91 protein-coding genes and 1 pseudogene (1 of these 92 cut by a window edge) are annotated in these 115,343 nt (G+C 45.4%); 59 read left to right on the top strand and 33 right to left on the bottom strand.

Annotated features, from left to right (window positions below; translation table 11 throughout):
* Positions 1-115: 115 nt before the first annotated feature.
* The gene (locus GVN20_RS18035) at positions 116-1,486 is read right to left on the bottom strand and encodes a TrpB-like pyridoxal phosphate-dependent enzyme (protein WP_166559679.1); all 1,371 of its coding nucleotides are present in this window, start codon (positions 1,484-1,486) and stop codon (positions 116-118) included.
* 131 nt (positions 1,487-1,617) lie between these two features.
* On the bottom strand, positions 1,618-2,310 hold the full coding sequence (locus GVN20_RS18040) for an NrtR DNA-binding winged helix domain-containing protein (protein WP_166559680.1): 693 nt from the start codon (positions 2,308-2,310) through the stop codon (positions 1,618-1,620).
* Positions 2,311-2,438: 128 nt separating this feature from the next.
* Between GVN20_RS18040 and GVN20_RS18045 the strand changes: the two genes are divergently transcribed.
* The 10 genes from GVN20_RS18045 to GVN20_RS18090 all read left to right on the top strand — a co-directional run bounded on the left by GVN20_RS18045 (position 2,439) and on the right by GVN20_RS18090 (position 14,704).
* Complete coding sequence (locus tag GVN20_RS18045; protein WP_166559681.1) at positions 2,439-4,073, top strand: carboxylesterase/lipase family protein; 1,635 nt, start codon at positions 2,439-2,441, stop codon at positions 4,071-4,073.
* Between the two features lie 40 nt (positions 4,074-4,113).
* Complete coding sequence (locus GVN20_RS18050; RefSeq protein ID WP_166559682.1) at positions 4,114-5,724, top strand: carboxylesterase/lipase family protein; 1,611 nt, start codon at positions 4,114-4,116, stop codon at positions 5,722-5,724.
* A 145-nt stretch (positions 5,725-5,869) separates the two neighbouring features.
* The gene (locus tag GVN20_RS18055; protein WP_166559683.1) at positions 5,870-7,060 is read left to right on the top strand and encodes an esterase; all 1,191 of its coding nucleotides are present in this window, start codon (positions 5,870-5,872) and stop codon (positions 7,058-7,060) included.
* 76 nt (positions 7,061-7,136) lie between these two features.
* Positions 7,137-8,135: a sugar phosphate isomerase/epimerase gene (locus GVN20_RS18060; protein WP_166559684.1), complete on the top strand. Its 999-nt coding sequence runs from the start codon at positions 7,137-7,139 to the stop codon at positions 8,133-8,135.
* A 116-nt stretch (positions 8,136-8,251) separates the two neighbouring features.
* On the top strand, positions 8,252-9,280 hold the full coding sequence (locus GVN20_RS18065) for an alpha/beta hydrolase family protein (RefSeq protein ID WP_166559685.1): 1,029 nt from the start codon (positions 8,252-8,254) through the stop codon (positions 9,278-9,280).
* Between the two features lie 64 nt (positions 9,281-9,344).
* On the top strand, positions 9,345-10,925 hold the full coding sequence (locus GVN20_RS18070) for a sulfatase (protein ID WP_229599120.1): 1,581 nt from the start codon (positions 9,345-9,347) through the stop codon (positions 10,923-10,925).
* 144 nt (positions 10,926-11,069) lie between these two features.
* Entirely contained in the window at positions 11,070-12,365 is a 1,296-nt protein-coding gene (locus GVN20_RS18075; protein ID WP_166559687.1) for a CitMHS family transporter, read from the top strand.
* Position 12,366: 1 nt separating this feature from the next.
* The gene (locus tag GVN20_RS18080; protein WP_229599109.1) at positions 12,367-13,035 is read left to right on the top strand and encodes a transposase; all 669 of its coding nucleotides are present in this window, start codon (positions 12,367-12,369) and stop codon (positions 13,033-13,035) included.
* Positions 13,036-13,037: 2 nt separating this feature from the next.
* A complete protein-coding gene (locus GVN20_RS18085; RefSeq protein WP_166559688.1) occupies positions 13,038-14,396 on the top strand; it encodes an acyclic terpene utilization AtuA family protein in 1,359 nt (452 codons plus the stop codon).
* Between the two features lie 2 nt (positions 14,397-14,398).
* Entirely contained in the window at positions 14,399-14,704 is a 306-nt protein-coding gene (locus tag GVN20_RS18090; protein ID WP_166559689.1) for a hypothetical protein, read from the top strand.
* Between the two features lies 1 nt (position 14,705).
* On the opposite strand, the gene GVN20_RS18095 is transcribed toward GVN20_RS18090, so the two are convergent.
* Positions 14,706-15,902 carry an MFS transporter gene (locus tag GVN20_RS18095; RefSeq protein ID WP_166559690.1) on the bottom strand — a complete coding sequence of 399 codons (1,197 nt, stop codon included), beginning with the start codon at positions 15,900-15,902 and terminating at the stop codon, positions 14,706-14,708.
* A gap of 86 nt (positions 15,903-15,988) precedes the next feature.
* A complete protein-coding gene (locus tag GVN20_RS18100; protein ID WP_166559691.1) occupies positions 15,989-16,555 on the bottom strand; it encodes a Crp/Fnr family transcriptional regulator in 567 nt (188 codons plus the stop codon).
* A gap of 187 nt (positions 16,556-16,742) precedes the next feature.
* Here GVN20_RS18100 and GVN20_RS18105 point away from each other — a divergent pair, with 187 nt between their 5' ends.
* Positions 16,743-17,420 carry a potassium channel family protein gene (locus GVN20_RS18105; RefSeq protein ID WP_166559692.1) on the top strand — a complete coding sequence of 226 codons (678 nt, stop codon included), beginning with the start codon at positions 16,743-16,745 and terminating at the stop codon, positions 17,418-17,420.
* A 103-nt stretch (positions 17,421-17,523) separates the two neighbouring features.
* Here GVN20_RS18105 and GVN20_RS18110 read toward each other — a convergent pair whose 3' ends face one another.
* Entirely contained in the window at positions 17,524-19,563 is a 2,040-nt protein-coding gene (locus GVN20_RS18110) for a glycoside hydrolase family 3 N-terminal domain-containing protein (RefSeq protein ID WP_166559693.1), read from the bottom strand.
* A 288-nt stretch (positions 19,564-19,851) separates the two neighbouring features.
* Between GVN20_RS18110 and GVN20_RS18115 the strand changes: the two genes are divergently transcribed.
* From GVN20_RS18115 to GVN20_RS18125, 3 genes are all read left to right on the top strand, one after another.
* Positions 19,852-20,871, top strand: a complete 1,020-nt coding sequence (locus GVN20_RS18115) for a LacI family DNA-binding transcriptional regulator (protein WP_166559694.1) — start codon at positions 19,852-19,854, stop codon at positions 20,869-20,871.
* 128 nt (positions 20,872-20,999) lie between these two features.
* Complete coding sequence (locus GVN20_RS18120; protein ID WP_229599110.1) at positions 21,000-22,565, top strand: GDSL-type esterase/lipase family protein; 1,566 nt, start codon at positions 21,000-21,002, stop codon at positions 22,563-22,565.
* A gap of 28 nt (positions 22,566-22,593) precedes the next feature.
* Positions 22,594-23,502: an AraC family transcriptional regulator gene (locus GVN20_RS18125; RefSeq protein WP_166559695.1), complete on the top strand. Its 909-nt coding sequence runs from the start codon at positions 22,594-22,596 to the stop codon at positions 23,500-23,502.
* A gap of 72 nt (positions 23,503-23,574) precedes the next feature.
* Here the strand turns inward: GVN20_RS18125 and GVN20_RS18130 are convergent, their stop codons facing one another.
* From GVN20_RS18130 to GVN20_RS18150, 5 genes are all read right to left on the bottom strand, one after another.
* Positions 23,575-24,522: an RraA family protein gene (locus GVN20_RS18130; protein ID WP_166559696.1), complete on the bottom strand. Its 948-nt coding sequence runs from the start codon at positions 24,520-24,522 to the stop codon at positions 23,575-23,577.
* Between the two features lie 178 nt (positions 24,523-24,700).
* Complete coding sequence (locus GVN20_RS18135) at positions 24,701-25,447, bottom strand: carbohydrate-binding domain-containing protein (protein ID WP_166559697.1); 747 nt, start codon at positions 25,445-25,447, stop codon at positions 24,701-24,703.
* A gap of 33 nt (positions 25,448-25,480) precedes the next feature.
* On the bottom strand, positions 25,481-26,437 hold the full coding sequence (locus GVN20_RS18140; RefSeq protein WP_166559698.1) for a sugar phosphate isomerase/epimerase: 957 nt from the start codon (positions 26,435-26,437) through the stop codon (positions 25,481-25,483).
* Positions 26,438-26,503: 66 nt separating this feature from the next.
* Positions 26,504-27,499, bottom strand: coding sequence for an L-glyceraldehyde 3-phosphate reductase (mgrA, locus tag GVN20_RS18145; RefSeq protein WP_166559699.1), 996 nt, complete (start codon positions 27,497-27,499; stop codon positions 26,504-26,506).
* An 87-nt stretch (positions 27,500-27,586) separates the two neighbouring features.
* Positions 27,587-28,033 carry a heme-binding protein gene (locus tag GVN20_RS18150; RefSeq protein WP_166559700.1) on the bottom strand — a complete coding sequence of 149 codons (447 nt, stop codon included), beginning with the start codon at positions 28,031-28,033 and terminating at the stop codon, positions 27,587-27,589.
* Positions 28,034-28,207: 174 nt separating this feature from the next.
* On the opposite strand from GVN20_RS18150, the gene GVN20_RS18155 reads away from it, so the two are divergent.
* The 20 genes from GVN20_RS18155 (at position 28,208) to GVN20_RS18250 (ending at position 56,520) form a co-directional block, all read left to right on the top strand.
* Positions 28,208-29,224, top strand: a complete 1,017-nt coding sequence (locus GVN20_RS18155; protein WP_166559701.1) for a LacI family DNA-binding transcriptional regulator — start codon at positions 28,208-28,210, stop codon at positions 29,222-29,224.
* 258 nt (positions 29,225-29,482) lie between these two features.
* On the top strand, positions 29,483-30,475 hold the full coding sequence (locus GVN20_RS18160; RefSeq protein ID WP_166559702.1) for a VOC family protein: 993 nt from the start codon (positions 29,483-29,485) through the stop codon (positions 30,473-30,475).
* Positions 30,476-30,559: 84 nt separating this feature from the next.
* Complete coding sequence (locus GVN20_RS18165) at positions 30,560-31,687, top strand: S9 family peptidase (RefSeq protein ID WP_166559703.1); 1,128 nt, start codon at positions 30,560-30,562, stop codon at positions 31,685-31,687.
* A gap of 27 nt (positions 31,688-31,714) precedes the next feature.
* A complete protein-coding gene (locus GVN20_RS18170) occupies positions 31,715-32,851 on the top strand; it encodes an FAD-dependent monooxygenase (protein ID WP_166559704.1) in 1,137 nt (378 codons plus the stop codon).
* A gap of 2 nt (positions 32,852-32,853) precedes the next feature.
* On the top strand, positions 32,854-33,891 hold the full coding sequence (locus GVN20_RS18175; protein WP_166559705.1) for an SMP-30/gluconolactonase/LRE family protein: 1,038 nt from the start codon (positions 32,854-32,856) through the stop codon (positions 33,889-33,891).
* Between the two features lie 8 nt (positions 33,892-33,899).
* On the top strand, positions 33,900-34,667 hold the full coding sequence (locus GVN20_RS18180; protein ID WP_206023307.1) for an SDR family NAD(P)-dependent oxidoreductase: 768 nt from the start codon (positions 33,900-33,902) through the stop codon (positions 34,665-34,667).
* A gap of 30 nt (positions 34,668-34,697) precedes the next feature.
* Entirely contained in the window at positions 34,698-35,987 is a 1,290-nt protein-coding gene (hisD, locus tag GVN20_RS18185) for a histidinol dehydrogenase (RefSeq protein WP_166559707.1), read from the top strand.
* A 35-nt stretch (positions 35,988-36,022) separates the two neighbouring features.
* On the top strand, positions 36,023-36,793 hold the full coding sequence (locus GVN20_RS18190; RefSeq protein ID WP_206023308.1) for an SDR family NAD(P)-dependent oxidoreductase: 771 nt from the start codon (positions 36,023-36,025) through the stop codon (positions 36,791-36,793).
* Positions 36,794-36,799: 6 nt separating this feature from the next.
* On the top strand, positions 36,800-37,753 hold the full coding sequence (locus GVN20_RS18195; RefSeq protein WP_166559709.1) for a fumarylacetoacetate hydrolase family protein: 954 nt from the start codon (positions 36,800-36,802) through the stop codon (positions 37,751-37,753).
* Complete coding sequence (locus GVN20_RS18200; protein WP_166559710.1) at positions 37,750-38,055, top strand: antibiotic biosynthesis monooxygenase; 306 nt, start codon at positions 37,750-37,752, stop codon at positions 38,053-38,055. The genes GVN20_RS18195 and GVN20_RS18200 overlap by 4 nt, the downstream gene beginning before the upstream one ends.
* Before the next feature lie 104 nt (positions 38,056-38,159).
* The gene (locus GVN20_RS18205; RefSeq protein WP_166559711.1) at positions 38,160-38,918 is read left to right on the top strand and encodes a cyclase family protein; all 759 of its coding nucleotides are present in this window, start codon (positions 38,160-38,162) and stop codon (positions 38,916-38,918) included.
* 39 nt (positions 38,919-38,957) lie between these two features.
* Positions 38,958-41,255, top strand: a complete 2,298-nt coding sequence (locus GVN20_RS18210; RefSeq protein ID WP_166559712.1) for a glycoside hydrolase family 3 N-terminal domain-containing protein — start codon at positions 38,958-38,960, stop codon at positions 41,253-41,255.
* Between the two features lie 21 nt (positions 41,256-41,276).
* Entirely contained in the window at positions 41,277-42,179 is a 903-nt protein-coding gene (locus GVN20_RS18215) for an AraC family transcriptional regulator (protein ID WP_166559713.1), read from the top strand.
* Positions 42,180-42,386: 207 nt separating this feature from the next.
* Positions 42,387-45,233 (top strand): TonB-dependent receptor, encoded by a 2,847-nt coding sequence (locus tag GVN20_RS18220; RefSeq protein ID WP_166559714.1) that lies wholly within the window; start codon positions 42,387-42,389, stop codon positions 45,231-45,233.
* Positions 45,234-45,405: 172 nt separating this feature from the next.
* Positions 45,406-47,136: a DUF5597 domain-containing protein gene (locus tag GVN20_RS18225; protein WP_166559715.1), complete on the top strand. Its 1,731-nt coding sequence runs from the start codon at positions 45,406-45,408 to the stop codon at positions 47,134-47,136.
* Between the two features lie 62 nt (positions 47,137-47,198).
* Positions 47,199-48,389 (top strand): MFS transporter, encoded by a 1,191-nt coding sequence (locus GVN20_RS18230; protein ID WP_166559716.1) that lies wholly within the window; start codon positions 47,199-47,201, stop codon positions 48,387-48,389.
* A gap of 342 nt (positions 48,390-48,731) precedes the next feature.
* The gene (locus GVN20_RS18235; protein WP_166559717.1) at positions 48,732-49,634 is read left to right on the top strand and encodes an alpha/beta hydrolase; all 903 of its coding nucleotides are present in this window, start codon (positions 48,732-48,734) and stop codon (positions 49,632-49,634) included.
* Between the two features lie 51 nt (positions 49,635-49,685).
* Positions 49,686-52,079: an alpha-L-rhamnosidase N-terminal domain-containing protein gene (locus GVN20_RS18240; RefSeq protein ID WP_166559718.1), complete on the top strand. Its 2,394-nt coding sequence runs from the start codon at positions 49,686-49,688 to the stop codon at positions 52,077-52,079.
* A 119-nt stretch (positions 52,080-52,198) separates the two neighbouring features.
* A complete protein-coding gene (locus GVN20_RS18245; RefSeq protein WP_166559719.1) occupies positions 52,199-53,107 on the top strand; it encodes a sugar phosphate isomerase/epimerase in 909 nt (302 codons plus the stop codon).
* A gap of 128 nt (positions 53,108-53,235) precedes the next feature.
* Entirely contained in the window at positions 53,236-56,520 is a 3,285-nt protein-coding gene (locus tag GVN20_RS18250; RefSeq protein WP_166559720.1) for a glycosyl hydrolase, read from the top strand.
* A 58-nt stretch (positions 56,521-56,578) separates the two neighbouring features.
* On the opposite strand, the gene GVN20_RS18255 is transcribed toward GVN20_RS18250, so the two are convergent.
* Complete coding sequence (locus tag GVN20_RS18255; protein WP_166559721.1) at positions 56,579-57,478, bottom strand: AraC family transcriptional regulator; 900 nt, start codon at positions 57,476-57,478, stop codon at positions 56,579-56,581.
* 203 nt (positions 57,479-57,681) lie between these two features.
* Here GVN20_RS18255 and GVN20_RS18260 point away from each other — a divergent pair, with 203 nt between their 5' ends.
* The 5 genes from GVN20_RS18260 to GVN20_RS18280 all read left to right on the top strand — a co-directional run bounded on the left by GVN20_RS18260 (position 57,682) and on the right by GVN20_RS18280 (position 62,892).
* The gene (locus GVN20_RS18260) at positions 57,682-58,440 is read left to right on the top strand and encodes a hypothetical protein (RefSeq protein WP_166559722.1); all 759 of its coding nucleotides are present in this window, start codon (positions 57,682-57,684) and stop codon (positions 58,438-58,440) included.
* Between the two features lie 317 nt (positions 58,441-58,757).
* Complete coding sequence (locus tag GVN20_RS18265; RefSeq protein ID WP_166559723.1) at positions 58,758-59,990, top strand: multidrug effflux MFS transporter; 1,233 nt, start codon at positions 58,758-58,760, stop codon at positions 59,988-59,990.
* 167 nt (positions 59,991-60,157) lie between these two features.
* Complete coding sequence (locus GVN20_RS18270; protein WP_206023309.1) at positions 60,158-60,952, top strand: hypothetical protein; 795 nt, start codon at positions 60,158-60,160, stop codon at positions 60,950-60,952.
* Between the two features lie 3 nt (positions 60,953-60,955).
* Complete coding sequence (locus GVN20_RS18275) at positions 60,956-61,846, top strand: AraC family transcriptional regulator (RefSeq protein WP_166559777.1); 891 nt, start codon at positions 60,956-60,958, stop codon at positions 61,844-61,846.
* Between the two features lie 62 nt (positions 61,847-61,908).
* Positions 61,909-62,892, top strand: coding sequence for an aldo/keto reductase (locus GVN20_RS18280; protein ID WP_166559725.1), 984 nt, complete (start codon positions 61,909-61,911; stop codon positions 62,890-62,892).
* Positions 62,893-63,071: 179 nt separating this feature from the next.
* Here the strand turns inward: GVN20_RS18280 and GVN20_RS18285 are convergent, their stop codons facing one another.
* Positions 63,072-63,797 (bottom strand): NrtR DNA-binding winged helix domain-containing protein, encoded by a 726-nt coding sequence (locus GVN20_RS18285; RefSeq protein ID WP_166559726.1) that lies wholly within the window; start codon positions 63,795-63,797, stop codon positions 63,072-63,074.
* Positions 63,798-64,056: 259 nt separating this feature from the next.
* Between GVN20_RS18285 and GVN20_RS18290 the strand changes: the two genes are divergently transcribed.
* The 4 genes from GVN20_RS18290 to GVN20_RS18305 all read left to right on the top strand — a co-directional run bounded on the left by GVN20_RS18290 (position 64,057) and on the right by GVN20_RS18305 (position 68,982).
* Positions 64,057-65,574: a hypothetical protein gene (locus GVN20_RS18290; protein ID WP_166559727.1), complete on the top strand. Its 1,518-nt coding sequence runs from the start codon at positions 64,057-64,059 to the stop codon at positions 65,572-65,574.
* Between the two features lie 94 nt (positions 65,575-65,668).
* Positions 65,669-66,049, top strand: coding sequence for a hypothetical protein (locus tag GVN20_RS18295; RefSeq protein ID WP_166559728.1), 381 nt, complete (start codon positions 65,669-65,671; stop codon positions 66,047-66,049).
* A 4-nt stretch (positions 66,050-66,053) separates the two neighbouring features.
* Complete coding sequence (locus GVN20_RS18300; RefSeq protein ID WP_166559729.1) at positions 66,054-66,872, top strand: SDR family oxidoreductase; 819 nt, start codon at positions 66,054-66,056, stop codon at positions 66,870-66,872.
* A 34-nt stretch (positions 66,873-66,906) separates the two neighbouring features.
* Positions 66,907-68,982 (top strand): PKD domain-containing protein, encoded by a 2,076-nt coding sequence (locus GVN20_RS18305; protein ID WP_166559730.1) that lies wholly within the window; start codon positions 66,907-66,909, stop codon positions 68,980-68,982.
* An 84-nt stretch (positions 68,983-69,066) separates the two neighbouring features.
* Here the strand turns inward: GVN20_RS18305 and GVN20_RS18310 are convergent, their stop codons facing one another.
* The gene (locus GVN20_RS18310) at positions 69,067-69,795 is read right to left on the bottom strand and encodes an NrtR DNA-binding winged helix domain-containing protein (protein ID WP_166559731.1); all 729 of its coding nucleotides are present in this window, start codon (positions 69,793-69,795) and stop codon (positions 69,067-69,069) included.
* A gap of 186 nt (positions 69,796-69,981) precedes the next feature.
* Between GVN20_RS18310 and GVN20_RS18315 the strand changes: the two genes are divergently transcribed.
* The 7 genes and pseudogenes from GVN20_RS18315 to GVN20_RS18345 all read left to right on the top strand — a co-directional run bounded on the left by GVN20_RS18315 (position 69,982) and on the right by GVN20_RS18345 (position 74,269).
* A complete protein-coding gene (locus GVN20_RS18315; protein ID WP_166559732.1) occupies positions 69,982-70,371 on the top strand; it encodes a hypothetical protein in 390 nt (129 codons plus the stop codon).
* A gap of 243 nt (positions 70,372-70,614) precedes the next feature.
* The gene (locus GVN20_RS30140; protein ID WP_409033842.1) at positions 70,615-70,833 is read left to right on the top strand and encodes a sugar-binding domain-containing protein; all 219 of its coding nucleotides are present in this window, start codon (positions 70,615-70,617) and stop codon (positions 70,831-70,833) included.
* Positions 70,817-71,056, top strand: coding sequence for a hypothetical protein (locus tag GVN20_RS18325; protein ID WP_166559733.1), 240 nt, complete (start codon positions 70,817-70,819; stop codon positions 71,054-71,056). Before GVN20_RS30140 ends, GVN20_RS18325 begins: the two co-directional genes overlap by 17 nt.
* A gap of 35 nt (positions 71,057-71,091) precedes the next feature.
* Positions 71,092-71,262: a DUF4982 domain-containing protein gene (locus GVN20_RS18330; protein ID WP_229599111.1), complete on the top strand. Its 171-nt coding sequence runs from the start codon at positions 71,092-71,094 to the stop codon at positions 71,260-71,262.
* Positions 71,263-71,274: 12 nt separating this feature from the next.
* Positions 71,275-71,628, top strand: a pseudogene (locus GVN20_RS18335) (hypothetical protein); the annotation flags it as partial.
* Between the two features lie 31 nt (positions 71,629-71,659).
* A complete protein-coding gene (locus GVN20_RS18340) occupies positions 71,660-72,121 on the top strand; it encodes a (2Fe-2S)-binding protein (RefSeq protein WP_166559736.1) in 462 nt (153 codons plus the stop codon).
* Between the two features lie 9 nt (positions 72,122-72,130).
* Complete coding sequence (locus tag GVN20_RS18345) at positions 72,131-74,269, top strand: molybdopterin cofactor-binding domain-containing protein (protein WP_166559737.1); 2,139 nt, start codon at positions 72,131-72,133, stop codon at positions 74,267-74,269.
* A 262-nt stretch (positions 74,270-74,531) separates the two neighbouring features.
* Here the strand turns inward: GVN20_RS18345 and GVN20_RS18350 are convergent, their stop codons facing one another.
* Complete coding sequence (locus GVN20_RS18350) at positions 74,532-75,227, bottom strand: DUF421 domain-containing protein (RefSeq protein ID WP_166559738.1); 696 nt, start codon at positions 75,225-75,227, stop codon at positions 74,532-74,534.
* Between the two features lie 373 nt (positions 75,228-75,600).
* Between GVN20_RS18350 and GVN20_RS18355 the strand changes: the two genes are divergently transcribed.
* A complete protein-coding gene (locus GVN20_RS18355) occupies positions 75,601-76,473 on the top strand; it encodes a metallophosphoesterase (RefSeq protein WP_166559739.1) in 873 nt (290 codons plus the stop codon).
* 59 nt (positions 76,474-76,532) lie between these two features.
* On the opposite strand, the gene GVN20_RS18360 is transcribed toward GVN20_RS18355, so the two are convergent.
* Positions 76,533-76,769 (bottom strand): hypothetical protein, encoded by a 237-nt coding sequence (locus GVN20_RS18360; protein ID WP_166559740.1) that lies wholly within the window; start codon positions 76,767-76,769, stop codon positions 76,533-76,535.
* Positions 76,770-76,917: 148 nt separating this feature from the next.
* Here GVN20_RS18360 and GVN20_RS18365 point away from each other — a divergent pair, with 148 nt between their 5' ends.
* The gene (locus GVN20_RS18365; RefSeq protein WP_166559741.1) at positions 76,918-80,538 is read left to right on the top strand and encodes an alpha-L-rhamnosidase; all 3,621 of its coding nucleotides are present in this window, start codon (positions 76,918-76,920) and stop codon (positions 80,536-80,538) included.
* A 75-nt stretch (positions 80,539-80,613) separates the two neighbouring features.
* Here the strand turns inward: GVN20_RS18365 and GVN20_RS18370 are convergent, their stop codons facing one another.
* From GVN20_RS18370 to GVN20_RS18385, 4 genes are all read right to left on the bottom strand, one after another.
* Complete coding sequence (locus GVN20_RS18370) at positions 80,614-81,228, bottom strand: NADPH-dependent F420 reductase (protein WP_166559742.1); 615 nt, start codon at positions 81,226-81,228, stop codon at positions 80,614-80,616.
* 80 nt (positions 81,229-81,308) lie between these two features.
* Positions 81,309-82,247: a bestrophin family protein gene (locus GVN20_RS18375; RefSeq protein WP_166559743.1), complete on the bottom strand. Its 939-nt coding sequence runs from the start codon at positions 82,245-82,247 to the stop codon at positions 81,309-81,311.
* Positions 82,248-82,253: 6 nt separating this feature from the next.
* Complete coding sequence (locus GVN20_RS18380) at positions 82,254-82,907, bottom strand: hypothetical protein (RefSeq protein WP_166559744.1); 654 nt, start codon at positions 82,905-82,907, stop codon at positions 82,254-82,256.
* A gap of 19 nt (positions 82,908-82,926) precedes the next feature.
* Entirely contained in the window at positions 82,927-83,691 is a 765-nt protein-coding gene (locus GVN20_RS18385; RefSeq protein ID WP_166559745.1) for a type 1 glutamine amidotransferase domain-containing protein, read from the bottom strand.
* 130 nt (positions 83,692-83,821) lie between these two features.
* Here GVN20_RS18385 and GVN20_RS18390 point away from each other — a divergent pair, with 130 nt between their 5' ends.
* The 3 genes from GVN20_RS18390 (at position 83,822) to GVN20_RS18400 (ending at position 89,414) form a co-directional block, all read left to right on the top strand.
* Entirely contained in the window at positions 83,822-84,166 is a 345-nt protein-coding gene (locus tag GVN20_RS18390; RefSeq protein ID WP_166559746.1) for a helix-turn-helix domain-containing protein, read from the top strand.
* 135 nt (positions 84,167-84,301) lie between these two features.
* Positions 84,302-85,915 carry a DUF5060 domain-containing protein gene (locus tag GVN20_RS18395; protein ID WP_166559747.1) on the top strand — a complete coding sequence of 538 codons (1,614 nt, stop codon included), beginning with the start codon at positions 84,302-84,304 and terminating at the stop codon, positions 85,913-85,915.
* 106 nt (positions 85,916-86,021) lie between these two features.
* A complete protein-coding gene (locus GVN20_RS18400; RefSeq protein WP_166559748.1) occupies positions 86,022-89,414 on the top strand; it encodes a glycosyl hydrolase in 3,393 nt (1,130 codons plus the stop codon).
* A 21-nt stretch (positions 89,415-89,435) separates the two neighbouring features.
* On the opposite strand, the gene GVN20_RS18405 is transcribed toward GVN20_RS18400, so the two are convergent.
* The gene (locus GVN20_RS18405; protein ID WP_166559749.1) at positions 89,436-89,642 is read right to left on the bottom strand and encodes a hypothetical protein; all 207 of its coding nucleotides are present in this window, start codon (positions 89,640-89,642) and stop codon (positions 89,436-89,438) included.
* Between the two features lie 51 nt (positions 89,643-89,693).
* On the opposite strand from GVN20_RS18405, the gene GVN20_RS18410 reads away from it, so the two are divergent.
* From GVN20_RS18410 to GVN20_RS18420, 3 genes are all read left to right on the top strand, one after another.
* Positions 89,694-89,867: a carboxypeptidase-like regulatory domain-containing protein gene (locus tag GVN20_RS18410; protein ID WP_206023310.1), complete on the top strand. Its 174-nt coding sequence runs from the start codon at positions 89,694-89,696 to the stop codon at positions 89,865-89,867.
* A 41-nt stretch (positions 89,868-89,908) separates the two neighbouring features.
* Complete coding sequence (locus tag GVN20_RS18415) at positions 89,909-90,097, top strand: AraC family transcriptional regulator (protein ID WP_229599112.1); 189 nt, start codon at positions 89,909-89,911, stop codon at positions 90,095-90,097.
* Positions 90,098-90,246: 149 nt separating this feature from the next.
* Positions 90,247-91,593: a porin gene (locus tag GVN20_RS18420; RefSeq protein WP_310586830.1), complete on the top strand. Its 1,347-nt coding sequence runs from the start codon at positions 90,247-90,249 to the stop codon at positions 91,591-91,593.
* A gap of 66 nt (positions 91,594-91,659) precedes the next feature.
* Here GVN20_RS18420 and GVN20_RS18425 read toward each other — a convergent pair whose 3' ends face one another.
* Positions 91,660-93,270 carry a hypothetical protein gene (locus tag GVN20_RS18425; protein ID WP_229599113.1) on the bottom strand — a complete coding sequence of 537 codons (1,611 nt, stop codon included), beginning with the start codon at positions 93,268-93,270 and terminating at the stop codon, positions 91,660-91,662.
* 294 nt (positions 93,271-93,564) lie between these two features.
* Between GVN20_RS18425 and GVN20_RS18430 the strand changes: the two genes are divergently transcribed.
* Complete coding sequence (locus GVN20_RS18430) at positions 93,565-94,314, top strand: hypothetical protein (protein ID WP_166559751.1); 750 nt, start codon at positions 93,565-93,567, stop codon at positions 94,312-94,314.
* A gap of 114 nt (positions 94,315-94,428) precedes the next feature.
* On the opposite strand, the gene GVN20_RS18435 is transcribed toward GVN20_RS18430, so the two are convergent.
* The 12 genes from GVN20_RS18435 to GVN20_RS18490 all read right to left on the bottom strand — a co-directional run.
* Positions 94,429-95,913, bottom strand: coding sequence for a BNR-4 repeat-containing protein (locus GVN20_RS18435; RefSeq protein ID WP_166559752.1), 1,485 nt, complete (start codon positions 95,911-95,913; stop codon positions 94,429-94,431).
* A 66-nt stretch (positions 95,914-95,979) separates the two neighbouring features.
* Complete coding sequence (locus GVN20_RS18440) at positions 95,980-97,866, bottom strand: heparinase II/III family protein (protein WP_166559753.1); 1,887 nt, start codon at positions 97,864-97,866, stop codon at positions 95,980-95,982.
* A 209-nt stretch (positions 97,867-98,075) separates the two neighbouring features.
* The gene (locus GVN20_RS18445) at positions 98,076-99,290 is read right to left on the bottom strand and encodes a mandelate racemase/muconate lactonizing enzyme family protein (protein WP_166559754.1); all 1,215 of its coding nucleotides are present in this window, start codon (positions 99,288-99,290) and stop codon (positions 98,076-98,078) included.
* Positions 99,291-99,433: 143 nt separating this feature from the next.
* Positions 99,434-101,212, bottom strand: coding sequence for a RagB/SusD family nutrient uptake outer membrane protein (locus GVN20_RS18450; RefSeq protein ID WP_166559755.1), 1,779 nt, complete (start codon positions 101,210-101,212; stop codon positions 99,434-99,436).
* 27 nt (positions 101,213-101,239) lie between these two features.
* Complete coding sequence (locus GVN20_RS18455; RefSeq protein ID WP_166559756.1) at positions 101,240-104,425, bottom strand: TonB-dependent receptor; 3,186 nt, start codon at positions 104,423-104,425, stop codon at positions 101,240-101,242.
* Between the two features lie 625 nt (positions 104,426-105,050).
* Entirely contained in the window at positions 105,051-105,860 is an 810-nt protein-coding gene (locus tag GVN20_RS18460) for a 2-oxo acid dehydrogenase subunit E2 (RefSeq protein ID WP_166559757.1), read from the bottom strand.
* A 6-nt stretch (positions 105,861-105,866) separates the two neighbouring features.
* Entirely contained in the window at positions 105,867-107,732 is a 1,866-nt protein-coding gene (locus GVN20_RS18465; RefSeq protein ID WP_166559758.1) for a DUF4962 domain-containing protein, read from the bottom strand.
* Positions 107,701-108,576, bottom strand: a complete 876-nt coding sequence (locus GVN20_RS18470; protein ID WP_166559759.1) for a DUF1080 domain-containing protein — start codon at positions 108,574-108,576, stop codon at positions 107,701-107,703. The genes GVN20_RS18465 and GVN20_RS18470 overlap by 32 nt, the downstream gene beginning before the upstream one ends.
* Positions 108,577-108,825: 249 nt before the next feature.
* Complete coding sequence (locus tag GVN20_RS18475; protein ID WP_166559760.1) at positions 108,826-110,439, bottom strand: RagB/SusD family nutrient uptake outer membrane protein; 1,614 nt, start codon at positions 110,437-110,439, stop codon at positions 108,826-108,828.
* Positions 110,440-110,471: 32 nt separating this feature from the next.
* Positions 110,472-113,921, bottom strand: coding sequence for a TonB-dependent receptor (locus GVN20_RS18480; RefSeq protein ID WP_229599114.1), 3,450 nt, complete (start codon positions 113,919-113,921; stop codon positions 110,472-110,474).
* A 79-nt stretch (positions 113,922-114,000) separates the two neighbouring features.
* Positions 114,001-115,092 (bottom strand): FecR family protein, encoded by a 1,092-nt coding sequence (locus GVN20_RS18485; RefSeq protein ID WP_166559762.1) that lies wholly within the window; start codon positions 115,090-115,092, stop codon positions 114,001-114,003.
* Positions 115,093-115,184: 92 nt separating this feature from the next.
* Positions 115,185-115,343, bottom strand: the 3' end of a protein-coding gene (locus GVN20_RS18490) for an RNA polymerase sigma factor (RefSeq protein WP_166559763.1). The gene runs 456 nt beyond the window's last position; 159 of the gene's 615 nt are visible here — the last part of the coding sequence; its start codon lies beyond the right edge, outside the window — the gene reads right to left on this strand; the stop codon is at positions 115,185-115,187.

The following is a 115,343-nucleotide window of genomic DNA, read 5'->3' on the forward strand; positions in this document are numbered from 1 at the left end:
AAAATCCGGTATTGAATAGTGTTGCCTACTGTTCGCAGATATAATTTAAAAACCATATTTACCATAAATAGAGAAGGCACTGCTGCCTTCTCTATTTATGGTAAAAAGCTGAAAATTAAATACTTGGATAGCCTTCCAGTTCTTTCAGTCCCGATTTCAATTCTTCGTCGGTCAGGAAGTGGTCGGAGAGTTTGCCGTCAAAATAATCCATGTAGGCTTGCATATCTAAGAAACCGTGTCCGCAGAGGTTGAACAATATGGTTTCTGATTTTCCTTCTTCCTTGCAGCGCTGCGCTTCCCGAAACACCTGCGCAATGCCGTGCGTAGCTTCGGGAGCAGGGATGATGCCTTCGGCTTTGGCAAAAGCAATGCCCGCTTCAAAGCACTCCAACTGCTGGATGGCGTTGGCTTCGATCAGCCCGTCTTTCAACAGTTGCGAACAAAGCACCGACGCGCCGTGGTAGCGCAAACCGCCCGCGTGGATGGCCGCAGGGCGAAAATTATGGCCCAATGTATACATTGGCAACAATGGTGTAAAGCCCGCCGAGTCGCCGAAGTCGTAGCGGAATTCGCCTTTGGTCAATTTAGGGCACGATGCCGGCTCTACCGCGATGGCGCGTACTTTTTTGCCCTGCGTGATGTTTTGGTGCAGGAACGGAAACGAAATCCCCGCAAAGTTGGAGCCGCCACCCAAAGGCGCAATGACAATGTCGGGAAAATCGCCCGCTTTCTCCATTTGTACCAAACATTCTTGTCCGATGATGGTTTGGTGCATGAGCACATGGTTTAGTACACTACCGAGGGCGTATTTGCAGTTTTCGTCCTGCACGGCACATTCGATGGCTTCAGAAATGGCAATACCCAAACTGCCGGGCGTGTCGGGGTATTGGGCCAGAATTTTACGACCCGATTCGGTCAGCTCGGAAGGAGAAGGATAAATTTTGGCCCCAAACGACTCGATTAGTGCTTTGCGATAGGGCTTTTGGTTGTAGCTGATGCGTACCTGAAACACCTCACACTCAATGCCAAACATCTGACACGCAATGGCCAAGGCAGTGCCCCATTGCCCAGCACCCGTTTCGGTCGTGATACGCTTGACGCCTTCCATTTTGTTGTAGTACGCCTGCGCCACGGCCGTGTTGGTCTTATGACTGCCCGACGGGCTTACGCCTTCGTATTTGTAGTAAATTTTGGCGGGGGTATCCAGCATTTTTTCGAGTCGATGCGCCCGAAACATCGGTGTAGGCCGCCACAATTTATAAATCTCACGTACTTCTTCGGGAATTTCAATGTAACGGTCCTGTGAGACTTCCTGCTTGATGAGTTCCATCGGAAACAACGGAGCCAAGTCGGCAGGGCCTACGGGCTGCTTTGTGCCCGGATGAAGCGGAGGCAGCGGTTTGTTGGGCATATCTGCCTGAATGTTATACCAATGTCTCGGAATTTCATCTTCCGACAGCAGGATTTTGTACTGTTTTTCGGCCATGATTATTGGAATTAAGGGTGTTTGAAAATTTGCCGCTAAACATAAAAAGTATTTTTATGCGGCACAATGAAAATGCTCAGTATTTATTTGATAATCCTGACAGGATTCATGACCACCGCCAATATAGGTTGTTAATCCTCAAAACTGTACAGGTACGGTGCCTTATGGGCTTTGCCCAAATATTGCTTTTCGTGGCGTTTTAAAATCTCCAGACTGAGCATTTTTCGTTGAAATGTAGTCCGACGAATTTTCTCTCCCAAAATCGCTTCGTACACTTTTTGCAGGTCGTTCATAGTAAATCGGGCGGGCAATAAATTCATACCTACCAATTTACGGTCTAGGTTGTCGCGCAGGGTTTGCAGGGCTTTGGCTACGATGTCGGCGTGGTCGAATATAAGCGGTGGTAGCGCGTCAATGTCGTACCACTCGCACGAATCCGATAAGGCATCGGGTTGGGGAACTACCTCTTTATAATTGATTAGGGCATAATAGGCCACTGAAATGAACCTGTCGAGCAGCCATTCATATTTCTCCAAAGAATAGTTTCCAGATTCCAAAATCGTTTGCATGATTTCGGGTTTATAGCGGGCGGTATCGCCGAACGTATAAAACTGCTCCAAATAAATATTGTCCAGCCCCGTGCGCTCTTTCAATCCTCTTCGGACGGCGTCGTTCAGGTTTTCGTTTCGTTGGACAAAACCGCCCGGCAACGCAAAGAATCCTGTATTGTGGTACTCCATGATTAAGATTTTCAGCGCGCCTCCCGAAAAACCAAACACCACCGAGTCGAAGGCAATATTCGTTAAAAAGTCTTTTTGGTCCACCAATTCCAATGGTTAAGTTCAATTTTTTGTGGCAATCTACCAATTTTTTCAAAAATAAATAGGGAATTTTCAAAAAGTGAATTATTATTGTCACAAAATGAGACAATGAATAAAATTAACCCAAAAAAATGAAAAGAAAAGGCTATTTGTTAGGGGTCCTTTGCTTGTTGAGCGGCGCTGTGTTGGCACAAGGAAATAACGCTTTTGCGGTACAGACAACCATCGAAAACGGAATCATTGAAGGAAATTACGATACTAAAACGGGCATTCAGACCTACTTTGGCGTACCATTTGCTAAACCACCCGTCGGAAATCTGCGCTGGAAAGCGCCCCAACCCGCCGACAATTGGCAGGGTGTGAAAGAAACCAAAAAATTTGGCCCGCGCCCTATGCAGAAAATTGTGTTTGGCGATATGAATTCCCGCTCCAACGGACTGAGTGAAGATTGTCTTTATCTCAATGTTTGGACGCCTGCCAAACGCAACACCAAAGGATTGCCTGTGTTATTGTACTACTACGGAGGTGGTAATGCTGCGGGCGACGGCTCTGAGCCCCGCTACGATGGTGAGTCAATGGCCAAAAAAGGAATCGTGGTCGTTACGTGCAATTACCGTCTCAATATTTTTGGGTTTTTGGCGCACCCCGAACTCTCAGCCGAGGCACCTTATAAAGCATCGGGCAACTATGGAATGTTGGACCAGTCGGCTGCGCTGAAATGGGTGGAGAAAAATATTGCCGCTTTTGGAGGTGACCCCAAAAAAATAACCATCGCGGGTGAGTCGGCGGGCTCAATTGCCGTCAGTATGCAGATGTCTTCGCCCTTGTCGCGCGGGCTCATCGCGGGCGCCATCGGCGAAAGCGGTGCGGGTATTAATCCTACCATGGCTCCTGTCCCTTTGGCCGATGCCGAAAAAATGGGCGTGGATTTCTTGAAAAAATCAGGTGTGGTAAGCATCAAACAACTGCGGGCGTTGTCGTCAAGAGAGGTTTATGAACTGTTTGATGAATCAAAAATGTTTGGCTTCCCTATCGTGGTTGATGGGTATTTCCTTCCCAAAACGATTCCTCAAATCTTTGCGGCCAAAGAGCAGGCACAGGTGCCGTTGTTGTTGGGCTGGAACTCCGCCGAAATCCCGGGCATGGCTTTCATGCAAGGCCAACCGTATAAAGAGGAAAACTACGTAGCGCGGGTGAAAAAGGAATACCCTAACGATTTTGAAGAAGTGCTGAAACTCTATCCGCATGGTTCAGAAAAAGAAATTGAACTCTCTGCCACGGCATTGGCCGCCGACCGTTTTATTTCTTATAGTACTTGGAAATGGTTTGATTTACACCGTAACAACAGCGCCCAGCCCGTATATCGCTATTTATACAGCAAGCTGCGTCCTGAGTTGGTGGATAAATCATTGACTTCAGGTCTAGCGGGAGGAACCGTAAGAGCCGATGGCCCCGCGCCCAAAGCACCCAAGGCCGTAGGCGCTCCGCACGCATGTGAAATTGAGTATTGCATGGGTAATCTACACCTTGTGAAAGATTATGCTTGGACTGCCGATGACTATAAAGTCTCGGACACAATGCTCAATTTCTTCGCTAATTTCATTAAAACTGGCAATCCCAACGGCGATAAACTCCCCGAATGGCCCTTTGCCAAAGCGGGGGATGCTACGCCGCCTGTGATGATTTTGGATACGGAATCCAAAGCCGAAAAAGCGACAAACGATGCGCGTTATTTATTTTTAGACAAAGCCTACGGGAATAAATAACGAATCAATTTAACCTATCAGTTTTACAACTTATTAAACAATGAAAAGACTCATTTTTCCACTTTTGCTGGCCGCAACTTGTGTGTCACAACCTATGCAGGCCCAACTTCAAACGGGCGAAAATGTAGCCGTGACCAACACCGACGCGGGCAAAGTGAGAGGCTATATTCACAACGGAATCTTTACGTATAAAGGTATACCGTATGCTGAAGCCAAACGTTTTGAAGCACCCCAAAAGCCAAAGCCTTGGAGCAATGTACGCAGCTCAATGACCTACGGCCCCGTGGCTCCGCTCATGGATCCAACGACGACTGTGATGGACGAATCTGAGTTTGTTTTTAACCACAATTGGGGCTATACAAGCGAAGACTGTATGCGCATCAATGTATGGACTCCTGGCATAAACGACGGCAAAAAACGGCCTGTATTATTTTGGATTCACGGGGGAGGTTTTACGGCAGGTTCTTCGCAAGAATTGCCTTCGTACGATGGGGAGAATCTGGCTAAAAAAGGGGATGTTGTCGTGGTTTCTATCAACCACCGCTTAAATATCTTGGGTTATTTGGATTTATCGGCCTACGGTGATAAGTACAAACAATCGGCCAATTTGAGCGTATTGGACATGAAAGCCGCTTTGGAATGGGTAAAAACAAACATTTCAAACTTTGGCGGTGACCCCAACAACGTAACCATCTTCGGGCAGTCGGGTGGAGGAGCGAAAGTAAACACCCTGATGGCGATGCCATCTGCCAAAGGTTTATTCCACAAAGCCATCAACCAAAGTGGGTCGTTTCGCGCGGCCATGCTCGACAAAAAAACAACCCAAGCCATTGGTGCAGAAGTGCTTAAAGAACTTAACATTGCTGCTGACAAAGTGGACGATGTTCAGAATGTGCCTTTCCAAACCCTGAGCGACGCAGGCAAAAAAGCCCTCAAAACCATCGCCGACAAAATGAAAGCAGAAGGCAAACCTGTGATTGGGTTTGGTTTGAGCTGGGGGCCAAGTGTGGACGGTGAGGTTCTCCCTTATCAATTGTTTTCAAATGAAGCTTTTGAGTTATCAAAAAACACTCCTTTGCTCATTGGCACAACAAAGAATGAATTCGCGGTTTTTAGAGGAAGTGTACCTACAAATAGTACTGAAGTACAGGTATTGGAAGCAGTCAAAAAAACATATGGTGACAACGCCGATGCGTATATCGCTGCGGCAAAGAAAGCTTTCCCCGAAGATACAAAGCCATCGGCCGTTTTGGACATTGACGTGATGTTTCGTCCTGGGGCAGTGGTGCAGGCCAAGCAAAAGTCGTCATTGGCAGGGGGGGCACCCGTTTATATGTTCATGTTTACTTGGCAGTCGCCTGTGATGGACGGAAAATACAAAGCTGTTCACTGTATGGAAATTCCGTTTGTCTTCAACAACATTGCGCGCTGTGAAGAAATGACGGGCGGCGGGAAAGAGGCGTACGTGTTGGCTGATAAAATAAGCCAATCGTGGATTAATTTCGCCAAAACAGGCAATCCAAACCATGCAGGGCTTCCAAAATGGGAACCTTATACGGCGGAGAAAGGAACAACGATGTTTTTCGACAATAAGTGTAACATTCGTTATCACCACGACGAAGAATTATTGAAGGTCGTTGCTCCCCAATAATTTTTTCTTACCTATCAAAGTTCAATTCGTTTCGTCACCGTCAGAGGGTTGCAAAATTCACTGGCGGTGTCATTTAATGTTAAAAACGACATTGTTTATTCAAGAAAAAGGCAGATTCCACTCAATTAAACTTCCCTTTCAAAACATGAAAAAATCGTTTGTTTTACTTTTTAGCTTAGTATTGAGCCACTTAGCTTTTACGCAAGAAGCTCTTTTCAATGCCGCCGACCTAAAGTCGCCCGAAATCAATGCGGATAAAACGGTTACGTTCCGCTTTTTTGCCCCAAAAGCAGACTCTGTTTTTATAACAGGTGATTTTCTGCCTACCATGAAAGTCAAATCACGTTTTGGTTTGGTGGATGTGCCCAAACCTGCTTTGATGCAAAAAGATGCCAAAGGTGTCTGGACTTTTACTTCCGACGCCCTCGCCCCTGAATTGTATTCGTATTCGTTCACGGTGGACGGGCTTCGTAGCATCGACCCCAACAACCCGTTTTTAAACCGTGACGTAGCAACTGTTACTAATATTTTTATAGTCGGAGGGCCGCAGGCTGACTATTACAAGGTTAATGATATTCCTCACGGCAGTGTCACCCGACGTTGGTACGACTCACCAGGTCTGGGCATCGACCGCCGAATTACTATCTACACTCCCCCAGGTTATGAAAGTAGCAACGCTACCTATCCTGTGCTTTATTTATTACACGGCGCAGGTGGAGATGAAGAGGCTTGGATAGCCCTCGGACGCACTGCCCAAATCATGGATAATCTGATAGCCCAAGGCAAAGCAAAACCAATGATTGTGGTAATGCCCAACGGGAATGCCTCGCAAGATGCCGCCCCTGGCGAAGGGAACACAGGCTTCTACAAACCGCAATTTATGGCACCTCGTACCATGGAAGGCTCTTATGAAGCGGCTTTTATGGACATTGTAAAATTTGTAGAAAAAAACTACCGAGTGAATGCTAAAAAAGAAAGTAGAGCCATTTCGGGTTTATCCATGGGAGGCTTTCATTCAATGCACATTTCAAGATTTTATCCAAACACCTTCGACTACGTGGGCTTGTTTTCCGCTGCCATTATGCCTCGTGAAGATGCCACCGCAAAGGTGTATAGCAACATTGATGAAACCTTGAAAGTGCAAAAAGAAAACGGTACCAAGCTCTATTGGATAGCAATTGGTAAAACAGATTTTCTTTATCAAGCCAATGTAGATTTTCGTAAAAAATTAGATGGCATGGGTATGAAATACGAATATGTAGAATCGGAAGGTGGGCATATTTGGAGAAACTGGCGGGTATATTTAACCCAATTTGTTCCGAAATTATTTAATTAATCAGGAAAAGATAGGCACGTTTTTCTTTTATTAAAAACTTACAAAACCTTCATTCATTATCAAATCCCAATCATCAATGAATACACAAATATCCCGCCGCGATTTTATGGCAATGGCTTCGCTCACCGCAATGGGTGGATTAATGAATTTCAACAAAGCATGGGCATTAGGCGAGAAACCTAACTCTAAATTCAAAGGAGTTCAGATTGGGGCCATTACTTATTCGTTTCGCAGTATGCCCCACGACGTCGATAAATTAATCCAATTTTGCATTGATTCTAACCTGAGTGCCATCGAATTGATGGGAGATTCGGTGGAAGAATACGCTGGAAAACCAAAATCGCCGGTTCGGATGGGTCCCCCGCCCGCAGGAGGTGGACGCCCGCAACTGACCGACGAACAACGCGCTCAGTTGGCGGAGTACAACAAGCAGGTAGCCGAATGGCGCAGTACGGTTTCGATGGATAAATTTAAAGAGGTGCGTAAAAAATTCGACAAGGCAGGTATCTCTATCTATGCTTTCAAACCTAACGCTTTTGGGGTAAACAACACCGACGCCGAAGTAGAATACGGTATGAAAGTAGCCAAAGTCTTGGGAGCAACTTCGGTGACACTAGAACTACCCACCGATCCAAAACAGACGCAACGTTTGGGTGATTTGGGGGCTAAAAACAAGGTGTATGTAGGTTATCACAACCACACCCAAGCTACTGATACCCTGTGGGATAACGCACTAAGCCAATCTCCTTACAACTCTATCAATTTTGACTGTGGGCACTACCTTGCAGCGGGGGGCAAAAACACCAAAGAAGCGCTCATGAAATTTATCGAAAACAAACACGACCGTATTTCGACGATGCACCTCAAAGACCGCACTACGCCCGAACACGGCGCAGGCAACTTGGTTTGGGGAACGGGCGATACGCCTATTCGTGAAATATTGTTGATGATTCGTGACCGCAAATATAAATTCCCCGTTTCGGTGGAGCTTGAGTATCAAATTCCCGAAGGCTCGGATGCTGTCAAAGAAGTAGCAAAATGCGTTGCTTTTGCCAAAAATATTTTGATGAGCTAAGGCATTTTTTGTCAAACCGACGATGGGACGTGGACGCCCGTATGGGTATCTGCCGCTCCTACTCACCCTCCCGAAAGTTTTAAACTTTCGGGAGGTTTTTTTAATAAACTAACCCGATGAAAAAAATACTCTTTTTACTCCTAATCTTTAACTCCTCCGTCGGGGTGCAGGGAGCTTTTGCCCAATCTGGCAAAGTTGTCAGCTTTGTCCTCAACTCCCAAGCCCTACAAAACACAGGAGGCGAAGACCCTAATCGTAAGGTTTCAGTCTATCTTCCACCCAATTACGACGCATCTACGCAACGTTATCCCGTTATTTATTACTTGCACGGCTTCATGGGAAAAGACAATATTTTCCCCCAAATGCAAGCCATCCTCGACGAAGGCATCAAACGCAACAAAATTCGTCCCTTCATTTTTGTACAAGCCGATCATTACACACTTTACGAGGGTAGTTTTTACTCAAATTCATCATTGACTGGCAACTGGGATGAGTTTGAATCCAAAGAACTGGTCGAATACGTGGACAAAAATTTCCGAACCCTTGCCACTCGCGAAAGCCGTGGAATAGCAGGCCACTCGATGGGTGGTTACGGGGCGTTCAAGATTGGGATGTTGCATCCCGAAGTGTTTAGTAGCATCTATGCCCTAAGCCCAGGTTTATTGGCCATGGTCAAAGAATTTGGTCCCAACAGCCCCTCATTCAAAGAAGTTCAAAACGTAAAAACGCAAGAAGATTTAAAGAAAACCTATTATCCAAAAGTATTGGTGGCCGTAGGTCGTGCGTGGTCGCCAAACCCAAACAAACCACCGTTTTACTGTGATTTCCCATTTAGCTACGAAGGTGATAAAATGATAGTTAATCAGGCGGTTTTGGAGAAATGGGAAGCTAATATGCCTGTCTATATGGTCAACAAATACGCGGATAATCTACGAAAAATGACCGCTATTAAACTTGACTGGGGGCGAAATGACTCACCCCGTTTTCCCGTTCAAATTGGAATGCTGAGTCAGCGGTTAGAGAACTTGGGTATCAATCACTTTGCCGAAGAATACATTGGCGACCACGGCAATAAAATCTGGTCTCCAGACGGTCGTGTTTTGAATGATTTGTTACCGTTTTTTAATGATTATTTGAAATTTTGATAAGCTAGTATTCATGAAAAAAATCACCATTTCTATCGCTGCCGTGGCTGTTATTGCTATTGGTATGCTTTCATTCAGGCAAGCCTTCGAGAAAAATCGCCAACAGGCAACACGCCGTCCCAATATCGTCTTCATTATGTCAGACGACCATGCATATCAGGCGATTTCGGCGTATAGCAACCGACTTACCCAAACCCCCAACATCGACCGAATTGCCAAGGAAGGGATGCTTTTTAGCAATGCCTGTGTTACCAACTCCATTTGCGCGCCATCGAGAGCCGTGATTTTGACAGGAAAACACAGTCACTTAAACGGAAAAATCGACAATAATTTTCCGTTTGACACAACCAATATGACTTTCCCCCAGCTTCTTCAAGCCAATGGCTACGAGACGGCGATGTTCGGGAAATTACACTTTGGAAATAGTCCCAAAGGGTTTGACGAGTTTAAGATTTTGCCCGACCAAGGTGATTATTACAACCCTGACTTTATCACCAAAAAAGAGGGTAAAAAGAAAATTATGGGCTATGTCACAGACATCATCACCGACCTGACGCTCAACTGGCTCAAAAAAGAGCGTAACCCAGAAAAACCGTTCTTTTTGGCTTATTTGCATAAAGCGCCTCACCGCGAATGGCTTCCTGCCGAACGCCACTTCAAGGAATTTATCAACAAAAAATTTCCTGAACCTGCCACGCTTTTTGACAATTATGAAGGTCGCGGAAGTGCCTCTAAGCAAGCCGAAATGAACCTTCTAACGCACATGAACTGGGCGGGTGATTCTAAAATCAAGCCCGAAAACATGGATAAATTGGGCATCAAAGAGTCGCATCCCTACGATAAACGTAATTATAACTACACCGTTGGTCGAATGAATGCCGAACAGCGCAAAGTGTGGGATGCAACCTACGACAAAATGAACGAAGAGTTCATCAAAAATTATCCCAAAATGAGTGAAACCGACAAAATGAAATGGCGGTACCAGCGCTACATGCAAGATTATTTGGGCTGTATCGCCTCGGTAGATGAAGGCGTCGGCAAGGTTTTAGACTTTTTGAAAGAGAATGGCTTGGAAGAAAATACCATTGTCGTTTACACCTCCGACCAAGGTTTTTATTTGGGTGAGCACGGCTGGTTTGACAAGCGCTTTATTTTTGATGAATCGTTCAAAACTCCTTTGTTAATAAAGTGGCCTGGTGTGATAAAAGCAGGGTCAAAAAATAGCCAAATGGTTCAAAATCTGGACTATGCCCAAACGTTTTTGGAGGCTGCGGGTGTAAAACCTCCTGCTGATATGCAGGGCGAAAGCCTGATTCCTATTTTTAAGGGCCAAGGCAAAAATTTCAGGGATGCGGCTTATTACCATTATTACGAATATCCAGGTATTCACATGGTAAAACGCCACTACGGAATCGTAACCGAAAAATATAAATTGGTTCATTTTTATCATGATGTGGATGAGTGGGAGCTATATGACCGTGCCAATGATAAAAATGAGCTTAAAAACGTTTATAACGACCCCAAATATGCCAAGATAAAAACAGAAATGCACAAAAAATTGGCTGATCTCCGTGTCAAATACAAAGACTCCGAAGCATTGGATAAAATGTATATTGAGAAATACAAAGCGTTGAAGAGAGGTTAGGGTCAAATCTTACGATTAAAATTGTTTGAGGAGCAATCTCATTTCCCCTATCAGGCATCTGCTTTGTTAAAAGATTGTGATGAGATTTCAAAAATAGCAGGAGCAATTCTTTAAACACTAAAAAACAAAAACTCTTAATTATCAATGCTTTCCATCCTCGGTTTTGCTACGATTCTTGTCTTTTTGGTGCTAATTATGACAAAAAAAATGTCGGTGATGACAGCCTTGGTCATTACACCCATTGTTTTTGGATTGTTGGCGGGTTTCCAGCCCAAAGAGCTCGGCGATTTTGCCTTGGCGGGTATCAAGCAAGTAGCACCCACAGGGGTACTGTTGATGTTTGCAGTGTTGTACTTTGCCACCATGCTCGATGCGGGATTGTTTGACCCCGTCATTACGGCCATCATTAAATCGGTAAAAGGCGACCCTTTAAAGGTAATCGTTGGGACGGCTATTTTGACCATGATTGTCCACCTCGACGGCGACGGTACGGCGACATTTATGATTGTGTTATCGGCATTTTTGCCTATTTACAAACAATTGAAAATCAACCGAAAAATCTTGGCGAGCATCGTAGCATTGAGCGTTGGGCCGTTGCATTTGGTTCCGTGGTCGGGTACATCTGCTCGTGCCATTTCGACGCTCAAAAGCGATGCCGTTCACATTTTTAACCCCAACATTCCTGCCATTGTAGCAGGCATTAGTTGGGTGCTTTTTGTTGCGTATTTATTTGGGAAAAGAGAAAGAAAACGCCTCGGAATTATTGAATTTGAATACAGTCACAAGGGTAATCTAAGTACAGAACAACATTATTTACGTCGCCCAAAACTACTTGTCCTCAACGCTATTTTGACCATTGCGCTTATTGTAGCCTTGACCAAAGGATGGCTTCCCGCTCCCGTTTTATTTGTGATTGCTAGTATGATTGCATTACTTATCAATTACCCCAAACTTGCCGACCAACAAAAGGTTGTCAAAAGCCACGGCACCAATATATTTTTGGTATCAAGCATGATTTTTGCTGCAGGCGTCTTCTCTGGAATCTTGACGGGTGCTAAAATGATTGATGCCATGGCCAATTCTTTGGTAGCGCTCATTCCTCAACAACACGCTAGTTGGCTACCTACCTTGACTGCGCTCACGAGCTTGCCTGCAAGCATTCTTTTTACTCCTGATGCCTACTACTTTGGCGTGGTTCCCATTTTGAGCCAAACCGCTACCCAATTTGGGCTAGACCCTCTCGAAATTGGGCGAGCAGCCTTGCTGGGGCAAATGACCGTTGGCTTTCCCATCAGTCCGCTCACGGCTTCTACGTTTCTGCTAGTTGGCCTTGCCGAGGTAGATTTAGGCGAACACCAACGCCACACGTTTTTCTGGGCGTGGGGTACTACGATTGTGATGACGTTGATGGCGCTGTTAACGGGGTCGATTCATTTGTAAAATGATTGCCGTAATGATGGAAAAATTTCAAAATAGATACCGTATTGCGTCGGCACGTGCATCGTGGTGGGATTACGGGTGGAATGGCGCTTATTTTATTACCATTTGTACCAAAAATCGCGAGCACTTTTTTGGTAAAATTGTCGATGGTAAAATGCAATTATCGTCCATCGGTGTCCTCGCCGACGTATTTTGGCATGAAATTAAAAACCATGCAAAAAATATTGAATTAGGCGCATTTGTGGTTATGCCAAATCATATTCATGGGGTTTTGATTCTGGATAAAACTGAAAATGAACCGTTTATCAACAATGTCATTGGCGATAACGTCGGTAATAACGATAACGTCCGTAATAACGTAGAGACAAGGCATGCCTTGTCTCTACAACCGCCAATACAATCACCAATACAACCGCAATCGCCCGTCCAACAACGGTTTCAAAATCAGGGACAAAATACCGTTTCGTCTATTGTTGGTTCCTATAAATCTGCTGTTACAAAACACTGTAATCGGCTGCAACTAACCGATAATGAGGGGGTTGTGTTTGGTTGGCAATCCAGGTTTCATGACCATATTATCCGAAATGATGCCGAATACCAGCGAATCAATGATTATATCGAAAACAATCCCAAAAATTGGGATAACGATAAATTTCATACCGGCAAATAACAATGAAAAATCAAATCAGAATAGGTTGCGGGGCAGGTTTTTCAGGTGATAGACTCGAACCTGCCATGATTTTGGCCGAACAGGGAAATTTAGATTATTTGGTGTTAGAATGTTTGGCCGAACGCACGATTGCCCTTGCCCAAAAACGAAAACTTGCTGATCCCGCCAAAGGCTACGACCCGTTACTGGAACGTCGCATTGAAGGGTTGTTGCCCCTTTTGGTTAAAAACAACGTTCGCCTCATTACCAACATGGGAGCCGCCAACCCTATGGAAGGCGCAAAGAAAATTATCGAAATTGCTAACAAACAAGGAATTCTTATAAAAGTAGCGGCCGTCATCGGCGACGAGTTGAGTGATGAGTTAAAAGAGATGAGTGATGAGATTTCTAAATTTAATAATGAAGATTTTGCCATAAACCTTATTAAAAACCACTCATCTCTTAACCCTCTATTCTCCCCACTCATTTCGGCCAATGCGTACATGGGTGTAGAAGGAATTTTGGAAGCGTTACAATCAGAAGCAAATATCATTATTACGGGAAGAGTTGCTGATCCATCGTTGTTTTTAGCACCGATGATACACGAGTTTGGTTGGGCTACCGACGATTACAATCTGCTAGGACAAGGAACGGTTGTAGGGCATTTGTTGGAATGTGCGGGGCAAGTGACTGGGGGGTATTTTGCCGACCCAATCACAAAACCTGTGACTAACATGGACACCTTGGGGCACCCCTTTGCCGATATTTTTTCCGACGGTTCGGCCATCATCAGCAAGGTAGAAGGTACAGGCGGAGTAGTAAATTTGGCTACCGTCAAAGAACAATTACTGTACGAGGTCGTCAACCCTTTTGCCTACCTTACGCCTGATGTCTCGGCAAATTTCACCACGGTTCATTTAGAACAAATCGCTGAAAATCAAGTCAAAGTATGGGGTGGAACAGGCCACGAAAAACCTTCGACACTCAAAGTAAGCGTAGGTTTTCAGGCTGGTTTTCTGGGTGAAGGCGAAATTTCGTACGCGGGTCAAAATGCACTCGCTCGGGCAAGATTGGCTGGCGATACCCTTGAAAAAAGGCTCAAAGCCGATTTTCCCGATTTGCGAACAGATTACGTCGGGGTCTCAGCCATCCACCGTACCGATTTTGCACACCAAATTGAACCTTATGAAGTGAGATTACGAGTAGCGGCCAATGCTGATACCGCCCAAAAAGCTGCCCTGATTGGCGAAGAAGTAGAAGCCCTTTACACCAACGGTCCAGCGGGCGGAGGCGGCGCTAGGAAATACGTCACCGAGCTCGTCGGTATTGTATCGGTTTTGGTGGATAGAAATAAAGTGATTCCAGAAGTGATAATATTTTGAATATGAAGCTCTACCACATTGCCCACAGCCGTGCAGGAGATAAAGGCAATATCTCTACCCTCTCGCTGATTCCGTATGATGCAAAAGATTATGAATTTTTGTGCCAAAAAGTAACGGTAGAAAGAGTGAAAGAACATTTAAAAGAAATCGTTTTTGGCGAAATAATTCGGTACGAAATGCCCCATATTTCGTCGTTGTTGTTTGTTTGTCAAGATGCCTTATTGACAGGAGTAACGACCTCTTTGGCCATAGATACCCACGGAAAAGCGTTGAGTTATGCGTTGTTAGAAATGGAGATTGAGCCATAGTTTACCTCATCCTGAATAAAATCACAAAAGCTGAAAGGGCGGTCAAACCACCGACGCCAACGATGGATGCATCAATCCCCAGCGAATCGGCGATGATACCCGTGAGCAAAGCCCCGATGGCATAGCCTAAATCTCGCCAAAATCGAAAAGTGCCCAGACTTTCGGCGCGTTGGAGGGGATTGGTATAATCAGAAATGGCGTTCAGAAAAGTGGGATAAACCAGTGCCGTTCCCATGCCTAAAAATATTCCAATCAGTGTGAATTGGAGAAAGTTACTGGCCCAAATCAACGCCACGATACCAGCGGCTTGGAGGAGCATTCCCCAAAATAGGAGCATTTTCTTGGCGTAAATGTCAGAAAGTTTGCCCGTAATCAACTGACTCAATCCCCAAACCGAGGGGTAAATGGCGGTCAAAATGCCAATTTGGGCGGGGGTAAAGTGCTTGGTTAGCAGAAGCAACGGCAATATTCCCCAAATCATGCCGTCGTTGAGGTTGTTGATTAAACCCGCTTGGGTAATGGCACTCAATGATTTATGACGAAAGGTAGTGTCCCAAAACGGACTTTTTAGCGTTGGAATACTGCTTTTTTTGTTTTCCTTAGAAACATGCTGACGCGTATCTTTGACAAACAACAAAGTCAGGACTAAACCCACGGTGGCAAACCCAATACCCAAATAAAAAGGATACGGCCTAACTCCATAACGTTCAGCAATATAGCCCGTCAGGAAGGCTACCAGCCCTACCGAAAGATAACCCGAAAACTCGTTGATGCCGACCGCCAGTCCCCGATTTTTGTCGCCGACGAGGTCAATTTTCATCATCACCGCCGCGCTCCAACTCAAACCTTGATTTATACCTAACAGGATATTGCCAAGCACAATCCATGACCAACTAGGTGCGGAAATCAGGATAAACGGCACGGGTAAGGCAAACAGCCACCCAATCACCAGTAACCTTTTTCGTCCCAACGAGTTGGCGAGTTTACCCGTAAAATAGTTAACAATGGCTTTCGTAATGCCAAACGTAACGATGAATGATAAAAGCGCGGTTTTGGAAGCGATGCCAAATTCTTGCTCGGCGAGTTGCGGCAGAATCGAGCGTTCAAGCCCAATCATACCGCCCACAAAGGCATTTATGATGACCAAAAGTGCAAACTGCCGTCCATTTTCTTTGAGTCCTAATTGAATGGTTTCCATGCGAGGATGTTAATTTCCCCACAAAGGTCAGCCCCTAAAAAACGTATTCCTTTTACATTTGTTAAATAATCGAGACGTCAACGAGGTTATTTGAGGGTGGCGCGAATTCGGCTGAGACTCACTTGCGTAATGCCCAGATAAGACGCAATGTATTTGAGCGGCACGCGTCGTAGGAGGTCGGGGGCTTCGTGCAGGAGGGCTGAATAGCGCTCTTCGGCGGTATGAAATTGCAGACTTTCCATACGATTTACGGTTTCGACGTAGCCTTTTTCGAAGATTTTTCGAAAGAGCCGCTCAATAGACGGGTGAATATCGTACAGCCGGAAAAGTTGGGTTGCATTGATGGCGATAAGCTCGGCATCTTCAATGATTTGGATGGCCTTACGCGACGGTTTTGTGGTAAAAAGACTCTCTACGCGGGCAATAATGCTGTTTTCAAAAGAGAACGACTCCGTGATGTCGATGCCGTCTTTGTAATAATAAATGCGCGCAATACCCTTTTTTACAAAGTAAATGGTGCGGCAGGTATGCCCGATGGGTTGTAATTCTTCGTTTTTTTTGAGATGAATCACCGAACATATCTCTCGAATCGCTTCTTGTGCATCGGTCGAGATGGGTTGAAATTGGGCAAAAAAACGAAAAAGTGTCTCCATCTTGTAAAGATAATGGAAGGAGCCAAATGTGTGAACAAAGAAGAAATGGAAGAACCATTGAAGATGCGCTCGTTGGACCGTAAAATAGAAAAATAAACACTTTTTCGGAGGGAGAAAGTAGATAAAGGAGTGGGTAGGTATTTTATTTTTTAATGAAAGAGATTCTAACATTTATCATTATTTTACGATGAAAGAAGCCGATACCCCCCGACCTACAAACAGATTAGGGCTTTTGAATTTGCTGGTGCTGGTGCTTTCTATTTATGTCTTAGGCGCACTGACCATTGATACGGTTTATGTATTGCCCAAAGAAACATCATTGTTGCTAAACTACATCGACAATACCATTTGCGTTTTTTTCTTTGTGGAATTCTGCATCCGATTTTATCAAGCCGAAAACAAACGAAAGTTTATGCGTTGGGGTTGGATTGACCTCATTTCCAGCATTCCGATGGTTGATTTTTTGCGGGCTGGAAGGCTATTACGGCTCATCAGATTGTTGCGCCTCATTCGCGCTTTTCGGTCTATTCATCAGTTGCTTCACCACCTTTTTCATAACAAAGCGCAGGGCGCGTTCACTTCCGTTTCAATTCTTGCGGTTTTGCTGATTATTTTTTCGGCCATCGGTATTTTGCAGGTTGAAAAAGACCCCAATAGCAACATCAAAACCGCCGAAGATGCACTTTGGTGGGCATATGTTACTATCACAACCGTAGGCTATGGCGATAAATACCCCGTCACGACCGAGGGTAGGCTGATTGCGGTGGTTTTAATGACGGGTGGGGTAGGCCTTTTTGGGACTTTCACGGCCTATGTTGCATCGTGGTTTGTCATTCATCCCACCAACAAAGAAGAAGAGAAATGATTGGGCAAAAAAGACTTTCCAAGTTTAATTAATTGCTTGAGCGTAAATCTGGGGAGTGTGTCGGCGGACCGACTGACGCATTCCCCAGATTTATGCGAAACCCCTAATAGCTCAACCCATCCCCAAATTTAAAGAGTGCATAGCCCTTGTTTTCGAGATGGCCCGGTACGTCTGACTTGTTTTCGACCACGGCCTGTTCAGAAATGGGCGTCGAAAATGGCATCTTGCCCGTGGGCTTAAATGCTCCACTTATGATGTCAATCAAGGCATCGGGTGTGGTGCCGAAGGTAGCCAAAACGGTCTTGGTATTATCCATGTCTAATTCATTAATCACCCATGGACTGGTATAGTTGATGGCCACAATGGTGGGTTTGCTTTTGATAAGTTCGTTGACGTGAGCCACATCGATTTTGTTTTTGGAAAGGCTCAATTCAATTGGTTTGCCAGCAGAACTGAACAGACTTCCGCCGCTCGGAATCAGCCACAGCAGCACTGCATCGGCTTCATCTTTGGTAGCCACAAACTCAATCGTGGGGTGGGTAGAGGTTGGTTTATAGACCGTTACTGGGTTGGGCGTGCGTCCGTTGTTGTAGTAGGTTTCAAAATAAACTTTCGTGTGGCGCGCAGTGGTTTGGGCTTTGAGAGGCAGCAGTTTGGCGTCGTTGCGGAGCAACACGATGGACTTGCGCAAGGCCAGATCGCCTTTTTTCTGAAATTCGGCATTGCCTACTATTTTAGAGGCGGCCTCGGTATCCACATACGGATTTTCAAAAAGGCCCAGTTCAAATTTTTCTTTTAATAGTCGGCTGATGGATTCGTTGATTCGCTCTTCTTTTACCAAGCCTTTTTTGACCGTTTCCAACAAAATAGCGGGGTCGGCACCGCCCGAAAAAATATCAACGCCGGCGTCGATGGCTTTTTGGTAGCGCTCAATAATCGTGAGGTTTTCTACGCCCCAAGGCATCATGTCAATTGGGCCAGTATCGGAGTTGATAATGCCTTTGAAGCCGAGTTTTTTACGTAATAAATCGTTGATAATGGCTTTGTTGTACGAAAATCCCACGGCTTCCATATTCTTGTCTTTGGGTGCCGAATAGTACGGCATGATGGAAGAAGTGCCCGCTTCGATGGCTGCTTTGAAAGGCTTCAAGTGGTACTCAAACATCCCGCCTGGATAATGCGCAAACTTGCCCCACTCAAAGTGTGAATCCTGGCCGTCGACCTGCGGACCGCCGCCGGGGAAGTGTTTTGTGGTCATCGCGACCGAGTTTTTGCCCAGTTTGGTGCCTTGAAAACCCAGCACAATTTCGCGAATCATGTTGGCCGACAAATCGGCATCTTCACCAAAAGTGCCTTCCACGCGTTGCCAGCGGGGTTCGGTGGCCAAATCGGCCATGTACATATAGCCTTTGCGCAAGCCCACCGCCGACCATTCTTGGGCGGCAATTTCGGCAAATTCACGGGTAAGTTTCAGGTCCCGCATGGCCGCCATACCCAATTCGCCAGGCCATTTAGAAAATACCGTCGTGCCCACGCTCAAGCCGACAGAGGCGTCAATCGTCACGTGGTTGCGTGGGTTTGACGCGACAATGGCAGGAATGCCCAAACGGGAGGTTTCGCACAACGCCTGTAAATTATTGGCCCAATCAGCCATGATTTTGGCGGAAGTGTTGGCCCGTAAAATAAAATGACGCAGGTGGAAATTCATAACCCCTTTGGTGGTACCCGCCGCCGACATCATTGGCGTAGGCAAAGGCTTGCGGGTAAACATATTATTTGGTTGTACTAAATCTTCTTCATTGAAATCACTCGTAATTTCTCCCCTAGTTGCATTAGCCTGAAACGCCTGATCACCTTTTAAACGCGTTGTACTGATAATCATGAAGCCGATTTTTTCCTCCATCGTCATCTGAGAAATCAAGTCGTTGATTCTGACCTCGTTGGACAATCGCCAGTCTTCGTATTTATCGAGTTTGCCGTTTTTATTTAAATCTTTAAATTGTAATCCGTTAACGGTCAGTAACTTTGCTGAACGGTATCCGAGAGACGGCTGCGTTTTTATCTGCGCCCAAACAGCGTTGGAAGCAAACAACAGCACTCCCAAAAGAAGCGAGGGCGTAGAGAGCAATTTAGTAGATTTCATAGGTTATGCGTTTTTGAAGTTGAGGTTTAACGTAAGTATAATTAAACCAAGGTACAGTTTGAACGATTCGGGAATTTATCCCAATTTTTTTGTTGATTTTATGTCTATTAGGGTGTATTTACAAGAAAATATATGTTTATTTTTAAAAATCTTAACGCAAACGTTCCCGAAAACGATTGCGTCAATCAGAACATTTCAATAAAAAATGTAAAAATACCTAACTGCCTTGTTGTATTTATTTTTTTCTGATTTGGAGAAAAATATGACTTTTTTAAGATAGTACCTAAGATGAAAAAAACAACCATCAAAGATATTGCCCGGGAACTCAACGTTTCGACCTCTACGGTTTCGAGGGCGTTGCGCGACAGCTATGAAATCGGAGCCGAGACCAAACAGCGGGTATTGGAACTGGCACAGCGGCTCGACTATACGCCAGACCCCGTGGCGTTGAGCCTGTTGAGTAGCCACAGCAACGACATTGGGGTGATTGTGCCCGATATTTCCAATCCTTTTTTTGCCCTGGTGATTGCGGGTATTGAAGATGTGGCTTTTGCCCAAGGCTATCACGTAGTGATTTATCAAAGCCACGACAACTACGAACGTGAGGTGATGAACGTCAGGCACATTGCCAATCGTCGTAAAGATGGGATGTTGGTTTCGTTGGCTACCGGAACCCAAGATTATGCCCACTTCAAGAGTCTCCACGATCAAGGATTTCCCATTGTGTTTTTTGACCGTATTTGTGACGAAATAGATACCCATAAAGTATCGGTAGATGATTTTGAAGGGGCTTATCAAGCCACCGAGCACTTGATAAAACAGGGTTGTAAAACAATCGCGCATATCTCTGGGCCGCCCAATTTACTCATCAGCCGCCGTCGATTGCACGGCTATCGGTCGGCGTTGCTTGACTATAAAATACCCATTATGGAGGACATCATTATGTCGTCTGAATACAACTCGCAGGAAGCCCTCGTCATTACACGTAGGTTGCTGAGTGGCTCGGTCAAAGTAGACGGCATTTTTGCCTCTAGCGACAACATCGCCATCGGTTCTCACGCGGCCATTACAGAAGCAGGACTATCCATGCCGCACGATATTGCGCTGATTGGGTTTTCGGATTTGCCCATCACTGGCCTGCTCAATCCCGCCTTGAGTACCGTAGCGCAGCCTGCGTTTGAGATGGGGCGCTCCGCGGCTGAATTGCTGATTAATCTGATCAAAAATCCCAAAAACGACAGGATTTCGATTTCTAATGTTTTGAGAACGGGCTTGGTTATCAGAGAATCCTCCTTGAGGATTCAATAAACTAAGTTGATTTATATCAGGCAGAATGTCCTAAAATGGATTGAATTTGTCGACAATTGATTGCTTTTCCCTACAATTTTTGCTTAATTAACCGCAATTTTGTACAAAAAAAACACTTAAAAATACCAATGAAATTAGCTATCTACACGCTTATTACCCTTCTAACCCTGACGGGAGCAACGGGATATACCCAACAAGTAATCCAATTGTATGAGGGAAAAGCGCCCGGCTCTGAAAGTTGGACGTGGGGAGAAAAGGAAAGCGTGAACAATGCCTTCAAGACCAGAACGGTTTATAACGTATCGCAACCCACGTTGACTGCTTATTTGCCCAAGCCGGAAATCGCGACGGGAACGGCGGTGATTGTGGCTCCGGGCGGGGCTTTTCACATTCTTTCCATCGATAGCGAAGGTATTGAGGTGGCCAAATGGTTGAATTCCAAAGGTGTGGCGGCATTTGTGCTTAAATATCGACTGGTGCGAAGCGTCACCGACGACCCCGTGGCGGAACTGATGCCCAAAATGCGGGATTTTAAGAAGCTCGACGAAGAAAACGCCCCCGTGGTAGAAATGGCCGTAGCCGATGGCAAAAAAGCGATAGAATATGTGAGAACACACGCCAAGGAGCTAGATATTTTGCCCAACCAAATCGGGATTATGGGCTTCTCGGCGGGTGGAGCGTTGACGTTGGGTGTGGGATTGAGCTACACCGCCGCCAACCGTCCAGATTTTATTGCGCCGATTTATCCCAAAACGGATATTTTTGGGGAGATAAAAGTGCCTGCCGATGCCCCACCAGCGTGGATTTGCGCCGCTTCCGACGACCAACTGGGCTTTGCTCCGCACGCCACGGCTTTGTATGATGCGTGGATTGCGGCCAAAAAAATCGCAGAATTACATATTTACCAAAAAGGAGGACATGGTTTTGGCATGAACAAACAAAAAATCCCCACCGATACTTGGTATGAGCGCTTTGGAGATTGGATGAAATTGCAGGGTTACCTTAAAAAACTGCGTCCTTCCGCGTTGGATTTGAAATATTCAGAAGAGCAAATTGCGAGTTTTCAACGCAACGACTGGGCGTATTTGAGCCGCTATGCCGATGCCAATAAAAAGCTGCCCGCCCCTAAAGCCGATGAAAATCGGGTGGTATTTCTAGGGAATTCCATCACTGAAGGTTGGGTGAACAAACAACCTGAGTTTTTTGCCAAAGGCAACTACATCGGTCGGGGCATTAGCGGGCAGACCTCGCCGCAAGCGTTGTTGCGGTTTCGACCCGATGTGGTAGAATTGAAACCAAAAGTGGTGGTTATCAACATCGGTATTAACGATATTGCTGAAAATACAGGCCCATACAACCCCGAATTTACGCTGGGAAACATCGCTTCTATGGTCGAAATTGCAAAGGCTAACCAAATCAAAGTCGTGCTGGCGTCGGTGCACCCCGCGTTTGAGTTTCCGTGGCGGAAGGAAATTGCGGATGTTCCCAATAAAATTATTCAACTAAACGAACGCTTAAAAGCGTATGCTCAAAAGAATGGGTTGGTGTATTTGGATTATCATACCGCGATGAAAGACGGTCGTAATGGCATGAGCCCAGACATTGCCGGCGATGGCGTGCATCCAACCTTAAAAGGCTACCAAATCATGGCTCCGCTGGCCGAGAAGGCAATAGAGGAGGCGTTGAAAAAATAGGATTGGCAAGATTTAAACAAATTGATGCGTGAAAAACAGTACTGTTCCGATACTGAACCCGTTTGAAATGGGACAAATCCATTTTGACGCTCAGTTGGCGTGGCAAACGTTGTTTACGTCGACGCATCATTTTTTTCACATCAATCGCCTCGAAGAATACAAAGACATGATGAAGTTTCCGCTGCCGCCGCACCGGAAAATGGTCTTTGATTTTGTGTTTTTGACGAGCGGAACCAGCGTCAGGAGCAAGGGGTTGGACAGTTATCAATTTGGGGCCAATACGTTTTTCTTTTTGCCCGCCTACCAGATTACCGCGCACAAATCCCTAAGTTTGGATGCTAAAGGCTTTTACTGTCACTTCGATAGCGAGGTTTTGACCAAAAACTTTCAATCCAAAGACCTGTTTGCCGACTATTCATTTCTGCAATTTATTGGTAATCCGTTGGTGACCATCGACGAAGAAACCACGCAAACAATTTTATTTATTCTGCACCGGCTCGAAAAAGAATACAAAAAAAGTGATTCGCCCGATTTTAGCATTGTGCAGGGGTATTTGCTGGCGTTGATGTCGGAAATCAGACCGTTTGTGAAAACCGAGCAAAAAGTAAAAATCAACGCGGCTTCGCAGATTACGGAAAAATACAAAAGTGCGCTAGCACAGTATAGTTATCAAAAACAAAAAATCAGGGATTATGCCGATATTCTTTCGGTGACGCCCAACCACCTCAACAAGTGCGTAAAGGCCACAACGGGCAAATCTGCCCACGAGTTGCTCGATGATATGCTCCTACTGGAAGCCAAGGTAATGCTCAAACAGACGGGGCTTTCGATTGCCGAAGTCGCTTTCCGAATCGGGAAAACTGAACTGAGTGATTTTGGTCGTTTCTTTAAACAAAAAACGGGATTTACCCCGGGAGAATACCGCAAAAAGGATTGAAAAGAAGGGCGTGTTTGAGAGAATTCAGATAGGGCTATACGAGGTTGAGAATAGCCCTATCCGAACAATACATTATTTTTTAGCTTCCAAATACGCATTCAATTCTTTGCGGGGCATGGGAAGTTTGTTGTCGGGTAGGCTACGCAAATAATCATGAAATTCTTTGTTCATCTGAGGGGTATAATCGCTATCTATTTGGCCGGTTGTCCAATCGCCAGCCTTGTTGCGCATGATGCCGTATACGTGACGAAGGTTGCTTATTTCTGCTTCCAGTACGATTCCTTCTACCAAATAGGCGGGTAGAAAAAGGGTGCCATAGGGGCTGGCATACACCACATCGCCAGGCAAAACGGTGGCATCGCCGATTCGGATGGGGGCATTGATTGAGGTCAACATCACTTCATTGATGGCCGAAGGGTGATTACCCAAAATCCAACCGTTAAATCCTTCTACCTTCTGGATTTCTTGCAAATTTCGTACGCTGCCCCAAAATACCACGCCCCGTTTTGATTTTGAGTAAATAGAGTTGGCCAATCGGTCGCCAATCAATGTCCCCTCATTCATTTTTGCAAAACCATCGGCCACGTACACATCTCCATCTTTAAGCATCTCAATAGGCCATACGTTTGACAGTGCCTTGTCGCCGTGGCCTTCGGCCAGTCCCACTTTTCGGATAACATCCCCAAAATCGGGCCGTTGTGGCATGTATTGAGCCGTCACCGCCCGTCCAGTCATGATGGTATTTTTGTCGGGGTTGACCATCATCCAATTTCCTTGGTATTGGTTATTAAATTTGTGCTTTTTTAAACCACCCCAAGCGTGGGTCAACACCACCTTTTTGAGCCTTTCCAGTAAATCGTCTGATACATAGGGCCTTCCGTCGGGAAGTCTCTCTCCTTTCCATTGTTGGGTAAGGGAGATGATGTATTCGCGATTCATCGCAACCCTGTTGTATTGGGCATGGGCATCATTGCAGATAAGAGCAGTAAAGATGAATAAACCAGAAAGAACACGTCGCATAGTTATGGATTTAGAGGTTTGTTTGGCTACCTACATTGTAATACTTAATGGTACTAAATTTACTGTTTTGTGAACCCTGAAATTGAAAATATTTCTTGGTATTGTATAGTTTTTGAGCAACGCCTTCACTTTCAGGCTGTCAGAAAATCGTACCCCTTTGTAGTGACGGGTTGGGGGGTTACTTTGCCCCCTGAATTTTTTTATCAACCAACGTAAATTCGAAATAGGCGAAGTTGTTGCCTTTGTTGTAATGAAAGGTCAACAGGTGAAGCCCAGGTTTAGAGAAAGAAATAGTGCCGATTTCGCCCTTATTCCAATGGTGAAAATTGCCCGTATTCAACGGAAGTTTGCAGATAGTAGCAGTTGTTTGATTTATGTCAAAGGAGATTTTTGAGTCACTGTTGGCGTATAGCGCGTCGATTTTATACTTGCCTGCTATCTTGACATCCACTGTATAATTGAGCCACTCGTTATCTTCCGTCCAGCCGACATAGAACTGATTTACTTCGGGGGTGTAATAGTTGTTGAGGTGATTGAAGTCGGCAAAGTCTTTGGTATAAGAAACATCAACTGCTTCCTCATTCCTAAACGCCCATTCGTACTGCGTAGCATGAGGGCGCTGGTGGCGGGGGGCCAAGTTGAGTCCACCGCTGCCTCGGTTTTCGGTTTCGAAGTCATGGTAAGCCACGCCTTCACCGCCCAAGTCATAGAAAGCACATTCGAGTTTTCCAGGAATTACCTGCGCCCTCCCCGTGTGGGTGGAATCTACGAAGGGGCGGCCTTTGTAATTGGCTGGAACAGATGATTGTATGGGGTTGGAATTAAGTCGGTCTTCTCTCAATTTCTCCTGAGCCAAGCCAGAGAAAACCAAAAAAATGAACAGTGTGCCAAAAACGGCGAGACGAAGAGTGCTTTTCTTTTTCATGAGCAGTTACCTTATCCGGTCAGAATTGTTTCCTTATTTGTAGACTTCCTGAATGGCCACATCTAACTCTTTCAGCATTGCAGGGACCAACGCAAAAGGGTCGTATGATTTGCCGCGCACGGACAGGGTTTCAATGGGCAAATAGCCCTTGTATCCGCCCTTTTTTATAATCTGAACCAAGCGCTTATAATCCGTCGGAACTTCGCTGCCCAGTCCGAAAACACTTTCTTTGACCTGCCAATTAATGGCATACGGCACAACGGCGGCAATGTCTTGATAAGGGTCTTTGGTTTTGAAATTGCCGGTATCCACGATCAGTCCGGTCCATTTGGAGTTCACCGCGTCCAGCACATAGATGCATTGCTCGGCCGTTTGCAGCATATCTCCATGATTTTGGATGCCGATTTTGACCCCGTATTTTTCCCCGTAAACGGCACATTCTTTATAACATTCGATCATCCATCCGGCCACTTCCTTCCATTTGTGTTCGTAGCCTTTGGGAATCTCGCCCGAAAACACCCGCACCACTGGAGCCCCCATTTTAGAAGCCGCTACAATCCAGTTTTTGGCAAGTTGCACACCTTCCGCGCGTACTTTAGGGTCGGGAGAGGCAAAGTTATTCCGTATCCCGGTACCGCTGATCCTAATTCCCAATTCCGCGGCCCGGTCCCTGAATTTTTGTAAGTATTCATCGGAAGGCACTTCTGGATAGGTGGGAAAGAAATAAGCCGTAGGGTCAAGCGCTTTGATGTGTTGGGTGGCACACCAATCAAGCAGGTTAAACAAAGTGTATACCTGATTTTTGTTGCGGGCATCGCGAGCGGTGAGCAAATCGCTGAACGAATAGGCATTCAAGGTCGCGATAACTGGTTTTTCTCCGCTTTTATTTTTTTGTGCCAACGTCGGGAAACCACCGATACAGCATACGATGGTTAGCAGACTCAATACGAAACAGGCGCGCTTTGTGGCTGTCTTGAAATAGTGATTCATGGATGTACGAGTTTAAAAGTTTGGGTATTGACACATGCGCTGGAATGACACTCAAGCCCTTTGCGGCTATTTCAGAATTTCATTGATTTTCGCCAATTCTTCTTGCGTAAACGAATAGTTTTCGAGACAACGGATAGAGTCCAGCACCTGAGTGGGCTTACTTACCCCGATCAAGACCGAACTGATACGTTTGTCTTTCAGTATCCATGCAAGCGCCATTTGGGCTAGATTTTGCCCGCGTTGTTCGGCCAGTACGTTCAATTGACGTACTTTATTGATTTTTTCGTCAGATACGTGGTCTTCCTCAATCGCTCCGTTGCCGCGATTGCTTGAGGCCCTTGAACCCTGGGGTATTCCCTTTAAGTATTTATTGGTCAACAGCCCTTGGGCAAGGGGAGAAAAGGGTATACAGCCTACGCCATTTTGATCAAGCACATCCAACAGCCCATCTTCCACCCAGCGGTCAAACATGGAATATTTGGGTTGATGAATGAGGCAGGGTGTGCCCAATTGTTTCAGGATTTCGATGGCTTTGGCGGCTTCTTCTGGTTGATAGCTCGATATACCCACATAGAGGGCTTTTCCCTGCCGCACCATCAGGTCGAGGGTGGTCATGGTTTCTTCCAGAGGCGTTTCGGGGTCGGGGCGGTGATGATAAAAAATATCTACATAGTCAAGACTCATCCGTTTTAAACTTTGGTCAAGGCTGGCCACTAAGTATTTTTTTGAGCCCCAATCGCCGTAAGGACCAGGCCACATTCCCCAGCCGGCCTTGGTCGAAACAATCAGCTCGTCGCGGTAAGCAGTAAAATCATCCTTGAAAATCTTGCCAAAATTCTCTTCGGCTGAGCCTGCTGGTGGACCGTAATTATTGGCTAAATCAAAATGGGTAATGCCATTGTCGAAAGCTACCCGCAAGATATTCCGGGCGTTGTCCAACACATCAATATGTCCAAAATTGTGCCAGAGGCCAAGCGAAATGGCGGGCAATTTTAATCCGCTGTTGCCACATCGACGGTATTCCATTGACTGATACCGTTGCTCATTGGGTAGGTACTGCATTTAAAAATGGGGTTATTTAGAATATATTTAATTACGCAAAGGTTCAAGGTGCTTATGGTCAGTGTTTTAATACAGTATATTTTTGTCTTACCGTTCGGTATCTGCCACTGATTTTACCATTGTTTCAAGGTCTACTACGCCCCTGAAGCCGCTAAAACCCACCGAAAGTATTGTTCCATATTGTAGGGTAATTGGCTGGCCACCTTCCCAGCCAATGAGGTCAGGGGCTTCGATGCCGTTGGCGTTTTCAGCTACTTCTTTATTGAAGACCATTCGCTCGTATTCGCCAGTTTTTACGCCCGTAAGCCATACTTGGCTGGCTTTTATCCAAGCTATTTTGTACGATTGTCGAAGCCTTGCTTTATTGGTTCCAAACATTTTTCCGTGGACTTGCCCATCTTCGTCAATGATGCAGACCGCCAAATTGCCGTTTGAGATGCATTTCTCCTCTGGTATTTCCATGTATAGCGGAATCAATTTTTCAATGGCATCAAAAATCTTAGGGATGATTACCGACATTTCTTGGGTTTGCATTTCTTATGATTGTCTAAAATTGTTGTAATATTCAAGGAAAAAATAATGCAAATGTCGGATTCAGAAGTATTTATTTACGACAACGTTGTCGTAGGTTTTTGAAAAAAAAACAGAATAGTAATCACCTTTGCGGTAAGTTCCACTCAGGGCTGATGGAAATAAAAATGAGTTAACATGAATCTTAAACAACTTGCCAAAGAGCTGAATCTGTCGTTTTCGACGGTCTCAAAAGCTTTGCGTGACAGTCACGAAATAAGTACCGATACCAAAAAACGGGTACTTGCCAAAGCCAAAGAATTGAACTATCAGGTCAATCCCTTGGCCAGTAGTTTTCGCAAACAGAAAAGCCTGACTATTGCGGTGGTTATTCCCGAAGTGGTCAACGATTTTTTTGGTCCAGTTATTAACGGCATTGAGTCTATTGCGCAGGAAAAAGGCTACCATGTGCTCATATACCTGACGCACGAGGATATGCAAAAAGAGGTGGCGATTACGCAGCTTTTGCAAAATGGGCGGGTGGATGGAATCATGATGTCGTTGTCGGAGCAAACCTCGGAGACAACGCACTTAGAGGCCTTAAAAGAAAAAGGGATACCCCTCGTTTTTTTTGACCGAACCGTTGACCAACCCGACGCCCCGAAAGTGACGACCGACGACTACAACTGTGGCATCAAAGCCACCGAACACCTCATCGAAAATGGATGTAAACAAATCGCTTTTCTCTCCATTTCCCAACACCTTTCGATCAGCAACAAACGAATGAACGGGTATTTGGAAGCGTTAAAAAAGAATAATATAAAGTCTGATAGTGCCCTGCTTGTATCTTGCGACAGTCATGATGCGAAAAATAATGAGCGAATCCAAGAATTGTTAAAAAGAGAAAACAGGCCTGACGGTATCTTTGCCTCCGTGGAAAAACTGGCGATTTCGACTTATAAAATATGCGAAGCGTTACGATTGAATATTCCGAATGATGTGAAAATTATTACGTTTTCTAACTCTTATACCGCCCCTTTTTTGAACCCTTCTTTAACCACCGTTACCCAGCCTGCGTATGAAATGGGCCGAGAAGCTGCCGCTGTTCTTTTTAAGTTGATTGAGAAAAAAAAGCCAGCTTCTCCTATGGAAAATATAGTATTAAACTCAGTACTGATTGCCAGAAATTCAACAAAAAGCGAATTAGCCCGTTAGGAAGACTTGAAAAGAGAAAGCATTTGCCGTCTACAGAGCAGTTAGTCCTTTTTTTATATTAGAATAAAAGGGATTGAGAGATGTTTGGCCTCATTTACTATAAAATAAAGCCTTTAATCTTGTAAAATACAAAAAAATGGATTGATTTTGCGGATTAATGGCGTCTTTTAGACTAACGCTAACGTGTTTATTTATTGAAACTTTGCATTGAAAAATAGAACTATTTAAAGCAGTATTCAATCTTAAAAACATACGTTGGTGGCAAAGAATCCGCATTACTTTTCGCAATTGGCGCACGTGGAGGTTTATTCTCCCGATATTGAAAAATCAATTCACTTCTTCAAAGAAATTGTTGGATTGGACGAAACAGGCCGGGAGGGCGACTCTGTTTACTTCAGAGCTTGGGGCGATTATTTTCATCACACCCTCAAAATCACCTCGCGCGAAACCAACGGCTTAGGCCATATCGGCTGGCGCGCCGATAGCCCAGAGGCGTTGGAAGAATGCGTGGCGTACCTCGAAAGTATTGGCGCTGGATTGGGTTGGGTTGAGGGTGACATGGGGCATGGCAAAGCCTATCGTTTTCAATCTCCCGAAGGACATATTCATGAAATTTTTTGGGATGTGGTTTGGCTGAAAGAAACGGGAGAACGCGGTAGTATATACGCCGACCGTTATGCTAGCAATCGCCGTATTGGGGTCAACCCGCGCCGCATAGACCACGTCACGTACATGGTGGCTAAGTTTCAGTATTCCAAAGAAAAAGAATTTTGGAAAAAAATGGGGCTGAAGAATCCTGATGAAGTAAGAATTGACGATGAAATTCCACCCATCGGAGGTCTTTGGACAACGGCGAATCTTTCACACGACATTGCCATCTTTACCGACCCCAATGTGGGCCCTGGCGAAGCTACCCTCAACCACATTGCATTCAACTTCGACAGCCGCGAAGAGGTACTGCTGGCACTTGATTACTTTACCGAAAAAGGCTTCAAAAGTGTGATGGGGGCTCCTACGCGTCACAAAGCCGACGAAGGGTTTTTTATCTACATCATTGACCCCGGCAGCAACATCATTTTTGAATTTTATGCGGGGGCCAGATTGATTTTTGCCCCCGACCACGGGCCTGACTTGCATTACCTCAAAGACAATCCAAACGATGCGTGGGGCAATGCCAATCCTTTTGCCGAAATGGGCAAAGGTAAGAAACTCGGCCTCACCGACGGCGTCGTAAAACCAGTAGATATTTAACCGAATAACAATGGGAATGACGGGTTAAATAACGCGTCATTCTGCCCATCGTTATTCCCAACATCCCATTCAAATATCAAACCTATGTGGCATTATTTTCCGGGGCAGTACATGCCCTCATATCAAGTAAATAGAGCATTGACGCAGGCGCATTACGGTGGTGGCGAATTTGCAGAAATATTAGAAGTAGCCAGTGAAATTGACCCTGCCGATAGAGAAAGCTTTAATCGGGCATGGGTAAAAATGGGGGATAAAGTGTATGAAATTGCCGAAAAATACGCCCAAGCGGGTCATAAAGTTTCGGCCAGAAGAACCTATCTCAGGGCTTTCAACTACCTGCGCACCGCCGAATTTTTTATGACGCTCCGTGATGAACGCAAGATTCCTTATTATCTAAAATGCCGTGATGCGTTCATCAAAGCCATTCATCTTTTTGATGAAAAACCCCTTCAAATGGAGATACCCTTTGAGACTGGGCAGAAGAACCTGTCTTTTTTGCCAGCTTATTTGTTCAAACCCACTGGTGTGAAAAATCCTCCCGTGGTCGTCATGTTTGGCGGACTAGATAGCTTGGCCGAGGAACTGTATTTTGGTATTGCCCAGCACCTAAACGAGCGCGGAATCGCGATGATGGCAGTAGATGGCCCAGGCCAGGGAGCCGCTCTTCGTCTCAATCACATTCATACCCGTTATGATTACAACGTACCCGGAACGGCGGTTTTGGATTATATTATCGAAAATCTAAAAGACGAAGTGGACACTGAACGGGTGGGTATCGGGGCCGTTTCGATGGGTGGTTACATGGCGGCACGTTGTGCGGCTTTTGAGCCTCGTTTCAAGGTTTGTATGATTTTCGGGGCCGTTTGGTCGTATTACGATATTTGGAAAAACCGTCCCGACAATCACCCTTTGGCTGAAATCGTGCAGCATATCGTGGGTGCTGAAAACATGACAGAGGCGCGTGAAAAGCTCAAAAACTTTACGCTGGAGGGCGTCGCCGAAAAAATCAGTATGCCTACGTATATCCTACACGGTGAAGACGACCGTCAGAATTTTGTAGAAAATGCCTATAAAGTAAACGAAGTTCTTACCTGCGAGCACGTTATGGAGATTGTTCCAAAAGAAGAAAGCGGCTCGGCGCACTGCTCAGTAGATGATTTCACCAAGACCTTCAATATGTACGATTGGATTGCGGAAAAGATAAAGGCATAACCCATTTAATTTCCAACCACGAATAAAATGACAAAAATTAATAAAGTGCTGGTCGTTGGCGGAGGAATTGGCGGTCAGTCTGTTGCAATTGGTTTAAAAAAAGGAGGTTTTGCGGTAGATGTGGTAGAAATTCTTCCTGAGTTTAATGTGTATGGTGTTGGTATCATTCAGCAAGCCAACGCCCTCAGAGCGTTGGATGCTATTGGCGTAGCCGACGAGGTGATGCGCCGAGGCTCACCTTATGGAAAAGTAAAACTTTGTTTACCTCACGGCGTTCAAATCGGCGAAGCCGGCACACCACCCATAGGTAGGTTTCCCAGCCATAACGGTATCTCTCGACGGATTCTTCATGATGTTTTATTTGAAGAAGCTCAGAAAATTGGGTTAAAATATCGGATGGGAGTTACGGTAGCATCTATTGATAATCAGCCAAATATTGCAAACGTTGCTTTTACAGATGGTACAACGGATAGCTATGACATTGTGATTGCCGCCGATGGTGTGCATTCAAAAGTACGCAAACTCGTCTTTGGCGAATTCAAGCCAAATTATGTAGGTTTATCCGTATGGCGTTATCCCTTCAAACGCCCTGCTGGCTTAGATACTGGTTATATTTTCTTTAATAAAAAACACAAAATTGGGGTTATCCCGATGACTGCCGAGTCGTGTTATATATTTTTGAATTCTGCCGAAGGCGAAAACCCCATGATTCCTGAAGACCAATTGGTTGACAAACTGAAAGGGTATATGTCGGCTTATCCCGTGCCTGTAGTTCAAGAGCTAATTCCCCAAGTAACCGATGCTAAGTTGGTTAATTACCGAGCATTAGAAACGCTCAAAATGCCCGCACCTTGGTATAAAAACAGAGTGGTTGTGTTGGGAGATGCGGCTCACACCACCATTCCACAATTAGGCTCGGGAGCTGCCTTAGCCATTGAGGATGCGGTGGTGTTGATTGAAGAATTACAGAAGGAAGGGGAAGTGGAGGCGATTTTCGATAGATATATGAAACGTCGTTATGAGCGGTGCATGATGGTGGTAGACGTTTCCGAAACCTTAGGCGCTTGGGAGTTATTGGAATACAACGATAAACCACTTCCAGAAGGTGCGAATATGGGAATGCTCATGGGTAAAACTGGAATGGCCTTAACGGCTCCAATTTAACGATGGCACCCCTGCAAAACCCTCTGAAAAATTGGCAGGTAAGCCGTGAAAATATCCAATACTTGGGTCACGACTTGCAGAGGCCAGAATGTATTCTGACCGAGCCAAACGGCACCGTTTGGGCGGCCGATGCACGTGGGGGCGTGGTAAAGTTGAGCCTTAAGGAAGCTCAAGAGGTTATCAACCCACTAAAAGTGAGCGACTTTTTGCCTGAAAATATTGGTAAAGATGCTGATAGTCAGAGATATATTGCCGCAGTAGGCTCGCTACCCAACGGCATTTGTTTTGACGCAAACGGAGATTTTATCATTGCCAATTGGGGGACCAATCACATTGAAAAAATGACCCGCGACGGGAAGTTGACGACTGTTGTGACAGAAATTGACGGAAAACCCTTGGGCAAAACCAACTTTCCGTTGCGAGATTCTAAAGGCAGAATCTGGTTTACGGTCACGACGCAAACTGAGCCTTGGTCGGCCCAAATCAATACCCGCGCCACCGACGGCTACATTGCGCTGATGGACGAAAAAGGTGTCAGAATTGTAGCCGATGGTTTTTGCGGAACGAACGAAATTCGGTTTGACGACAACGAAGAATGGCTTTATGTAGTAGAAAGTACGGCGTGGAAAATTTCGCGATTGCGAGTAAAACCCAACGGTGACCTGTACGACCGAGAAGTGTACGGCCCTTCTACTTTGGGCGGCTTTCCTGATGGTTTTGCCTTTGATGTCTTTGGTAATCTGTGGGTTACCTTGATTTTTACCGATGAACTTATTGCTATTACGCCCGACGGGGAAGTTCTTACATTGTTGGATGATAGCAATCCTGAAACGAAAAAAAGATTGATTGAAGCTTACGAAAACCGCTGTGTTACGCCCGAAATTTTAGCCGCTACGCAAGGGACGATTTGTCCTTGGATGGCAAGTTTGAGTTTTGGCGGCGCGGATATGAAAACGGTCTATCTCGGGAGTTTGCGAGGAACAAAAATCCCTTATTTCAAAAGCCCAGTTGCTGGACAAAAAATGATTCATTGGCGATAACGAACAACATGAAAAGATTTCAGGATAAAGTGTGCTTTGTAACGGGTGCTGGTTCGGGAATCGGAAAAGCAACCGCGTTGTCTTTCGGACGGGAAGGTGGAAAAGTGGTTGTGACGGATATTAACGAAGCGGCCGCCCAAGCGGTGGTTGCGGAGCTGTTAGCCTCGGGAGCGGAAGCATTGGCGTTGAAGGTAGATATTTCAAAGCGAACGGACGTAGAGAATGCGGTGAAAACTGCCGTGATAACTTTCGGGCGTTTGGATTGTGCTGTCAACAGCGCGGGCATTGCAGGAACGGTTTCCTTACCCACGCACGAATACCCCGAAGACGATTGGTTGCAAATGATCAACATCAACCTGACGGGTACATGGTATTGCGTGAAAGTGCAAATTACTCAAATGCTGGCGCAGGGCGGTGGAAACATCGTCAACATTGCCTCGGCTGCGGGCTTGGTAGGGCAGCCTACCAATGTGCCTTATGCGGCGTCAAAGCATGGCGTAGTGGGCATCACCAAAACGGCCGCCATCGAATACGCTACTCAAAATATTCGGGTCAATGCCGTTTGTCCTACCGCTATCGAAACCCCGATGCTGATGGAAGGACGGCGGAAATTGGCCCATAATCCCGAAGCGTTGGAACAGGCCAAAAACCTCCAACGCATGAAACGCATGGGCCAACCGCAGGAAGTAGCCGATGTGGCTCTGTGGCTGTGTTCAGACGAATCAACATTTATTACCGGTCATGCCATGGCAGTGGATGGCGGGGCGTTTGCCTGAAACCTATTTTTAAATTTCCCCATTAAGCAAATGATACAACAGATAAAAAAAGGAATCACCTACGCCGAAAGCAAAGAAGCCGACTTAAAAGTCCGGGCTTTGGTGGAATCGATGCTGGAAAATGTGGCTGCCAATGGCGACAAAGCGGTCCAGGAATATTCGAAAAAATTGGATAAATGGTCGCCCGAAAGCTTTCGATTGTCTTCGGGTCAAATCCAGCAAATCATGGCTGGATTGCCCGAACAAGTGATTGAAGACATCAAATTTGCCCAAACCCAAATCCGTAATTTCGCCCAAATTCAGCGGGAATCCATCAAAGATGTAGAAGTAGAAACCCTGCCGGGGGTGATTTTGGGGCATAAAAATATCCCCGTCAACTCGGTCGGTTGCTACGTGCCCGGCGGGCGCTACCCGATGGTGGCCTCAGCCCACATGAGTGTATTGACGGCCAAAGTGGCGGGTGTGAAGCGCGTTATTGCCTGTACACCGCCCATCAACGGCGAAGTGCCTGCCGCAACCGTAGCGGCCATGTACATGGCCGGGGCCGATGAGATTTATTTGTTGGGCGGTGTGCAGGCCATTGCCATGATGGCCTTGGGAACCGAAACCGTTCAGCCCGTCGATATGCTCGTGGGCCCTGGAAATGCCTACGTGGCCGAAGCCAAACGCCAATTGTACGGAAAAGTGGGCATCGACTTGTTTGCTGGCCCGACAGAAACGCTCGTCATTGCAGACGATACTACTGATGTAGAAACCTGCGCCACTGACTTGCTCGGCCAAGCCGAACACGGTCCTACGTCGCCCGCGATTTTGTTGACCACCAGTAAAACCATTGCCGAAGGCATCGAAACCGAAATCCAGCGCCAATTGGCCGTGTTGCCCACTGCCGATGTGGCAAGTGTGGCGTGGAGGGATTACGGACAGGTGATTTTGGTAGATACCGTGGATGAATTGGTGTCGGAGGCAGACCGCATTGCCAGTGAGCACGTACAGGTGATGACCGAAAATCCGCGTTATTTCCTTGACAAAATGACCAATTTCGGCGGATTGTTTCTCGGAGATAAAACCAACGTAGCGTACGGCGACAAAGTGATCGGCACCAACCATACTTTACCCACTAGAGAAGCAGCCCGTTATACGGGAGGTTTGTGGGTAGGTAAGTTCCTGAAAACCTGTACGTATCAAGAAATTAGGACTGCCGAAGCCAGTGCGATGATCGGTGAATATTGTTCCAGATTGTGTGCCATCGAAAATTTCTCAGGCCACAAAGAGCAGGCCGATTTGCGCGTACGTCGCTATTCTAAAGCTCCCTCTCTGTGATCCTTCTTATCTCTGTGGTTTAAAAAATGCAACCAATGAAAACAGTCTTAGTCACCGGTGGGGCGGGAGAAATTGGCTCGGCCATTTGTAAACAATTTGCAGCAAACGGTTATAATGTTGTTGCAACCTATAACTCGAATCCCGCAAAGGCTGAAAAGTTATTGGCTGAATTAAATGATTTAATTCCCCCATTAGAGGCGAGGGGGCTTCATTCAATTTTCCACGCTCCCACCACCAACGCCCAAAAAGTAGCTGAACTAAAGGCATTTGTGGCAGAGAAATATGGGAAGTTAGATGTATTGGTAAATAACGCTGGAATTACTACGCCAGTACCGCATGATGATTTGGAAGGCTTAACCGATGAATGGATCGATAAAATCATGCAGACCAATTTCAGAGGGTCGTTTGCGATGGTCAGAGCAACCAAAGAGTTATTGGAAAAAGGTTCGGATGAAAGTAATGAATCCTCTCTGATTGTAAATATTTCTTCAATTGCAGGTATTTCTGGAATCGGAAGTAATGTAGCCTATTGTGCTTCAAAAGCTGCGGTTGATTCTATGACACGTTCATTAGCAAGGGCTTTAGCCCCAAAAATCAGAGTAGTATCGGTGTCGCCGGGTTTTGTGGAGGGTGAATATACCAAGAATTTTGACCCAAAATTTCTGCAAAATCAAATGGATAATACACCGCTCGGGCGTTTTGCAATGGGCGCAGATGTAGCCAATGCCGTTTTTGCTTTAGCCACTTCTCTAGTCTTCTCAACCGGTAATATCATTACGGTTGATGGGGGCAGACTTTTAAAATAGAAAAAGATGAAATTAGTAACCTTCAAAAATCCAAAGGGTGATTCCCGCACGGGCTGGCTCGCAGGCGACAAGGTCGTTGACATGAATTTGGCCAGTGAAAAGCTGCCTACCGATATGCTGACGTTCATTGATAATCACGAAGAGTACTTCTCCATAATCAGGGCGTTAGGCGATGTGCAGCCGCATTATCAATTATCAGAGATTCAATTGCTGGCTCCTTTGCCCAACCCTCGCAGTTTTCGGGATTACATCGGGTTTGAGATGCACATGCAAAATGCGTCTCGGTCGTTTGGGCACAAAATCGGGCCCGCTTGGTACGATATGCCGATTTTTTATTTTACCAATCATCAGGCCATTTACGGGCCCGACGACGAAATCAAGCGCCCCGCCAAAGAGACCAAAATGGACATTGAGCTGGAGTTAGCGTGCATCATCGGCAAAAAAGGCAAAGACCTCAAAGCCGAAAACGCCCGTCCTTACATTTTTGGCTATACCGTTTTCAACGATTGGACCGCCCGCGCCATCCAAAAAGTGGAGATGGAAATTCCGTTGGGGCCGCACAAAGGTAAGGACTTTGCCAATGCCATCGGGCCTTGCATTGTGACGGCCGACGAAATGGAGCAGTACCGAGAGCCGTTTGATGAAAGCGTATTTACCGACCCAATTCGGGTACCAAATGTTCAAATGGATAGGTTCAATCTCAAGATGACGTCCCGTATCAATGGCGTAACGGTTTGTGAAGGCAACTATCAAACCGTGTATTACACCTTTGAACAAATGATGGAGCGCGCTTCTGAAAACAACGTGACACTGATGCCTGGCGATATATTGGGCTCAGGTACAGTGGGTTGGGGAAGCTTGATTGAAAATAACTTCACCGTTCACCGCCCACTCGAACCAGGCGATGTGGTGGAATTGGAAATTGAAGGAATCGGAATTCTAAGAAATAAAGTAATATGATTTTAGAACTTGCCACCATCGACATCAAACTGGGCACCAATGCGGAGTTTGAGCAGAATTTAGAAAAAGCCCAAGCTGTGATTAGCCAATCAAAAGGCTATTTGGGGCATGATTTTAAGAAGTGTATCGAACAGCAAAACCGCTATGTGTTGCTCATTCGCTGGGAGAACCTCGAAGCGCATACCATCGGTTTTCGCGAATCGGAATTGTTCAAAGAATGGCGCGGATTGATCGGCCCATTTTTTGAAAACCCGCCCCTGGTGCTGCATTATGAAGATTTGGGAATGACAAAATTCAAATGACGAGTGACGAATAATTGCTTGACTGATTAAAATTCGTCACTCGCTATTCGTCATTACAAAACTCGTTATTCATTTTAGTAATATAAATCGTTAAGATATAAAAAATGAAAATCATTGACCTTTCCGTGACGATTTCTGAGGAAATCAAAGAGCCGCTTCCTACTAAAATCGTCTATGAAGACCACAAAGAAGGGGCTAAAAAAATGGGTGGAAAACTTTTCGAAGGCATTGCCGGCGATGTGTTTATTGACGGTAACGGCCCCGCTGGGGAGTTTCTGACCGTGACGAGCCACTGCGGAACGCACGTGGATGCACCGTACCATTATTTCCCGACCAGCGAAGGCAAACCCTCGCGTACCATTGACGAAATGCCGCTGGATTGGTTCTTTCACGACGGCGTGGTGCTGGATTTTACCGACAAACCCGACGGCTATATGTTTGAGCCCGAAGACCTGATTGAAAAACTGGCAGCCATCAATTACACCCTAAAACCCTTCGATATTGTCCTGATTCGCTGCGATGCCGACAAGCGTTTGCACGACCCTGATTTTGTCAAAATCCACGTAGGAGCGTCGGCCAAAGCTACGCACTGGCTCATTGACCAAGGCATCAAAGTGATGGGCACCGACGGTTGGGGTTGGGACATTCCGCTCCACATTCAGGCCGCTGATTACCGGGCCAATCCGCGTCCGGGTATCATCTGGCAGGCGCATTATGTTGGCATCGAAAAAGAATATTGCCAAATCGAAAAAATGGCTAATCTGGACCAACTGCCGCCTTTTGGCTTTAAAGTGGCCTGTTTTCCCGCCAAAATCAAAGCCGCAAGTGCGGGCTGGACGCGCGCCGTGGCGATTATTGAGTAAGCAAAAAACGCATTCAAACCAACCTAACATTTCCCAATAATGAGAAAATGCCCGCTATTCTTTCTGATTTTAACCGTGGCTGCTTCGTCGGTGTACGCCCAAATCAAATGGAAAGAAACCCCAAAAGGAAGTTTTAATCTGGTCGAAAATCAGGGAGGACAAACGTTAGGGTATTCGCCCATGTCAGGGGTGAAAATCTTGACCGTTAATGGATTGGCCTTTAAAGATTTAAACAAAAACGGCAAACTGGATGCGTTTGAAGACTGGCGTTTGCCGCATGACCAACGCGCCAAAGATTTGGCGTCCAAACTGAGTATTGAAGAAATTGCGGGTTTGATGTTGTATTCGTCGCATCAGTCGATTCCTGCCCGCGCGGGAGGGTATTTTGCAGGAACGTACAATGGCAAACCTTTCAAAGCTGGAGAAACCGACCCGACGGAGTTGACCGACCAGCAAAAGGAGTTTTTGAAGAAAGATCACCTGCGTCATGTGTTGGTCACCACGGTACAAACGCCCGAGATTGCGGCACAATGGAACAACAAATTACAGGCTTTTTGCGAAAGCGTAGGCTTCGGAATCCCCGCCAACAATAGCTCGGACCCGCGCCACGGCACCAGAGCCAAAGCCGAGTTTGACGCGGCTGCCGGCGGTGAAATCTCCATGTGGCCAAGTCCCTTGGGAATGGCCGCCACATTCGACGCGATGTTGATTGAAAAATTTGGCAAAATCGCGGCGGACGAATACCGCGCATTGGGTATTACTACGGCCCTTTCGCCGCAGGTTGACATCGCTACCGAACCCCGTTGGGGCCGTTTCAGCGGTACGTTCGGAGAAAGCCCTGCCTTGTCGGCGGCCATGGGACAAGCCTATTGCGATGGTTTTCAATCGAGTGTTTGGGGAACGAAAAGTGTCAATGCGATGGTAAAACACTGGCCGGGTGGCGGTTCGGGAGAGGCAGGGCGTGATGCACACTATGCCAACGGTAAGTTTGCGGTTTATCCGGGCAATAATTTTGATGCCCATTTGATTCCTTTTACGCAAGGTGCCTTTAAGCTGAAAGGACAAACCAAAATGGCTTCGGCGGTGATGCCTTACTATACGATTTCGTGGAATCAGGATAAAAAATACCACGAAAACGTGGCCAATAACTACAACAAATACATCATTACTGACCTACTCCGTAACAAATATGGCTACGATGGCGTAGTGTGTACCGACTGGAACGTAACCAAACTTCACACCTCAATGGATTCGTTTCTCGACGGTAAATCTTGGGGGGTAGAGAATCTTTCTTTGGGTGAACTTCACTACAGAGCCTTAATGGCGGGCGTTGACCAATACGGTGGCGTAAATGACATGAAGCCTATTTTGGAAGCGTATCAGTTGGGGATAAAAGAACACGGAGAAGCCAAAATCAGGGCTAGAATGGAGCAATCGGCCGTGCGTTTGCTGCGTAATATCTTTCGGGTAGGTGTTTTTGAAAATCCGTACCTAAACCCCGAAGAAACCAAAGCCATCGTGGGGAAACCCGAATACATGAAGGCGGGCTACGAAGCACAGTTGAAATCTGTTGTGCTCCTGAAAAATCAGGCGAAAGCATTGCCAGTTACTTTAAAGAAAACGGTGTACGTTCCAAAACGTTTTTCTCCGGCGGGCCGTAATTTCCTCGGAGTGGAAACCCCCGCATCAACGGAATATCCCGTGAATATTGACATTGTTAAAAAGTACTACAACGTCACTGACAATGCCGACGAGGCTGATTTTGCGCTGGTGTTTATTCAAAATCCAACCGCTACCATTGGGTACGACAAAGAGGATTTAAAAAAGGGAGGCAACGGTTATATTCCCATCAGTTTACAGTACGGCGACTACACCGCTACCGAAGCCCGCGAAAAAAGCATTGCTGGCGGCGACCCGCTAGAGAATTTTACGGACCGTGGCTATAAAAACAAATCGACCAAAACGGCCAACTTTACCGATGCGCAATTGGTAACCGACACCAAAGCAAAGATGAAAGGTAAGCCCGTTGTGGTTTCGGTCAATACTTCCAATCCCATGGTTTTTGCCGAAATTGAGAAAGATGCCTCTTCTATTTTGGTGAGTTTTGGTGTGCAAGACCAAGCCATTTTGGACATCGTTTCGGGCAAAGCCGAGCCCTCTGCGCTGTTGCCCATGCAAATGCCGGCCGACATGAAAACCGTCGAAAAACAAGCCGAAGATGTGCCTTACGACATGACCTGCCACAAAGATTCGGAAGGAAACAGCTACGATTTTGGGTTTGGTATGAACTGGAAAGGCGTCATCAACGATGCCCGTAAAACGATGTTTCGTAAATAGCAAAAGGACGAGCAATGGAGCATGGCAAGCGGAAATGAAATACCGATTTTAAAACCTGAAATTTCACCGGGTTTTCATTTCGAGACCATCGAATGGCAGCAACCCCTGTTTGCAGAAGCGCACCATGAGCTTTTTCACATAAACCGGTTAGAGGATTTTCGGGACAAAATCAAATTTCCTCTGCCTCCGCACCGCAAAACGGTCTACGATTTTATTTTTTTGACAAAAGGCGAATCAAAAAGAAGCAAAGGACTCAACGAATACACATTTGGCGAGGATACTTTCTTCTTTTTGCCCGCCAATCAAATCACCACCCATCAGTCCATGAGCGAAGATGCTCGTGGCTTTTTTTGTCATTTCGACGTTCAAATCTTTCGTTTGGGTGGTTTGCAAATGCCCTTGGAAAACTTTTCATTTCTTCAGTTTCTGGCCAATCCCTTACTTAAAATACCGAAAACAGTCCAAAAACCGATTTTGAATATTCTGCATAGGTTGACTGAACTTTATCAGGAAGACCAAAAAGGGGATTTTGGATTGATTGCCACGTATCTGTTGGCGCTGTTGATTGAAGTGAAAAAATTTGTGCCTGCCGAAAAAAAACTCCACAAAAATTCAGCCGTTCTGGTAACTCAGCAATACAAAAACGCGTTGATGCAGCACATCTATCAGAAGCAGCATGTGCTGGATTATGCTGATTTGTTGAATGTTACGCCCAATCATTTGAATAAGTGCGTAAAAACTACCACCGACAAAACTGCGCAGGATTTGCTTAACGAAATGCTCATTTTGGAAGCGAAGTCGCTGCTGAAATATTCTAATCTTCAAATTGCTGAAATTGCCGTAAAGCTCTGCAATCAAACGCCTAGCAATTTTGCCCGGTTCTTCAAAAGCCAAACAGGCATCAGTCCAAAAGAATACCAATAAATTTCAATTTGATTGATATTGAATAGTATTGGCGTTTTTTTGATTCACAACACATGCCCTTTGTGTCTTAGTTTTGTCATAGAATTTGTGCAAATAATCAAAGCAAATTGAGGTGTCTGTTTGTATAAAAAAAAGCTGATAACGCCTGCCAGCGCTATCAGCCGAAAGTTTTGCCATCTGAGAATTTAACAAAACCCATTCAAAGCAATGAAAAAAAATGTACTTCCGAAAGGAATGCTCGCACTTTTTGTGTTGACCCTATTCAGTATTTCCACGTTTGCCCAATCAGGCAACATTTCAGGAAAAATTACGGATGCCAAGGGCGAAGCATTGGTTGGAGCTTCGGTGGTCGTCAAAGGTACTACCAAAGGCTCTTCGGCCAATAAAACGGGCGCGTTTAGGATTGAGAACGTCGAAAATGGCTCGTACACGCTCGTCACATCTTTTATTGGTTATCAAAGCAAAGAGGTGAGCGTTACCGTACCGCAGTCGGGGAGTTTGTCGATTTTACTTCAAGATGATGCCGCCGCGTTGGATGAAGTGGTCGTAACTGGGGTGTTTGACAAACGAACCAAAATGAATGCTTCGGTAGCGATTTCTACCTTGAATACCAGACAGATAGAGGGAGTTGTGCCAAACAGCTCGGCTGACTTGCTTAAAAACTTGCCAGGCGTTTATGTGAATACATCGAGAGGAGAGGTAGGTAACTCCATCTATACCAGAGGATTGAATTACAACGGTGGCTTTTTCTACGTTTCGATGCAGGAAGACGGCTTGCCCGTGATGGGTATTTCGGGGCTTGTGCAGCCCGATGGCTATCTTCGGGCCGATGCCACGCTCAACAGAATTGAGGCTGTAAGAGGAGGTACGGCTTCCATTTTAGGGCCAAATGCGCCGGGTGGTTTATTCAATTACGTTTCAAAAACGGGTGGCCAGACGCTTGCGGGTGAAGTTCGCGCCAGATTTGGGTTGGAAGGAAACGGACAAAACCCTTACTACCGCGCCGATTTCAACGTAGGCGGGCCACTTTCAAAAGATAAGTTATTGACTTTCAATGTGGGTGGTTTTTACCGTAATGCCGATGGTCCTAAATACCCGGGCTATAAACTCAGCTATGGTGGACAAGTGAAGGCAAATGTTGTAAAAAATTATAAATCAGGCTCTTTGAAACTGTACGCTAAGATTTTGGATGACCACACGGCTCCTTTTGAATTTACGCCATCGGTTGACTTTGAAAACCCAAGACCTGCGGGAAGTTTTACCAATACTAGTTCGACTTTGATTCAATCACAGCAATTTACCGTACCCAAAGCCCTTTCGGGTGCGTCAAATGATATTGAATATGATACCCGCAAAGTGGGCTCATACACTGAAAAAGCAATTGGTCTCAACTGGGAACAAAACTTCGGAGAAGGTTGGACTTTCAACAATAATTTTAAGATTTCTAACAAAGATAACATCAGCCAAACAACAGCGGTGGTGTTTCCTTTCAGGGTGGACCAGGTGGTTTTTTACGGGGTAGGCGGCAACGTGGCGAGATTCGGGACGTATGAATTTTATAACCCTGCCACTGGACAAAGCTACGGTACAGTGCAGCAATTACCCCCGGCAGGTGGTGGCATTCGTTTTATACCTAATAACCTAACTCTTCCGGGAGGTGATGTATTGCCAAATGCCGTTTTTTATAACCCCAATCCTTACGGAGAAGTAGGCCTGAATGACGTAATTGATCAGGCCACCCTTTCAAAAAAATTCAAAAAGATGACCTTCACGGGTGGTTTGTATTATTCATCAACCAAGGCCAATCGCTTCTCAATGATACCGTCGGGCCAAAGTTTTGCGACGATTGAAGACCAACCCAAAACGGTGGCCATTCGGTATACAAATTTGGGAGGAGCAAAGTTTGAATTAACAAACCCAAATGGTATTACTAATTTTGGCGGAAGTGGCGTCTATGAAAATGAAGCAACGGTCAAACAAATTGCGCTGTTTTTAGGCCATAACTGGGACGTAACCGAGAAGCTGAATATTGACTGGGGCATCCGAGCCGAAAACTTCCACATCAAATCAAGCTTTACCACACCCAAACGCGTAACTCCAGATAGTCCAACGGGTGCCGATGGCAACGCCGCTACGCTCTACGATAATCGCATTTTTACCGCAAATCCTACGCAAAGTTTTGATAAAAACCTTTCTTTCAGCGATGTAATCTCCTACTCATTTGGGGCCAATTATAGGGTGAATGATGGACTTGCCATCTATGGTCGCTACTCACAAGGACGTAAAACCCCAGATTTGAGTTATTTCATGGATATTGCCAATCAACAACTTACGTCGGGCATATCTGTTGAAGCACAAGACATCAAAATGGCGGAGTTGGGGTTGAAGTATAAAAGCAAAAACCTGAACCTTTTCGTTACGCCATTCTATACTTTGGCAAGTAATATTCCTAATTTTCAGATATTCCAAAATGCGGATGCCACCTACTATGCACCGGCTCGTGTGTATCAAAAAATCGAAACCAAAGGGTTGGAATTAGAAGGAAATTATGTTTTCAGCAAAAACCTTAGTATTCGTGCCGTTGGAACACTCCAAACTTCGGTGGCAAAAGAATTTGGCGTATGGTTGGCAAACGCTAATGGCCCTGCTGATGATGTGAAAGTAACTTATGATGGTGGAAAAAACGATAATATCGCCAATATGTTTACCGTAACGCCCACTTACAGCAACGATAAGCTAACGGCATCGCTCAACTGGCAATACATGGGCAAGCGCTGGGCAAACGTGGGGAATGCTTTCCAATTGCCGTCTTTCAACACCTTCGATTTTAACGCTTCGTACAAAATCACAAAGAACATTCAAGCGAACCTATCCGTAAATAATCTTTTCAATACTTATGGTATCATGGGTTGGGCCGCGCCTGGAGGTTTTCCTGCCGCTTTGGATACCCAAGGTTTTACGAAACAGATGTTGGAATCCAACAAGCAAGCCATTTATGCCACTTTACCTATCATGCCAAGAGCTTATTTTCTGACGCTGAGTTATAAGTTTTGATGGTAGTTTTTAATGGTTTTATGGCCTGATATTGAGAGCGTAAGTTCTCATTATCAGGCGTTTAAGTAAAATGGGTTTTGGTTGCTATTTTTTTATTTCAAAGTTCAAAACCTGCTGAGTTTCGTTGAATTTTAAGTTCATTAATATCCCGAAAACACAATAGATAACTTCTATGAAAGCCCCCTTAAAAATTGTCTTAACCTTTGCTTTAGCATGGAGCACCACCCTGCTGTTTTCCCAACTCCCTTATTTGGACAAATCGGGTAAAGCACCGAAGCTAATGGTGGACGGGAAACCCTTCATTATTTTGGGGGGAGAACTCCATAATTCGACTGGCTCCGACAAAGCCGCCTTACAAAAGGTGTGGAAAGAAATGAAAGACCTACACCTCAATACGGTTTTGGCGTATGCGTATTGGGAATTGCTGGAGCCTGTGGAAGGCAAATACAATTTTGAATTGGTAGATGCGGCGATTGAAGGCGCTAAAAAAGAGAATTTAAAAATCGTGTTGGTATGGTTTGGAAGTTGGAAAAGTACAGCTTCGACTTACGTGCCCGAATGGGTAAAAACCAATCCCCAACGTTTTCAAAGATACACCCTCGAAAATGGCAAGACCCTCGAAATCTTGTCGCCATTTAGTGAAGAAAATAGGAATGCCGATGCAAAAGCATATACCGCTCTAATGCAACACCTCAAAGAAGTGGATAAGCAGCACACGGTCATTATGACGCAGGTGGAAAATGAGCCGGGCTGTTTTGAAAACTACCGGGATTTGTCTCCGTTAGCTTTAAAAGCATGGCAAAGTGCCATTCCTGACGATATGTTAAACTACCTCAAAATCAACAAGGGAAAATTGTTCCCAGCGCTAGAAAAAGCATGGGCCGACAACGGCTATAAAACCAAAGGGACGTGGGAGGAGGTCTTAGGAAAAAGTACCGAACAGGGCGAATATAAGCACTACACCGAAGAATTGTTTATGGCTTACCATTATTCAAAATACATCAATTATATCACTGCCGAAGGTAGAAAAAAATACGATTTGCCCGCGTTTTGTAACGGTTGGCTCTACAACAAACGCGGTTTTTATCCGCACGGAACCATCAATCCGCACGTATTGGATGCGTATCGGGCAGGAGGGAAGGCGCTGGATTTTTACTCACCCAATGTATACACAATTGAGTACGACGAACTTTTTGATGCCTATACTTTTGGTGGTAATACGCTGTTTATCCCTGAAAGTTCCCTGATGCCTGCGGGGGCTTTGTACGCCATTGGGAAATACAATGCTTTGGGCTTTGCGCCCTTTGGCATTGACGGCGAACGAATGAAAAGCAAAGAAAACATCAATAATCTGAATCTGTTGAAAAGTACTTACCAAGCTTTTTCTCAAATGGTGGGGACAATTACCCAAAATTACGGTAGCGAGAAAATGAAGGCGGTATACCTCAATCCCGTCAAAGAGAGTCAGGAAATAAAAATGGGGGATTATAAACTAACGGCAACGAGTTCACGAAAACTGGGGTTCAGCATTGATTTTGGGAAATCGTTGGAAAATGAAGGGAAAGCCAAAATGTCGTTTGGCCCAACTACTTCTGAAACAAAAGAAGACAAAGCAAAAGCCATGCCTGCGGGGCCGTTTGGGGCGCTTCCCGAAGAGATTGGCGCGGCCATCCTGATTCAGAATGCCGCTGATGAATTTTATGTGGTTGGCTATGGCGTAAAACTGCATTTCGAGTTGAAAGAGGGCATCAATTTTGAGCATTTGGGTTTTCTGTCCATTGAAGAAGGTGAGTTTGAAAATGACAAATTTGTAGTTACCAAGCGCTGGAATGGCGATGAGCAAAAGGCAAGTTTGCCGGGAGATAAAATCACAACCCTTAAAATCAGATTGTATAGATTTTAATGGATGCCTGCCGTCTGACTTGCTCATTTAAAAAAGAATAAACTCTAAACCTCGCATTAAACATGAAAAAAGGATTTTTTACGTACGAAAATGGCATTGTGTTGTTGATGGCGCTCACATTTGGGTGCCTATTTTTCGACCGCTTGGCGCTTAATTTTTTGATGCCTTACGTAGCCAAAGATCTTCAACTCAACAACACGCAAATCGGACTTTTGGCGGGGGCGTTGTCATTAGCGTGGGCATTTTCGAGTTTTTTCTCTACGGCATGGGCTGAAACCAAAAATAAGAAAAAACTCGTTTTCATTGCCGCCGTTTTTACCTTCTCTCTTTGTTCATTTGGCTCTGGTTGGGCGGTTTCGTTTGTTACGTTGCTGATAGCCCGCCTCATCATGGGTTTTGCCGAAGGACCCGTGATTCCGTTGGCCCAAAACTTTGTGGAGCGCGAATCTTCTCCTCACCGACTGGGCATAAACGCAGGGATTTTGCAAGGGGTAGGTTCTGCTTTGTTTGGGTCTATTTTGGCTCCCGTTATTTTGGTGCAAATTGCCGAAAATATAGGGTGGCGAAATGCCTTTTTTGTGGCGGGTGCGCCAGGGTTAATTTTAGGACTATTGGCATGGAAATTCGTCAAAAAATCAACCGCTGAAAGTGTGCAAACCCCAGAGAAATCCACCCTCAATATCGCCGAATTGTTACAATACAACAACATCAAATGGGGCATCGGGGCGGCTTGCTGTGTGTTTGGGTGGTGGTTTGCTACACTGCCGTTTATCTCCAATTATTTTGTCAATTCTCAGGGAATGTCTGCCGACCAAATGGGGAAAACCATGGGCCTTTTGGGGGTGTCGGGCCTACTTTCGTCAATTATTGTTCCAGCGTTGTCGGATAAAATTGGCCGTAAAAAAGTGATTATGGTTTTTATGACAGTGGGCATTTTTTATCCTTTTGCAGTCTATTTTTTGGCGGGTTCGGTGTTGCATCTTCCAGCCATGTTTCTGACTTATTTTATGATGGGACTACTCCCCATAGTGGCGGCTGTACTGCCTTCCGAGTCGGTGCCTGACCATTTGAAAGCCAAGGCGTTAGGGTTTATTACGGCCATTGCAGAAATTGTAGGAGGAGTAATGGTGCCGGCCTTGGCGGGCGTCCTTTCCGACAAAATCAACCCCTCGGCTTTTCTTTGGGTGGCGGCGGCATTGGCGTTAATCGGCTTGGTTTTCGTGATGAAATTGAAAGAACCATCAAAGCTGTAAAAATGACAGAATTATTGGAAAACGGCCAGTTTGGGCATTCAATCACTGCGTCTTTGCGACTTAGTGTGACAATATTGTTAGAGAACGGCCCACTTGGGTATTAAATCATTGCTTCTTTGGGACTTAGAGTGATTGACGCCTTTATTTTTGATTATTGTCTCATTTTGGGTCAATACAGGTGAGTTCAGGATACTTTCTGTACAAAAGCGCTATAAACTTGTACTAATGTTAGAAATAAACCCACTCAATGATGATTAGACATTCCGTCATTTTTGAGTGGAAATATATCTATGCGGTCTTCGCTTTTGATAGAAAATGTACCCTTTAAATATTGCTAACCAAATGAAAATCAAACTTTTATGCTTTGTTACACTGCTGCTGTTACAGTCGTTTTTTGTTAATGCCCAACCGCAAACCAACCGTGTGTTAAAACTTTTTCCCGAAGGAACGGTATTGTACGGGGATGTTCCGTACAATGGTGATACGCTCAAAAAGCATTTGATGGATATTTATTTGCCCGCCAATGCGCCCAAAAATCTGCCTTTGGTGGTTTTTATTCACGGAGGCGGATGGATTGGAAATGACAAAACAGCAGATATTGGCTACATGGGTAATACCGTATCGGCCTTGATAAACAATGGTATTGCCATAGCGTCAATAGATTATCGTTGGGCTACGCAAGCTACTTTTCCGGCCCAAATCCAAGATTGTAATCGTGCCGTGTCTTTTTTATACGACAATGCCGAAAAATATGGCTTGGATAAAAACCGAATCGCCTTGATGGGATTCTCGGCGGGCGGGCATTTGGCATCGCTTTTGGGATTGGCCCACAACAACAAAGTGCCTGATTTTTATGTGAATAAGCAAGTCGCGAAATTCAAAATCAAAGCCGTGGTTGACTTTTACGGGCCTGCCGAATTGATTTTATTTCCTGGCGCCGACGACGCCAAATCACCCGAAGGACTGCTCATTGGCGCGGCACCGCTTGCCCGTCCCGACTTGGCAAAAACGGCGAGTCCCGTAACCTACGTTGACAAAAACGACCCTCCATTTCTATTGATTCACGGCGAAAAAGACAACTTGGTTTCTCCCCGTCATTCGCAGTTGTTGAGTGCTTGGCTAACGACCAACGGGGTTGCAAATGAACTCATCATCGTTAAAGATGCCCCTCACTTTGGCAAAATGTACGATGTAGATGAAATACGAATGAAAGTGATGGCTTTTCTGAAAAAAGAATTGAAGTAGGATTGATTGAAAATAAATGTATCATGAAAATTTAAGTCAAATCCATTCATCATGAAAAAAGTATTTGTACTTGCCTTACTTTTAGTAACACTAACGTCAATTTTTGTAAAGGCTCAGTTTGGCCCCCCCGCTGGAGAGCCTGATGTTATCAATAAACGCTGGCACGCACAATGGATTACCGTGCCCAATGCCACCACCGATGGGTATGGCGTGTATATGTTCCGCAAAACCATTGATTTGGCCGCAAAACCCAACAATTTTAAAATTCATGTTTCGGGAGATAATCGTTACAAACTTTTTGTGAACGAAAAATTGGTTTCAATGGGCCCTGCCCGTGGCGATATTGCCCATTGGAATTATGAAACTGTGGACATTGCGTCTTATTTAAAAGCAGGCAAAAACATTGTAGCGGCCCAAGTTTGGAATGAGGGAGAATTTAAACCTGAAGCTCAGATTACTTACCGAACAGGCTTTATTTTGCAAGGTGCTACCTCGGCGGAGTCGGCCATCAATACCAATAACACTTGGCTTTGTGAGAAAGACAACAGCTTTGCTCCTTTGGTTTTTAGAACTAGGGGCTATTATGTAGCTGGGGCTGGCGAGGTTCGTAACATGGCTTTAAGCCCTAAAAATTGGCAAAGTGAAGGCTTTGACGATAAAAATTGGCAAAAAGCAAGGCCAGTGGGTGGAGGAGTCCCCAAAAATATTTTAGGCGCTTTTGGTACGATGAGTGGCTGGATGCTTGTGCCATCTATCATTCCTCAAATGGAGTTGAAAGATGAGCGGTTAGCCAAAGTCGTTAGTAACGAAGGTATTACAACCTTGCCTGCTGATTTTCCCGCCAAAAAATCAGAGGTGCTGATACCTGCCAACTCAAAAGTAAATATCATTTTAGACCAAAGCTACCTCACCAACGCCTATCCAAATGTAGAATTTAGTGGAGGCAAAGCTGCTACCATTACATTGAGATACGCCGAAGCACTCTTTACAAAATCGGGGGGTAAAGGCAATAGAAACGAAACTGCCGGCAAAACCTTTGTGGGTCGTGCCGATAGCTTGGTTTCGGATGGAAGCCAAAATCAGAAATTTACCAGCCTTACCTACCGCACTTATCGCTACTTGCAACTGAGTATTGTTACTCAAAATGAGGCAATTACCCTAAATGATATTTACGGTACATTTACAGGTTATCCTTTTAAAATGAACGCCCAGATGTCTGCCAATCAGCCCGAAATGGACAAGATGCTGGAAATTGGTTGGCGTACCGCTCGCCTTTGTGCGTATGAAACCTATATGGATTGCCCCTATTATGAGCAGCTCCAATACATAGGCGATGGCCGCATACAGGCATTGGTGTCGCTCTACAACAGTGGCGACGACCGACTGGTAAAAAATGCCATCAATCTCATGGATTTTTCTCGAACACCCGAAGGCGTAACCCTGAGCCGACATCCCTCTTACACCCCGCAATTTATCCCTACGTTTTCGCTTTGGTATATCGGTATGCTGCAAGACTACGCCCGTTATGGGGCTGATGTAGAGTTTGTTAAAAGCAAAATAAGTGGTACTCGTCAAATTTTAGACTATTTCAAAAGCTACCAACAAGCCGATGGGCGGCTAAAAAACACTCCTCAATGGATGTTTACCGATTGGGTGGATAATTTCAAAGAATGGCGGGCAGGTGCTGGGCCAATGAGCGCCAACGGCACTTCTGCCGTGCTTGATTTTCAATTGCTTTGGGCGTATCAAGTTGCGTCAGATTTAGAAACCAAACTGGGTAATCCTGCCTTTGCCACTCAGTACCAAAAGGAAATTGCAACTTTAAAAAACACCATCAGAGCTAAATATTGGGACGGCACAAAAAAACTGTTTGCTGACCGTGAAGAGAAAGATGAGTTTTCACAACATACCAATTCGCTGGCTATTCTAACGGGAATGGCTACGCCACAAGAGGCGAATGAGATTGCAAATCAGCTCATTACCAACACCAAACTTGCCCCTGCTTCTATCTATTTTAAGTATTATTTGCATCAGGCACTGATAAAAGCAGGCAAAGGAAATGACTATTTGAAATGGCTGGATAAATGGCGCGAAAATATTCAAATGGGACTTACCACTTGGGCCGAAACCTCAGATGTAGACAAAACTCGCTCTGATTGCCACGCTTGGGGTTCAAGCCCCAACATCGAATTTTACCGAACAATTCTCGGAATAGATAGCGATGGCTTGGCATTTTCAAAAGTAAAGATTACCCCGCATTTAGGGCAGATGACTGATATAAACGGAACGATGCCGCACCCAAAGGGAAACATTTCGGCCAGCTATAAATTGGAAAATGGTAAATGGAAGATTCGGATAGAACTGCCCAAAAACATATCAGGCAACTTGGTTTGGAAAGGGAAAACCATTGCTTTGAAAGAGGGTGTGAATCAATTCAATATTTAGAAAAAGAAAAAATAAAACCATTCATGCCGTTGGCGGGTGTTCTCACCGCCAACACCTTTATCAATAACCATTTTATTCGCTGGTAAAAAAACGCATATAAAGACAAAAAATCCCAAAAAATGAAAAGAAAATATCAAATCCACTTTTTAACTGCGGCGGTGTTGAGTATCGTGTTAAACGGCTGCTTTTCATTGACTTTAAGTGCGCAGTCTGGTGCCAAAAAGGCGGCAGATAAACCTACTTCTAAAGCAGTTGATTGGAAACTGGGCGTGGCTTTATATACTTTTAGTACCATGTCGTTTCCAGAGCAGTTGGCCTATGCCGACAGTGCTTCTCTAAAATACGTAGAAGGCTTTGTGTTTGCCAAATCAGGTAAAGAGTTAAAAGACACCGTGTTATTTAAACTTTCACCGGCGGGTATTCAAAATCTAAAGAAAAAAGTGGCGGACCAAGGGCTTAAAATGGAGTCTATCTACGTCGTTGGAGGCAAAAATGTGGCTGATTGGAAACGAGATTTTGAGGTTGCAAAAGCCTTTGGGGTAAAATACGTGACGGGAGAACCTCCCCATAACATGTGGGATAGCGTAGATAGCTTGGCGGGAATTTATGGTATTAAAGTAGCCCTTCATAATCATTGGAAAGAAAATAGCATTTACTGGCACCCTGATTCGGTGTTGGCTGCCCTCAAAGGCCACCCAAATTTTGGCGCTTGTCCTGATTTGGGGCATTATCCAAAATCAGGGATAAACCCCGTAGATGCGTTAAAAAAATTGGAGGGTAAAATTATTGGAATACACCTCAAAGACATTGCTGAATACAATAACAATAAAATTCAAGATGTGCCTGTAGGTACGGGAGTGGTGGACTTTCCCGCGGTTTTTGCGGAATTAAAACACCAAAGGTTTAATGGGTATGTCATGTTTGAGAGAGACACAAAAGAGCAACCCAATAACCTCACATCTTTAAAACAAATGGTTAATTACTACTATAAAACGTTGGATTTACCTCGACCATTTTTCCCTAAATAAGTGCTTTCTATGCTTTGGTGGTATTGTGCCGTTGGTAGTGTTCTCACCGCCAACAACCTTATCGCTAACTATTTTATTTTTCAGGGGAAAAACACCTGAAAGGGCAAATTTCAACGCTTAAAACTGAAATGAAAAAAAATAAAAAACCGATTGTAGCCCTGCTTGCGCTATTGAGCTTAGGGGGCTATGCCCAAGACAAAACAGCGTTTCAAACTCCCCCGAGCTCGGCAAAACCAAGGGTTTGGTGGCATTGGATGAACGGCAATATCACCAAAGAAGGTATCCAAAAAGACTTGGAATGGATGAGCCGCGTGGGTATTGGTGGTTTTCAGAATTTTGATGCCAATCTTTTTACGCCCGTAGTTGTGCCCAAAAAACTGGTTTTTATGACACCCGACTGGAAAGACGCCTTCAAGTTTATGACCCAAACGGCCGACCAAAAAGGGCTAGAAATGGCCATTGCGGGTTCGCCAGGTTGGAGCGTGACGGGTGGCCCTTGGGTGGAACCCAAAGATGCTATGAAGAAATACGTTTGGACGGAAACACGCATTGAAGGTGGAAAGGCTTTTTCGGTAAAATTGCCCCGACCTGCTGACGTAATCGGGAAGTTTCAGAATGTACTGATTGGTGCGGGAGGGCTTACGGGGGGATTTGTGGGCGAAAAACCTAACTTTTACCAAGATGCTTTGGTGATTGCGTATCGTTTGCCTAAAATAGATAAGCCATTCGCCGAACTGAATCCCAAAGTCACTTCAAGTGGCGGAAGTTTTACCCTGACTGACCTAAGTGATGGCGATTTGGCCAAGGCCGAATTTATCCCTCCGATGGAAGTAGGTCAAGATATGTGGATTCAGTACGAATTTGAATCGCCCCAAACGTTTAAGGCATTTGCGATTGCTGGCGCGATAGAAGGTGCCCTGAGCGAATTTAGAGGAAACCCCGAAAACCGTAGCTTAAAAGTAAGCGATGATGGGGTCAATTTTCGAGAAATTGCCAAAGTATCAGGCAGTACCGTGCCTTTCAATACGGTAGCTTTTGTACCTACAACGGCTAAATATTGGCGAATCGCGATAAAAACACTCCCGCCCGCGGGAAATCCGTTTGGGGGTCTAATGGGCAACCCCAGCGCTCCTGCCAAATCGGACGGGGTACACGTAGCCGAATTTGTGCTCTACAATACCGCCCGTATTGATCAAGTAGAAGACAAAGCAGGGTTTTCGCCGTGGCGAGAAAATGGTAAAATAAGTACAGGCAGCGTAGCCGATGCTATTCCTACGGAAGATGTAGTGGATGTGACCTCAAAAATGAGTGCAGATGGCACGTTGAACTGGACTGCGCCCGCAGGAACTTGGACGGTTATCCGTTTGGGGTATTCACTGACGGGCCGTCAAAACCATCCCGCCTCGCCTGAAGCAACGGGCTTGGAAGTGGATAAATTGGATAAAGAAGCCGTCAGAAAATACATCAACACCTATCTGGATATGTACAAAGATGCCACGGGTGGTATGATGGGGGCTAAAGGCTTACAATACATGGTGTTGGATAGCTACGAAGCTGGCCACATGAACTGGACCAAAGCATTTCCTGAAGAATTTCAGAAAAGACGCGGATACAGTATCGTGCCTTGGATGCCCGTACTGACGGGGCGAATCGTCAAAAATGAAGAAGCTAGTGAAAAGTTTTTGTGGGATTTTAGAAAGACCATCGGGGAGCTCATTGCCGAAAATCACTATGATGTCATTGGCGAAGAGTTGAACAAAAGAGGCATGAAACGCTACACGGAGTCGCACGAAGGGGGGCGTATTTATTTGGCCGATGGCATGGATGTCAAACGTAACTCCGAGATTCCGATGTCGGCTATGTGGACACCAGGCAGTCTGGCAGGAGGGGCCGACGAAGAGGTTCGCAGCGAAGCTGACATCAGAGAATCAGCATCGGTTGCCAATATTTATGGAAAGCCGTTTGTGGCCGCCGAATCTATGACCTCCGTAGGTAAACCTTTTCAGGAATATCCCGAACGCCTCAAACGTACGGCCGATTTGGAGATGGCTTCAGGCCTGAACCGTTTTGTGATTCATACGTCTGTTCATCAGCCACTTGATGATAAAAAACCTGGGTTTTCTCTGGGACCATTTGGCCAGTATTTCACCCGCCAAGAAACCTGGGCCGAAGCAGGCGGTAAGGCGTGGATGTCGTATTTAGGGCGTAGCTGTTACATGCTCCAACAGGGTCGTAACGTGGCTGATATTTTATATTACTATGGTGAAAACAATAATATCACGTGGATTAGTCGCGAAAAACTCCCCGCCGTTCCGTCGGGCTACGAGTATGATTTTGCCAATTCATCGGCCCTCATCAACGCCATTCAGGTAAAAAATGGGAAATTGGTGGCTCAAAGTGGCAATACGTACAGTTTGTTGGTGCTCGACGAAACCGCCAAATACATGACCTTGCCCGTGTTGAAAAAACTACGTGATTTGGTAAAAGCAGGTGCGAAGGTAGCGGGTACAAAGCCCGAACAGTCGCCAAGTTTGGCCGACAATCAGAGCGAGTTTCAAGCCATCGTCAACGAGGTTTGGGGTAGCCCCAACGTCTTGAAAGGCTCCGTGGCCGAGGCGTTGAAGGTGCAGAACGTGAGCGAAGATGTGATTATTAGCAAAGCGCAAAACAAGATTCTGTATCGTCACCGTCAGGCAGCCGACCAAGATATTTATTGGCTCAACAACCGCAGTGCAAATGCAACTCCGGCCGAAGTGAGTTTCCGGGTAACGGGCAAAGTGCCCGAACTCTGGAATGCCCAAACTGGCAAAACCGAAAAAGTAAGTTATCAAATCAAAGAAGGCCGCACTATTGTTCCGCTAAACTTTGAATCTTGGGATGCTTTCTTTGTCATTTTTAAAGAAAAGACAACAGCCAATAGTTATATTAAACCTGCCACCAAAGAAACGACATTGACCCCGATTTCCAGCCCTTGGAAAGTGAGTTTTAATGATAAAAATGTGGCGTTTGACAAGCTTATTTCTTGGACAGAGAATACCGATGTCGATGTTAAATATTTCTCGGGAACCGCGAGTTATGAAAATACATTCAAAGTAACATCTGTTGACAAAGCGGCTAAATATGTCGTTGATTTAGGCGACGTCAAAAACATCGCCGAAGTGGTTGTCAATGGTAAAAATGTGGGTACTGCTTGGAAGACGCCGTTTAAGTTGGACATTACCGAAGCAATAAAAGCAGGTGACAATGCCATTCGGGTCAATGTCACAAACACTTGGGTAAACCGACTCGTTGGGGATGCCCAGCCTGATGTCAAACAAAAGACAACTTTTACGACCATGCCTTTTTATCGCAAAGACTCACCGTTGGTGCATTCGGGGATTATTGGCGAGGTGAAGGTGAATGTGGTGAAGTAATATTTTTATGCCTTTGCAGGTGTTTTTATCTGCAAAGGCATAAAAGTATCCGTGATTATTAGTTGCGTAATCTATACTCCAATGGCGACATCCCCATGCGCTGCTTAAAAAGTCTCGTAAAATGCTGGGGGTATTTATAGCCTATTTCGTAGGCGATTTCGCTGATGGATTTGTTGGAATCAAAAATCTTTTCTTGGGCAAGGCCAATCACTTTGGCTTGTATATATTCTAATGCAGATTTGCCCGTTTCTTTCTTTACCAAATCGCCAAAATAGTTGGCTGATAGATTCAGTTTTTCGGCACAATAGGCTACCGAGGGCAAACCCACGAGTTGGGGCTGGTTAGATTCAAAATATTCATTCAGTAAGTTCTCAAATCGTGCCAAAATATCTTTGTTTATGTTTTCTCGGGTAATAAACTGACGGTCAAAGAAACGAATACAGTAGTTGAGAAATAACTCAATGTTGCTCACTATCAACATTTTGCTGTGCTTGTCGATGCCACGTTCTAACTCTTCTTTTATTTTTTTGAAGCATTCCAAAACAATCTGTCGTTCTCGCTCCGAAATGTGCAAGGCTTCATTGACATCGTAGGAGAAAAAACCGTATTCCTTGATTGTTCTACCCAAGGATGTGCCACGAATAAAGTCAGGATGAAACACCAAGGCCCAGCCCGTGGGCTGTACCAGTATTTGGTCGGGTAAATTAAATCCAAAAACCTGCTCTGGAGCAATGAAAATCAACGTCTCATCTTGATAATCGTATTGATTGCGTCCGTAGGTCATTTCTTCGCATTTTACATCTTTCAAAAAAATAACATATATCTCTGAAAGATATTTATTGGCCTGAATTTTCACCGATTTTGATTGGTCAAGTACACTTACCAAAGGATGCAAAGTTTCTTGTCCTCTACGAGAATTAAACTGCGTGACGCTTGCTAGTTTTTCGATTTTCTCCATGATTTCTAAATGCTATTGATTCAAAAATACGATAAATAGTCAATGCTTTTTGGGTAGCGTTTCTAAATCGGTAAAAATGGTAAATGATACCGTAATACGGGTATGAGTCTAATTAAAAAATAGAAAGAACTTTGTCCGTCAGATAATGATAATCAATTAAAAATGAACGGAATAAGCAGCCCCAACGACTGATTTTTAAAATAATGAGAAAACTCCTCCTGTTTTGTATTTTGTTTCCCCTTTATTCTGCTTTTACCCAAACGGTAGATACCACCCAAGCGCCCAGTTTTTTTAGCGGCCAAATCACCGCTACCAACAATGGGATTTCGCTCGTGCCCAGCTTCTCTTTAAACAAGCCTGCAGCCTTGTTTGATTTGTCGATGGGAAAAGGACGCCTGAGCTTCGATCCAATGTTCCGCTTTGGTTTAGATGGAAAACCTTGGACGTTTGTTTTTTGGTTTAGGTACAAGTTGATTGCCAATAAAAAATTCTCGATGGGAATAGGTGCTCACCCTGCATTTTTGTTTAGGGCCGAAACCGTTACTGTCAATGGTATCAGCAAAGAATTGACGACCGCCCAACGGTATGTAGCTTGGGAAGCCAGCCCCACTTACCATTTGAACAAGAAGGTAGGGCTGGGGTTATATTATTTAGGTTCGCATGGATTGACCAAGGATTTAATTCAATATGGTCATTTTGTGGCAATAAAGGCAATCATTTCAAATCTTAAGCTAACAAATCAACTCAATTTTTCATTTGTTCAGCAGTTTTATTACTTAAAACAAGACCAAGCCGCAGGAACGTATTTCAATGCAAGTTTAGGCTTGGCAAAGACTAATTTACCTGTTTCTATTTCAGCAAATATTAGTAAAACTATTAAATCTGAAATTAAGGGAAGAGACTTTTTGTGGAGTATTGGGTTGGTTTATAACATTAATAACAAATACTTTAAAAATAAATAATGGCATTGTGTACGTTTCTACCGATGTTAGTGTTTCCTCCCCCCCAGCAAATTAATTGTTTGATTTTCGTAATTATTGCTTTGAATTGTGTTCATAAGAATACCCACCAATCTCCTAATTTTGTGGTGTAAAAGCTGCGTTTTTAGGCGTGCTTTGACGGCCCATAAATTTTGCGATTGAAAATACTGGCAAAAGCAAAGGGCACCATTTTAAGACTGCCTTGGTTTACCATAAACGGTGGCAGATTAGGAACTTGTCAAGGACTTCAAGCTCCGTCACTTTCGTTTTTTTGAAAAATTCACCTAACGCAAGCTTGAATGAACTTAGAGGTAACGGCAGTTAATCAAAATAAACGTTCATTGTTAATTTTGATTTTGGGCTTACTTTCGGCCATTGGCCCATTTTCGATTGATACCTATTTGTCGGGCTTCCCCAGTATAGCGGCCGATTTGAAAGTGACAGTGGAAGATGTTTCTTACTCATTATCCAGTTTTTTTATCGGTATTTCGGTAGGCCAATTAATCTACGGCCCCTTGCTAGACCGTTTTGGTCGCAAAACACCTTTGACGATCGGTCTGGTCATTTACTTTTTTGCATCGATAGGTTGTGCCGTGGCTACTTCAATCGAGCTGCTGATTGCATTACGCTTCTTACAAGCCTTGGGCGGTTGTGTGGGCATGGTTGCGCCGAGGGCCATTGTGAGAGATAGTTTCCCCATCCAGGAAAGTGTCAAAATATTTTCTACTTTGATTCTCATCCTTGGGGTATCGCCCATTATTGCGCCCACTGTTGGGAGTTATATGATTAGCGCGTGGGGTTGGCATTCAGTGTTTTGGCTGCAAGGGGTTATGGGCTTATTGTTATTGTTGGCCGTAGTGTTTGTCTTGGCCGAAAGTAAACAACCTGACGCTTCTGTTTCGCTATTGCCAAAGCACATTATTCCAAGTTTTGTAAATATTTTCACTAATCCCCAGTTCTTTACGTATGCGGTTGCGGGTTCAATGGTAGCGGGTGGGGTGTATGCCTATTTGTCGGGGTCACCTTTTGTGTTTATGAAGATTTTTAAAGTAACCGAACAGCAATACGGCTGGATTTTTGGGTTGCTGGCGGGGGGGCTGATTCTTAGTAGCCAACTAAATAATTTATTACTTCGCAGATACCACTCTGAGCAGATTATTAAGGCCGCGTTGTTGATTCAAACCACACTAGGCATCATTCTGTGTAGTTTGAGCTTTTTTAACTGGCTCAATTTATACAACTCTATCTCGCTCATCTTTTTGTTTCTGTGCTGTCAAGGGTTTAGTTTTCCCAACTCTTCAGCACTCTCTTTGGCCCCTTTTTCAAAAGAAGCAGGCAGAGCATCGGCGCTGTTGGGGGCTTTGCAAATGGGCCTTGCGTCGCTGGCAGCGGCGCTCGTGAGCGTATTAAGCAACGGAACCAGCTTACCTATGACTGGCGTAATGGCGGGCTGTGCCCTGACTGGATTGACAATTTTTGGCGTCGGCCGTTGGATTATCCGAGGTAAAAACAAACAAGCCTTGAGTAGTTGAGAAAATACGTTCAAAATCATTTTGTCGAAGTGCTGAGTTGTTGAAAATCAGCGCTTTTTACGGGTGTTTTATTGTTTGATTTTTGTAAGTTTTGATTTGAAAAGTGTTAAAATATGGCACGAAGTGCTGCTACTTTTGCAGCAACAAAAATTTTCAAAATAGGACTAATGATTTATTCTTTTACAAAAAACATCCTCCAAAAGATAATTCTGACACTTTTCCTTACAATTACCCTTCAAATTTCCTTTGCACAAGATACCGATAGTATCTCAAAAATTATCAATTTCAGAGGAGCTGCCAGCCTAACCAATAATGGATTTTCGTTTATTCCGGCTTTTTCGCTAGGAAAACCCGCCGCTATTTTTAACTTTAACATCAATGGTGGTAAACGGTTTAGTTTCGAGCCAGAGTTTCGTTTTGCCCTAAAAGATGGGCGTCCCTGGTCATTTATTTTTATTTGGCGCTATAAAATCATCAACCAAAATCGCTTTCAAGCCTCCATTGGCACTCACTTTCCTGCCGTGCCGTTTCGGGTGCTTGCGTATGAAACAACCCCCGACGTTAAAAATACTTTGGCGGTTTCGAGGGTGATTCCAGTTGAGTATACTTCCAATTTTATGATCAATAAAAACAACAGCATCAACTTATTTAGTTTATACGCCAAAGGCGTTAGCGATGATGCCACCAATCATACCGCTTTGGTTTCTTTGAGGGCTGTTTCCACTATTTCAATTAATAAAAACCTCTCATTTCGAATCAATCCGCAATTGTTTTATCTAAAATTAGATGAGAAAGATGGTTATTATTTTGCCTCAAATTTTACCCTTTTATCGAAAAAAACGCCGTTTTATCTTGGTTCAACCATCAATAAACCAATTAAAACTAACATTGCAGGGAAATCATTCGATTGGAACATAAGTTTGGGTTATTCGTTGGATAGACAACTGATTATAAAAAAATAAATGATGGAAAAGTCGGAAACCTTGCAAGATTTTTATAATCGAAAATTTGAATGGATACCTGAAAATCTGAGTAAAGATATTGGTCATGTAAATATGTTTCGGTTGCCGCATCCTGCCAATAAACCAGTGCCGTATCGCCGACGTGACTTCTTTAAAGTTACGCTCTGTCGAGGGGGTAGTCGTATCCATTATGCCGACAAGGTTTTTTCATTCGAGAAGCAGGCACTTGTTTTTTCAAACCCATTTATTCCCTACAAATGGGAGCATATAAATGAGGAAGTATCTGGGTTTTATGTGATATTCAATACTGTTTTTTTTAACCAATTTGGCAATCTGATTCAGTATGAGGTGTTTCAGCCAACGGGTACGCACGTTTTTGAATTAGACGATGCTCAATTTGAGCATCTATGCGGGATTTATGAAAAAATGGAAGCTGAACTCAGTTCTGAATACATTCATAAGTACGATGCCATCAGAAACTTGATATACGAGTTGATTCATTATGCCATGAAAACGCGTCCATCGACGCGCATTGAGCAGCTTCCTATCAATGCCTCACAGCGAATCTATTGGTTGTTTTTGGAACTACTCGAAAGACAGTTCCCGATTGACGAAAACCATACCGAAATTAAGCTAAGAACCGCCTCCGATTTTGCTGACCAGTTGAATGTTCACGTCAACCACCTCAACCGGGCGGTAAGAGAGACCAGTGGTAAAACTACCTCAAATCTAATTGCCGAACGGCTTTTGCGAGAAGCCAAAATCATGCTTAAGCAAAGTAAATGGAACGTGTCCGAAATTGCATTTTCTTTGGGTTTTACGGAAGTGACTTATTTTAATAATTTCTTTAAAAAGCACACGGAAATGAGCCCTGTAAAGTTTCGGAATGCTTAATATTTATAGCTGATTAGGCCATTTTACATTATCTATCGGTTTAAAACTAAATGATAGCAACAATGAAAAAGAGAATACTGGGAAAAGATTTGGAAGTTTCAGCTATTGGGTTGGGTTGTATGGGAATGAGTTTTGGCTATGGCCCAGCGGGCGAAAAATCAGAAATGATAAAAGTGATTCGGGCGGCGGTAGAGCAAGGCGTTACTTTTTTCGATACTGCAGAGGTGTATGGTCCTTATACCAATGAAGAATTAGTAGGCGAAGCCTTAGCTCCATTCAAAGGAGAAGCTGTGATTGCTACAAAATTCGGGTTTAATTTTGTAGATGGAAAAATGGCTGGCGTAAACTCGCGCCCCGAAAACATCCGAAAAGTAGCCGAAGAATCAATGAAAAGGCTCAAAATTGAGGTAATTGATTTGTTTTACCAACACCGGGTTGACCCCAACGTGCCCATCGAAGAGGTAGCTGGTACGGTAAAAGACTTGATTCAAGAAGGTAAGGTAAAACATTTTGGTCTTTCGGAAGCTGGAGCAACCACCATTCGCAAAGCCCATGCTATACAGCCCATAACGGCCTTACAATCAGAATATTCGCTTTGGACGCGCCAACACGAAAATGAAATCATTCCTACTATTGAAGAACTAGGCATCGGCTTTGTTCCTTTCAGTCCGCTTGGAAAAGGATTTTTGGCAGGAAAAATAGACGAAAACACCACCTTTGCCGAAGGTGACATTCGTAATATTTTGCCAAGATATACGCAAGAAGCACGCGTCTCTAACAAAGCTTTACTGGGTGTTATCGAACGGTTTGCTCAAGAAAAAGAGGCAACAAACGCTCAAATTGCAATAGCGTGGGTATTAGCGCAAAAACCGTGGATTGTGCCTATTCCTGGTACTACCAAATTGCACCGTTTGACAGAAAACAACGCGGCGGTTAATGTCACTTTTACCGCTTCAGAATTGGCTGAGTTAACCGCAGCTTCTGAAGAAGTAAAGGTGATGGGGACCAGATACACGGACGCCATGGAGAAAAGTACAGGATTGTAAACTGTATTTTTAAAACTAAGCTTTTATAATCGAAAATCTGTGGGGCTTACGTATGATTTACTAAGTTTGGTGTTTTCACCGCAGGGCCCCGTACCCTTGCTTATCTTCAAACTGAGAAGGGTTGGCGGAGAGAACACCACCAATGGTATAGAGTAAAAAAATGGTGAATAATCTTCATCTCACTTCTTAAACCGATATAAATAGGGGGCTTTATTAGCCGCCCCCGTAAATTTCTTTTCGAGGCGTTCTAATACGTTTAATTCCAAAATCATTTTTTGAAAGTTGGTACGGACGAATGTTTTTTCACAAATGGCTTCATATACTTCCTGAACCTCTTTCATCGTAAATGTTTCTGGAAGCAAATTAAACGCATTTATCTTTTCGTCGAGGTGGCTTTGTAGCGTTTTTAGGGCTTCATCGACGATATCGCTGTGGTCCATAATCATCCTTGGTAATTCATGAATGCTGTACCATTCTATGGATTCATCCAAATCTGTTTTTTGTGGTACAACCTTGTTGATGTCCACCAATGCATAGTACCCTATCGAAATAAACCGCTTCGTAAACCAATCATATTCTTGTTGAGCTTCATTTTTTACACTTAATTTATCGAAGTTAAAGGCAATCAATTCATCAAGAAAGGGCTTATTGGTTCTACTTGCTTTGCCAAACACCCGAAATTGCTCCAAATAAATATCTTGGATGCCGGTGCGATCGCGCAAAATGCGCTCGGCGGCCTGGTCTATGTCTTCTTCTTGATACACGAACCCACTAGGTAGCGCCCAAAAGTCACCCTTGAAATTGATTTTAGGAATCAAGACTTTGAGTTGTCGCTCATGGTAGCCAAAAATCACGCAATCAATTGAGACTTGAGAAATATAGTTTTGTTGACTTGGATTCTTCATAAATGGATATTATAACCACAATGGTCTGTTGTGATGTGCAAATTTGTGCATTTAGCCACGCTGAATCTACGATTTGTGGTGTTTTATAAAAATGCCCAATCAATGAAGGAAAAACAGCCTCAATTATAATTGCATTGCAAAGGTATATAATTGAATAAAAATTATTGTATAAAAAATATACAATAACAAAACTTTGTTTACCTTTGTCTTGTCAATCACTAATAATCAGCCTTTTGTGTAAGCATTAACCTTTATGGCGATGAGAAAAATACAATTTTATCTTTTGGTAACTTTTCTTGCTTATTTCCCTTTTCCTGGCTTTGTACGAGAAACTTTTGCGCAAAACAAACTCAATCTGACGCAAATGGGCCTGATTGGAAAGGTTGACGAACGGTACCAATCATTTAACGTGGAGATGTGTGAGGTGATTGGCGGGGATTTTTGGATACCTTATGAGTTAATAGACTCGGTAAGAAAACATTCTAATAAAAAGGGAATTGATGCCCTCAAATGGAAAATCGAGCCCATCAATTTGTCTCAGAAAAAGCTACGTAATTTGGCGGCTGCCTTAGGGCCAACGTATGTGAGGGTAAGCGGTACGTGGGCTAATGCCGTCTATTTTCAAAACAATGACGAAGCCAAGTTAGCCAGCCCACCTGCGGGTTTTAAGAATATTCTTACCCGTCAGCAGTGGAAAGGGGTGGTAGATTTTTGCAAGGCTGTGGATGGTAAATTGGTAAGTTCATTTCCGATTAGTGATGGAATTAGAGATAAAGACGGAAACTGGACCCCAACGCAGATAAAATCTATTTTGGACTATACACGCTCCATAGGAGGGGAAATAGCCGCCGCTGAACTGTTCAACGAACCTTCACACGCCTCTCATGGCGATGCGCCCAAAGGCTACAACGGTGCACGATTTGCGAAAGATTTTGCGGCTTTTAGCGCTTTTGCCGCCGAAGCCGCCCCTAAAATGAAAATCATTGGCCCGGGCTCTACGGGCGAAGGCATACTCCCCTCGGGGTTGGACCTATCGGTGGATGAGCTATTGTCGGCCACCCCCAAACCCACTTTTGAAGTATTTACGTACCACTATTATGGCACGGTATCAAGGCGTTGTATGGGTGGACAAAAGCCCGAAAATGCCCTCTCTGCCGAATGGCTGAGCAGAACCGAAAAAGGACTGGAATTTTATCAAAACGCCCGAGATAAATACGTGCCCAATGCGCCCATCTGGCTCACCGAGACCGCCGAAGCCGCTTGTGGGGGCAATCCTTGGGCCGCTACCTACCTTGATAGCTTCCGATACTTAGAACAGTTGGGTCGATTGGCCAAAAAAGGGGTTCAGGTGGTGATGCACAATACCCTCGCTCGTAGCGAATACGCTTTATTAGACCATGATACCCACAATCCCAGACCCAACTACTGGGCGGCGTTGCTTTGGAGCCGGTTGATGGGGACGCAAGTATATGAAGCTGGAAGTATTGCTCCAGGGGTTGATATTTTTGCCCATAACTTAAAAAATAAATCGAATAGCAGAGCAATCCTGATTTTAAACACCAACGAAACGGAGGCATCGCTCAATATTCCCGCAAATGCGAACCAATATTTAATGACGGCAGATGAGCTGATGACTAAAAAAGTAAAACTGAATGGAAAAGAACTGATGCTTACCCCAAAAGATGAAGTACCCGTCTTAGTTGGTAAAAAGGTAAAAGCAGGCGTAGTAAAATTGCCTGCCCACAGCATTCTGTTTCTTACGTTTGAAAAATTATAAAATGCTGGTTGTGAGAAGAAAAGTTGACTTCAAAAACTTCAATTGATTATTTTAAACATAAACTGACCGTGGCGACGGGACAAACGCAGAAACAATGAAAAAAGCAAATCTCTTTTTTATCGTACTTTTCTTAGGAGTAATTACGGAAGTATTTTCTCAAACTACTCCGTCAACTGATTTCTTTGCTGGGAAATGGGAAATCGCACTGGCTGGAACACCCATGGGAGATGTAAAATTTACCACAAATCTTGTTCGTAAAGAGGGGAAACTGGCGGGTGAGTTGGCGAGGGCAGATGATCCAACTGCGGGAAAACGTCCAATCACCAAAATAGAAGAAACCGACAAAGTATTGAAAATATACTTTGAGTCTCAGCAGGGTGGAGAAATCTCCATTGACTTAGAGAAAGTGGATGATAACAATCTCAAAGGAAAGTTGATGGATTTTGAAGCTACTGCCAAAAGAATAAAGGACTAAGATAATGCAAGTAGCCAACAAAACAATCGTAATTACGGGTGCTGGAAGTGGCATTGGTAGAGAATTGACCCTGTTATTATTGCAAAAGCAAGCCAATGTCGCAGGTGTAGACATTCACGCTGATGCCCTTGCTGAAACCCAAAAAATAGCGGATGTTGGCGACGACCGTTTTAAAGGTTTTGTGATGGATATTACCGATAAAGCGAAAGTAGATGCTTTGCCGGCAGAAGTAATCAGACACTTTGGCTCAGTAGATGGCATCATCAACAATGCAGGAATCATTCAGAAATTTATTGCCGTCAATGACCTGACCATCGAAGATATCCACCGAGTGATGAACGTGAATTTTTATGGAACGGTTTACCTGACCAAAGCCTTTCTGCCTTTGTTTTTAGAACGTCCCGAAGCCCACATTCTGAATATTTCGAGCATGGGAGGATTCATCCCCTTTCCAAAACAAACCATTTATGGGGCGGCAAAAGCGGCGGTGAAAATCTTTACCGAAGGGCTTTATGCCGAGCTCAAAGATACAAATGTGCGCGTTACGGTGGTTCATCCAGGGGCAGTTGCGACCAACATCACCGAAAACTCAGGTTTGGGCAAGCCTAAAATAGACCCAAACGACCCTAAGAATGCCAGTGCCGCCGCTAAAATGACACTTTCGCCCAGAAAAGCCGCCGAAATCATCATTCGGGCCATGGAGAAAAACAAGTTTAGAGTAACGGTAGGAAAAGATGCCACAATGCTCGACATTCTCTACCGATTCAACCCACGATTTGCTACCAATTTCATCGGCAAAATGATGAAAAAAGTGGGGATGTAATTCGTAAAATTCCAAGAAAGAAACCATCAAATCTATGAAAAAGGCATTATTCTACCTGTTTTTCTGTACAATAGGTATCGGGAAAACCTTGGCTCAAACTCAAAGTGCCGTAGCAAAAGATACTCTCTTCAATAAACCCTATATTGATGCTGACGAATGGCGGGAAAAACCCGTCAGACATCGCTATGTCCACGGGGGTTTCAAAGGAACGAGCACTCGTTTTTCGTTTTATATGCCTTCAAAAGAACAATACCAAGGGCGTTTTTATCAATACATTACCCCTGTTCCAGATAGCGAAACGCTTTCACAAGGGGCAACGGGTGAGGAAGATAAAATTGGCTTTTCGATAGCGAGCGGAGCGTATTTTATTGAAACCAACGGAGGAGGTATAACCGACCCTGCCGCAGGTTTTGGAAAAGATGCCTTGATTGGTGCTTTTAAAGCCAATGCGGCGGCGGCCCATTATTCAAGAGTGGTTGCTGCCCAAATGTACGGTCAGCACCGCCCATTCGGCTATTGTTTTGGCGGTAGCGGTGGGGCTTACCGTACCATCGGGAGCATTGAAAATACCGACGCTTGGGACGGAGCTGTGCCTTACGTAGTGGGCTCGCCTGTAGCGATTCCCAACGTATTTTCGGTGCGGATGCACGCCATGCGGATATTGAAAGACAAGTTTCCACAAATCATTGATGCCGTCGAACCGGGCGGAAGCGGTGATATGTATGCGGGCCTTAATGCCGAAGAAAAGGACGCCCTGCTGGAAGTAACAAAAATGGGTTTTCCACCCAAAGCGTGGTTTGGCTACAAATCAATGGGTATTCATGGCTTTGCGGCACTGTATCAGGGCATGACGATGGCTGATGCTAAGTATTTCGATGAATTTTGGAAAGTGCCGGGGTATTTTGGAGCGAAGCCTTCTGAATCATTGTTGAAGGCTCGTATTCAACAAGTTTCCAAAATAAAAACGGGTATTTCTGCCGAAGAAGCCGTCAAAATGGGATTATCTATGTGGAACATGGCTGGACAAGCGCGTGGTACTGCCGATGCTGCGTGGCAAAAACAACTTGAAAATGGCGATAAACTACCCGTTGCTTTTCAATTGGAAGATGTTTTGCAAAAAGTTGATTTTCTTGGTGGTGACTTGATAATAAAAACGGGTAAAGCCGCTGGTAAAAAATTGTTTATCTCACAAATAGTGGACGATAAAGTCATATTTGGAGGGGCCGACCCCAAAGTGATTGCCGATATTAGGGCAGGTGACGAAGTACAGGTTGACAATTCTAATTTTCTGGCGGCTCAAACCTATCATAGGCATCAAGTACCGGGCAAAGAATACACGGTTTGGAATCAGTTTCGTGATGCTGAGGGCAAGCCTATCTATCCGCAACGCCCGATGCAATTAGGGCCCTCTTTTACGAGAGCAGCTTCTGGTGTATTGCCCAAAGGCCAATTCAAAGGCAAGGTAATTCTGCTCGAATCGTTGTGGGATCGGGAGGCATTTCCTTGGCAAGCCGACTGGTATCATAATAAAGTTAAAGAAAATTTGGGCGATAGTACCGACCATCATTTCAGAGTTTGGTTTACCGACCACGCCCTTCATGGCGATAATACCAGACAGGAGGACCCAACCCGTACCGTAAGCTACCTTGGCGTGCTGCAACAAGCATTGCGTGATATAAGTGCATGGGCTGAAAAGGGTATTGTTCCGCCCGCTAATACCACTTATAAAATCGAAGATGGACAGGTAATTGTTCCGGCATCAGCTGCCGAGCGAAAAGGTATTCAGCCAACAATGAACGTAAAAGTAAATGGTAAAGACCGTGCCGATATAAGCAAAGGCAAGTCGGTTACGTTTACTGCCACTGTTGAAGTACCCCCAAATGCAGGCTCGATAGTTTCGGCAGAATGGGATTTTGAGGGAGAAGGCACTTTTCTGGTGGTTGAAAAATTGAAATCGGCAAAGCAAATAAACCTAAAAACAACCCATACATTCTCGAAATCAGGGACTTATTTCCCCACGTTGCGGGTGGCTTCCCAACGTGAGGGTGATAGCAAAACCCCTTTTGCCCGTGTTCAAAACTTAGGTCGGGTACGGGTGGTGGTTAAGTAGAGTAGAAAAAAAAACAAATTTACGCCGTTGGCGGTGTGCTTGCCGCCAACATTTTCTTTAAAAACACCTGCAAAGGCAAAAAACTCATTTCCTAAACCGATACAAATACGGCGCTTTGTTTGAGGCTCCCGTGTATTTTTTCTCCAAACGTTCCAATACATTCAAATCCAAAATTTTCTTCTGGAAATTATTACGGGCGTATTCTTTTTCAAAAATGGTTTCGTACAAATCTTGAACTTCCTTCATGGTAAAAGTTTCGGGAAGCAGATTCAGCACAATGATATTGTTATCAAGATTGAGTCGTAAGGATTCTAGGGCTTTTTCAATCATTTCACTGTGATCCATCATCATAGTTGGTAGCTCATGGATGTTGTACCACTCTATAGACTCGTCTAAGGCGGTTTTGATGGGCGTAACTTTGCTGAGATCCACCAACGCGTAGTAACCTAAAGAAATAAATCTGCGGGTGAGCCACTCAAAATCTGCCTTTGATAAAGCAATGTCGCCCACAAAATGCTCTTGGTTCAGCTCAATCATGTGCTCCAAGAATTTCTTGTTAGTTCTATTTGCCTGACCAAAGTTTTTGAAATGCGTTAGAAATATGTTTGAAATCCCCGTTCGCTCTTCCAAAATCCGATGCGCAGCCTCATCAATCCCTTCTTTTTGGAGAATAAAGCCGCTTGGTAGCGAATAAAAGTCGCCTTTAAAATTCAACTTCGTAATTAATACTTTAAGCTCTCTTTCTTGGTAGCCAAATATCACACAGTCAATAGCAAGCTGGGATATATAGTCTTGGTTAGCGAATAAATTCATCTGAAAATCCAAGTAATGGTTTTAGCAAAGTTACTTTTCATCCTTAAAAAACACCATTCGTCAGTTATAATTATTCAAAGATATAATAGTTAAATCTTTTATTGTCTATTTATTTAGACAATAAAAGAATCTACCTACATTTGTTTAGAAATTTTAAAACAACCGTGGCGACGTTCCGCAAAACAAATGAAAAAAGCAAGCCTCCTACTTATCCTAGCATTCTTCGGAATCGCACTCCAAGGTTTTTCACAAGCCGCTACCGCCGCTGCCCCAACCAGTGACGTTTATACAGGCAAATGGGAAATGTTAATTATTGGCACACCCAACGGTGATGCTACACTCACTACTGTTTTGGTTCGAAAAGAGGGAAAGTTGACGGGTACAATTATCCCCAAAGCGAGCGATCAAAAGGAAGAAATTAAGATTTCAAACATTGAAGAAGCCGATGGAAAAATTACCCTTTACTTTACGATTCAAGATTATGATGTCAATGTTTTGTTAGAAAAAGTAGATGATGAAAATCTGAAAGGTTCACTGATGAATATGTTTGATGTGAAGGCAAAAAGAGTGAAATAATTGAAACTTTGCCACGAATCATTTGTGCGTTCGTGGCAAAAATAAAACAAAATGAGAAATTGTATTTTGCTCATAATCAGTTTTTTGCTCTTTTTTAAGTCGGCTTTTTCTCAAATAAAAGCAGGCCGAAATCAATCTTTTGATGCCAATTAGAAATTCAAAAAAGGCAACGAAATTGATGCAAAAGCCGCTAATTTCAATGATGCCTATTGGCGAAAATTAGATATACCCCACGATTGGAGTATCGAAGATTTAGCCGATACGCCCAACGAAAGTATCATTGGGCCATCCAGTCTGGATCCCTTCTACAAAAAAGCCGTTGGAAAAAATGCCACTGCCTTTACAGTGGGCGCAACAGCCTGGTATCGTGAGACTTTTACGATGGACAAAACTACCGCAGGTAAAAAGGTTTTTATTCAATTCGATGGCGTGTACATGAATGCTGATGTTTGGCTCATATGATTTGACGGCTCATTTGAATCCTATTGGTAAAGAAAATGTAATAGCCGTTCAAGTAAAAAACGAAGGTGATAATTCACGTTGGTACGCAGGCTCCGGTATTTATCGTCATGTGTGGGTGAGCGTGGTTAATGCTACACATATCGAAAATTATTGGGATGTTCAAATAGTTTCAAGCAAGGTTTCGGAGCAATGCCGGGGCATGAAAAAGACTCTTTACAAGTGAGGGTTTTTACGCGATGCCATAAAGTGAAATTGGAATTGAACGGTAAGATTATTGCCGAACAAAATCTGGAGAAAGGGTCAATTATTGGAACGTTTAAAGTGCCTTATACCGCAGGGAAATTAGTGGGACGTTGTTATGACGGGGATAAAGAAGTCGCTTCACAAACCCTCACAACGGCTGGAAAACCAGTGGCTATTCGCTTATAAGCAGATAGAAAGACCATCAAAGCCAATAGAAATGACTTGGCTTATATCAGCGTAGAAATCGTGGATGAAGCAGGAAATGTTGTACCAAACATAGATGATGTTTTGGTCAAATACCAAATCTCTGTTAATGGTAGCATCGCAGGTGTAGGGAATGACAATCCAAGAGATATGAGCAGTTTCCAAAAGCCCGAAAAAACAGTATTCCAAGGCAGAGGCTTGGTTATTGTTCGCCCGACTGAAAAAGCGAAAAAAATTACTCTAAAAGCTAAATCGGAAGGGTTAAAAGGTGGGTTTTTGACGTTTAAAAACCCGTTAAGAATAGGTAGTTTGTACGGTATATATCTCGGTTTACTGGCTTTTTTATAAATCAAAGTCAAACCGAGAACGTGACCGTAAAATGGCTAACTACACCTTACAAATCAATAACAAAAACTACCGCGTGGATGTCGAAGAAGATACTCCGTTGTTGTGGGTGCTCCGTGATAATCTTGGTTTGGTAGGCACCAAGTATGGCTGCGGCATTGCGCAGTGTGGAGCCTGTACCGTGCATTTGAATGGCATAGCCGTGCGCTCCTGCGTGTTGCCCGTTTCGGCGATTGGCACTAAAAAAATCACTACCATCGAGGGTTTATCGGCCAATGGAGAGCACCCAGTGCAAAAAGCTTGGTCTGAACTTGACGTTCCTCAGTGCGGGTATTGCCAAGCGGGTCAGATGATGACTGCGGCGGCATTTCTTAGCAAAAATCCCAAACCATCTTTCGAGCAAATCGAAGAAGCCATGAACGGCAACATCTGTCGTTGTGGAACCTATCACCGTATCCGTGAAGCCGTAGCTCTTGCCGCCACCAAACGCAAATAACCACACATCATGTCAACGAAATCAACGAGAAGAGATTTTATTAAGGCTTCGGCCATGGCTGGCGGAGGTTTTTTGCTGAGTTTTCGGTGGACCGACGCGCTGGCGGCTCCGCTCCCAGAAAGTGCCGCAGGGGAGGTGTCGTTTAACAGTTACCTTTCTATTTCTCCCGATAATGTAATCACCATTTTGTCGCCCAATCCCGAAGTGGGGCAAAACATCAAAACGTCTTTTCCGATGATTGTGGCCGAAGAACTGGATGCCGATTGGAAAAATGTAAAAGTGGTGCAGGCCAATTTGGATACGCAAAAATTCAACCGTCAGGCCACGGCAGGAAGCGGTGCCATGCAGCATTCATGGGATCGACTGCGCAAAGCTGGGGCTACCGCTCGCCTGATGTTGATGGAAGCGGCCGCCAAACGCTGGAATGTTTCATCGGCAACGTTGACCACCGAAAACGGGTTTGTGTGGCACAAAGAAAGCGGGCGTAAGCTCAACTACGGGGCATTGGCCACTGAAGCGGCGACGGTGGCGGTTCCGACCGAGGTAAAATTCAAAGAGAAAAAGGACTATAAATTGATTGGCAAGCCCATTCACAACGTCGACAACGCGGAGATGATTATGGGTAAGCCGTTGTATGGCTTGGACGTTTACCGCGACGGAATGTTGCTGGCCATGATTGAACGGCCTCCGTTTGGGACCAAAATAAAATCAGCGGATGTGACTGCGGCTAAGGCCATGCCAGGCATTGTCGATGTAGTTGTTTTTAAAGACAAAGTGGCGGTTTTGGGTAAGTCCACGTGGCAGGTAACCAAAGCCAGGAAATTACTGAAAGTTGAATATGAGCCAGATGGTGCGGTGGAAAGTACGACCGACCACGACCGTTTGATGAAACAACTATTGGACAAACAGGACGTAAAACCCTCGCGCAAAGACGGCGATGTGGATGCCATCTTTAAAACCGCCGCCAAGGTGATTACTCGCGAATACCAAGCGCCGTTTTTGTCTCACGCTTGCATGGAGCCGATGAATTTCTTTGCCCATGTGCGAAGCGATGGCGTTGAATTGATTGGCCCAGCCCAATTGCCCGAAGATACCCGAAAAAATGTAGCTAAACTGCTGGGCGTAGAACTTGAAAAAGTGACGCTGGAAATGACGCGCATGGGCGGTGGCTTTGGACGTAGGCAGCGCTCCGACTATTCGATGGAGGCGGCCGAGCTGTCAAGCCTCTTGAAAGCCCCCGTCAAAGTAATGTGGACCCGGGAAGATGATATGCGGGGCGGACAATACCGACCGGCAATGCGCTACCGTTTTCAGGCAGCCTTGGATGCCGAAGGAAATTGGATTGGGTATAGAATGCGCGGGGTAGGCGTCAACTCTGGCAACAGCACGCGACCTGATCATTTTCCGGCGGGAGCCGTGCCTAATTTTTTAGTGGATTCCGTTGACCATAAATCACCCGTAACGACGAGTCCGTGGCGAGCACCTTCGGAGAATTTTCTGGGCTTTGCCGAGCAGTCTTTTTTTGACGAAATAGCCACTGCGGCCAACCGAGACCCCATCGAATACCGACTGTCGTACCTTGATAAAGCCCAAAAAACGCCCGTAGGAGCGGTAAAATACGATATTGACCGCATGAAGGGCGTCATTGAACTGGTGGCTGAAAAATCAGGTTGGGGCAAAAACAAAAAGGTATTTCAAGGATTTAGTGCTTATTTTTCGCACGGCTCGTACATTGCGCAGGTGGCTGAGATTGAAATGCAGAATGGCAATCCCGTATTGCGAAAAATGGTTGCCGCGGTAGATTGCGGCGTAGTTGTGAACCTAAGCGGAGCGTACCAACAGGTAAAGGGCGGCATCATCGACGGCTTGGGGCACGCTCTGTACGGCGAAGTAACCCTCAAAGAAGGCGTACCCGACCAAAAAAACTTTGATACCTACCGCTTGATACGCATGAAAGAAATCCCCGACGTAGAAGTGTATTTTGTGGACAGCGCCATCAATCCAACGGGACTCGGTGAGCCGGCTCTTCCGCCAGCAGCGGCGGCTTTGGCCAATGCCTTCTTTAAAGCCACGGGAAAACGACTTTACAATCAGCCTTTCTCGAAGGAAGAGGCGATGAAAGGGGTCAATCTTGGTCAAAGCAGTTAGGATATATCATTCTGCCGAAGTTGGTGTTTTTCACCAACTTCAGAGGGGTTTGTCGGTAAAAACACCACTAAGAGCGAAATAATTGTATCTCTTTTATTTATTCTGCCGAAGTTGGTGTTTTCACCAATTTCAGAGTTTTTGGCGGTGAAAACACCATCAAGGGCGAAACCCGGAAAATTGTATTCCTTGATAGACGGACGCTCCCACCATCAGGCATTTAAAAATGACAGCGCCTGTTTTATTCAATGGTTTTGACTTGATCTTAGTTAATCCGTTTTTTATTGCTGGCCTTCACCCATTTGTGTTTTTTACAGGTCGGACAGATTTTCTTTGCTGTGGGAGTTAATTTGGCCGTATAGCCGCAAAAACTGCAGGCATAATGTCCGGCCTCCGAGATTCGCTCGGTAGAAGTGTCCAATACCGACGGCATCACTGGGAGTCCGTATTTTACTTTATCGTCTTCATAAAAAAAAAGGCTGATTTCGCCGGAGGTTTCTACGATGGCTTCCTCAACTTGTCCCAAATGAGAAACACTTTGCAGGCGCAGTTCCGAAAAGAACTCATCTTCTCCCAAGGCTTCCTTCCTGAAATTTTCAATGGAAAATACACCGTCTTTGATCAAACAGATGGGTTTGCCTTCTACCAAAAGTTCAAATTTCTTATTTTGACCAATAAAGTACGTTACAACCTTGTACAAAATAATGACGATGACAAATACAATCAACGCAGGCAGTATTCCTACGTCATTGTACAGCATCGGGTCGCCGGCGGCCGAGCCCAACCCGATAATAACTACCAGCTCAAAGACCGATAATTGCTTCACTCCACGTTTGCCAAGCAATCGAAGGCCCGTCAGAAGTACAAGGAACATGATGGCCGTACGCAGGGAGGCTTCTATCAAAAAATGCCAATCTTCGGACCCCAAGAGGAGTTCTTTCCAATCAATTAGACCATGCATAGAAAATGTGTTTAAGGGTGTGACAAGGGAACTGTAAGTAACCGTCGGTTAGTTCCTTTACTTTATACTGCCTGTTTTCTACGATGTGCCGGCAATCCGATTTCCTTCCCGTAGTCTGTGTCCTCACAGACTCACTAAGCCTAATGATCATACCTCACTCCAAATAAAATTGGGGCAAAAACCGCCAAATCCTATTTGTGTATATACTTTAGGTGGAGACACAGACCACGGATTAGGCGTGCTATTTGTAGAACCGGGGTGATAATCGCGGAATTAAGTGCAGCACACCGAAATAATTGTATCTCTTTGATTTATCTAACGCAATAGCCTGAACCGTGCTTTTTTCAGTTGTAACTTTAAACATCGTAATTCCATGATAAAACACTTTTTACTTGTTTTGTTTTTCTGTTTCTGTTTGGAAACGGTTTCGGCCCAAAACGGAAACTTTTCCTTCGTATTTATGACTGATATGCATCTGCGCCCCGACCCCGTCGTAGAAAAAGCATTCAATAAAGTAGTACAACGAATAGAGCAAATAAAACCTGACTTTGTACTTTCGGGTGGAGACCAGATTTTTGACATTATGCGAGGGAATCGAGCAAAAGGAGATTCTCTTTTTACCTATTACCTCAGTCAGACTCGTAGATTTAAAGTTCCCGTTTATAATTGCGTAGGAAACCACGACCTCTTTGGAATATACGAGGAAAGCCCAGAGGATTCGTCACATCCTGACTATAAACTGGGAATGTTTAAGCGATATTTTGGTGATCCCTACTATTCATTTGACCACAAAGGATGGCATTTCATAGTCTTAAACGTTCTGGATGTAGATAACTATAAGTACATTGGGAGAGTGGATGAAGGTCAGTTAAAATGGATAAAAAATGATCTCAGTTCCGTAAAACCTGAAACCCCCGTGGTGGTGGTCGCCCATATTCCTTTGGTTACAACTTACCATGACTTGTATCCTCCTCAAAACGGCTATCTCTCTCAGCCCCCAGTCTCTAACCGTAATGAAGTCTTAACCCTTTTTAAAGACCATAACCTCAAGTTTGTTCTTCAAGGACACATTCACTGGTTTGAGGACTTAAATATAGCGGGAAAAACCCACTACATAACTGGTGGGTCCATCGCTGGACGACCATCTTGGCGCGGTAATACACATGGTTCCAGGGGCTTTTTGAAATTTAATGTATCTGGTGGCGAGGCTACCTATGAGTTTGTATCGTACGAGGATAAAGACTAACTCATGTGAAATAGAAGGAGGATAAACATAAGTCGCAGCGCGGCGTACTATTTGTAGCGTTATTTAGGAGGATGTTCGCCGATGGCAATTAGGGCGCGTCTAAGGTTTATTAATGGCCAGCGATTCAGTTCTAAGACTTCGATAGTTGCTCGTCCGATAGCTGTTTTGCCCATAATTTTCTGCCGAAGTTGGTGTTTTTTGCCAAATTCAGTGAGCTTAGCGGTGAAAATACCACCAAGAGTGATAACCTCCATTTCTAAAATTTCAACGTTGCCGAGGTGGGTGTATGCACCCACCTCTTTTTATTGTCTCACTCTGAGTCAATAGTGGGATTGTACAGGATACGGATAGTATAAAATTGTTATTCTTTTGAATTTACAAAAGAATTCTTTCCCATCTATTCATTGATAACGCCCTTCTCATCTCTGAAATCATCAAAAACCTATGAAGAAATTCTACTTTATTCTCTTATTGCTGACCGCCCTGATTGCTCCCGTTTTTGCGGGTGTGTCCATCATCAATCTAAGCGTGGATTATCAGGAAAAACCTTTGGGGATTGACATTGCTAATCCGCATTTTAGTTGGCAAATGAAGGCCTTGGATGCCAAACGGGGGTATGCCCAAAAGGCCTATCAAATCGTGGTGACCGAGGCTAATAATCAAGTGGTTTGGGATTCTAAAAAAGTCAATTCCGATATTTCGCATGGTATCCAATACGCGGGCACTCCGCTAAAAGCTACCACGCGTTACACTTGGAAAGTGACGGTTTGGGACAATGCAAACGCTACTGTATCAAGCAGTTCTTGGTTCGAAACGGGCCTAATGAACCCAAGTATCACCGCGTGGTCGGGGGCGCGGTGGATAGGCGGCGGTGAGGATGACTTGGTGTTTTATTCGCATTATCTGTCGGTATTCAAATTTGAATACGGTATTCAGCTCGATAAAGCTACGAATTCGACCAAAGCGTCGTTTTTGTTTGGCGGAAACGATAAGCGGTTGATGAAAAAAGCCTTGAATCTAATGGGCGTTGAAACGGGTGATAATCAAAGCTATATCGCGTTTGAGTTGGACATTTCGGGCGTAAATGATTCTCCCGAAGGACTGGCGAAATTGCATATTTATCGGGTTGGCTACACGCTCGACGACAAAGCAGAAATCCCCTTTAAAAGCCTGGAGATTCCGCAGAAACTCATCAATAATGCCAACAAATACGAAAAGCACAAGGTATTTGCCGACTGTAATTTTGGGTTGTTTGAGCTGTACATTGATGGAAGAGAAAACGATAACAAACTGAAAGAAAAAACAACGGGCCCAGCGGCGGGAGGGGGCTTTGGTGCGCGAGGTATTAACCTAAATCCCGTCGGTAGTGGTAACAACTACATCAGTTTTCCGATGTTGGCCGATATTGGTTTTGGGGTTGGGAACGGTCAAACGGTGCATTTTTCGGAAGTAACCGTCAAAAACTACCGTTTTCCTTCCAACGCTTTATTTACTGAAAAACTTAATTCGGCATCTTATTCGGGCATTTTCAAATCGCCTAATCTGACGGTTGAAAATGGCGCTTATAAAATCAAAGGCAATGCCCTAATTTTGGCTAATCCGAGCAAAAACGCGGCGCCAATGCTCAGGACAACCTTTTCGACGCAGGCAAAACCCATCAAAAATGCCCGTTTGTACGTAACGGCGCGCGGGATTTATGAGATGTATCTGAACGGCCAGCGGGTGAGCAACGATTATTTTAATCCGGGGCTGACGCAGTACAACAAAAACCACATGTACCAAACCTATGACGTGACGGCTGCGGTGAAACACGGCACAAAAAACGCCATCGGGGCTTGGTTGAGCGAGGGTTGGTGGAGCGGAAACATCACGTTTAGCGGTGAAAGCTGGAATTTTTTCGGCGACCGTCAATCGCTTTTGAGTAAATTAGTGATTACGTATTCCGATGGTTCTGAGCAAATTATCACCTCCAATCCTACAGATTGGAAACTCTTTACTGACGGCCCCGTTCGCTACGGAAGTTTCTTCCAGGGGGAGGTCTATGATGCGGGCAAAGAAGCCTTGATAAAAGATTGGTCGCTGGCTTCGTACAATGATAATGGTTGGAAAGCAGCGGTAGAAGTGCCGCTGGAGGGTACGGCGTATGTGGGGACTTTTACCGATGCGATGGGTAGAAAGTCGTCGCTGGAGTACAACGATTTCAAGCTCATCGGGCAAATGGGCGACAATGCAAGCGTCGTCAAAACCCTCACGGCCCGCAGCGTGGAAGAAGTGAGACCCAAGGTGTATGTGTACGACATGGGCCAAAACATGGTGGGTGTACCGCAGATTCAGATTAAAAACGGCAAAAAAGGACAGGAGATTATTCTGCGCTATGCCGAAGTAAAATACCCGAATCTGCCTGATTATAAGGGGAATGAAGGAATGGTAATGATGGAAAATATCCGCGCAGCCCTTACCCAAGATACCTATATTCTGAAAGGCGGCGACGAAACCATTCAGCCCCGGTTTACTTTTCACGGCTATCGTTATGTCGAAATCACGGGCATCGACCAAGCGGTTCCTGCGGCTTCGGTCAAAGGCTTGGTAATCAGTTCAATTACGGGCCTTTCGTCAAGCTATGAAACCTCCAACGAGTTGGTCAATAAACTTTGGCAAAACATTACGTGGTCGTTGCGCAGCAATTTCCTTTCTATTCCTACCGATACCCCCGCCCGCAACGAGCGCATGGGCTGGAGCGGCGATATTTCGGTGTTTTCGCGCAGCGCTACTTATTTGACCCATTCCGATTTGTTTCTCCGTCGTCATCTCTTGGCCATGCGCGACGTGCAGGCCGAAAGCGGCCGTTTTACCGACGTCGCTCCCATGGGCGGTGGTTTTGGCGGAACCCTCTGGGGCAGCGCGGGTATCGTGGTTGCTTGGGAAACGTATCGACAATACGGCGATGTGCAGCTGCTAAAAGAGCATTATGACGCTATGAAAAAGTACGTAGCGTTTTTGGAAACCAAAGTAGAAAAGGCAACGGGTATTCTGAACGAAGGGCCGCTGGGCGACTGGTTGAGTCCCGAAAATGGTAAAAATGACAATACGCTTTTCTGGATGGCCTATTATGCCTACGACTTGGAAATCATGGCGAAAGTGGCGACCATTCTGGGAAAAACCGAAGAAGCGGCCAATTTTATGACGCAGCACAACGCCGTCAAAGCGAAGTTTAACGAGGTGTACGTGGATAAAACTACGCACCGCACCGTCAAGTCGGGTGTAAGGGCGGCTCGCATGGGCCCTCCCGGTCAGCAGCAGGCTGAGCAAAAATCCGACAAAGGGCAACTCATGGATACACAGGCATCCTATGCCATTCCGTTGGCGTTGGGGATGTTCAACGAAGAAAATAAGCCCTTCGCGGTAAAGTACCTCAACGAAGCCATTCAGCGAAAAAACAAAGACGATGGAGGCATTGAGCGTCCTGAGTACTCACTGATGACGGGATTCATCGGCACGGCCTCCATTTCCGAAGCCCTGTCTGAAAACGGCAACCACGACATGGCTTACCGATTGTTGCAACAAAGAAATTATCCTTCGTGGTTATATTCGGTGGTCAACGGCGCAACGTCGATTTGGGAGCGCCTCAACTCGTACACCGTCGAAAATGGATTTGGAGGCAACAACAGCATGAACTCCTTCAACCACTATTCATTTGGCGCCGTGGCGTCGTGGATGTACAATTACTCGTTGGGTATTCAACGCCACCCCGCAAGCGCTGCTTTCAAACAAATTGTGCTAAAACCGACGCCCGACCCAGATAAGGTAATGACTTTTGCCAAAGGCTATTATGATTCTGTTTATGGTAAAATCAGCAGTGAATGGAAATGGGAAAACGGCAAATGGACTTATAAAACTACCCTGCCGCCCAACACGTCGGCTACCTTGTATTTACCCACAAAAAGCACGGCTCAAATCACGGAAAGTGGGAAAAGCATTGCCCAATGGAAAGGCGTGAAGCAAGAAAATGGGAGCGTGATTATCCCCTTGGTTTCGGGAAGTTATACTTTTGAAATAAAAGAATAAGGTGGTTTTTGGTTTCAGCATGAGGGTCGTGAACACGAACACATACGCCTCATGCTGACCCCAAGGAGAAAATCATTACCGCTTTACCACCCGAAAAGCAATTGCCCGCCCTTGCCCTTGCATGGTAGCGAGGTTGATCCACGAAAGGGCAAATTGTTCTAATAACAACACTTTGTTACCTTTTCCAAAATCCCAGCAATAGCCAAAACCCGCGTCAATCGCAAGCTGGTAAGCAGTTTGTTTGGCTTCGGCGTGGTCGCCTGCCATAAACATATCTATTTTTTCGCCATCATAAACAGGATTCAAAATATTTTCAAAACCCGTTGAATTGAAGCACTTGACCACATTTGCGGCTGTTTTATCGGTCAAAGCGTGATAAACGGTTTCGTAGGGTGCAGGTTTATGACGCACGGTGTTGGTCGCATCAATCAATATTTTATTCGATACGTCCCCCATTTGTTCGATGATGTCAAAAATGGCCGTTGGCGGTGTGGCAATCAAAATCACGTCTGATTGTTTGACCGCAAACGAGATATTGGTAAACTTATCTTCGCCAATTTTGGTGGCGAGCCGAATGTTTTTTTCGCTCAATGGAAATTTTGCGCCAATCAAAACGTGGTGACCCGCCTTAATCCATTGTAGTGCTAATGCACCACCGACATTTCCAGAACCAATAATGGCTATTTTCATGATTTTAGTAGTATTTGATGCAATCGTTGTCTGGCCATTTATGCAAATTTAAAGGCCCAATCAACATAAAATTGAGTTGTTCAGAATAAAAAACCATCTTGCGGGCCATGTTTGGGCGGCAAGACGCTTTCGCCCAGCATTTCTTTCAAGTCCCGCTCAATCGTATTGCTCATTGCCGACATCGGTATATCGGTGATGCGGTTTTCAAAAGGGTCCTCGTTTACTTCGCCGACTTTCCCCATCACACCAAACACAAAGGCGACCAAAATGCTAAGGGGAATCATCAAGGCAGGAGCGCCCATTTTTGAGAAATCTGTAATCAGTGCAAACGGCAATATTGCCATGAAAACCCATAAAAAGAGTTTGGTAAAAAAATGGTATTGCCGCAGCAAGGGTGTGTTTTTGATGCGCTCGCAAGCCCCTTGAAAATTGTTGAAACCCGCCAAAGTAGGTTCCAAACTGATGTTGTCGAATGCCCCCAAAATCTCCATTTTCATTCCGTCTTTGATACGTTTGCCTTGTACAAACAGCAAATAATTGGGAATGTTTTGCTTCTGAACGGCGTGTTCAAATTCTTCTTTTGGGAGCAAATGTTTTAGTTCGTCCAGCGATTTTTGACCTCGTAGGTGCAAGCGCAAAGCGTGCGTAAAAGCAATTTGACGATAAACCATTCCTTTTTTGTAGTCGTTGATTTGCTCAGCACTTACCTTACCACTTGACAAAGCGCTATCGGCATTGGCAATGATTTGTCGGGCAAAAATACGGCTGTTGTTGATGATGTTCCCCCACACCGTGCGGGCTTCCCACCAGCGGTTATAGGAATTGTTGTTGCGAAAAGCCAAGAAAATCGCCAAGGCACTGCCCAAAATAGCCGCCAACGAAAACGGTATACTGATTTTCCCCAAAGGCTGATTGTGATACAAAAAATAAACAGCCGTGGACAAAAAAGTAGAAGCTGCCAATTCCCAGCGCATATAGCGTACGACAGCGATAGGATTGAATATCTTTCTTATAATCATGCGCTTTCAAAATTCGTGACGAATGAATAAACCAGTATTTTGGGTAGTGGTGTAGCTTTTTCGTCCCGCCGCCGACAAATCGCTGCCCAGACCCAACTGCCAGTCTGCTTTTTTCAAACTCAAACGCAGGCGTTGGGCAAAACTAAAATCGGTTGTTTGGTCCGTTGGCAAGGCATTTATGAGTTCAATTTGACTGAACAAATGCCATTTTTTGTTCAATGATGGGGTGTAGCGCAAGAGCAAAAATAAATCAATATCTGGCTTGCTTTCTAACGCTACAACCGACCAACCAAACACCGTGAGTGTTGCAGACATATGGGCGTATTGAATACCAGTTTTTGCAAACGTGCCTCTATTCAATACCTGCCCGACCAACACAGGCGCAAAACCTTTGAACGAAGGATGATTGTACGAAAAAGCTTCTGTAAAGCCAAATTGCGGCAAATTGCTCGTTGCTTTTTGTTTATAATCAACCACTGCTCGCTCTCGTGTAAAAAAAAGAAAGTGACTATTTTGACCTTCTTTGTTTTTGAAGAACTTAAAAAACATCATGTCAAAACTCGCTTTTTTGTCGCCACCGAACACTTCCACTGGAATTTGAGCTTGCACCATGCTTACCCACAACAACAGGACGATGATGCTCAAAAGTTTAGGGTTCATTGGACAATAGGTGAGAATGCTATTTGTCCAGCATTTTGACCAACAACTCGGCCGCTGCTGCCCCTGAATTTTGTTGTTGCCCCGTAATCAAATTACCGTCAGCAATGGCGTAAGCCGAAAAGGGGGGAGCCACTTTGAACGTTGTGTCTTCGATTTTCCGGGCCTCGTTTTCGATGCGGTAAGGTTGGATTTTTTGCCCCACGGCTTGGTCGGCAAATTCTTCTTCAGCATCGGCAAAGCCTGTCCACGTTTTGCCTTTAACAATCAGTTGGCCATCTGATTTTTGGGCTTCCAAAAGCAGGGCCGTTGAATGGCAAACAGCAGCGCTTGGCTTGCCACTTTCGTAGAAGGTAGCAAAGAGTTTTTCCAAGTCCTTGTTGCCCCGGTAGGTATACATTGGGCCTTGACCGCCCACCAAAAAGATAGCAACGTAGTCTTTAACTTCGACTTCGGTGAGTTTTGGGGTATTTTCGAGCAGTTCGTTAAACCACGCTTGCTGCATATAGCCCAACGAAATGACGTCGTGTGCCGAATAACCGCTTGGGTCAGTGGGGTTGGAGTAGGTGTCCATCATCAATTTACCCCCCTCCGTAGAAACCAACTCTACCTCGTAGCCCGCCTCTTGAAACACCCGAAGCGGATGGGTCAACTCGGCCGCCCAAAAGCCAATGGGCCAGCCTGTTTGTTGGGAAATTGAGGGTGAGCTTGCCACCATAAGGATCTTGCCCTTTGTAGGTGCTCCGTGAAAATGTACATAGGATTGAACTTCTGTGATTGCACTCATTTTTGACGATTGTTAAATTTATTGAAATGATGCTGCAAATTTTAATTCTATACCTACTTTTGCCAAGAGTATCACCAAAAAGTGTGATACATACTTTTTAGTTAGTGTTTGACAATCAACCGTTTATGGTATGCCTGATTTTATTTTTAAAGGGAAAGTCTACTACAACCCTGTTCAATTGGTGATGGAACAGATCGGGGGCGTGTGGAAAATGCCGATTCTGTGGCGACTGCAATACCATACCATGCGCTACGGTGAGTTGCGGAATGACATACCGCACATATCTGATAAAATGCTTACCACACAACTTCGGGAGTTGGAAGAAGATGGCTATGTACACCGACAAGTTTATGCCGTTGTACCGCCCAAAACAGAATATTCGCTGACGGAGAAAGGAAGGGAAGTCATACCGCTAATAACCCAAATAAGGGAGTATGGAAACCAACTAATTGAAAAAGAAAATAGAAAACTATAAAACAACGCATTGCTGCAGACGCGTGGTTAAGTCCACTCACAAAAGGTGAACGGCGAGTATGTGGCAGTGCCACCAATATTGTAGGTAATAAATGCCCTGCCATACTTTAGTACCACTTATTTACCCATCAACTCAATGAATACGCTACTTCGTAAAGTTGTTTTTTGCCTCTCTTTTTCAGTCAGTGCGGTGCTATATGCGCAGCCTAAAATAGAGCGTTGGGATAGGTTTGAAGCAGAGTGGTCGTACGAGTCGGGCGGGAACCTTTTTCGTGAGGTACAACTTTCCGCCCGATTTGTGGGCCCCGATACCGCTTTTACGGTGGCGGGGTTTTATGACGGCAACAATCGCTTTAAAGTCAGGTGTATGCCCACCCAGACTGGCACGTGGACGTACACGACTTCCAGCAACAAAAAAGAACTCAACAACAAAAAAGGCTCGTTCGAATGCGTCAACGCAACGGGTAACAACCGTGGCCCCGTCAAAGTGAGCGATGTTCATCACTTTAAGTACGCCGACGGCACGCGGTATTATCCGTTGGGCACAACGGCCTACGCGTGGACCCACATGGGGCAGGGGTTGCAAGAGCAGACCCTTCGTTCGCTTCAAAACGCAGGATTTAACAAGATTCGAATGTGCGTTTTTCCTAAAAATTACGAATTGGTGAAAGAAGAGCCTGAATGGTATCCTTTTGCCTTGCGTGAAGTGAAAAAGGACGAAAAAGGGAACGTACTCAACATGTGGGATTTTACACAGTTTAATCCCGCCTTTTTTCAACACCTCGAAAAACGCATCGACGACCTCAACCGACTGGGCATTGAAGCCGATTTGATTTTGTTTCATCCTTATGACAAAGGTCGTTGGGGGTTTGATGCCATGCCTCATGAGGTCAATGTGCAGTATATCAAATACTTGGCGGCACGATTGGCGTCGTTTCGGAATGTTTGGTGGTCATTGGCCAACGAGTGGGATTATGTAAAATCCAAAACCGTTGCCGATTGGGATGCCCTTACCCAGGCTGTGGTGGAGTCTGATCCGTACCGTCATTTGTGTTCTATTCATGGCTCTACGGCTACTTACTATGACTACTGGAAGCCAGCGTTTACCCACGCAAGTATTCAGGATGATGCACCCGTTCGGCACTCGGGCGGCGTGTCGACCCTGCGCAATGTGTACCACAAACCTATTGTACTAGACGAGGTGGGGTATGAAGGAAACTTAAAATCGCGCTGGGGGCGGTACAGTCCTGAGGAGATGACCCACTTGGCGTGGGTAGGTGCGATGGCGGGGACCTACGTGACCCACGGCGAGTCGTACATGTTTAAGGATGCCTCCGATACTATTTTCTGGGCCAAAGGCGGCCAATTTAAAGGTACAAGTTGGAAGCGTTTTGCTTTTCTCAGGAAAATACTTGAAGAAGCCCCTTCGCCTCTGTCGATGAGCGATGTGAGCCGAGATTATCGCACCTCTTCTGCGGGCGAAGGCTATTATTTTGTGTATTTCGGCAGCGAAGTCAACGATTTTTGGTTGTTTAACCTCCCCGCTAAAAACGGAGAAGGCCCGAAACTGACCGCTGGCAAACGTTTCAGCATCGAAATCATAGACACTTGGGACATGACCATACAGGCAGTTCCGACCGTTTTTGAAACGGGTCCCGAAACGGATTACCGTTTGTTCGACAAAGACCTAAGGAAAGTTAGACTACCTCTGCGCCCCTACATGGCGTTGAGAATCAAAGAAGTAAAATGAAGTTGGATTGATTTAGTAAGCAAATGACGTAATTCTGATACCTTTTTGAGGCTGCTTTAAGTTTAGCTTTGTCTCCCTTATCGTTTGTTAATCAGATAATATCTTTATGAAAAAGCAACTTTTGTGCATTGCGCTTGCATTGTCTACCTATAGTGTTTGGGCGCAAAGCCTACTGCTCCAAAACTTTCAGAACCCGCCTCATTCGGCCAAACCCATAGTATGGTGGCATTGGGTGGGTAATAACGTCACCAAAGAAGGTATTACTAAAGACCTTGAGTGGATGAAACGCGCAGGAATTGGCGGATTTCAGGCATTTGATGTTTCGATTGGCGGCGGACAAACCGTCGAAAAGAAAATCAAATACATGACGCCCGAATGGTTTGAACTTATCAAACACACCGCTGCCGAAGCCGACCGCTTGGGCTTAGAAATGACCATGGTGACCGCCGCAGGCTGGAGCGAAACGGGCGGAACGTGGGTAAAGCCCCACGAAGCCATGAAAAAGCTCGTATGGAGTCAGTTAAATATAGTTGGTGGAAAGACCTTTAAAGGCATTTTGCCCAAACCACCCGTTACCAGTGGCCCCATTAGAAACCTTCCTAAAAGAACAAATTTAGCAACCGACCCCACTTATTATGCCGACCAAAAAGTATTAGCTTATAAAACACCCGAAAATGAGTTGACAACCTATACTGTTAAAATCACCAACCACAAAGGAGAAACGTTAGAGGCTAAATCGCTGCTGGACGACGACCTTCTGTCTAAAGTGACGTTGGAAACACCTAAAGCCGAAAATCCTGTTTATTTGCAATTTGAGTACGAAAAGCCCTTTACAGCACGGTCGTTTTCTTTTGCTCTATTGGGTAACAGCAATTACCATAGTACGTATATGCGGGCGGGTTATGTCCAGGCCAGTGAAGATGGAATTACGTTCAGAACCCTCTTTTCGCTTCCTGGGCCACAGCACGATATTCGGGCAGTACCTGTTCGTACTTTTGCTTTTCCAGAAATCACGGCTAAGTTTTATCGTGTCGTATTTACAACCGGCGGTGGCAACACAACCGTGGGTGGACCCGATGATTTTGGCGGATTCAGGCAGCCCGCTGCCCCGCCCGTTTCGTTTGATATTTCAGAGGCCATCTTTAGTTCTGAGGCAAAAATCAATCGTTGGGAAGACAAGGCCAATTATGCTCCACTGTTTGCGTTTGAAGGACTAAAAACGCCTCAAGTGCCTGAACAAACCGTCATCAAGTCACAGGAAGTGATTGATTTGACCTCAAAAATGCAACCCGATGGGACCCTCGAATGGGAAGTCCCTGCTGGCAATTGGACGATACTTCGTTTGGGACAATCGCTTACTGGCGCTAAAAATGGCCCAACCATGCCCGACGCCGTGGGTTTTGAGGTGGATAAACTCAGCAAAACGCACTTAGAATCTTACATGAGTCAGTGGTCCAATCCCATTGCAAAAGCCATGGGAGAACATTTTGGTAAAAGCTTGAAATACTTCTTAGTAGATAGCTACGAAGCCGACGCCCAAAACTGGACTGAAAGTTTTATCCAAGAATTTACCACCCGGAGAGGCTATGACCCTACCAAATATTTGCCGACCCTCACGGGAAAAATAGTAGAAAGTGCCGAAGTAAGCGACCGTTTTTTGTGGGATTATAGATTGACTTTTGCGGAGCTATTGGTGGACAATCACTACGCCGCTATTACCGAATTTGCGCATAAACAAGGCATAAAAACCTACGGAGAAGTAGCAGGTATCTCCATGCCGATTATTCAAGATGCGTTGCGCACTAAAAACGCGGTGGATATTCCGATGGGTGAATTTGGGATGGGTAGGGGCTTGGGAAGCGACCGCAACTGGATTTCTCCCTTTGATTTAGAAGCACAAAAGGCCTACGGAGGAGCCAATGAAAGACTGAATGCGCATCAGTCGGATGTGCGAGAGGCGGCATCGGCAGCGCATGTGTATGGCAAAAAGATTGTTGCGGCAGAGGCGTGGACAGGCGGTGGTTATGAAGCCCCCATGGATATGAAATTTATTGGCGATTATTGGCTTTCGCAAGGAATCAATCAAATCATTTTTCATACCTCGGCGCATCAGCCGTTGGATACCAAGCCCGGCAATACGATGGTGGGAACGCATTTTCATCGCAATATCACTTGGGCAGAACAAGCCAAACCGTTTGTAGATTATATTTCACGGAATCAGTGTATGTTGCAAGAAGGCCGTTCAATCGCCGATGTCGCTTATTATTTGGGAGAGGATATTCCTGCGGTTGTTCCTTATTGGGAAAAACTCAAAAATGAAACCCCAGAAGGCTATGATTATGACTTCGTAAACACTGAGATTTTGCATCAGTTTGTCGTAGAAAATGGTGAGTTGGTGTTGCCTTCTGGCATGAGATACAAGGTGTTGGTGCTTCCTGAAAAAAATACCATGACGATGAAAGTGCTGACAAAAATTACCGAATTGGTGAAAGCAGGCGCAAACATTGTTGGCCCGAAACCCGAAAAATCACCGAGTTTGATTGGGTATCCTGCCATAGATAAAGAAATAGCCCTACAAGCCAACGAAGTTTGGGGACAAGCCGATGGACAATATACCTATCAACATAGTTATGGCAAAGGCAAAGTGTTTTGGAATGCACCGCTTCAAGGTATTTTGGGGCAATTAAAGGTTGAAAAGGATGTCAATTATATCAAGCCACACACGGATACGCGGCTATCGTGGATTCACCGCAAAACCGCCGACGCTGATTACTATTTTGTGTTGAATATGCGTAATCATCCCGAAGATTTAGCGATAACATTTAGAGTTTCTGGCAAAACACCTGAACTTTGGCGTGCCGATAAGGGTACTTCCGAGCCTGTTTCGTACAAAATAGAAAATGGTTTGACGACCGTAAAGCTGCATTTTGAGGCTCAGGAATCAGGGTTTGTGGTTTTTCAAAAAACAGCTTCTCACAAAGAACACAGTGTTGCGGAACAGAAAATGATTGGGTTAGGGTCAATTCAGGGTAGTTGGACGGTGCGTTTTCCCGAAAATTGGGGTGCGCCCAAACAGGTTACTTTAAATGAATTGACTTCTTGGCACAATCACCCCGACGAAGGTGTGAAATATTTCAGTGGTACGGCTGTGTATTCCAAAGAATTTGAAATCAAAAAAGAGCAGATAAAACCCAATTCGGCCCTTTTGCTTGATTTAGGAACGGTGAGAGATATTGCGGTTGTTTCGGTCAACGGTGTAGAACTCGAAACGCTCTGGAAAGCGCCTTATCAAGTGGATATTGCCAAAGCGGTAAAAGCAGGAAAAAATAAACTTGAAATCAAAGTGACTAATCAATGGGATAATCGAATAGCGGGAGATAGCAAATTGCCCAACGAACAAAAAATTCTACAAATATCCAGCGGAGGAATACGCTTTGGTGGTGAACCTAAGCTCAAAGAATCGGGATTGATTGGCCCTGTGGTGTTGAAAGCCAAATAATGGCCTGTCGCTTTTAGTTTTTTAAAATAAATAATCAACGTTGCCGGTTTTAAGCACCTCGGCAACGTTTTTTTTGCCTTGTGGATTGATTTTGTCAGTCAATTGCAGAATACCGGTAGTAAGTTGTACTATTTTGTTAGCTACTTTTGTCCAAGAAATAATTGAAAAAATTAAACTTGAAATAAACAAAAAGCCGCCTCTACTGCGAATAGAAACGGCTTGGGTCAAGTTTGATTTCTCAATCAAACCCATTTTTTCAGAAATGTTAAACCAATCAAATTGAGCGCTCAGCAAATTTCGGGCGTTGTGAGTTCGGAAAAAGGGGAGAAACTACCCGGCGTAAGCGTGCTATTGAAAGGCACCGCAAGAGGCACAACCACTGACGCCAACGGTAAGTTTTCATTGGATGCCAAGAGCGGACAAACCGTAGTGTTCTCCTTTAGCAGATTTTAAAGAAGAATTGTCTAAACCAGGGCCTTTACGTCAAGAAAACCTTGGGGAAATCAGCCCACGATTTACTGAACGAGATGCTTTTGCTCGAAGCCAAAGTGCTTTTGAAACAGACCAACCTAAATGTTACAGAAATTGCCTATAAAATCGGCAAAAATGAAATCAGCGACTTCGCGCGGTTTTTTAAAGCCCAAACCGGCATGAAACCCAGCGAGTACCGAATGATGAGTTAGGGAATCTGGTTGAAGAGGTGGCCCCTAAATGTTAGCCAAATTGTTATTTGATGATTTCTAATGGTAAACAATGTTACCAAATCTTTAACTTTGTGTTCTTTTTTGCGGGCAAAAGGTAATTTTTGCCGCCTTAGATAAACCGAACACCAGTGAGAATTCTCCGAAAAACGCTATTCTTTTTTATCATTACCTGTTGTAGTTTCCAATCTATTGGGCAGATAACTAATAATAACGGCGGCTTGCTGACCGATATGATTGATACGACCACCCGTATCGGGAAAAGTATGCTATCGCTCAATAGCCGCCTGGGTAAAATAGGATTTAGCGGTTATCTGCAGCCGCAGTTTCAGTTGGCTGAGTCGAACGGAGCGGGTGGAAATATCTACAATGGCGGGGATTTCGGACCGCAGGTCAACAATCGCTTTCGCCTGCGCCGTGGGCGATTTCGGGCCGATTTTTCGCATTTGACCGACGACGGACGACCTTCGACTTATTTTGTGTTTCAATTTGACGGTACCGAGCGTGGGGTCAATATTCGCGATTTTTGGGGACGGGTTTTTGAACACAAATGGGATTTATTTCACTTCTCGGCAGGCGTAATGGCAAGGCCTTTTGGGCATGAAGTTCTGTTGTCATCGGCGTTTAGAGAGGCACCCGAGCGCGGTCGGATGTCACAAACTTTGGTGCAAACCGAGCGTGATTTGGGCTTCATGTTTAGTTTAAACCCCCGAAGAAAGAATTCAAATTTCAAATGGTTGGCGATTGATTTAGGGGTTTATAATGGACAAGGACTCACTGGAACGGCCGAATACGACAGTCATAAGGATGTGGTGGGGCGTATCAGCTCTAAGCGGCGCACGATAAGTAGGTCGGGAGGCAAGCTTTCGTGGGGCGTTAGCAGTTATTTGGGGGGCATAACGAGTCAAAATGCCTTGATGTACGCGGCTAAAAAAGTGGATGAAAAGCCGATTATTGAAAAGGATTCGGCTGCATCAAATATTGGCCGCACTGCGCCAAGGCGCTATCTCGGTGCCGATTTTCAATTAATTTTCCCCAACAAAAAGGGGCAGACTGAATTTCGGGCGGAATACATTCGGGGTGTACAAACCGCAACGGCGGCGTCAAGTACCACGCCAGGGAGTTATCCTGTTTCGAGCGCAGGAGTGCCGTTGCCACTCTACACGCGCCGATTTGACGGTGCTTATTTTTACTTTCTTCAGCATCTTGGGAGCCAAGACCATCAGCTTGTGTTAAAGTATGATTGGTACAATCCCAATACCGACGTGAAGGGAAAAATGATTGACGCCAAAAATGGTTTTACGAGTGCGGATGTTCGGTTCGATACTTTTGGCGGCGGCTACGTGTATTACGTGAATCAACACCTTCGCGTGGTTTTTTGGTATGAACATCCTATTAACGAAAAAACGGCCGTGAAAGGCTACGAAACCGACGTGAAAGACGGAGTTTTTACGCTTCGAACGCATTTTAATTTTTAATATTCTGAATGTAAACGCGGTTTTTTCGACGTGCGGCGGGTTTCTCAAAACCCATAACAGGATTGCTCAGCGAGCGCAGCGCAATTGAATCGTTTCGTTGGGATTGAGAGAAATGGGATAACCTGCAATCAGCGCTGAGCCTTTTATGGTCTGGGTTTTATTGCCAATGGTCAGTCGATAGTTTTTGGTTGCCTCAATCGAAAACCACTCCTGAAACTGATTGATACGAGGGTAGTCAGCGGGCATGTGGAGGTGGTCTGCGTGCCAATTGGCTCCAAAGATGAGTTTCCCTTTCCAAGCCGTAGGTGAAGTCAGCGTAATGTACATATTGTTTTTGTCGCTTACCGCACCGTAAATCACGTCAGGATTCCAGTTGGAAATATGAACTCCTGCGGTTTTCCAGAGTGCATACATCAGCGACGTTCGCGCAAAATTTCCATCGCCGTGCCATCCTTCTATGATTCCATCGGGTTTTTGAAAATTCCAAAGTACTTTTATCTCGCTTTCGAGCCAGTCTTTGACGCTCGGAATCGGTTCTCTTAGGTATAAATTCAGGGCTCCTTCAATGGCGTCGGCGTAGCCGTCAGCGCTGCCGTTTTCCCAATCATGGTTACGATAATTTGCTGAAAGCGAGCTGAGTGCTTTCAGCGTTGCTTCCCGGTAAGCGGCTACTCCGTCAATCATGTAGACGGTATAAAAGGCGTTAAGTGTATAGCCAAAATTGTCGGCGATTCGTTTTTGTACTATCTCACCCGTCAGCGGATTGACCTCGTCGTAAAAAAGTCCGTGTTCATTGCGGCCGGTGGCCAGAATGGTATTGAGCATTTCGTGCAAATACGGTTGCCATTGCTTCTTTTTGGCGGGATTTTTTGTGGCTACCACAGCATACATCTCGGCCAATCCAGCCACGATTTCGCAACCGTGGTCGCGCAGACGCAGGCGAGAGAGGGTCCGCGTAGGCACATGGGCATCGCTTAAATAATAATCACCGATTTGAATGCCCCACGCCAGCCATTTAGGGTTTTTGGTGAGCCAATACATCCGCGCCAGTACTTGCAATAAATCCCCGCCCACTTCCACGACGGCACTATTGCCGAAAAAACTCCCCTTGATTTGAGTCGGAACATCCACGATTTTGTCGAGGTCTTCCAAAATGCCCAGCATCCGCTCTGACCACGGACTGGGGCCGAGCCATTCGGTGAGCGGCACTAGTCCGTCTTTCATGTATTCTGCACTGCCAAATACCACCTGACTGGTGTCGATGTGGTCATTCTGAAACCCCTTTTTGCAAAAAGAATAGGCATCTGGCAGGCGGCCCACGCGCGATGTCAGGCGGGTTTCGGTGGCGAGCATTTCGCGCATTTTTCCCTCAAAAAGCGGTTTGTCGAGCATCGAGGCGGTCATGACCATAAACGGATAATTGTCGGCGGCGGCGTCCCAAGCGTTCCAAATGCAGGTACTTTCTTTGAGATTACGCGGAATGAGGCCCGTAGCGGGGTCGGCTTTTGTAAGCCAGCCCAACAAAAAACGGTGACTGCGACGAAAGCCCTCGTTGGCGGCTTGGCCATTGGTGAGGGCTTGTTGGAAATGGGTCTTTTCATGGGACGTAAAAGGCGACTGAGCGAAGCCTGCAAACGAGCCGAGGATAAAAAGCAGAAAAGAGGAAATGTGCTTCATGAAAGAGGTTTTAGGCATGGTTATAAAAGCACCAAAGGGAGTTTATTCTAATGTTAGAAATATGCAGTCGCCAATTTTAGTCTAAATGCTTTCTGATTTCTTGCCAGTTAAAATACTTGAGGCTAAGATTTTAGTACGTGACAGGGTTTGCAAGTGGTGTAGAAGTTGGTATTTTTGTTTTCAGAGCCCCGGCTAAAAAATTTGTACAAAAAAATTTTAATTTTACGTAGCCCAAAGCTTTACGATATAGTACTTTATGAAAACAATTTCTTAGCCATTTAAACATTCAATTCCATGAAAAATGTAGCTTATTTATGTACACTTCTTATCTTTTGTGTTTCATGCCAGTATAATGCAGCGTTGGAGAAAATTTCGGCAGGTAATTCCGAAACATCAAGCAAAAGTGTTGAATCAATTAGAAGTGCCTTTGAAAACCGAGATTTGGTACAATTAAGTAGGCTCAATTTTCACGGAGAGAAGGCCGAAACGTTTTATTTAGGCTTATCATCTTCTAAACTTCGCGTACCTGATGTTTTCCAACCCATAAAGAATAGCAAAGGCAAGTATGATCCTACGGCAAAATTTTCCTGGAAAGCGGAAGATGGCAAGATGAGGAGCTTTTTGAATGAGCTTACAGAATCAAATGTGCAGAATTCATGTATGAAACAGCTCTGCGCAATGCAGATGATTTTAAAAACGGAATTATTGGAAGACAACTCTGCTGAAGCGCTTGAGGCGTTAAGATATTATACAGATGTCTTAGCTACTGAAAAAAACCTGAGTCCTGCGATATATTATTACAGTTTGCAAAAATTAAAAGCACTGGGTAAATCCGAAAAACTTGCCAAAACAGTAAGGTTATCATTAAATGCCGTTGATGAGGCAATTCGGCAAAATCGAGAAAATACTGAGAAAATGGAAGCCGCTGTGAAGGCTTATCCTGAGGTAAAAAAATCATCTTTTTACGTTGATCAAGTGAGAGCTTCCAAAGAATTTGATGCACAGTACAAACATTGTGCTAAAGAAATCAAAAGAATGCTTTAGCGCTTTCTTTTTCACGGCAGGATTAGTAAACACAAAGACCTTGAGAAACGCCTCAAGGTCTTTGTGTTTTTGTAACCGGTAACTTCATTTTTGAAATAGCGGAAACTTTCGCGTTTATGGCTTCACCCGAATTGGCTTTTCAGATTCATTTTTCATTTGACGCGGCAGACGAAACACTTCGCCCTTTTTTGTGGAAAAATATAACGATGACTCCGAAGGCTGCCGTGCGTGACCATCGGCCCAAAAAGCGTAAAAATCGGGATGTACATTCTGCGGCCGTCGCACGTAGGAATGATTGAAGGCGCTGTTTGGGGTCAGATTAATCTGTTTTTGCCACGTTTTGCCTTGGTTTTTACTAATCCAAACCGCCACTTCGCCGCCCGTCCCGTAGGGCTGTGGGCCTGCTTCGGTGGGGCCGATGATTTTCCAAGTGGTAAGGTTTTCGACGTATAGCGAACCCATGTCGTAGTTGTGATCGGCGGTTGTCACAGGGTTGATTTCCCAGGTTTTACCATTAAAAAAAGCCACCTGCCACGTGTGCGGCCCCTGACTTGGCCCGGGGTCGGGGCCTTTGCTGGTGACAAACAAAATGATCGGTCTGCCTTTGGCGTCGTAGGTAAGGTCATTTATGTAAACGTTCAGGCCCGCAGAGCGGTATTCTTTGACCAACCCACCGTTTTGGGGAGTAGATAGGGGCAAGGTCAGTTTTTGGCCTTCGGCGTTTTGCCAACTTTGTCCGAAATCGTTGGTTTCTACATAATACAAATTGGTGCGGTAATCCAGACCTGCGCCTTTTTCGGTGTCGGGGTGCATATTGAACGACGTACCAATTTTGTTGTTCCACTGTCCGCCCGTTTGATAATGTCCCTCTTCAATGGTGCCAATGTCTTTAATGTCAGACCATTGAATACCATCTTTGCTCGTGATATAGCCAATGGTGCGACGCGGTTTTTTAGCTCCATATTTCAAGATTCCCCGCTCATAGTGGGTCATCAGATGAAAGAAGCCTTTATCGTTTTGGTAGAAACTTTGCAGGTACGAAAAATTATCAAAAGGCAATTGTTTACCATTTTTGAAATACGTTGCTTCGATTTTGTCAAAGGTGCTGATGTCGTACGGCTTCCGACTGCGGTGGATATACGAAGGACGTTCGACACCGTGGGAGGTCGAAAACAACCAAAGATACCCTTGGGCGTCGATGTTGAGCACAGGGTTATCGTGGGCGTCGTCGGTGGCTTTATTGAGTACAATGGTCGGGCGGGCTACTTGGCCCGTGGTATGGTCGAAGTAGGAAATTTCGTGTAAAAGACTGGGTTTTGCATCTTTTGAGGCTCCGCCGAAGCAAAAGAACGTCTTTTTGACTTCGGGACTGTATACCGAAAATGGACTGTGGTTGGCGGGGTAGGTGCCGAGTCCACCGCTGTATTTGTGGACATATTCGTTGTCGAGTTTACCGATGTGGTACCAAATTCCGCGAAATCCGTCGTCTGTCTGGTTGAGGGTTTGTGCCTCTAAGGTGGAGGTTAACAGCAACGTTGGTACGAACGTCGGCAGGGTTTGGAAACCTGCCGACGTTAGCAATAAAAGCCATTTTTTCATGAATTAACTAGGGTTGAGAAAGCACTCGTTAGGTGGGTTGGTATGATTGCTGAATTTTCTGATAAATCACTTTTTCCAATCGCTCAACGACGGAATTTTTGTCTCTTTATTGACCGAAACACCCTCTGGAATCAGCAATACATTGATGGTGTTTTTTGTATTGGCAGGCAGATTGATTTCAAACTCGACAAGCGTTGCCCCTGGATTGGGCGCATCGTAATCGTGCGTAGGCTGAGCCAATCGGGTTTTGATGGAAGCGTTGGCGGGTTCGGCTACTTTCAGTTGAAGTTTTTTGCCGTTTTGACTCAATTCGGCCATTCCGTTTTCGTCGATGCGCACCTCGGCGGGGGTAATCATGACCCACTTGACGGTGGCGGGTTTGTCGTTGGTTAAAATTTCATCTTTCACAACCACGTATTGGCCATCCACAATCGCAATGCCGCGATTGGCGGAGGCGACGGCGTTTTTGTACACTGCGCTCATATCAGTAATGGCCCCTGTAAAGGCTTGCTTATTGACCGTTCCCGAAAGCGGAGCGTAGCCATCCACGCGTTGTAGTTCATTGTTGAATGTCAGGGTGCTGTGGGCCATGTTGTTGTACCGGTACACCTCCCAACGTTGGGCGTTTTGACCTTTATCCCACAGCTTTACACCTTTTGATTCCAACGATTCATACTCCTGCATTCCCAAGTCCATCGACCAACGCTCCCCGAGGGCGTCCATCACAAACGAACCGATGTCCATGTGGGCGTGGTTGACAGAAGGCGAGCCAGCTTTTAATCCAACGTATATAGCGGAGGGGTCGGTCCAAGACGAGCGCATCATGGCTACGGGGTTTTTGCCCTTACCTGCCCAAAGGAGGGCTTTGGGGGCAGTTACCTTTTCAAATTTAATGCCGTTGCCCCAAATCATGGCGGCGGGCAAAATCCGGTCACGTCCCATATTAGGCGCGCCCTTTTCAAGGATATTTTTGGCACCGAATAACAACGATGGAGAATGGGTGCGGTTGGCAAACCAAAACACCGCTGGACTCACGCCGCCCGAGCCGCTGCCCGCGTCGGAATAGTTGAAGGTTTTGCCTGACGTACCGACCATGTGCTGATAATAAGCGGCCGTATTTAAGAATCCACGGCCGTTTGATAACCCAAAATCGCTGCCTAGTGCTTTTTGTACAGCACTCAGAAATAATACGTTGAAGCTTGTTCCGTAGCCCCAGTAGCCGTAGCCTTCGGGATACGCGCCGTCGGGGTTATAATCTTCCATGGGCAGCTTGATGGACTCAATGGCGCGGTCAATGATTTGTTTAGCCAGCGTTGGGTTGTCCTCATAAATGGCCAATGCGCCGTAGGTCATGCCCGCGTTGCAGACCTGATTCCAATTGTGGGAGGCAGTTAGCCAGCTGTTGTATTTTGAATCTAACGACGGTTCAATGCCTTTTTTGAGAATGGCTTCTTTGAGGATGGGCAGGGAAGATTTTTGTAAATCATTGTACAGCCAATCGTATCCGATGGCCACGGCCATGGTCATTTCGCCCACATCGAGGAAGTGCGACGGATTCCAGTCCGAAAATGATGAAACTTTCAATAATTCAGTTTCGGCGCGGTTGAGGTATTTTTGGTCACGGGTAATGCGATACGCGTACGAAAGCATGAAAATTCGACGCAATGCCTCGCGCGATTTGTCGAGCAAACGCCGCCCGATTTGGATGCGTTCCAACGGCGGCAGATCGATGATTTTGTCACTTTCGACCAAAATGGTTTGGTGAATGGTGGCCCAGTTTTTATCGGAGTTGATGTTGTTCAGGATTCCTTTTTCTTCTCCTTTTAACAACATAATTCGCGGGTGGTCAGGGAGTTTGCTGACATGGTTAAGGTGCTTTAGTTGCGCAAAAGCGACACTCTGAAAGAAGAGAATGACTCCTATTAAGTACAAAAAAAATGGTGCTTTTTTCATTTTAAAGACTGTGTTATGGATAATGTTCTGTTGTAGTTGGAACGCAAAATAGAAGAGAGACATATTACCAATATGTAAAAGTAACGATGTAAAACTCTTTAGTAAAAAGCAGGAATTGGGCAGATTTACCATAAAAATCCCAGTTGAAACCCACAGAACGTGCCGTTTTAATGTATATCCGCCTAGATTTTGGCGTGATACGTTTCATTTTACACAATTCTTTCGGCCGACTGCCAGATGGATGGGTCATAGTCTATTCCTAAACCTGCTCGATTGGGAATGGTCATTTTTCCTTTTGTTAAGCGAATATCGGTATGCCAGGTTGGCTTTTTTTCGGTGGGATTATAGACAAATTCTTGCAAGCCGTAGAGGTTGGGAATTAGCGCTACCACCTGCCAAAAGGGAGCAATGAGCGGGTCAGATTTGGGGGTATGCGGTGCAATACCCACGGCACCGTATTTTTTGGCGATTTCAGCCACTTGCAGCGCCCGTAATATACCGCCATTATAGTACATATCGGGTTGGAGAAGGTCATAGACTTTGTCTTGTGCCAAGCGCCGAAAGCGATACAAGCTACTGTCTTGCTCTCCGCCAGCGAGTACAATTTTAGACAGGGCTTTGGTGACGATTTTCATGCCTTCTTCGTCTTCAAAATTGCAGGGCTCTTCAAAAATGGCTACGCCGTTATCTTCGAGCATTTTTCCCGTTTCAATGCCTTCGTGCGGGGTATAGGAGCCGTTGGCATCTGCATAAATGATGATTTCATTGCCCAAAATCTTGCGTAACAGCGGAATGTATTTTCGGGTTTGGGCGGCATTTTCGGGAGTATTGACCATGCGTCCGCCTACTTTTATTTTTACCCCTTTGGCTTCCGTTACCGTTAGTTTTTCCAAGAGTTGATTAGCGATTTTTTCGGGGTCACCTTCGCGGTTAAAATCAGAAATATAGACTGGGTATTCGTTTCTAACTTGCTTGCCCAGCAATTGATAAACAGGCTTTTGAAGAAGTTTTCCCAACAAATCCCAGACGGCTATTTCGACGCTTCCGATGCAGTTCCAGAGCGGCATTCCCGCGTATTTATAATTGCTGTTGAGGCGATAGGCGTTGTCTACCAATTGGGGTAAATCGCGGGCATCTTTTCCCAGAAAATGCGGCAAAATCAGCCCTTTCAGCAAGGAGGTAAGGTGTTGCATTCGGTCATTGCACTGAGTTATGCCTAGCTGACCGTTTGCTCTGACAACAAGCATTAATTCTCCCTGTGTTTTAAGCAGTTCGACGGATTCAATCTTAATAATTTCGGGAAAGAGTGCTTTCAAGTTGGGCAGAGGCCAATGAGGAAGTTCGTCGGTATCAGCAACTGCTGGGCAGACTGGAAAAGCCGCAGCCAATAAGCCCGTTTTGAGGAAATTTCGGCGATTGAGCATGAGATTTACCTTTTCTGTAAATGGTTGGCTAGCCTAACTGGGAAGGTATTAAGGATAGTTTTGACTTTTACAAAACAAACTGCCAAAGCTTGAAATTGCGAGTAACAAGCCTTGGCAGCGTTTGAAAATTATTTATAAATGACTTACTGCCAGCCTGGATTCTGCTTAATGGCGGGGTTTTCGGCCAGTGAGTTCAGCGGAATAGGCCACAGGTAGTGTTTGCTTTCGTCAAAAACTGGGTTGGCAAAATCAGTTCCCTGATAGACGTCGATGTAGGTTTTCTTTGAAACAGGATCAACGGCGGTTTTTGCCACCACGCCTGGGTAGCGGGCTTTGGCGGCGTCATCCCATTGCATACCCATGGTAGGAATGGTAAGTTTTTTACCCTGTTTCCAACGTCTGAGGTCGCCATATCGGAAGCCCTCCATGAACAGCTCAATACGACGCTCACGACGGATTTCGACGATGATGGGCGCTACGCCGTCGCTGGTGTAACGTGGGTCGACAGGGACATTGGCCAGACTTAGGTGCGGCATTTTGACGCGGTCGCGGAGTTTGTTGATGCTGGCATCAAGGTCTCCTTGCGTGATTTTGCCCAATTCAGCTTGCGCTTCTGCATAGTTCAAGAGCGCTTCGCCAAAACGTAAAATGATACCCGGTGACTCGGCCGTGTCAAAGGCTTTTCCAATCATATCGTCGGCGTTGTAATGCTTGATGATGTGATAGCCCGTTTCGGAGATGTAGCCACCCGCCATACCTAAAATACGTGGATACGTGCGGCCGTCGCCCAAGTGGTACTTGTATTTTGCGGCATCGGCAGGGTGAAGCACGGTTTGGCGTAAACGCGGGTCGCGGTTTTCAAATACATCTTCGATTTTGCCGTCACCTTTGTAAAGCGGCGATAATGAAATCGGTAGGCCATCGGTACATAAATAATCTTCCACCAAACTTTTGGTAGCTCCGCCGGCGTATTCAAAATAAGACTGTACGTGGTTGGTAAACACACCCAATTGGTACTTGCGCCAATACATAACTTCAGGGTTGCCGGCAAGATTCAACACGCGGTGGTAAGCGTTATAGTCGTTTTGTGGGTCACCTGTACTATAAAGTCTGTATGGGCCTTTGTCCATCAATTCTTTGGCGGCATCGGCGGCGGCTTGTAGCCATTTGTTGGGGTCGGTGCCACCGTGGTACTTGCGCCAAGTACCTTCAAACAAACACACGCGCGATTTGACCAATAGGGCGGCCCAACGGTTGAGACGGCCCGGCGCACCGCCGTCGCCCCAGTTGTCGGGGAGTTTGGTGGCAGCAAAATTCAGGTCTTCCAACACTTTTTCCATGGCTTGCTCGCGTGGCATACGGGCAGCAAACAGCTCCTCCGACTCGGTGTTGAGTTCTTTTTCTACCCACGGCACATCGCCGAATTTGGATACTTTTTCGGCATAAAACCAGCCTCTGAACAAACGTGCTTCGGCAATGTAACGGTCTTTGATGTTCTGGGCAATATTAGCTTTACCATAGTTGGCCAAGCCCACATTACAGGCTCTCACAAAGTTCCAGCCTTTGTACCCAAATTGCTGCGGTGCGGCGGGAATGGTGTGCTTGCCGGCGCGTACCTGCTGAAATACCGTGTGGCGTGCGTGGCGCGGGGCCATGTTGTCGGCAAACTCATCCTGAAACCATACGCTTGCCCAGTGGCTGTCAAACCCGTTGTGGTGGGCCATCAAGATGGGTACGTTGTCGTCGTTGCGGGCCAGATCGTAGATACTATTGTTGTACACCCGCAAGTCGTTTTCGGTATTCCAGAAGGTTTCGTTCGTAATTCTATCCAGCGGATAGCGCTCCAAAAATTCGTCATTGCAACCACTCACTACCAAAATGGTGAGAGCGATTAAGCACGATTTGATTATATTGTTTTTCATTTGAACTCGCTTTTTAAGTGATTGAAATTAGAATGACACATTTAAGCCCAACGTCATGATTCGCTGCATAGGGTACTCAATTGCCGCCGATTGAATGGATTCGGGATCCAGAGGCTTACGCATTTTGGTATATTCCCAGAGGTTCATGCCCGTAGCAAACACCTGTGCTCTGCCCATGCCGATTTTCTTGATTAGGTTTTGCGGCAGGTCGTAGCTAAACGTGATGTTTTTCAAACGGATGTAAGAAGCACTTTGCAGATACCGCGACTGTACCTGCACGTTTTTCTTGTCGTTGGTTGAAATGTGCGCGGCGGGGAAATACGCGTCGCGGTTGTCTTCACGCCAGGTGTCGGTGATGTAATAACGCTCTACGTGACCTGCATTGAACGGGAAAAACCACGTCCAGTTGTCGGAACTGGGCCAGTGGTCTTTTTTGCCGATTCCCTGAAAGAACAATCCCAATCGGAAGTTTTTGTAACTAATACCGCTGTTGATACCAAAGCTATAGCGAGGTGTAGAATTACCAATAATTTTACGGTCGCCAGGGTTGCCCACGGTGTTGTTACCGAGGGTGATGTTGCCATCGCCGTTGATATCAGCGTACTGAATATCGCCCGCTCTCCAGTTGTTACCGATGTTGGTTTGTTTGGGCGCTTTGGCCACGTCGTCTGCGGTTTGGAAAATTCCTACGGTTTCAAATCCCCAAATTTCACCCAATTGCTGTCCTACGCGGTAGTTATTGATGGCGCCTGTGGGGTTGTTGAATTTAGTGATTTCGGCCGTCCAGTCAGAGAGGGCTAGGGTTACGTCATAGTTCCAGTCTTTTTTGATACGGTCGCGCCATGTCATTGACAGTTCCCAGCCTTTGGTGCGTAGGTCGGCGGCGTTTTCCTGTGGGGCGTTGGTGCCTAAGATCGCCGGGTAGGTCACGTTCATGAGCATGTCTTTGGTATCACGTGTGAAGAGGTCAAAAGAAGCATCTAAACGGCCTTTCAGCATGGTAAAATCAAGACCAATGTTTTTGGAAACTACCGTTTCCCAAGTTAGGCTGGGGCTTACCAAACCCGCCGCCGTTACTACAGGGATGGTACCCGTACCAAAGATGTAGGGTGATTGACCCGTTCCCATGGTAGAAACGTAGGGGTAAAAGTTGTTGCCCAACAGCTGATTGCCCAGTGTTCCGTACGAAGCCCGAATCTTTAGATTGTCCAACCACTTGCTGGTCCCCGCCATGAAGTTTTCATTGCTAATACGCCATCCTGCCGAGAAAGAGGGGAAAAAGCCAAAACGACTGTTTTGTGGAAAGCGTGAGGTGCCATCGTAGCGCCCGTTAAGTTCAATCAAATACCGCTCGCGGTAGTTATAATTTAGTCGGTAAAAAGCCCCGCGCAATGCCACATGCGACTTGCTACCGAAGGTTTGTTGAACCCCCGTAGTGGCGTTTAGGTCAGTAACCAGCGGCGTGATAAGCCCCCGGGCCTGTGCGCCCGCAAAGCGGTTTTGGCCGCGTTCTTGGTTGAAACCCACCATCGCGGTCATATTGTGGTTTACTGAAAGCGGTAGTTTATATTCCGCAAAAGCGTTGAAAACGTAGTATTGATTGTACGTATTTTCGTTACGAATCCAGTCATCACCACTAAAGCCATTGCTTATTAGGTTGGCAGCCAACAAGTTGGCGTCTACAATTTCAATTTTGCTTTGTACATCTTGGTACATGCGATTGAAAATGTTGTACGAGAAATCCGAACGGATTTTTAGGCCTTTTAGTGGCGTAAGGGTTACACCTTGGGTCAGCCAGATGTCGTTGTTGGTGTAAGTGGTGCGGCCCCCGTCTTTTAGGTATGGGAAGAAGTTGGTGCCGCCGAAATATTTACCGATATAGGGTGCGTACTTCTCCCGGTCGCCTTGTGTTACATAAAATGGTAAATCTGGAAATTGAATCGGCATGATGGGCGGAACACGCGCCAGCGAGTTGATGTTTACGTCCCAGTTGTAGAAGTGGGGTTTATTGCTGTTCTCAGAGTTAAAAACCACTTTTTCGTCCAAACTCAACCAGTCATTCACTTTAAAATCAGCTTTTACTAAGATGTTATAGCGTTTGAAGGCCTCATTTTTTGATTTTTCTTTCAAATAACCATCCTTGCTGAAATATCCTAACGAGACAAAAAATTTCGATTTGTCAGAACCACCCGAAACCGATAAATCCGATTGGTTGGTCGGGGCGTAGTCTGTCATGATTTGGTTTTGATAGTCATTAAAACCGTAGTAACGAAGCGCTCCGTTGACTACTTTCCATTGCGGAGCCGTGGCGGGATTTTCAGAATAGGCTTTAGTGCCTGCCACCATGTCGGCGTCGTAGGAAGGTACGCCACTGGTGCGGATATTGGCTGCATTACGGGCCTGTACAAACTCGTAAGGGTCGGTTACAACATCCATGTTAAAGATAGGCTTGGCCAACGACGTCTGTGTGCCGAAATTGACCGTCACTTTGCCGCTTTTGCCACTTTTTGTGGTCACCAAAACTACCCCAAACGCCGCACGCGCGCCATAAACGGCAGCGGCAGAGGCATCTTTCAGTACGCTGATACTCTCAATGTCGTTGGGGTTGATTCGGTTCAAATCCATCGGTACGTTGTCGACCAAAACAAGTGGTGAGCCACCGTTGATAGATTCATAGCCACGGATGTTGAACGTTACGGCGGCGGCAGGGTCACCGTTACGAACGTTGACGTTTAGGTTGGGAATCACCCCTTGTAAACCTTCACCCGCATTGGCAATGGGGCGGTTCATGAGGCGTTTGCTGTCGGCGGTTCCGACGGCTCCCGTTAGGTTTACTTTTTCCTGTACCCCGTACCCGACCACCACGACCTCTTCGAGGGCTTTGGTGTCTATTTCAAGAGAAAGGTTGACGACCGAGCGGCCTGCTACCGCTATTTCCTGCTTCAAGTAGCCGATAAAACTCACTACGAGCGTTGTATTATTGCTGTTGGGTACTTTGAGGGTGTATTTTCCCGTATTGTCGGTGGTAGTTCCTTGGTTGGTTCCTTTTACAAGGATGCTGACGCCAGGCAGACCTTCGCCGTTTTCAGCCGCCGTGATTTGTCCCGAAATGCTTTGGCTTCGGGCTACACTCGCTAGGCAAAATATCCCTAAAATGCCGCCTAAAAGCGTATTCCGGGCAATTTGCCAACATACGTGTAATTGTTTTTTCATTTGTTAAGTTGTTTTGAGTGAAATTATTGAGAAAAGGTAAGCGTATAGCAAGAATAAGAAAGGCAGTTGCCAAATTTATATTTTACGCGTAAGTGGCATGGATCTTTCTACGCAATAAAGCTGAGATGCACCGCGACATCTCAGCTTGGCCTTGATGTTGGGTTAATTTTGATTAGACTCAAACTTTGAATTGTAAAAACGGCCGCGTCACACCTGAACGCTTGAGATTACTGTTTTGGGTAAAATATTTATGATTAAAGTACTTATTTGATGCTAACTATCAAAAGGGTATTTATTAAAAAAGTACAATAGTGGTGTGTAAAGAAAAATCCAAAGAAAGCAATTTTGATTTTGTTTTAAAAGAAGTTTTGGGCCTTTTCTACTTTAAAAATATGGGTAAATTACTATTAATAAATAAAATAAGACAAAAGATGGCCCAAATTTCTGCTGGCAAATTTTACGCAAACGTTTGCGGTTTTGGGTTTCTACGTTTGGGCAACTTAAAAAAATTAAACTGACTTTTGTTGCTCAAAAATTACATCGGCCAACGTATATTCCTCTTTGAGAGATGGATATAAAAATAATCTACTTTTTGGGGGAGCAGTAGCTTAAGAAGGGTGTTAGATTAGTGGGAGGATATTTTTTCCAGCAATTCGGGCTTTGCGACGACTTTTTTCAAATAGGTGAACAATTTACCGCCGTGAGAGGCATCAACCACGCGGTGGTCGAGGGCGGCACCGAGGGTCATAATGGTGCGTGGAACAATCTCGTTGTTGACCACCCAAGGCTTTTTGGAAATGCCGCCCATGATAAGCACAAAAGAAACATTGGCCGACGGAAACAACGCAGGGTAGCCAATATCCAGCCCGAGGCTACCGATATTGGACAGAAAAAATGCTCCGAAGTGATTGGCCGACAGGTTCAGGAACGGAATCGAAAGCCCCAAATGCACCGTGATGTATTTAATCAATTGGTAGACCATGCCACGCAATGGCCACGGAATGCGAGCCAACGAATCTTTCATGGCCTTCGAGGTGTCTTCTCCTTTTTGGGCGGTTCGGATTTCTTGGCGGAGGTATTCAACGAGTTCGGCCAAGGTGTAAGTGTCAATGTTGTTCATTTTGACCGAGCCCATTTCGCCGTCGTGGCGCAGTACGCTCACCGTGGCGTCGATGTGAGGGTGGGTGTAAATGTTGCCGCGTTTGAGGTAGGTATTAAATTCAGGCACTTCTTCTTTGATGGCCCGGGCCGTTGCCAACAGGAAAAAATGGGTCAGTGTGGCTTTGACGCCCGCTTTGCGTTGGGCCTGAATGTAGCGTTCTAGCTCCGTAATGTCGATTTCGACCGAGCCGAAAATCTTTGAATCAATGGGTTTTTTATAAATCGTCGAGGCGGTTTTGCGCCACGTTGTATTGAAGGATTCCGAAGGGTTCATGCAGTATTAAGACATCTTCGGCGTTAATTTAACCACAATTTTTATTTCTCTCGTCTGATTTGGCAGGCGTAGCATCAGGCGGCTGTTGCCCGTGTTCAATTTTTCGGGGGCTTTTTGCGTTGCGGATTCTACCGTAAATTCGGCTCCTACGGGAGTGATGATTTCAGCTTCTAGGGTTCGGGTGGTGATGGTAGAATTGCGTAAAATAGCCTTTCCGCCCTTCAAAAGCTCAATTTGGTTGGCGGTTGTCATGCCCCAAGCCACTTCGGTATTTTTGGTTAATGTGTGCGTATCTTCGATTAAAAATGCTTTTCGGTTCTCAATCATGCTAATTTTTCGGGTGCTTTTGGACGCAAAATCACGGTAAGCTTCTGTCAAATCAAGTACGGCAGACGGGGTTGCGGTGTTTAGATTGGTTTCGATAAAATTTGCTTTGGCCAGCTCATATTGGTTTTTATTACCAAATAACGGCACGTTGTGGCTGAACGAATTGAGGCGATAGTATGCCCAGCGTTGGCCGCCCACGCCCATGGTCCAGTAGCCAGGCAGGTTATAATCGTCGGAGCCCAAATCCCGCGCCCAGCGCACGCCACCTGCTTCTAGTTCAAAATTACCCAAGTCGAGGTGCGAGTGTTCAGAGCTGTTCACCCCACCTTTTACGCCCAACCAGAGGGCATTGGGGTCGTTCCAAGCGCTTCGCATCGTAACCACTTCTACTTTTCCTTTAAAATAAGTGTCCAGATCGCGGGTAGGAGTGCTAGTAGTGGGTGCTTGGTACCACAGCACATGGTGTGGTTGCGCCAATAAATTGCGGCTTTTGATGACTTCGTGGGCGTAGTTGGAAATGTTGGCGTTGTTGTAGATTTTAGCCAAATAAAAAAAGGCTTTGGAAGCGTCGGATTTGCTGTTTTCGCCCGCATCGGCAAAGTTTAAAAAACCATAATTGGGTGAGGTACAAATCATCGGAACTAAGCCTGTTTTGTCCAACCCAGCCGATTTTTCCAAGTTACCCATCGTGCCCAAAGCTGATTGCAACGCTGCCATGCCGTACACCAAATACTCCGTGGCGTAACTCCAGTAGGCGGGCCCTTCGTACCAAAGTCCGTCGGGGGCGTAGTTTTTGAGGGCTACGGGCATATTTTGTAGGGCCAAAGGAACGAAATCTTGCGCGTACGTAGGGTCGGTTTCGGCTACTGCCAATGCGCCTACAATGAGTCCGCCGTTGCACACTTGATTCCAGTTGTTTTCGGCTTTGCTCCACCATTCGGTAGCGTAGCGTTTGCGGTATTCGGCCAATCCGTGTTTTTTGATGCCTTCTCGAAGCACGTCCCGGTCGGCTTGGCTCAGGTCGGCATATAGCCAGTCATAACCAATCGCTACGCCATGTAGCATTTCGGCAACGTCCAGAAAATGGGATGGATTCCAATCTGAAAACGCGCAAACGGCTTTCAGATTGGTAAGGGCAGCGTTCAGGTATTTTTTGTCGTTGGTGAGGCGGTAGCTTAGCGACAGGTGCGTAACTCGGTTGAGCAGTTCGCGGCTTACGCCCAGTAGCCGGGGGCCTTCCAAAACCCGCTGCAGGGGTGCTTTGCTGAGCATGGCGTTGGCCGTCGCCAACACCGCTTTGATGTATTTATCGAGCGTAGGTTCGTTTTTTTGCAATGCCTTCAGCTCTTCAATGCGCTCATTGGAAAGCATCAGGCGTGGGTGCTCAGCCTTGATGTTTTTTAAAATGCCCGTAAATTCAGGCATGGGCGGGGTGGTTTCCGCTGGTTTGCAGGACTCTGTTGCCCACAGAAAAAACACAGCAGAAAGGCAACAGAGAACTGTTTTTAGTTTGTTACCTGCATTTTGAAGGGTTGTCTTTGACATAATATGGTCGGTATGATTTGGATTTCGGGTCCATGCAGCCTTCCAGATTCAGGAGTTGAATATTCCTGAAATCAATTTCCTGCCCTTCGCTTTGTAGGGCAATGAAACCTTCTTTGAGCATTTTTCCGTCTTGTTTGATGGCGGGGTCATAACGATTAGCCACTCCACCGCCGATTTGGGGCTTTGCATATTGCAGCACGACTTCTCCGTTGATTTTGTGCGTGATGAGCGAGTCGCCCAAGACGATGAGTTCGGCCGTTACCCATTCTTCTTTGGGATAGGTCTTGGAGGTTGAGTTGATGCAGTGACGCGGGTCTTTTTTACCTTCAAAAATCACGTCGGTGCCCGGTGAGCACATATTGCCTGTGGGGCGTGGCTTGCCGTCGGCCAGTCCTGCCAAAAACTGCATCTCTACCGAGATAGGCCAATCCTGTTCTTTGGGCATGGTGCGGGGGTCTTGGGAGTGAAACATCACACCGCTGTTGAGCTCGGTATAACTTGGAGCATCTTTACGCCATATTCCCGTAAACCTATACTCCATTTTGAGGTGATAGTAGGAGTAAGGCGTGTTGAAATACAAATGTCCGTAGCGCTCGTTGAACTTATCATATTGATCGTAGCGCACTTTGATGATGCCATCTTCTACCCGGAACGTCTTCCCGTAGTTATCGCCGACCTCGTGGTGGTGAATTTTGACCGTCCAGTTTTTGATATTTTTTCCGTTAAACAAAGAAATCCAATTTTCTTTGTCTTTCTTTTTGGGCGGGATAAACGACATGATTCCCACCAGCAAGAGGGCCAATGAGCAGGAAAGGAGTCGAGAAGCAGTAATGACAGGTTTCATGATGGTTGTGAGTGATTGGTACAAACGTTTATTCTTTGCTACTGCATCAAGAGAATTATGACCCGCATTTACTATTGACTACTAAAGTGTTTTTATCGAAAAAAAGAAAGGCACACAAAACACACCGTTGTTTTGTAGGTGTTTTATGTGCCTCTAAAGGTTTGTGTTGGATAAAAATACCCCAAATTTGGTATCCTTGAGTAGGGGCTTTTGAAGGGTGTAGGATGCTTAAATCCTACACCACTACGATTACCAACCGGGATTTTGTTTCAACGCAGGGTTGAGCGATATTTCGTTGATGGGCAACGGCCACAAGTAATCTTTGGCAGGGTCAAACTTGCGGAAACTGGCGGCCTGCACCAAAATAAAGTTATCGGGTGTGAGGTTGACGGTCGCGGGTGGGAACTCTGATTTAAAGAAATAAATGCCTAAAATGGGCTTCGGAAGCTCAACTTCGGCAGTTTTCCAACGAATCAAATCCCAATAACGGAATCCTTCTTGGGCCAATTCTACGCGACGTTCGCGGCGGATTTCTTCGCGCATCGTCAGGCCATTGGTGGTTACAAAAGCATTGGTCAATTTGGCTACTCCCGCGCGGGCCCGTAGGCGGTTGAGGGTTAAGTCAAGGTCGGCGTCGCTGATGGCGTTGTCCAACTCAAAACGGGCCTCTGCGTAAGTAAGTAGTACCTCTGCATAGCGCAAAACAGGGCGGTCGATGCGCGATGCCTGCGTGTTCCAGTCGTCGACGTTGGCAAACTTGCGGAACATGTAACCCGTTTTATTGAACGAAAGGTTGGCTACGTCGAAGATGGGTTTGGTGGTCATCTGAGCGTCGCCACGTTTCATAAATGTGGCAATCATCCGGGCATCGCGGTTGGCAAATATCTCAATGGTGGCCGTTGGTGTTTTGTACAGCGGTGATTTTGTGATGGGCAATCCATCGCTCATTACGTATGAATCAGAAAGCGCTTTTGTAGGGTTGGTGTTGCCGTTTTCGATGGAGCCCCGGTAGTAAGCATGGGTTGAAACACGGTCAGTGATGGAAACTCCGTACTGGCGCACCATGATATTTTCTCGGTTTTGACGGCCTTCTCCTTCGTATTGAAACAAGTTAAAATAGTTGCCAAACAAATCGTGCTGCTTACTGTCAATGACTGCTTTGGCGGCGTTGAAAGCGGCCGTTAAGTGCTTGACAGGGTCGCCTGAATTGTGAAATTTAGCCCGAGTCCCTTCAAACAACGCTACGCGAGCTTTAAATGCCAGAGCAGCTGTGTTTGATATGCGACCGTAATCGGCATTTCCCAACTGCGTAGGAGTTGGCAATTTTGAAGCAGCGAAATCTAAGTCTTGATACATTTGTTCAACAATCTGCTCACGTGGGGCCGCGGCGGCGGTTAGCTCGGGAGAATCATCGGTGAGCGTTTTCAAAATCAGGGGAACGTCGCCGTAGCGTTGTACCAACGAAAAATAACCAAAAGCCCTAAAAAAGCGAGCCTCTGCAATGTACCGGTCAATGACCGTTACAGGAGCCGAAGTGGCACGTGGAGCTTTCTCAATGATGTTGTTGGCGGCTCTGATGAGCTGATACGGCGTGTTGTACGACCCGTCGGTAGATGGGGCCAAACGTGAGCCGTCGCTGATACCGTTTGACGATAAACCAATGGCGTCGTCCGACCAGTTGTCGTCGGTATTAAACCCGGGCATCCAAGTGTACAGGTAATTGGCGGCTTGTTTAAGGTCAGATTCTGAGCGCCAGAAGGTATCGTCGCTGATGGCGGTTTCGGGCAGGCGGTTCACTTCGCAGGCCGACAGTCCCAGCATCAATGCGAAAGTGTAAGCGGTATAATTAAGTATTTTTTTCATTTTCGAAAGTGCTAAAATTTAAAATTCGGTGCTTAGAAAGAGACGTTCAAACCCACTGATGCCGTGGCAAAAAACGGATAGTCGTTTTCGACACCGTTGCGGGTTTCGGGGTCATAATAGCCTTGGAATGCTCCCAAGCCCGAAATTGTAAATAAATCTTGTCCTGAGAAGAAGAAGCGGGCGCGCTCAATTTTAACGCGCTTAGTCAACGTACTTGGCAGGGTGTAGCCTACTTGGAAGTTTTTAAGACGCATGTATTTGCCGTCCAAAATCCACTTGTCAGAGGCTACGTAGTTGTGCGTAGCACCCGTAAACGGACGAGGATAAAGGGCGTCAGGATTTTCGGGGGTCCAGTAGTCGGCGTGAATGGCCAAAGGTTGTTTCCAAGTTACCAAACGAGGGGCAATCGACTCGGTATTGGGACGGAAGCGACGTTTGCCAACTCCTTGGAAGAACACCATGAAGTCAAATCCCTTCCAATCAAATCCCAAGGTTGAGCCAAACAACAAACGGGGTTGGTCGGTGCCCAAAAACACTAAATCACCAAAATCTTCCACATTACCTTTGCCCACCGTGAGGCGGTTGTCACCGTTGCGGTCGATGTATTTTACGTCGCCTGGGCCTGTACGGTTATCTTGGAATGGAGAGGCTTTGACTTCATCGGCAGAGGTAAAATATCCAGCGGTTTGGTAGCCCCAAAGGGTATTGATGGGGTAGCCCTCAATAAGGCTGTTGAAGCCCGCATTGATAACTCGACGGCCCGAGAAATTGATGAGTTTGTTTTGGTTGTCGGAAAGATTGAACGAAACATTGTAGTTGAAATCTTTGCCAATGCGGTCGCGGTAGCGCAGGTCAAGTTCCCAGCCCCATGATTTCAGTTCTCCGTTGTTTTTGCGCGGAGTGGCAATCCCGATGGTGGCGGGAAGCTGCTGCGGGGTGAGCATGTTCCGGTTGAATTTGACGTAATAATCAAAGTTGGCCTGCAAACGATTTTGGAAAAATCCAAGGTCAACCCCTCCGTTGGTGGTTTCGATGGTTTCCCAAGAAAGCGCCGCCGACGGAATAAACGTTTGACCGATAAAGGAAGCCCGGGCATCGCCCAACACAAGGTTTGAGCTTCTCGACAATTGGTTTAGGTAATCATAAAAGCCAAGGGTACTGCCCAACGCACCGCCCAAACGGCCCCATGAACCACGCAGTTTAAGCTCAGAGATAAACCCTAATGAGTTGGCAAACCACGCTTCGCGATGAACGTTCCAACCTACCGAGGCCGCAGGGAAAATTTGGGTACGCAGGCCAGGTGCAAGTTTAGAGCTTTCGTCCTGGCGAACCGTCACTTCAAATAAATATTTGTCGCTGAAATTATAGTTGAAACGACCAAAAATTGATTGAAATGCGTAGGTCCGGATGGTCTCGCTGTTGCTTTTGGTGGCGTCGTCGCCGAGGCTTAGCGTAGGTAAGTCGTTGCTTACAAGGTTGTTGGCTTGGGTAAACACACTTTCAAAACGGGAGTCTTCCCACTGATAGCCTCCCAATACGCTGAAGCGGTGTTTGTCGCCGATTTTGAAATTGTAATCTGCCAAGAACTGTAAATTCAAGTTTTTGGTCAAATCGCGGTTAACGCGGTACGAGTTTACTTGATTTATGTAGCGCGAGATGCTGTTGCGGCCCCACAAAGGAACCGTCCGGAAAAATGTGTTGCGGTTTTGGGGACGGAACTGCGTTCCTGCCACGGCCCGAAGGGTCAGGCCTTTTACGATTTCGGCGGCTTTGAGGGTAAAAGTTCCGTCAAAGAAGTTTTTGTCGAGATTGTTGTAGCCTCCCGATTCCAACTCAGCATAGGCCGACGCGGCCGAACCGGCGCCGTTGTAGCGTCCCTCAGGCGTGAAGAAAGGCGTTCGGGTACGTAGGCGATACACTTGGTATAAAAGTCCGCCGCCATCGGCTCCCGAAGAAGACTGGCGGGTTTGTTCGAGCGTATAGGCAATTCGGGTATCCAACGAAAGGTGTTTGGTGAGCTGAGTGCCTAAGTTTACGCGCAGATTATAGCGTTTGTTGTTGTCGGGACCGACCTTAAAAACGCCTTGTTTTTCGTAATAACCGCCCGAAATCATGAAGTTAAATTTATCCGTACCGCCGCGCGCTGTGATGTTGTGCGTACGCATGGAAGTATATTTCCGTAAAAGTTGGTCGGTAAGTGGCTCCTGATTGTAAAACAAATAGTTGTTGGTATCGGCAGGGTTGACCACGTACGGTACGTTGTTACGGATTTGTTCCAAATCAAACGCATTGTATTCTGGGCCCGCGCCTGCATTGAGTTGGCCTAAATTTACCAGATTGGCTTCATCCAATAAACTCAATCGTTCGGGCACATTGATGGCCCACTCGGTACCATATTGACCCAAATAATCAAAAGTTACTTTGCCCGCTTTTCCTTTTTTTGTCGTTACTAATATTACCCCTCCCGCAGCCTGTGCGCCATAAATAGCAGCTGCAGCCGCATCTTTCAGCACACTCATGCTTTCTACGTCGTTGGGGTTCATGTTGAGGAGCGTGGAGCTGGGTACCGTTACCCCGTCCAAAATCACGAGGGGGGGCACATCGCCGTTGGCGGTGGTTGCGCCCCTTATTTGCAGGTTGAGGCTTTCATTACCGGGCTGCCCCGTTACGCGGGTTACAATTAAGCCGGGGGTCGTTCCTTGAAGGGCGTTGGCTAAGTTGCTACTGGGGCGGTTTTGAATCATTTTGGAATCTACCGTCGACACGGCCCCCGTCAGATTTACTTTCTTTTGGGTTCCGTATCCTACCACCACGACCTCTTCGAGGCTTTTATCATCTACCACCAAGCTGATGTTGAAATTGGTCTGATTGCCCACCGTAATTTCCTGTTTGGCGTAGCCGATGTAGGAAAATACCAGCACCGATTTTTCATCCACTACCGAAATACGGAAGGCCCCCTGCGCGTCTGAGGTAGCTCCCCGGGTGGTTCCTCTCACTTGTACCGTTACCCCGACCAATGCCTCACCTTTTTCGTCGGTCACTTTACCGGTTACATTCCGGTCAATGGACTGATTCTGCAGAAGACTTGGGGTTTGGAGGGGTGTTTCGATAAACCCCACCGCTTTTTTGAAAAGGGCAATTTGTTTCCCTTTGGCCTCAAAACTGATGTTGAGCGGCGTCAGTACTTGCTCAAGTACTGACTTTAGTTTTTCGTTTTGGGCGTTAATGTTAATTTTTTGATTGGCCTTGATTTCCTTAGGGTTGTAGATGAACCGCACGTTGGTGGTGCGTTCAAGGGCACCCAATGTGCTTTTCAAATCCTCGTTGGAAAGCTTAAGGGTTACTTTTTGGTCAAGCATTTCCTGACCCACCGCGTCGTGCGCATAAGAGGCACTCATGCACAGAATGGCAATAATCATCTGTGTGAAGGAAATTCTCATGAGTGTTCGGAGAAGATTGGTTGTTTGGTAGAATTTATCCATGACAAAATAGTGGTTTTCTCATGGATGGCAGATGTAAAGCTAAGATACTTGTTTTTTAACGTTTTTTTTTGAAAAAGTTCTATTTACAGCCTCGACTGTGGATAATGATTTGACCATCAACCATTTCGTAGGTAGAATGGGTGATTTTACAGATTAAATCAAGCTTGTCAAAAAGTGATTCGTCGGAGAGGTTGGCGGTGAGGTAGCAGGATTCCATGGTCTTTGCGTCATAAATGACCGAAATGCCGTACATCTTTTCTACAAATTTAAACACTTGAGATACAGGAGTTTCTTCAAAAATGAATTCTTGTTTGGGGGCTTCAACCACTGCTTCGGGGGCCTCTACGATGGATTTGAAGAGGCGCTCTTCATTTTTTAAGAATGCAGCCTGTTGGTTGGGCGTCAGCACTACCCCAGCCATCATATTTTGTTGGGATTGTTTGGCTTTTTCGAGGTCTTTGCGGGTATAAACCGATACTTTCCCCGTTTTTACTTCCACTTTTGCCTCTTGGGCATCCGCAAAAGAATTGACCATAAAGCTCGTCCCCAAAACCTGCGTTGAAATATGGTGTGTGTAGACCCAGAATGGTTTTTGTGGATTTTTGGAAATGTCAAAAAACGCTTTTCCGTTCAAATATACTTCTCTTCGGGAGGCGTTGAAGGGGGTGGGATAACGCAGGCTGCTTTTAGGATACAACGTAACGGTGCTGCCATCTTCCAAACTGATTTTTTGCGGAATATTAGTCTGATTGGTGCTTTCTAGGTAGTTATTGGTAAGTTGTGGCAGGAATGAATCTTCCATCTCCGCTAGTGGAAGAGAAGGTGTGCTTAGGTATTTGTACAAGCCAAATCCTACCCCTACCACCAAAAGTATGGAGGCGGCCAAACGAAAGGCGGTGTTTTTCCAGAACGACACCACGGGTTTTTCGGGGATGGTCACTATGAGTTGGGTAATCTGTTCCAACTCTGCTTGATTGAAGGTGGTTTCGTCGTTTTCAAGCGCCAACAAAAAGGCCTTGGCCAACTGTATTGTTTCGGCACAATCGGGATTTTGGTTCATCCACTCAGTCCAGTAATGGGTGCTTTCTGGTTCGTTGTCAAGAACCCACCGACGAAAGCGCTCATCGCGGGCAAAATCTTCGAATCGGTAGTTGCGATACAAAGTATTCATAGAGGAACGGTTTCGTTAAATTTGGCAGAGGCAAAGGGGGATTTCTTATAGATGGCAATAGGAGAAGAGAAATACTTGTTTTTTCAGGATTTTTAAAAAATAAACAAATCGAGTATCCCCAGCAAAGCATAGATTACCTGCCAATTTTGGCGGAATAACTTAAACGCCGTTTGCAATAAATTAGAGACGGATTGCGGATGAATATCCATGATTTGGGCGATTTCTTCGCGCTCCAAATTCTGGTAAAACTG

The sequence above is a fragment of the Runella sp. CRIBMP genome (assembly GCF_009905605.1).
Taxonomy (GTDB): Bacteria; Bacteroidota; Bacteroidia; order Cytophagales; family Spirosomataceae; genus Runella.

Excerpts from the sequence above, each read along its gene's own strand:
- GVN20_RS18035 (WP_166559679.1), bottom strand. The coding sequence starts at position 1,486 with ATGGCCGAAAAACAGTACAAAATCCTGCTGTCGGAAGATGAAATTCCG.
- GVN20_RS18045 (WP_166559681.1), top strand. The coding sequence starts at position 2,439 with ATGAAAAGAAAAGGCTATTTGTTAGGGGTCCTTTGCTTGTTGAGCGGC.
- GVN20_RS18050 (WP_166559682.1), top strand. The coding sequence starts at position 4,114 with ATGAAAAGACTCATTTTTCCACTTTTGCTGGCCGCAACTTGTGTGTCA.
- GVN20_RS18055 (WP_166559683.1), top strand. The coding sequence starts at position 5,870 with ATGAAAAAATCGTTTGTTTTACTTTTTAGCTTAGTATTGAGCCACTTA.
- GVN20_RS18060 (WP_166559684.1), top strand. The coding sequence starts at position 7,137 with ATGAATACACAAATATCCCGCCGCGATTTTATGGCAATGGCTTCGCTC.
- GVN20_RS18065 (WP_166559685.1), top strand. The coding sequence starts at position 8,252 with ATGAAAAAAATACTCTTTTTACTCCTAATCTTTAACTCCTCCGTCGGG.
- GVN20_RS18070 (WP_229599120.1), top strand. The coding sequence starts at position 9,345 with ATGCTTTCATTCAGGCAAGCCTTCGAGAAAAATCGCCAACAGGCAACA.
- GVN20_RS18075 (WP_166559687.1), top strand. The coding sequence starts at position 11,070 with ATGCTTTCCATCCTCGGTTTTGCTACGATTCTTGTCTTTTTGGTGCTA.
- GVN20_RS18080 (WP_229599109.1), top strand. The coding sequence starts at position 12,367 with ATGATTGCCGTAATGATGGAAAAATTTCAAAATAGATACCGTATTGCG.
- GVN20_RS18085 (WP_166559688.1), top strand. The coding sequence starts at position 13,038 with ATGAAAAATCAAATCAGAATAGGTTGCGGGGCAGGTTTTTCAGGTGAT.
- GVN20_RS18090 (WP_166559689.1), top strand. The coding sequence starts at position 14,399 with ATGAAGCTCTACCACATTGCCCACAGCCGTGCAGGAGATAAAGGCAAT.
- GVN20_RS18095 (WP_166559690.1), bottom strand. The coding sequence starts at position 15,902 with ATGGAAACCATTCAATTAGGACTCAAAGAAAATGGACGGCAGTTTGCA.
- GVN20_RS18100 (WP_166559691.1), bottom strand. The coding sequence starts at position 16,555 with ATGGAGACACTTTTTCGTTTTTTTGCCCAATTTCAACCCATCTCGACC.
- GVN20_RS18105 (WP_166559692.1), top strand. The coding sequence starts at position 16,743 with ATGAAAGAAGCCGATACCCCCCGACCTACAAACAGATTAGGGCTTTTG.
- GVN20_RS18110 (WP_166559693.1), bottom strand. The coding sequence starts at position 19,563 with ATGAAATCTACTAAATTGCTCTCTACGCCCTCGCTTCTTTTGGGAGTG.
- GVN20_RS18115 (WP_166559694.1), top strand. The coding sequence starts at position 19,852 with ATGAAAAAAACAACCATCAAAGATATTGCCCGGGAACTCAACGTTTCG.
- GVN20_RS18120 (WP_229599110.1), top strand. The coding sequence starts at position 21,000 with ATGAAATTAGCTATCTACACGCTTATTACCCTTCTAACCCTGACGGGA.
- GVN20_RS18130 (WP_166559696.1), bottom strand. The coding sequence starts at position 24,522 with ATGCGACGTGTTCTTTCTGGTTTATTCATCTTTACTGCTCTTATCTGC.
- GVN20_RS18135 (WP_166559697.1), bottom strand. The coding sequence starts at position 25,447 with ATGAAAAAGAAAAGCACTCTTCGTCTCGCCGTTTTTGGCACACTGTTC.
- GVN20_RS18140 (WP_166559698.1), bottom strand. The coding sequence starts at position 26,437 with ATGAATCACTATTTCAAGACAGCCACAAAGCGCGCCTGTTTCGTATTG.
- mgrA (WP_166559699.1), bottom strand. The coding sequence starts at position 27,499 with ATGCAGTACCTACCCAATGAGCAACGGTATCAGTCAATGGAATACCGT.
- GVN20_RS18150 (WP_166559700.1), bottom strand. The coding sequence starts at position 28,033 with ATGCAAACCCAAGAAATGTCGGTAATCATCCCTAAGATTTTTGATGCC.
- GVN20_RS18155 (WP_166559701.1), top strand. The coding sequence starts at position 28,208 with ATGAATCTTAAACAACTTGCCAAAGAGCTGAATCTGTCGTTTTCGACG.
- GVN20_RS18165 (WP_166559703.1), top strand. The coding sequence starts at position 30,560 with ATGTGGCATTATTTTCCGGGGCAGTACATGCCCTCATATCAAGTAAAT.
- GVN20_RS18170 (WP_166559704.1), top strand. The coding sequence starts at position 31,715 with ATGACAAAAATTAATAAAGTGCTGGTCGTTGGCGGAGGAATTGGCGGT.
- GVN20_RS18175 (WP_166559705.1), top strand. The coding sequence starts at position 32,854 with ATGGCACCCCTGCAAAACCCTCTGAAAAATTGGCAGGTAAGCCGTGAA.
- GVN20_RS18180 (WP_206023307.1), top strand. The coding sequence starts at position 33,900 with ATGAAAAGATTTCAGGATAAAGTGTGCTTTGTAACGGGTGCTGGTTCG.
- hisD (WP_166559707.1), top strand. The coding sequence starts at position 34,698 with ATGATACAACAGATAAAAAAAGGAATCACCTACGCCGAAAGCAAAGAA.
- GVN20_RS18190 (WP_206023308.1), top strand. The coding sequence starts at position 36,023 with ATGAAAACAGTCTTAGTCACCGGTGGGGCGGGAGAAATTGGCTCGGCC.
- GVN20_RS18195 (WP_166559709.1), top strand. The coding sequence starts at position 36,800 with ATGAAATTAGTAACCTTCAAAAATCCAAAGGGTGATTCCCGCACGGGC.
- GVN20_RS18200 (WP_166559710.1), top strand. The coding sequence starts at position 37,750 with ATGATTTTAGAACTTGCCACCATCGACATCAAACTGGGCACCAATGCG.
- GVN20_RS18205 (WP_166559711.1), top strand. The coding sequence starts at position 38,160 with ATGAAAATCATTGACCTTTCCGTGACGATTTCTGAGGAAATCAAAGAG.
- GVN20_RS18210 (WP_166559712.1), top strand. The coding sequence starts at position 38,958 with ATGAGAAAATGCCCGCTATTCTTTCTGATTTTAACCGTGGCTGCTTCG.
- GVN20_RS18215 (WP_166559713.1), top strand. The coding sequence starts at position 41,277 with ATGGCAAGCGGAAATGAAATACCGATTTTAAAACCTGAAATTTCACCG.
- GVN20_RS18220 (WP_166559714.1), top strand. The coding sequence starts at position 42,387 with ATGAAAAAAAATGTACTTCCGAAAGGAATGCTCGCACTTTTTGTGTTG.
- GVN20_RS18225 (WP_166559715.1), top strand. The coding sequence starts at position 45,406 with ATGAAAGCCCCCTTAAAAATTGTCTTAACCTTTGCTTTAGCATGGAGC.
- GVN20_RS18230 (WP_166559716.1), top strand. The coding sequence starts at position 47,199 with ATGAAAAAAGGATTTTTTACGTACGAAAATGGCATTGTGTTGTTGATG.
- GVN20_RS18235 (WP_166559717.1), top strand. The coding sequence starts at position 48,732 with ATGAAAATCAAACTTTTATGCTTTGTTACACTGCTGCTGTTACAGTCG.
- GVN20_RS18240 (WP_166559718.1), top strand. The coding sequence starts at position 49,686 with ATGAAAAAAGTATTTGTACTTGCCTTACTTTTAGTAACACTAACGTCA.
- GVN20_RS18245 (WP_166559719.1), top strand. The coding sequence starts at position 52,199 with ATGAAAAGAAAATATCAAATCCACTTTTTAACTGCGGCGGTGTTGAGT.
- GVN20_RS18250 (WP_166559720.1), top strand. The coding sequence starts at position 53,236 with ATGAAAAAAAATAAAAAACCGATTGTAGCCCTGCTTGCGCTATTGAGC.
- GVN20_RS18255 (WP_166559721.1), bottom strand. The coding sequence starts at position 57,478 with ATGGAGAAAATCGAAAAACTAGCAAGCGTCACGCAGTTTAATTCTCGT.
- GVN20_RS18260 (WP_166559722.1), top strand. The coding sequence starts at position 57,682 with ATGAGAAAACTCCTCCTGTTTTGTATTTTGTTTCCCCTTTATTCTGCT.
- GVN20_RS18265 (WP_166559723.1), top strand. The coding sequence starts at position 58,758 with ATGAACTTAGAGGTAACGGCAGTTAATCAAAATAAACGTTCATTGTTA.
- GVN20_RS18270 (WP_206023309.1), top strand. The coding sequence starts at position 60,158 with ATGATTTATTCTTTTACAAAAAACATCCTCCAAAAGATAATTCTGACA.
- GVN20_RS18275 (WP_166559777.1), top strand. The coding sequence starts at position 60,956 with ATGGAAAAGTCGGAAACCTTGCAAGATTTTTATAATCGAAAATTTGAA.
- GVN20_RS18280 (WP_166559725.1), top strand. The coding sequence starts at position 61,909 with ATGAAAAAGAGAATACTGGGAAAAGATTTGGAAGTTTCAGCTATTGGG.
- GVN20_RS18285 (WP_166559726.1), bottom strand. The coding sequence starts at position 63,797 with ATGAAGAATCCAAGTCAACAAAACTATATTTCTCAAGTCTCAATTGAT.
- GVN20_RS18290 (WP_166559727.1), top strand. The coding sequence starts at position 64,057 with ATGAGAAAAATACAATTTTATCTTTTGGTAACTTTTCTTGCTTATTTC.
- GVN20_RS18295 (WP_166559728.1), top strand. The coding sequence starts at position 65,669 with ATGAAAAAAGCAAATCTCTTTTTTATCGTACTTTTCTTAGGAGTAATT.
- GVN20_RS18300 (WP_166559729.1), top strand. The coding sequence starts at position 66,054 with ATGCAAGTAGCCAACAAAACAATCGTAATTACGGGTGCTGGAAGTGGC.
- GVN20_RS18305 (WP_166559730.1), top strand. The coding sequence starts at position 66,907 with ATGAAAAAGGCATTATTCTACCTGTTTTTCTGTACAATAGGTATCGGG.
- GVN20_RS18310 (WP_166559731.1), bottom strand. The coding sequence starts at position 69,795 with ATGAATTTATTCGCTAACCAAGACTATATATCCCAGCTTGCTATTGAC.
- GVN20_RS18315 (WP_166559732.1), top strand. The coding sequence starts at position 69,982 with ATGAAAAAAGCAAGCCTCCTACTTATCCTAGCATTCTTCGGAATCGCA.
- GVN20_RS18325 (WP_166559733.1), top strand. The coding sequence starts at position 70,817 with ATGTTTGGCTCATATGATTTGACGGCTCATTTGAATCCTATTGGTAAA.
- GVN20_RS18340 (WP_166559736.1), top strand. The coding sequence starts at position 71,660 with ATGGCTAACTACACCTTACAAATCAATAACAAAAACTACCGCGTGGAT.
- GVN20_RS18345 (WP_166559737.1), top strand. The coding sequence starts at position 72,131 with ATGTCAACGAAATCAACGAGAAGAGATTTTATTAAGGCTTCGGCCATG.
- GVN20_RS18350 (WP_166559738.1), bottom strand. The coding sequence starts at position 75,227 with ATGCATGGTCTAATTGATTGGAAAGAACTCCTCTTGGGGTCCGAAGAT.
- GVN20_RS18355 (WP_166559739.1), top strand. The coding sequence starts at position 75,601 with ATGATAAAACACTTTTTACTTGTTTTGTTTTTCTGTTTCTGTTTGGAA.
- GVN20_RS18365 (WP_166559741.1), top strand. The coding sequence starts at position 76,918 with ATGAAGAAATTCTACTTTATTCTCTTATTGCTGACCGCCCTGATTGCT.
- GVN20_RS18370 (WP_166559742.1), bottom strand. The coding sequence starts at position 81,228 with ATGAAAATAGCCATTATTGGTTCTGGAAATGTCGGTGGTGCATTAGCA.
- GVN20_RS18375 (WP_166559743.1), bottom strand. The coding sequence starts at position 82,247 with ATGATTATAAGAAAGATATTCAATCCTATCGCTGTCGTACGCTATATG.
- GVN20_RS18380 (WP_166559744.1), bottom strand. The coding sequence starts at position 82,907 with ATGAACCCTAAACTTTTGAGCATCATCGTCCTGTTGTTGTGGGTAAGC.
- GVN20_RS18385 (WP_166559745.1), bottom strand. The coding sequence starts at position 83,691 with ATGAGTGCAATCACAGAAGTTCAATCCTATGTACATTTTCACGGAGCA.
- GVN20_RS18390 (WP_166559746.1), top strand. The coding sequence starts at position 83,822 with ATGCCTGATTTTATTTTTAAAGGGAAAGTCTACTACAACCCTGTTCAA.
- GVN20_RS18395 (WP_166559747.1), top strand. The coding sequence starts at position 84,302 with ATGAATACGCTACTTCGTAAAGTTGTTTTTTGCCTCTCTTTTTCAGTC.
- GVN20_RS18400 (WP_166559748.1), top strand. The coding sequence starts at position 86,022 with ATGAAAAAGCAACTTTTGTGCATTGCGCTTGCATTGTCTACCTATAGT.
- GVN20_RS18425 (WP_229599113.1), bottom strand. The coding sequence starts at position 93,270 with ATGAAGCACATTTCCTCTTTTCTGCTTTTTATCCTCGGCTCGTTTGCA.
- GVN20_RS18430 (WP_166559751.1), top strand. The coding sequence starts at position 93,565 with ATGAAAAATGTAGCTTATTTATGTACACTTCTTATCTTTTGTGTTTCA.
- GVN20_RS18435 (WP_166559752.1), bottom strand. The coding sequence starts at position 95,913 with ATGAAAAAATGGCTTTTATTGCTAACGTCGGCAGGTTTCCAAACCCTG.
- GVN20_RS18440 (WP_166559753.1), bottom strand. The coding sequence starts at position 97,866 with ATGAAAAAAGCACCATTTTTTTTGTACTTAATAGGAGTCATTCTCTTC.
- GVN20_RS18445 (WP_166559754.1), bottom strand. The coding sequence starts at position 99,290 with ATGCTCAATCGCCGAAATTTCCTCAAAACGGGCTTATTGGCTGCGGCT.
- GVN20_RS18450 (WP_166559755.1), bottom strand. The coding sequence starts at position 101,212 with ATGAAAAACAATATAATCAAATCGTGCTTAATCGCTCTCACCATTTTG.
- GVN20_RS18455 (WP_166559756.1), bottom strand. The coding sequence starts at position 104,425 with ATGAAAAAACAATTACACGTATGTTGGCAAATTGCCCGGAATACGCTT.
- GVN20_RS18460 (WP_166559757.1), bottom strand. The coding sequence starts at position 105,860 with ATGAACCCTTCGGAATCCTTCAATACAACGTGGCGCAAAACCGCCTCG.
- GVN20_RS18465 (WP_166559758.1), bottom strand. The coding sequence starts at position 107,732 with ATGTCAAAGACAACCCTTCAAAATGCAGGTAACAAACTAAAAACAGTT.
- GVN20_RS18470 (WP_166559759.1), bottom strand. The coding sequence starts at position 108,576 with ATGAAACCTGTCATTACTGCTTCTCGACTCCTTTCCTGCTCATTGGCC.
- GVN20_RS18475 (WP_166559760.1), bottom strand. The coding sequence starts at position 110,439 with ATGAAAAAAATACTTAATTATACCGCTTACACTTTCGCATTGATGCTG.
- GVN20_RS18480 (WP_229599114.1), bottom strand. The coding sequence starts at position 113,921 with ATGGATAAATTCTACCAAACAACCAATCTTCTCCGAACACTCATGAGA.
- GVN20_RS18485 (WP_166559762.1), bottom strand. The coding sequence starts at position 115,092 with ATGAATACTTTGTATCGCAACTACCGATTCGAAGATTTTGCCCGCGAT.